The 102,259-nt window shown below is 60.3% G+C and carries 97 protein-coding genes, 2 tRNA genes and 5 pseudogenes (1 of these 104 running past the window's edge); 54 read left to right on the top strand and 50 right to left on the bottom strand.

The features are described 5' to 3' along the window. Positions 1–159: IS3 family transposase (locus VK92_RS39720; protein ID WP_048025795.1), on the top strand; the 159-nt coding region annotated here is incomplete at its 5' end. Positions 160–248: 89 nt separating this feature from the next. Here VK92_RS39720 and ppk1 read toward each other — a convergent pair. Then, positions 249–2,312: a polyphosphate kinase 1 gene (gene ppk1, locus VK92_RS09500; RefSeq protein WP_021157273.1), complete on the bottom strand. Its 2,064-nt coding sequence runs from the start codon at positions 2,310–2,312 to the stop codon at positions 249–251. Positions 2,313–2,590: 278 nt separating this feature from the next. Between ppk1 and ppx the strand changes: the two genes are divergently transcribed. After that, positions 2,591–4,105 carry an exopolyphosphatase gene (gene ppx, locus VK92_RS09495; RefSeq protein ID WP_027787866.1) on the top strand — a complete coding sequence of 505 codons (1,515 nt, stop codon included), beginning with the start codon at positions 2,591–2,593 and terminating at the stop codon, positions 4,103–4,105. A 76-nt stretch (positions 4,106–4,181) separates the two neighbouring features. Here the strand turns inward: ppx and VK92_RS09490 are convergent, their stop codons facing one another. The 3 genes from VK92_RS09490 to VK92_RS09480 all read right to left on the bottom strand — a co-directional run bounded on the left by VK92_RS09490 (position 4,182) and on the right by VK92_RS09480 (position 5,596). Next, complete coding sequence (locus VK92_RS09490; protein ID WP_027787865.1) at positions 4,182–4,616, bottom strand: hypothetical protein; 435 nt, start codon at positions 4,614–4,616, stop codon at positions 4,182–4,184. A 178-nt stretch (positions 4,617–4,794) separates the two neighbouring features. Next, positions 4,795–5,232, bottom strand: coding sequence for a DUF3592 domain-containing protein (locus tag VK92_RS09485; protein ID WP_081052724.1), 438 nt, complete (start codon positions 5,230–5,232; stop codon positions 4,795–4,797). 40 nt (positions 5,233–5,272) lie between these two features. Continuing rightward, positions 5,273–5,596: a hypothetical protein gene (locus VK92_RS09480; protein WP_048025796.1), complete on the bottom strand. Its 324-nt coding sequence runs from the start codon at positions 5,594–5,596 to the stop codon at positions 5,273–5,275. Positions 5,597–5,752: 156 nt separating this feature from the next. On the opposite strand from VK92_RS09480, the gene VK92_RS09475 reads away from it, so the two are divergent. After that, positions 5,753–6,334 carry a hypothetical protein gene (locus VK92_RS09475; protein ID WP_230965865.1) on the top strand — a complete coding sequence of 194 codons (582 nt, stop codon included), beginning with the start codon at positions 5,753–5,755 and terminating at the stop codon, positions 6,332–6,334. A 97-nt stretch (positions 6,335–6,431) separates the two neighbouring features. Here VK92_RS09475 and VK92_RS09470 read toward each other — a convergent pair. Beyond that, positions 6,432–6,508 (bottom strand) — tRNA-Pro (locus VK92_RS09470). A 161-nt stretch (positions 6,509–6,669) separates the two neighbouring features. Between VK92_RS09470 and sixA the strand changes: the two genes are divergently transcribed. Together sixA and VK92_RS09460 are read left to right on the top strand one after the other, a co-directional pair. After that, positions 6,670–7,131: a phosphohistidine phosphatase SixA gene (gene sixA / locus VK92_RS09465; protein WP_048025798.1), complete on the top strand. Its 462-nt coding sequence runs from the start codon at positions 6,670–6,672 to the stop codon at positions 7,129–7,131. 170 nt (positions 7,132–7,301) lie between these two features. After that, positions 7,302–8,108: a GNAT family N-acetyltransferase gene (locus VK92_RS09460; protein WP_021157266.1), complete on the top strand. Its 807-nt coding sequence runs from the start codon at positions 7,302–7,304 to the stop codon at positions 8,106–8,108. A gap of 209 nt (positions 8,109–8,317) precedes the next feature. Here the strand turns inward: VK92_RS09460 and VK92_RS42410 are convergent, their stop codons facing one another. Next, entirely contained in the window at positions 8,318–8,488 is a 171-nt protein-coding gene (locus tag VK92_RS42410; protein WP_021157265.1) for a hypothetical protein, read from the bottom strand. 136 nt (positions 8,489–8,624) lie between these two features. Between VK92_RS42410 and VK92_RS42405 the strand changes: the two genes are divergently transcribed. Next, positions 8,625–8,801, top strand: coding sequence for a hypothetical protein (locus VK92_RS42405; RefSeq protein WP_021157264.1), 177 nt, complete (start codon positions 8,625–8,627; stop codon positions 8,799–8,801). 59 nt (positions 8,802–8,860) lie between these two features. On the opposite strand, the gene VK92_RS09455 is transcribed toward VK92_RS42405, so the two are convergent. The 5 genes from VK92_RS09455 to VK92_RS09435 form a co-directional block, all read right to left on the bottom strand. Next, positions 8,861–10,231, bottom strand: a complete 1,371-nt coding sequence (locus VK92_RS09455) for an MATE family efflux transporter (protein WP_048025799.1) — start codon at positions 10,229–10,231, stop codon at positions 8,861–8,863. 10 nt (positions 10,232–10,241) lie between these two features. Continuing rightward, on the bottom strand, positions 10,242–10,565 hold the full coding sequence (locus tag VK92_RS09450; RefSeq protein ID WP_027787860.1) for a DUF2288 domain-containing protein: 324 nt from the start codon (positions 10,563–10,565) through the stop codon (positions 10,242–10,244). Positions 10,566–10,641: 76 nt separating this feature from the next. Then, positions 10,642–12,261, bottom strand: coding sequence for an acyl-CoA synthetase (locus tag VK92_RS09445; RefSeq protein ID WP_048025801.1), 1,620 nt, complete (start codon positions 12,259–12,261; stop codon positions 10,642–10,644). A 368-nt stretch (positions 12,262–12,629) separates the two neighbouring features. Continuing rightward, entirely contained in the window at positions 12,630–13,331 is a 702-nt protein-coding gene (locus VK92_RS09440; protein ID WP_048025802.1) for a peptidoglycan DD-metalloendopeptidase family protein, read from the bottom strand. Positions 13,332–13,472: 141 nt separating this feature from the next. Further along, positions 13,473–14,384: an aldose epimerase family protein gene (locus VK92_RS09435; protein ID WP_048025803.1), complete on the bottom strand. Its 912-nt coding sequence runs from the start codon at positions 14,382–14,384 to the stop codon at positions 13,473–13,475. Between the two features lie 478 nt (positions 14,385–14,862). Here VK92_RS09435 and VK92_RS09430 point away from each other — a divergent pair, with 478 nt between their 5' ends. The 4 genes from VK92_RS09430 to VK92_RS39715 all read left to right on the top strand — a co-directional run bounded on the left by VK92_RS09430 (position 14,863) and on the right by VK92_RS39715 (position 18,835). Then, entirely contained in the window at positions 14,863–15,693 is an 831-nt protein-coding gene (locus VK92_RS09430) for an undecaprenyl-diphosphate phosphatase (RefSeq protein WP_021157259.1), read from the top strand. Between the two features lie 181 nt (positions 15,694–15,874). Continuing rightward, a tRNA-Arg gene (locus VK92_RS09425) sits at positions 15,875–15,951 on the top strand. 252 nt (positions 15,952–16,203) lie between these two features. After that, on the top strand, positions 16,204–16,974 hold the full coding sequence (locus tag VK92_RS09420; RefSeq protein ID WP_048025805.1) for a hypothetical protein: 771 nt from the start codon (positions 16,204–16,206) through the stop codon (positions 16,972–16,974). Between the two features lie 85 nt (positions 16,975–17,059). Further along, on the top strand, positions 17,060–18,835 hold the full coding sequence (locus tag VK92_RS39715) for a YfjI family protein (protein ID WP_082160912.1): 1,776 nt from the start codon (positions 17,060–17,062) through the stop codon (positions 18,833–18,835). Positions 18,836–19,916: 1,081 nt separating this feature from the next. On the opposite strand, the gene VK92_RS42850 is transcribed toward VK92_RS39715, so the two are convergent. Together VK92_RS42850 and VK92_RS39705 are read right to left on the bottom strand one after the other, a co-directional pair. Further along, positions 19,917–20,108 (bottom strand): hypothetical protein, encoded by a 192-nt coding sequence (locus VK92_RS42850; RefSeq protein WP_082160913.1) that lies wholly within the window; start codon positions 20,106–20,108, stop codon positions 19,917–19,919. Positions 20,109–20,280: 172 nt separating this feature from the next. Further along, a complete protein-coding gene (locus VK92_RS39705) occupies positions 20,281–20,619 on the bottom strand; it encodes an H-NS histone family protein (protein WP_082160914.1) in 339 nt (112 codons plus the stop codon). A gap of 163 nt (positions 20,620–20,782) precedes the next feature. Here VK92_RS39705 and VK92_RS09410 point away from each other — a divergent pair, with 163 nt between their 5' ends. The 4 genes from VK92_RS09410 to VK92_RS42840 all read left to right on the top strand — a co-directional run bounded on the left by VK92_RS09410 (position 20,783) and on the right by VK92_RS42840 (position 27,140). Then, positions 20,783–23,254 (top strand): UvrD-helicase domain-containing protein, encoded by a 2,472-nt coding sequence (locus VK92_RS09410; protein WP_197092555.1) that lies wholly within the window; start codon positions 20,783–20,785, stop codon positions 23,252–23,254. 199 nt (positions 23,255–23,453) lie between these two features. Then, positions 23,454–26,129, top strand: a complete 2,676-nt coding sequence (locus VK92_RS09405; RefSeq protein ID WP_131723281.1) for a hypothetical protein — start codon at positions 23,454–23,456, stop codon at positions 26,127–26,129. Positions 26,130–26,642: 513 nt separating this feature from the next. Next, entirely contained in the window at positions 26,643–26,906 is a 264-nt protein-coding gene (locus VK92_RS42845; RefSeq protein WP_231600720.1) for an inovirus Gp2 family protein, read from the top strand. A gap of 6 nt (positions 26,907–26,912) precedes the next feature. After that, on the top strand, positions 26,913–27,140 hold the full coding sequence (locus VK92_RS42840) for a hypothetical protein (protein ID WP_231600721.1): 228 nt from the start codon (positions 26,913–26,915) through the stop codon (positions 27,138–27,140). 53 nt (positions 27,141–27,193) lie between these two features. On the opposite strand, the gene VK92_RS09395 is transcribed toward VK92_RS42840, so the two are convergent. From VK92_RS09395 to VK92_RS41615, 4 genes are all read right to left on the bottom strand, one after another. Further along, complete coding sequence (locus VK92_RS09395) at positions 27,194–27,871, bottom strand: hypothetical protein (RefSeq protein ID WP_048025809.1); 678 nt, start codon at positions 27,869–27,871, stop codon at positions 27,194–27,196. 28 nt (positions 27,872–27,899) lie between these two features. Continuing rightward, positions 27,900–28,226 (bottom strand): H-NS histone family protein, encoded by a 327-nt coding sequence (locus VK92_RS09390; RefSeq protein ID WP_048025811.1) that lies wholly within the window; start codon positions 28,224–28,226, stop codon positions 27,900–27,902. A gap of 94 nt (positions 28,227–28,320) precedes the next feature. After that, the gene (locus VK92_RS09385; RefSeq protein ID WP_048028305.1) at positions 28,321–28,911 is read right to left on the bottom strand and encodes a hypothetical protein; all 591 of its coding nucleotides are present in this window, start codon (positions 28,909–28,911) and stop codon (positions 28,321–28,323) included. After that, positions 28,893–29,492 (bottom strand): hypothetical protein, encoded by a 600-nt coding sequence (locus tag VK92_RS41615; RefSeq protein WP_131723282.1) that lies wholly within the window; start codon positions 29,490–29,492, stop codon positions 28,893–28,895. Before VK92_RS41615 ends, VK92_RS09385 begins: the two co-directional genes overlap by 19 nt. A gap of 157 nt (positions 29,493–29,649) precedes the next feature. Here VK92_RS41615 and VK92_RS09380 point away from each other — a divergent pair, with 157 nt between their 5' ends. Continuing rightward, positions 29,650–30,015 carry a hypothetical protein gene (locus tag VK92_RS09380; RefSeq protein ID WP_048025813.1) on the top strand — a complete coding sequence of 122 codons (366 nt, stop codon included), beginning with the start codon at positions 29,650–29,652 and terminating at the stop codon, positions 30,013–30,015. Positions 30,016–30,103: 88 nt separating this feature from the next. On the opposite strand, the gene VK92_RS41610 is transcribed toward VK92_RS09380, so the two are convergent. The 5 genes from VK92_RS41610 to VK92_RS09365 all read right to left on the bottom strand — a co-directional run bounded on the left by VK92_RS41610 (position 30,104) and on the right by VK92_RS09365 (position 34,754). Continuing rightward, complete coding sequence (locus tag VK92_RS41610) at positions 30,104–30,535, bottom strand: hypothetical protein (RefSeq protein WP_131723283.1); 432 nt, start codon at positions 30,533–30,535, stop codon at positions 30,104–30,106. A 3-nt stretch (positions 30,536–30,538) separates the two neighbouring features. Next, positions 30,539–31,189, bottom strand: a complete 651-nt coding sequence (locus VK92_RS39700; RefSeq protein WP_082160915.1) for a potassium channel family protein — start codon at positions 31,187–31,189, stop codon at positions 30,539–30,541. Positions 31,190–31,763: 574 nt separating this feature from the next. Beyond that, on the bottom strand, positions 31,764–32,114 hold the full coding sequence (locus VK92_RS09375) for a hypothetical protein (RefSeq protein ID WP_048025941.1): 351 nt from the start codon (positions 32,112–32,114) through the stop codon (positions 31,764–31,766). 119 nt (positions 32,115–32,233) lie between these two features. Beyond that, a complete protein-coding gene (locus VK92_RS09370; RefSeq protein ID WP_053076313.1) occupies positions 32,234–32,791 on the bottom strand; it encodes a DUF4339 domain-containing protein in 558 nt (185 codons plus the stop codon). A gap of 199 nt (positions 32,792–32,990) precedes the next feature. Further along, a complete protein-coding gene (locus tag VK92_RS09365; RefSeq protein WP_048025943.1) occupies positions 32,991–34,754 on the bottom strand; it encodes a hypothetical protein in 1,764 nt (587 codons plus the stop codon). A gap of 220 nt (positions 34,755–34,974) precedes the next feature. On the opposite strand from VK92_RS09365, the gene VK92_RS39695 reads away from it, so the two are divergent. From VK92_RS39695 to VK92_RS09345, 5 genes and pseudogenes are all read left to right on the top strand, one after another. After that, positions 34,975–35,304: a helix-turn-helix domain-containing protein gene (locus tag VK92_RS39695; RefSeq protein WP_048028306.1), complete on the top strand. Its 330-nt coding sequence runs from the start codon at positions 34,975–34,977 to the stop codon at positions 35,302–35,304. Between the two features lie 82 nt (positions 35,305–35,386). Continuing rightward, positions 35,387–35,788: pseudogene (locus tag VK92_RS09360) on the top strand (IS66 family transposase); the annotation flags it as partial. Positions 35,789–35,827: 39 nt separating this feature from the next. Continuing rightward, positions 35,828–36,424, top strand: coding sequence for a plasmid pRiA4b ORF-3 family protein (locus VK92_RS09355; protein WP_048025817.1), 597 nt, complete (start codon positions 35,828–35,830; stop codon positions 36,422–36,424). A 133-nt stretch (positions 36,425–36,557) separates the two neighbouring features. Then, positions 36,558–36,968, top strand: a complete 411-nt coding sequence (locus tag VK92_RS09350; RefSeq protein ID WP_048025818.1) for an ArsR/SmtB family transcription factor — start codon at positions 36,558–36,560, stop codon at positions 36,966–36,968. Then, positions 36,961–37,482 carry an SRPBCC family protein gene (locus tag VK92_RS09345; protein WP_048025820.1) on the top strand — a complete coding sequence of 174 codons (522 nt, stop codon included), beginning with the start codon at positions 36,961–36,963 and terminating at the stop codon, positions 37,480–37,482. The genes VK92_RS09350 and VK92_RS09345 overlap by 8 nt, the downstream gene beginning before the upstream one ends. Positions 37,483–37,764: 282 nt before the next feature. Here the strand turns inward: VK92_RS09345 and VK92_RS38915 are convergent, their stop codons facing one another. From VK92_RS38915 to VK92_RS09320, 5 genes are all read right to left on the bottom strand, one after another. Then, entirely contained in the window at positions 37,765–38,100 is a 336-nt protein-coding gene (locus VK92_RS38915) for a hypothetical protein (RefSeq protein WP_053076314.1), read from the bottom strand. Between the two features lie 433 nt (positions 38,101–38,533). Next, positions 38,534–38,935, bottom strand: a complete 402-nt coding sequence (locus VK92_RS09335; protein WP_063778370.1) for a hypothetical protein — start codon at positions 38,933–38,935, stop codon at positions 38,534–38,536. A gap of 121 nt (positions 38,936–39,056) precedes the next feature. After that, positions 39,057–39,602: a carbonic anhydrase gene (locus tag VK92_RS09330; RefSeq protein WP_048025821.1), complete on the bottom strand. Its 546-nt coding sequence runs from the start codon at positions 39,600–39,602 to the stop codon at positions 39,057–39,059. A 27-nt stretch (positions 39,603–39,629) separates the two neighbouring features. Further along, a complete protein-coding gene (locus VK92_RS09325) occupies positions 39,630–40,376 on the bottom strand; it encodes an SDR family NAD(P)-dependent oxidoreductase (RefSeq protein ID WP_048025946.1) in 747 nt (248 codons plus the stop codon). 50 nt (positions 40,377–40,426) lie between these two features. Further along, complete coding sequence (locus tag VK92_RS09320) at positions 40,427–41,305, bottom strand: NmrA family NAD(P)-binding protein (protein WP_048025822.1); 879 nt, start codon at positions 41,303–41,305, stop codon at positions 40,427–40,429. A gap of 218 nt (positions 41,306–41,523) precedes the next feature. Between VK92_RS09320 and VK92_RS09315 the strand changes: the two genes are divergently transcribed. The 5 genes from VK92_RS09315 (at position 41,524) to VK92_RS09295 (ending at position 45,332) form a co-directional block, all read left to right on the top strand. Then, positions 41,524–42,432, top strand: coding sequence for a LysR family transcriptional regulator (locus tag VK92_RS09315; RefSeq protein ID WP_048025823.1), 909 nt, complete (start codon positions 41,524–41,526; stop codon positions 42,430–42,432). 212 nt (positions 42,433–42,644) lie between these two features. Beyond that, positions 42,645–43,526 (top strand): NmrA family NAD(P)-binding protein, encoded by an 882-nt coding sequence (locus tag VK92_RS09310; RefSeq protein WP_048025825.1) that lies wholly within the window; start codon positions 42,645–42,647, stop codon positions 43,524–43,526. 30 nt (positions 43,527–43,556) lie between these two features. Beyond that, positions 43,557–43,931 (top strand): hypothetical protein, encoded by a 375-nt coding sequence (locus tag VK92_RS09305; RefSeq protein ID WP_048025826.1) that lies wholly within the window; start codon positions 43,557–43,559, stop codon positions 43,929–43,931. Positions 43,932–43,994: 63 nt separating this feature from the next. After that, entirely contained in the window at positions 43,995–44,708 is a 714-nt protein-coding gene (locus VK92_RS09300) for an SDR family oxidoreductase (protein ID WP_048025947.1), read from the top strand. Positions 44,709–44,870: 162 nt separating this feature from the next. Beyond that, complete coding sequence (locus VK92_RS09295; RefSeq protein WP_048025827.1) at positions 44,871–45,332, top strand: MarR family winged helix-turn-helix transcriptional regulator; 462 nt, start codon at positions 44,871–44,873, stop codon at positions 45,330–45,332. A 600-nt stretch (positions 45,333–45,932) separates the two neighbouring features. Here VK92_RS09295 and VK92_RS09290 read toward each other — a convergent pair. After that, the gene (locus VK92_RS09290; protein WP_131723284.1) at positions 45,933–48,476 is read right to left on the bottom strand and encodes a hypothetical protein; all 2,544 of its coding nucleotides are present in this window, start codon (positions 48,474–48,476) and stop codon (positions 45,933–45,935) included. A 704-nt stretch (positions 48,477–49,180) separates the two neighbouring features. On the opposite strand from VK92_RS09290, the gene VK92_RS41605 reads away from it, so the two are divergent. Together VK92_RS41605 and VK92_RS09285 are read left to right on the top strand one after the other, a co-directional pair. Next, entirely contained in the window at positions 49,181–49,339 is a 159-nt protein-coding gene (locus VK92_RS41605; RefSeq protein WP_156187236.1) for a hypothetical protein, read from the top strand. Positions 49,340–50,090: 751 nt separating this feature from the next. Next, the gene (locus tag VK92_RS09285) at positions 50,091–50,399 is read left to right on the top strand and encodes a hypothetical protein (RefSeq protein WP_048025948.1); all 309 of its coding nucleotides are present in this window, start codon (positions 50,091–50,093) and stop codon (positions 50,397–50,399) included. Positions 50,400–50,428: 29 nt separating this feature from the next. On the opposite strand, the gene pstS is transcribed toward VK92_RS09285, so the two are convergent. The 11 genes from pstS to VK92_RS39675 all read right to left on the bottom strand — a co-directional run bounded on the left by pstS (position 50,429) and on the right by VK92_RS39675 (position 59,346). Further along, positions 50,429–51,454 (bottom strand): phosphate ABC transporter substrate-binding protein PstS, encoded by a 1,026-nt coding sequence (gene pstS, locus VK92_RS09280; RefSeq protein WP_048025829.1) that lies wholly within the window; start codon positions 51,452–51,454, stop codon positions 50,429–50,431. A gap of 51 nt (positions 51,455–51,505) precedes the next feature. Next, entirely contained in the window at positions 51,506–51,772 is a 267-nt protein-coding gene (locus tag VK92_RS09275) for a hypothetical protein (protein WP_048025949.1), read from the bottom strand. Positions 51,773–52,451: 679 nt separating this feature from the next. Next, positions 52,452–53,252: a DUF4942 domain-containing protein gene (locus VK92_RS42830; protein ID WP_231600722.1), complete on the bottom strand. Its 801-nt coding sequence runs from the start codon at positions 53,250–53,252 to the stop codon at positions 52,452–52,454. A gap of 66 nt (positions 53,253–53,318) precedes the next feature. Further along, on the bottom strand, positions 53,319–54,446 hold the full coding sequence (locus tag VK92_RS09265; RefSeq protein WP_048025830.1) for a hypothetical protein: 1,128 nt from the start codon (positions 54,444–54,446) through the stop codon (positions 53,319–53,321). Further along, the gene (locus VK92_RS09260) at positions 54,443–55,348 is read right to left on the bottom strand and encodes a recombination directionality factor (protein WP_048025831.1); all 906 of its coding nucleotides are present in this window, start codon (positions 55,346–55,348) and stop codon (positions 54,443–54,445) included. The genes VK92_RS09265 and VK92_RS09260 overlap by 4 nt, the downstream gene beginning before the upstream one ends. Before the next feature lie 50 nt (positions 55,349–55,398). Next, positions 55,399–55,614: a hypothetical protein gene (locus tag VK92_RS09255; protein WP_048025833.1), complete on the bottom strand. Its 216-nt coding sequence runs from the start codon at positions 55,612–55,614 to the stop codon at positions 55,399–55,401. Positions 55,615–55,625: 11 nt separating this feature from the next. Continuing rightward, positions 55,626–56,621, bottom strand: coding sequence for a YqaJ viral recombinase family nuclease (locus VK92_RS09250; protein WP_048025834.1), 996 nt, complete (start codon positions 56,619–56,621; stop codon positions 55,626–55,628). A gap of 69 nt (positions 56,622–56,690) precedes the next feature. Continuing rightward, a complete protein-coding gene (locus VK92_RS41600) occupies positions 56,691–56,891 on the bottom strand; it encodes a hypothetical protein (protein WP_048028310.1) in 201 nt (66 codons plus the stop codon). Beyond that, positions 56,888–57,856 carry a DUF932 domain-containing protein gene (locus VK92_RS09245; protein ID WP_048025835.1) on the bottom strand — a complete coding sequence of 323 codons (969 nt, stop codon included), beginning with the start codon at positions 57,854–57,856 and terminating at the stop codon, positions 56,888–56,890. Before VK92_RS09245 ends, VK92_RS41600 begins: the two co-directional genes overlap by 4 nt. 519 nt (positions 57,857–58,375) lie before the next feature. After that, positions 58,376–58,498 (bottom strand): hypothetical protein, encoded by a 123-nt coding sequence (locus tag VK92_RS43300; protein WP_269431978.1) that lies wholly within the window; start codon positions 58,496–58,498, stop codon positions 58,376–58,378. A 119-nt stretch (positions 58,499–58,617) separates the two neighbouring features. Beyond that, positions 58,618–59,346, bottom strand: a complete 729-nt coding sequence (locus tag VK92_RS39675; RefSeq protein WP_231600723.1) for a hypothetical protein — start codon at positions 59,344–59,346, stop codon at positions 58,618–58,620. Between the two features lie 286 nt (positions 59,347–59,632). Between VK92_RS39675 and VK92_RS39670 the strand changes: the two genes are divergently transcribed. From VK92_RS39670 to VK92_RS09225, 3 genes are all read left to right on the top strand, one after another. Beyond that, entirely contained in the window at positions 59,633–60,820 is a 1,188-nt protein-coding gene (locus VK92_RS39670) for a hypothetical protein (protein ID WP_082160918.1), read from the top strand. Positions 60,821–60,934: 114 nt separating this feature from the next. Next, positions 60,935–61,312 (top strand): DUF3592 domain-containing protein, encoded by a 378-nt coding sequence (locus tag VK92_RS09230; protein WP_012492498.1) that lies wholly within the window; start codon positions 60,935–60,937, stop codon positions 61,310–61,312. A gap of 24 nt (positions 61,313–61,336) precedes the next feature. Continuing rightward, positions 61,337–61,909 carry a hypothetical protein gene (locus VK92_RS09225; protein WP_048025840.1) on the top strand — a complete coding sequence of 191 codons (573 nt, stop codon included), beginning with the start codon at positions 61,337–61,339 and terminating at the stop codon, positions 61,907–61,909. Between the two features lies 1 nt (position 61,910). On the opposite strand, the gene tssF is transcribed toward VK92_RS09225, so the two are convergent. Then, complete coding sequence (gene tssF, locus VK92_RS09220; protein ID WP_048025841.1) at positions 61,911–63,788, bottom strand: type VI secretion system baseplate subunit TssF; 1,878 nt, start codon at positions 63,786–63,788, stop codon at positions 61,911–61,913. A 140-nt stretch (positions 63,789–63,928) separates the two neighbouring features. Between tssF and VK92_RS09215 the strand changes: the two genes are divergently transcribed. From VK92_RS09215 to VK92_RS09170, 11 genes and pseudogenes are all read left to right on the top strand, one after another. Continuing rightward, on the top strand, positions 63,929–66,040 hold the full coding sequence (locus VK92_RS09215; protein WP_048025842.1) for a type VI secretion system Vgr family protein: 2,112 nt from the start codon (positions 63,929–63,931) through the stop codon (positions 66,038–66,040). Positions 66,041–66,051: 11 nt separating this feature from the next. Further along, positions 66,052–67,344, top strand: a complete 1,293-nt coding sequence (locus VK92_RS09210) for a DUF2169 family type VI secretion system accessory protein (RefSeq protein ID WP_048025843.1) — start codon at positions 66,052–66,054, stop codon at positions 67,342–67,344. After that, entirely contained in the window at positions 67,329–68,519 is a 1,191-nt protein-coding gene (locus tag VK92_RS09205) for a DUF4150 domain-containing protein (protein ID WP_048025844.1), read from the top strand. Before VK92_RS09210 ends, VK92_RS09205 begins: the two co-directional genes overlap by 16 nt. Positions 68,520–68,629: 110 nt before the next feature. Continuing rightward, positions 68,630–69,427: an ankyrin repeat domain-containing protein gene (locus VK92_RS09200; protein ID WP_048025845.1), complete on the top strand. Its 798-nt coding sequence runs from the start codon at positions 68,630–68,632 to the stop codon at positions 69,425–69,427. Positions 69,428–69,442: 15 nt separating this feature from the next. Next, positions 69,443–70,576, top strand: a complete 1,134-nt coding sequence (locus tag VK92_RS09195) for a hypothetical protein (protein WP_197092556.1) — start codon at positions 69,443–69,445, stop codon at positions 70,574–70,576. Positions 70,577–70,588: 12 nt separating this feature from the next. Continuing rightward, entirely contained in the window at positions 70,589–71,053 is a 465-nt protein-coding gene (locus tag VK92_RS09190) for a hypothetical protein (protein ID WP_048028311.1), read from the top strand. Positions 71,054–71,185: 132 nt separating this feature from the next. Then, positions 71,186–71,590, top strand: coding sequence for a hypothetical protein (locus VK92_RS09185; protein ID WP_048025849.1), 405 nt, complete (start codon positions 71,186–71,188; stop codon positions 71,588–71,590). Positions 71,591–71,636: 46 nt separating this feature from the next. Then, positions 71,637–72,731, top strand: coding sequence for a hypothetical protein (locus tag VK92_RS09180; RefSeq protein ID WP_048028313.1), 1,095 nt, complete (start codon positions 71,637–71,639; stop codon positions 72,729–72,731). Positions 72,732–73,341: 610 nt separating this feature from the next. Continuing rightward, a pseudogene (locus VK92_RS41595) lies at positions 73,342–73,509 on the top strand (transposase); the annotation flags it as partial. A gap of 150 nt (positions 73,510–73,659) precedes the next feature. Beyond that, a pseudogene (locus VK92_RS09175) lies at positions 73,660–74,362 on the top strand (SOS response-associated peptidase family protein). Positions 74,363–74,584: 222 nt separating this feature from the next. Then, the gene (locus tag VK92_RS09170) at positions 74,585–75,025 is read left to right on the top strand and encodes a pyrophosphatase (RefSeq protein ID WP_231600724.1); all 441 of its coding nucleotides are present in this window, start codon (positions 74,585–74,587) and stop codon (positions 75,023–75,025) included. Positions 75,026–75,031: 6 nt separating this feature from the next. On the opposite strand, the gene VK92_RS09165 is transcribed toward VK92_RS09170, so the two are convergent. The 5 genes from VK92_RS09165 to VK92_RS09145 all read right to left on the bottom strand — a co-directional run bounded on the left by VK92_RS09165 (position 75,032) and on the right by VK92_RS09145 (position 82,451). Next, on the bottom strand, positions 75,032–75,964 hold the full coding sequence (locus VK92_RS09165) for a hypothetical protein (RefSeq protein WP_053076317.1): 933 nt from the start codon (positions 75,962–75,964) through the stop codon (positions 75,032–75,034). Beyond that, complete coding sequence (locus VK92_RS09160; RefSeq protein WP_131723285.1) at positions 75,961–77,913, bottom strand: ORC-CDC6 family AAA ATPase; 1,953 nt, start codon at positions 77,911–77,913, stop codon at positions 75,961–75,963. The genes VK92_RS09165 and VK92_RS09160 overlap by 4 nt, the downstream gene beginning before the upstream one ends. Before the next feature lie 8 nt (positions 77,914–77,921). After that, positions 77,922–78,812, bottom strand: coding sequence for a phosphoribosyltransferase-like protein (locus tag VK92_RS09155; protein WP_048025851.1), 891 nt, complete (start codon positions 78,810–78,812; stop codon positions 77,922–77,924). An 11-nt stretch (positions 78,813–78,823) separates the two neighbouring features. Next, positions 78,824–80,059 carry an N-6 DNA methylase gene (locus VK92_RS09150; RefSeq protein ID WP_165589130.1) on the bottom strand — a complete coding sequence of 412 codons (1,236 nt, stop codon included), beginning with the start codon at positions 80,057–80,059 and terminating at the stop codon, positions 78,824–78,826. A gap of 991 nt (positions 80,060–81,050) precedes the next feature. Further along, positions 81,051–82,451 (bottom strand): tyrosine-type recombinase/integrase, encoded by a 1,401-nt coding sequence (locus VK92_RS09145; protein WP_048025954.1) that lies wholly within the window; start codon positions 82,449–82,451, stop codon positions 81,051–81,053. A gap of 1,765 nt (positions 82,452–84,216) precedes the next feature. Between VK92_RS09145 and VK92_RS09135 the strand changes: the two genes are divergently transcribed. The 4 genes and pseudogenes from VK92_RS09135 to VK92_RS39645 form a co-directional block, all read left to right on the top strand. After that, positions 84,217–84,501, top strand: a complete 285-nt coding sequence (locus VK92_RS09135) for a hypothetical protein (RefSeq protein WP_131723286.1) — start codon at positions 84,217–84,219, stop codon at positions 84,499–84,501. A gap of 65 nt (positions 84,502–84,566) precedes the next feature. Further along, on the top strand, positions 84,567–84,977 hold the full coding sequence (locus tag VK92_RS41590) for a hypothetical protein (protein ID WP_131723287.1): 411 nt from the start codon (positions 84,567–84,569) through the stop codon (positions 84,975–84,977). A 45-nt stretch (positions 84,978–85,022) separates the two neighbouring features. Continuing rightward, positions 85,023–85,372: pseudogene (locus VK92_RS39650) on the top strand (ShlB/FhaC/HecB family hemolysin secretion/activation protein); the annotation flags it as partial. A gap of 115 nt (positions 85,373–85,487) precedes the next feature. After that, positions 85,488–85,676: pseudogene (locus VK92_RS39645) on the top strand (IS3-like element ISBcen23 family transposase); the annotation flags it as partial. Positions 85,677–85,783: 107 nt separating this feature from the next. On the opposite strand, the gene VK92_RS09125 reads toward VK92_RS39645, so the two are convergent. After that, the gene (locus VK92_RS09125) at positions 85,784–86,194 is read right to left on the bottom strand and encodes a GlcG/HbpS family heme-binding protein (RefSeq protein WP_048025858.1); all 411 of its coding nucleotides are present in this window, start codon (positions 86,192–86,194) and stop codon (positions 85,784–85,786) included. Next, positions 86,187–86,963, bottom strand: a complete 777-nt coding sequence (locus tag VK92_RS09120; protein ID WP_048025859.1) for an SDR family oxidoreductase — start codon at positions 86,961–86,963, stop codon at positions 86,187–86,189. Before VK92_RS09120 ends, VK92_RS09125 begins: the two co-directional genes overlap by 8 nt. 68 nt (positions 86,964–87,031) lie before the next feature. Here VK92_RS09120 and VK92_RS09115 point away from each other — a divergent pair, with 68 nt between their 5' ends. Next, positions 87,032–87,964, top strand: a complete 933-nt coding sequence (locus VK92_RS09115; RefSeq protein ID WP_048025861.1) for a LysR family transcriptional regulator — start codon at positions 87,032–87,034, stop codon at positions 87,962–87,964. A gap of 215 nt (positions 87,965–88,179) precedes the next feature. Here the strand turns inward: VK92_RS09115 and glmS are convergent, their stop codons facing one another. Further along, positions 88,180–89,997, bottom strand: a complete 1,818-nt coding sequence (glmS, locus tag VK92_RS09110; protein WP_021157245.1) for a glutamine--fructose-6-phosphate transaminase (isomerizing) — start codon at positions 89,995–89,997, stop codon at positions 88,180–88,182. Between the two features lie 49 nt (positions 89,998–90,046). Next, a complete protein-coding gene (locus VK92_RS09105; RefSeq protein WP_048025862.1) occupies positions 90,047–91,141 on the bottom strand; it encodes a hypothetical protein in 1,095 nt (364 codons plus the stop codon). 905 nt (positions 91,142–92,046) lie between these two features. On the opposite strand from VK92_RS09105, the gene VK92_RS41585 reads away from it, so the two are divergent. From VK92_RS41585 to VK92_RS09075, 7 genes are all read left to right on the top strand, one after another. Continuing rightward, complete coding sequence (locus tag VK92_RS41585) at positions 92,047–92,262, top strand: hypothetical protein (RefSeq protein ID WP_131723288.1); 216 nt, start codon at positions 92,047–92,049, stop codon at positions 92,260–92,262. Positions 92,263–92,452: 190 nt separating this feature from the next. After that, on the top strand, positions 92,453–93,670 hold the full coding sequence (gene wecB / locus VK92_RS09100; protein WP_048025864.1) for a non-hydrolyzing UDP-N-acetylglucosamine 2-epimerase: 1,218 nt from the start codon (positions 92,453–92,455) through the stop codon (positions 93,668–93,670). 607 nt (positions 93,671–94,277) lie between these two features. After that, the gene (locus tag VK92_RS09095; RefSeq protein WP_048025865.1) at positions 94,278–94,739 is read left to right on the top strand and encodes a (2Fe-2S)-binding protein; all 462 of its coding nucleotides are present in this window, start codon (positions 94,278–94,280) and stop codon (positions 94,737–94,739) included. Further along, the gene (locus VK92_RS09090) at positions 94,736–97,060 is read left to right on the top strand and encodes a xanthine dehydrogenase family protein molybdopterin-binding subunit (RefSeq protein WP_048025867.1); all 2,325 of its coding nucleotides are present in this window, start codon (positions 94,736–94,738) and stop codon (positions 97,058–97,060) included. Before VK92_RS09095 ends, VK92_RS09090 begins: the two co-directional genes overlap by 4 nt. Positions 97,061–97,126: 66 nt before the next feature. After that, positions 97,127–97,894 (top strand): class II aldolase/adducin family protein, encoded by a 768-nt coding sequence (locus VK92_RS09085; RefSeq protein ID WP_048025869.1) that lies wholly within the window; start codon positions 97,127–97,129, stop codon positions 97,892–97,894. A gap of 107 nt (positions 97,895–98,001) precedes the next feature. Continuing rightward, complete coding sequence (locus VK92_RS09080; protein WP_048025870.1) at positions 98,002–99,831, top strand: acyl-CoA dehydrogenase; 1,830 nt, start codon at positions 98,002–98,004, stop codon at positions 99,829–99,831. A 148-nt stretch (positions 99,832–99,979) separates the two neighbouring features. Continuing rightward, positions 99,980–100,960, top strand: coding sequence for an NADPH:quinone oxidoreductase family protein (locus tag VK92_RS09075; protein ID WP_048025871.1), 981 nt, complete (start codon positions 99,980–99,982; stop codon positions 100,958–100,960). A 101-nt stretch (positions 100,961–101,061) separates the two neighbouring features. Here the strand turns inward: VK92_RS09075 and VK92_RS09070 are convergent, their stop codons facing one another. After that, entirely contained in the window at positions 101,062–101,598 is a 537-nt protein-coding gene (locus VK92_RS09070; protein WP_021157238.1) for a PadR family transcriptional regulator, read from the bottom strand. 150 nt (positions 101,599–101,748) lie between these two features. On the opposite strand from VK92_RS09070, the gene VK92_RS09065 reads away from it, so the two are divergent. After that, on the top strand, positions 101,749–102,259 hold the 5' portion of the coding sequence (locus VK92_RS09065) for an oxidoreductase (protein ID WP_048025872.1). It continues 1,514 nt past the right edge of the window; 511 of the gene's 2,025 nt are visible here — the first part of the coding sequence; its start codon is at positions 101,749–101,751; the stop codon falls past the right edge of the window.

Here is a 102,259-nt window from a genome sequence, read left to right as displayed (position 1 = left end):
CTCAAGTCTGAGTGCTACAACGGGCATCGTTTCGCTTGCGTGGAGCAATTGCGCGACACGCTGGACCACTACATCCACTACTACAACCACGAACGCATCAAGCTCAAATTGAAAGGGCTGAGTCCCGTGCAATACCGAACTCAGCCCTTGGGTACCTAGCGTTTAACCGTCCAACTTTGCGGGGTCAGTTCAGCGGGCTGCGCTTTTTCGTTGGCGACGCGGCGTGCAACTCGCGCCGCGTTGCCGGTTCACGAGCAGAACTTCGCGAGCAGCCCGAGTTGCGCGTTGCGGATCGTCTTGCCGGCGCGGCGCCGGCGGTAGTGGCCGTCGCTGTGCATCTGCCATGCCGACTGGTTGTCGCCAAGGCACACCGACAGGCCTTCGGCGATCACGCGCCGCTTGAGCTTGCGATCGCGGATCGGGAACGCGACTTCGACGCGGCGGAACAGGTTGCGGTCCATCCAGTCGGCGCTCGACAGATAGACGTCCTCGGCACCGTTCGCGTGGAAATAGTAGATCCGGTGGTGCTCGAGGAAGCGGCCGACGATCGAGCGCACGGTGATGTTTTCCGACAGCCCCGGCACGCCGGGCTTCAGCGCGCAGACGCCGCGCACGATCAGGTCGACCTTGACGCCGGCCTGCGACGCTTCGTACAGCGCCGCGATCACCGTCGGTTCCAGCAACGCGTTCATCTTCGCGACGACGCGCGCGCGCTTGCCGGCACGCGCATTGTCGATCTCCGCGCGGATCGAGTCGATGATGCGCGGATGCAGCGTGAACGGCGACTGCCACAGCTCGTGCAGCGTGAGTTCGCCGCCGATGCCGGTCAGTTGCTGGAACACGTGATGGACGTCCTCGCAGATCTTCTGGTCGGCCGTCATCAGCCCGAAGTCGGTGTAGAGGCGTGCCGTGCGCGGGTGGTAGTTGCCGGTGCCGAGGTGCACGTAGCGACGCAGCGACGCCTTGCCGCCCTGCACGACGCGCCGCACGATCAGCATCATCTTCGCGTGGCACTTGTGGCCGACCACGCCGTACACGACGTGCGCGCCGACGGCCTCGAGCTGCGACGCCCAGTTGATGTTGGTTTCCTCGTCGAAGCGCGCGAGCAGTTCGACGACGACGGTCACTTCCTTGCCGTTGCGCGCGGCTTCCATCAGCGCGTCCATCAGCGGCGAATCGGTGCCGGTGCGGTAGATCGTCTGCTTGATCGCGACGACGCTCGGGTCCTTCGCGGCCTGCTGCAGCAGTTCGAGCACCGGCTGGAAGCTCTCGTACGGGTGGTGCAGCAGGATGTCGCCGTTGTCGATCGCGTCGAACATCGTCGGCGCGTTCGTGATCGCGGCGGGCGTCGACGCGGTGAACGGCGTGAACTTCAGGTCGGGGCGGTCGACGAGATCGGGAATCTGCATCAGCCGCACGAGGTTCACCGATCCGGCCACGCGATAGCAATCCTTGTCGCCGAGCTCGCTTTCGTCGAGCAGGCGTCGCACGATGTGCGGCGGCGTGTCGGCCGACACCTCGAGGCGCACCGCGTTGCCGAGGTGGCGCGCGGGGAGTTCGCCCTGCAGCGCGACGCGCAGATTCGTGATCTCGTCTTCGTCGACGAACAGTTCGCTGTTGCGCGTGATACGGAACTGGTTGCAGCTCTTCACGACGAGTTGCGGGAAGAGTTCGCCGACGAAGCGCTGCATGAACGAGCTCAGCAGCACGAAGCCGTGCTCGAAGCCCGACAGCGCGTGCGGCATGCGTACGACGCGCGGCAGCGCGCGCGGCGCCTGCACGATGCCCATCACGGCCTGGCGGCCGAATGCGTCGCGGCCTTCGAGCTCGACGACGAAGTTCAGGCTCTTGTTCAGCACGCGCGGGAACGGGTGGGCGGGATCGAGGCCGATCGGCGTCAGCACGGGCAGCAGCTCGTCGAGGAAGTAGTGCCGCGCCCATTCGAGCTGCTCGTCGTTCCAGGTGTCGCTCGCATGGAAGTAGATGCCTTCCTGCTCGAGCGCGGGCAGCACGGTTTCGTGCAACATCGTGTACTGTCGATGGACGAGCCGCTGCGCGCGTTCGACCACGAGATCGTAAGCATGTTGTAACGACATCCCGTCGGGCGTCAGGGCGCCGGGGTTGTCGCGGATCTGCTCCTGAAGGCCGGCCATGCGGACTTCGAAGAATTCGTCGAGGTTGCTGCTGGTGATGCAGATGAAGCGGAGGCGCTCGAGCAACGGGACTTGCGGATCGGCTGCCTGGGCCAGCACGCGCTCGTTGAAACCGAGGATGCCGAGTTCACGATTGAGAAGCGGATAACGGACGGACATCGGCAGAGTTGGGGGTGATTCAGGCGATGATTCGAAAGGACGCTCGGAAACTCTCACGGTACGATGACGTGCTGATGACAGTGATGTATTTATATCGGGAAATTCTACGCTTTAATCGTTTCGTCCCATAAATGTTTCGACGATATGCAAACGAGCGGTATGCATGCCCGTGAAGCGTGGCAACGGCAAGCGTTCCACGCTTAAAATGTCGCCTTTGATTGATCGCCCACGGCTGTCGCACCGGCCGCCGCGAGCGAACGCGCACGGAGCCCCTTCTGATGGTTACAACCCCCCACTTGCTGGCTGCCGTGGATCTCGGCTCGAACAGCTTCCGGCTGATCGTCGGACGTGTCGAGGAAACGCCGGCGGGCAGCCAGATCTATCCCGTTGATGCGCTGCGCGAGCCCGTCCGGCTGGCCGCGGGCCTGTCGAGCGACAAGATGCTCGATCGCGCGTCGCAGGAGCGCGGCTGGGAGGCGCTCAAGCGGTTCGGCGAGCGCCTGCGCGATTTCCATCCCGATCATGTGCGCGCGGTGGCCACCAACACGCTGCGCGTCGCGAAGAACGCGGGCGAGTTTCTCGGCGAGGCGGAAGCGGCGCTCGGTTTCCCGATCGAAGTGATTGCAGGCCGTGAAGAAGCGCGCCTGATCTACGCGGGCGCCGCGCACTCGGTGCCGGCGAGCGCCGGCAAGCGGCTCGTCGTCGACATCGGCGGCGGCTCCACCGAATTCATCATCGGCTCGCACTACACGCCGATCGTGATGGAGAGCCTCTATATCGGCTGCGTGAGCCACAGCCGCGCCTTCTTCCCCGCCGGCAACGTCGACGAATACACGATGCGGCAGGCCGAACTCGCGGCCAAGCGCGAGATCCAGATCATTTCGAGCGAGTACAAGAAGGCCGGCTGGGACCAGGCGATCGGCTCGTCCGGCACCGCGCGCGCGCTCGCGGAACTCGTCGAGGCGAACGGCTTCAACGATCCGGGCATCACGCACGGCATTTCGCGCGGCGGCCTCGAGCGCCTGAAGCGTGCGCTGATCAAGTCGGAGAACGTCAACCGGCTGAAGCTGATCGCGCTGAAGCCCGACCGCGTGCCGGTGCTCGCGGGCGGCCTCGCGATCATGCTCGCGGTGTTCGAGGAGCTTGGCGTCGACTACGTCGATACGACCGACGGCGCGCTGCGCCTCGGGGTGCTGTACGACCTGCTCGGCCGGACGCAGCACGAGGACATGCGCGCGGTGACCGTCGAGGGCTTTACGCGCCGCTACGGTGTCGATCGTGCGCAGGCCGAGCGGATCGGCGCGCTGGCGGGGCGTTTCTACGACGAACTCGAGGAAGCCGACGACGAAGCGCGCGAGGAAGGACGGATGTTCCTCGGCTGGGCGGCCGCGTTGCACGAGATCGGCCTGTCGATCTCGCATAGCGCGTATCACAAGCATTCGGCCTATATCGCGAGCAACGCGGACATGCCGGGTTTTTCGCGCACCGACCAGGCGCGGCTCGCCGCGCTCGTGCTCGGACATGCGGGCAAGCTCGGCAAGCTGTCGCAGGCACGCGAAGTCGAGTGGCCGCTGCTGTTCTGCCTGCGGCTCGCGGCGCTGCTGTGCCGGCGCCGAACCGACGCGGGGCTGCCCGACATTTCCGTCTCGCAGATGAAGAAGGGCGGGTATGAAGTGCGCCTGCCGAGCGCGTGGGTCGAGCAGAACCCGCTGACCGACTACAGCCTCAGCCAGGAGGCGGCGGAATGGGAGAAGGTCGGAATCCCGTATCGCGTGGTGTATACGGGCGCGTAAAAGGCCGACAGCGGGGCAGGGCCGGGCGGCAGGTTGCCCGCCCTCGGGATTGGCGCATGAGCGTCCTGACGGTCGCTTAGTCCGACGAGCAGACGATCGCGGTCAGGAACGGAAACGCCTGCCTGACGGTCGCGTCGCTGCCGGCCTTGCGCACGGCTTCCTCCACCGCGCTTTTCGTGCCGCGCACCACGACGCCATAGGCCCAGTCGCCGATCGGCGTGCCGTCGCCGGTGCGGAAGATCGGGTCGTTCGCCTGGTAGCCGAGCACGACGTAGACGCCGAAGCCGTATGCGGTCAGCGAGTGGCTCGTGCGGAATGCGTTGACCGAGTTCGATTCGACGTGCATCGGCTCCGACTGGATATCGCCGGCGGCGAGCAGCGGCGCGACGAACTTGTGCCCGGTCGAGTGGCAGTCGAGCGCGTCGTCGAGTGCCTTGGCCGATGCGGTGCCGGCAGTCGCAAGCGCGAGCAGCGATGCGCACAGGGCGGTCTTGAGAATGTTGTTTGTCATGCGCGGATGCAGGTTGTCCACGCGCATTATCGCGTGTTCCCGGAAGTGTCGTATCCGGGTTGCGGCAGCGAGGCCGGCCACCTCGTTCGATTCGTGACCTTTGCAAGCGTGACCGACGATGAAAGCGTCCGGACTTGCCGCGAATGCCCGGGCATCGCATGAATCCGTGCGTCGCCGCTCAACGGCTTATCGCGTTCCCGTACCGTCCGGTGAGCACGAACCGTGCGCCGAACAGCGGCAGGACCAGAAAGCCGAGGCCTGCCGGCAATCCCCACAGCACACCGCCCCATATCGCGAGGAACGTGGCGGCCCGGGCCGTTTCCGCAGGCGCGGCAGGGTCGTACGCGACCTGCACGACGGTTCCGGGCGGGCCGTCCATGCCGCCGTTCTGCACGAACTCGATGCGCTGGCCCAGGGCTGTTTCGAAGCGTATGGTCGGGTGTCCGCTCGACTTGACGACTACACCGGGCGCTCGAGAGGCATGCGAAAGGAAGACCGTCGTCCGGTAGGCCTGCACGACGCAGAAAGCGAGTACGGCGGCGCCGATGATCATGGCGATGACGGTCGCGATATTCATCGCCGGTTTTGCCGGGCGATCAGTCGAGGAGGCTGTCATGCGAGGTTCGGATGGTGTCGGGGGTGGCAAGTGGGTTCATTCACGCGTGGTACGCATTGCGGAGGTAACCCGAGCTGCCGTCGTCGGTGCCGGTGAGCTGGGCCGAGATTTCCTGTCTCTCGCGGGACCAGGAAGCCGCCCAACTGCGGAAGCCGAAGCGGTCGGCGGACGAAGCCCGCTCGTCGCCGCCGAAATGGCGCTTCACGAAGGCCGACAACCGCGACACGGCTTCGTCGAAGGGTAGGTCCGTTTCGAGCATCCACATCTCGTACGTTTTCCGTTCATCCTCGACGAACTCGACAGCCAGATTCCCGATGGTGCCGAGGCCTTCGGGCAGTTGCAGGGACGACAGGGATGTCGGCATGGTTGACGAAACTCCGGTCTGGCAATGGGGCGCTGATAATGGTACCGCTACGGGGTCGAGTTGGCCCTGTTGATGCGCCGGTTTGTTCCTGGAAAAGGTGATTCGTGCGAGCGTACCGAAGTGGATAACCCGCGAAGCTGCACCTCGATGAGTCGATTGGCGACGCAACTGACCGGTAAAGGTCGATTGAGAGCGCTTGCCGTCGGTCTTTTATCGGTGGCGACAGCGACGTTCGGCGCGACGCCGGGAATCGACGAGGCCGGTGTCCTGCGTCAGGTGCTTTCCTGTCCGCTGGCGGACGGGAGCCGCATTGCGCTCGAGGCCCGCTCGCATGGGGCGGACGGCGATGCACTGTTCGTGCGGCGGGGGTACAAGACCGGGCGTGCGTTCCTTGACATGCCGGAGACCGATTTCGTGGGCAGGATTGCGTTGTCGAGGTGCGTCGGCAGGACCCTCGTCTTCGTACTGAACTACGGATCGCCTTACCTGAAGGGCGTCGCGATCCGGCTGAATCCGGTCACGCATGTCGAAGAGCGGATCTATTTCGCGGAGAAGGCGCTTCCGCGGTGGCTGTATTCGGGGCGTCGGGCGATGTGGGTGATCATCCCCAACGAAGGCGGCGAGACGGACGGGAAGTATCTGGTTTATCGATATTCCGGATCGAAAGGGCGGCCATCGGAAAGCACGCCCGCCGATCGACTGCCGGTCGCGACGCGTGATCTCGTACGGATCGAGTGACTACGTGGCGCGAAATGCGGCGGTTGCCCGGGATCTTTCACGGGCCAGAAATGGAAAAGGGGTTACAACACTAGGTGTTGTAACCCCTTGATTCCGGTGGTCGGAGCGAAAGGATTCGAACCTTCGACCCTCTGATCCCAAATCAGATGCGCTACCAGGCTGCGCTACGCTCCGACGAGCCAAAGATTCTATCTTTGAATGGCTGATCCGGTCAATCCCTATATGCGGGTAAATGCCGCGGCGGCGAACGAGCCGCAATTTGCGACAATTCGCACGGTAATCGGCCGGCCCGCACGCATGGGCGCGGGGCCGCTCGCCGAAGCAAGGAGAACATCATGATGAACCTGATCCTGTGGCGCCACGCCGAAGCCGAAGACTACGCGACGAGCGATCTCGCGCGGCAGTTGACCGTCCGCGGCCGCAAGGACGCACAGGCGATGGCCAAGTGGCTGCGTGGCCGGCTCGAGACGAACACCGTGATCCTCGCGAGCCCGGCGGCCCGCACCGTGCAGACCGTCGAGGCGCTGACCGGCCAGTACCGGACGGTCGATGCGCTCGCGCCAGGCGGCAGCGTCGACGACGTGCTGGCGGCGGCCGGCTGGCCGGACGGCATCGCGCCGACGGTCGTGATCGTCGGCCACCAGCCGACGCTCGGCAGTGTCGCCGCGCAACTGATCGCCGGCGGCGACGACAGCTGGAGCGTCAAGAAGGGCGGAATCGTGTGGCTCGCGAGCCGCACGCGCGACGGCAGCCGGCAGGCCGTGCTGCGGGCGGTATTGACGCCCGACCTGGTGTGAGGCCCGCCTGAAGCGCTTTGAAGGGTTTCGTCATACGGTTTCGCAAGCTTTCTGCTAAAGTCAATTCGGCGACACGTCATTGAAAGGACACGGTCGTGCCACATAACGGTCACGGCCGATTACTACATTGGCGGGCATGTCGTCCTATTCCTTACGATCAGGAAAGCCTAATGCGAGAACTGCCGACGCCTACGCTCCCTTTTGCCTCGCTGCCCCTCGACACGTCGCGGCGCCTCCTGCCGCGTGCTGCTGAAACCGTCACATCGGAGTATCGCCTGCGCGCCGCGTGGGCGCGTACGGAAGACGAATTGCGCGAAGCCCAGCGCCTGCGTTACAGCGTGTTCGCCGAAGAGATGGGCGCGCAGGTCAGCGGCCCCTCCGGTCTCGACGTCGATCCGTTCGATGCGTACTGCGACCACCTGCTGGTTCGCGATCTCGACACCCTGAAGGTCGTCGGCACGTATCGCGTGCTGCCGCCGCACCAGGCGGCGCGCGTCGGCCGCCTGTACGCCGAAGGCGAATTCGACCTGTCGCGCCTCACGCACCTGCGCGGCAAGATGGTCGAGGTCGGCCGCTCGTGCGTGCACAGCGACTACCGCAGCGGCGCCGTCATCATGGCGCTGTGGGGCGGTCTCGGCACGTACATGATGCAGAACGGCTACGAGACGATGCTCGGCTGCGCGAGCGTGTCGATGGCCGACGGCGGTCACTATGCGGCGAACCTGTATCAGTCGCTGTCGGCAGGTTCGCTGACGGCGCCCGAGTATCGTGCGTTCCCGCATACGGCCCTGCCGGTCGACGAATTGCAGACGGGCACCGTCGTGGCACCGCCGCCGCTGATCAAGGGTTACCTGCGTCTCGGCGCGAAGATCTGCGGTGCGCCGGCCTGGGATCCCGACTTCAACTGCGCGGATTTCCTGACGCTGTTCCGTCTGTCCGACATCAACGCGCGCTATGCCCGCCACTTCCTGGGCTGAGCCGTCTGAACCGCGTCGCGCCCGCCTGCTGGTTCGGGCGCGTGCATGCGAACGCCGTCGCGCGGCATGAGCCGCGCGACGGCGTTCGTCCATCTGATCAACGGGTGTGAATCGGGCCCCGTTAATTTCGGCGATACGCGATCACCGGCGTGCCGTGGGACGGCACGTTCGGGAACGGCCCGGGGGCGGGCCGGACGGCAGCGGCGCGCTTAGTGCTTGCGCCGCCAGTCGAGCAGGTGGTGTTCGGCCATCCAGTGATGGACGATCCCTTCGCCGCCATGGCTGCGCTTGTATTCGCGCGACTCGAAGAACGACAGGGCGACGAACACCATCAGGCCGATGAACAGGCCGATCAGGCCGGCAATTTCCTCAGACGACATGGCAGCCTCCTTTCCACGGCACAGCGCCATGCGTACATAGTAGGACATGCGCGGCGCGACTCCGAAGCAGGATTTCCGCTAGACTCGGCGCGGTCCCGGCGTGCGATGGGCGCGCCGATTTCCGGAGCCCTACCCGATGACCCGTTTCATGCTGGCCGTGCTGGCCGCAGCTTTTCTCGCCGCCTGTACCAGCGATCCTCATCAGGCCCGTCGCGGCCACCCGCCGGAAGATCCGGCCGACTATCACGGCGTGCCGACCGACATGACGCCGCCGACGATGCTCGATGCGCCGCCGCCCAAACCCGTGCAGTAACGGCTGTTCAAGGCGGCTCAGGGGCGCTTCGGGCCGCCCAGGGCCGGTTCGGCGTGCCGTCAGGCGCGGGCCGCGGGTGTATCGGTGCCGATGCGCCGGAACAGCCCCGGCAGGTAGCGCGCCAGCGTCGCGCCGCGCGCGGCCATGAACAGCAGCAGCGCGAACCAGAGGCCGTGATTGCCGAAGGTGCCGACGGCGGCGAGTGTGGCGACAACGAAGATCGACAGCGACGCGACCATTGCGCGCATCAGCGATTGTGTCTGCGTGGCACCGATGAAGACGCCGTCGAGCAGGAAGCCCCAGACCGACACGATCGGCGAAATCGCGGCCCACGGCAGGTAGCGCAGCGCAACCTCGCGGATCTCGGCCTGGTCGGTCAGGCGCGCGACGATCCAGCTGCCGGCGGCCCAGTACACCAGCGCGAACAGCAGCGCGCCGAGCGCCGACCAGAGCAGGGTGACGCGCACGGCCTGCCGGAAGGCACTGCGGTCGCGTGCGCCGGCCGCCGCGCCGACGAGTGCCTCGGCCGCATGCGCGAAGCCGTCGAGGCCGTACGCCATGAACGTCTGGAAATTCAGCAGCAGCGCGTTTGCCGCGAGCGTCGCATCGCCCTGTTTCGCACCGAGGTGTGCGAACCAGCCGAATGCGCCGAGCAGGCACAGCGTGCGCAGGAAGATGTCGCGATTGAGCGCGATCAGCCGCTTGAGTGCGACGCGGTCGGCGAGTGCACGTACCGCGATCGGCGCAAGGCCGCGCGGCCGCAGCCGCCACAGCATCCAGGCGCCGAGCGCGAAGCCGCATGCGTCTGCCGTGGCCGTCGCGGCGCCGATGCCGGCAATGCCCCAGCCGAAGCCATACACGTAGAGCAGCACGGCGCCGATGTTGACCGCATTGATGAACACCTGCGCGACGAGCGCGAGCCGCACGCGCTGCACACCGAGCAGGTAGCCGAGCACGACGTAGTTCGCGAGCGCGAACGGTGCGCTCCAGATCCGCGCGTGGCTGTAGGACAGCGCCGTCGCGCGGACGGCATCGCTGCCGCCGAGCGCCGACAGCGCAAACGACAGCAGCGGCACCTGCAGCGCCAGCACCGCGGCGCCGAGCGCGAACGCGACGATCAACGCGCGCAGCACGTTCAGGCGAATCCCGGCGGCGTCGCCGGCACCGTGCGCCTGCGCGACGAGACCGGTCGTCCCCATTCGCAGGAAGCCGAATCCCCAGAACACGAAATTGAAGAACAGCCCGCCGAGCGCGACGCCGCCGAGATACTGCGTGCCGTCGAGGTGGCCGGCGACGGCCGTGTCGACGGCGCCGAGGATCGGCTGGGTCAGGTTCGCCAGGACGATCGGAAACGCGAGCGCGAGGACGCGCCGGTGCGTGACGGTGGCCGAGCCCGTGCCGGCCCCGTGCGGTAACGCGGATTCGGACATGGCGGACGCGTCAGGCGCGTTCCTGCACGCAGACCCACGGCGAGACGACGACTGCCCACAGCTCCGGGTTGCGCGCCGCGTAATCGGCGGCGGTTTCGGCCGGCATGCGCGCGACGAGGCCCGCGGACAGCCAGCGCGTGACCTGTTCGGCGTCATCGTCGGCAACCGCCTCCGCGACGCTGACGAGATCGAGGTCGCGCGCAACGGACAGCAGCTTGCCCTGCGCGAAGAAGCGTTCGAGATCGCACCAGTCGATCTTGGCGGTTTCGCCGAGGAGTTTGGCGTAGAGCGGGCTGTGCGACGCGCCCGCGGCGGCGTGGTGATCAGAGGACATCGTTTTCTTGGAAAGACTGCGTGGTGGCGCCACTATAAACCATCCGGCCGGGCGGGCGGCGCGGGTGGCGGCCCGCTTATGCGTCGCGCAGCGCGCGGCGCACGATCTTGCCGGTCGCGGTCATCGGCAGGCTGTCGACGAATGCGATCGCACGCGGATACTCGTGGGCGGCGAGGCGTGTGCGCACGTGCGCCTGCAGTGCCTGAACGAGCGCATCGTCGCCGGCGTGACCGGGATTCAGCACGACGAACGCCTTGACGATCTCGGTGCGCGTCGCGTCGGGCACGCCGACGACGGCCGCCATCCGCACCGCCGGATGCGTGAGCAGGCAGTCCTCGATCGGGCCCGGGCCGATCCGGTAGCCGGCGCTCGTGATCACGTCGTCGTCGCGGCCGACGAAGCGGACGAAACCGTCGGCGTCGATCATGCCTGTATCGCCGGTGAGCAGGTAGTCGCCCGCGAACTTGTCGCGGGTCGCGTCGGCGTTGCGCCAGTATTCGAGGAACATCACCGGATCGGGGCGTCGCACCGCGATGCGCCCTTCGACGCCGGGCGGCAGCGGCGTGCCGTCCGCGTCGACGATCGCGACCGCATGGCCGGGCACTGCCTTGCCGATTGCACCGGGCTGCGCATCGAACAGCGCCGCGCACGACGACAGCACCATGTTGCACTCGGTTTGCCCGTAGAACTCGTTGATCGTCACGCCGAGCGCGTCACGCCCCCAGGCCGTCAGTTCCGTGCCGAGCGTCTCCCCGCCGCTCGCGACCGATTTCAGCGACAGCGCGTAGCGTTCGCGCGGTGCCTGGACGGTGCGCATCAGCTTCAGCGCGGTGGGCGGCAGGAACGCGTGGGTGACGCCGTGCCGGGCCATCAGCGCGAACGCGGCGTCGCCGTCGAATTTCTCGAAGCGGCGGGCGAGCACGGGCACGCCGTGATGCCACGACGGCAGCAGCACGTCGAGCAGGCCGCCGATCCATGCCCAGTCGGCGGGTGTCCAGAACAGGCGCGCGTCGCGCGGGAAGCACTGCTGCGACATCTCGACGCCCGGCAGGTGGCCCGGCAATACGCGATGTGCATGCAGCGCGCCTTTCGGCTTGCCCGTCGTGCCGGACGTATAGATGATGAGCGCCGGATCGTCGGCGGCCGTATCGGCCGGCACGAAGTCGGGTGTCTCGGCGGCGAGCGCCGCGTCGTAGCGCAGCACGCCGGGAGAGTCGGGCGCATCGTCGCCGATGCAGTAGATGGTGTGCAGTGCCGGCAGCTGCGCGCGCAGCGATGCGATTTTCGCGTAGCCGGCCGCGTCGGTAACGAGCGCGGCCGCCTCGCTGTTCGCGAGCCGGTATTCGAGCGCGTCGACGCCGAACAACGTGAAGAGCGGCACCGCGATGGCGCCGAGCTTGTACGCGGCGAGGTGCGCGATGGCCGTTTCGGGGCCCTGCGCGAGAAAGATGCCGATGCGGTCGCCGCGCCGCAGGCCGGCGCGCACGAAGCTGTTCGCGAGCCGGTTAGAGGCATTCCTCAGGTCGTCGAACGTGATGCGGGACACGTCGCCTTGCGCCGTTTCGTGGATCAGCGCGAGGCGTCCGCTGCCGTCCGCCCATTTGTCGCAGACGTCCACGCCGATGTTGTAGCGGGCCGGAACGTCCCACGCGAAGCGGGAGAGCAGGTCGTCGTAGCGGTCGGTGGCGGGCAGCATCGCAGTGTCTCCTGGGTGGCGGCGTGGTGTCGGGCGAACGGATTACATCAGGGTTTCACGCAGGGGAATCCACAATGACGCCTGAGGGTAGGGAATCCTCGCACTCGTCCAATTGCTGCGGCTCAGTGCACGATTCCGCAATGACGCATAAGATCACCTAAAAATCAGTGTGTGACCATGGATTTGCTTCTGATAGCTGCGGGGTTCAGCCTGATCGGAATCGGCGTGCTGGTAGCGTTCGCCTGTCGCGTCGATCCGTTGTCCGGCCGTTTCACCGGACGTCTGCGCAAGCGCTGACATCACCTTTCCCGATTTTCACCGCGACGACACGCGATGCGTGCCGGCATCGCGTGTCGTCCGTCGGGCGCTCAGCGCGCCGGCAGGTAGCGCGACGGGTCGATCGACCGGCCGCCGTAGCGCAATTCGAAATGCAGCGCGACGCGATCGCTGTCGCTGTTGCCCATCTCGGCGATCGATTGCCCCTGCGTGACCGACTGGCCTTCCTTCACCAGCAGCGCACGGTTGTGTGCGTAGGCGGTCAGGTAGTCGGCGTTGTGCTTGAGGATGATCAGGTTGCCGTAGCCACGCAGCCCGTTACCCGCATAGACCACCACACCCGGCGCGGCCGCGAGCACCGGCGTGCCCGGCGAGTTCGCAATGTCGATCCCCTTCGATTTCGAGCCGTCGAACGTGCGGACCACGTTGCCGGCTGCCGGCCAGATCAGCGCGATGCTCGTGGCCGGCTTGACGGCCGATTCAACCGGTGCGGAAGGCGCGGGGCGGGCCCGGCCGGCACTGCCGGTGCCGGTGGTCGACGGTGTCGATGCGGTGGTCGTGCCGGGCGGCGGCGCGACGCGCAGCACCTGGCCGACTTCGATCGCGTCGGGGTTCGTCATCTGGTTCCAGCGCACGATGTTCGACACCGACGTGCGGTTGTCGCGCGCGATCTTGTAGAGCGTATCGCCGCGCTCGACGCGATAGAACCCGGGGCCGACGGGCGCGGAGCCGCACGCGACGAGCAGGGCGGCGCAGGCGGCTGCGAAGAGTCGCTTCGTTGTTGTTCCGAACATTGAACCTCGCAAGACCCTGCCGCTTGTGACGCGGCAGGCAACACAAAACGTCCGATTTTAACGGGTTCGACCCGCGCACCGCAGTTTGTGCCGTTGCCGGGGCCGTCGGGCGCCGGTTCGGCAGGCTTCTCGTCCCATGTCTCAGCCGGCGAGCGGGAGGACGCGAATCCGCAGCGTGGCCGTTTCGGTCGCGCCCGGCGCGAGCATGCGCAGCCCGAGGCCGTTGTGGATCGCATCCGGCAGGCCGAGCCACGGTTCGACGCAATAGAAGTCGGAATCCGGCTTTTCGGTCCAGGTCGTGACCGCGTACCACGGGATCGAGCCCGGCACGTCGAGCGCGATCTCGATCGTGCGGCGCCGGCCCGGCATCACGATGCGCACCGGCGTGGCCGGCACGCCGTCGAGGCAGTGGAAGCGGTCGAGGATCTCCGGGTTGTCGAGGCGATAGCGCGCTTCGCCCGGCTCGGGCGGGCTGATCGAACCGTCCGGCTGCTGCGCGCGGCGATGCGTGGGCGGCAGTTCGAGCGTGGTTTCCGCGCGTTCGCCGTGCGGCAGCGCGAAATAGAAATGGTGACCGGCGTAGTAGGGCAGCGGTGTGTCGCCGCGATTGGTCGTCGTCAGCGCGACTTCGAGCGTGTGCGAGTCGGCCAGCCGGTAGGTCGTTTCGAACCGGAAGTCGAACGGGTAGTTCGCGCGCAGTGCGTCGGTCGCGTCGAGCGTCATCGACAACGCGGCGCCGTCGGCCGACGGGTGCGCGGCGAACGGCAGGTCGCGCGCGAAACCGTGCATCGGCAGGTCGCGCACCACGCCGGCGGCGTCGCGCCAGCGGCCGAGCTCGCCGTCGACGCGGTGACGGCCGAGGAACGGGAACAGCAGCGGGTTGCCGCCGCGCACGCGCGCGAGGTTGCTCCAGTCGGCCGTTTCCGGCCAGAAGATGACCGGTTCGCCATCGACATCCCATGACAGCAGGCGGCCGCCGAATTGCGGAGCGACCCGGACGAGCGACGGGCCGGCGTGAAGTTCGTGAATGTCGTGTTGCTGGAAGGTCGGCATGGCGAATCGGGTTGGGCGGGTGAACGGGAACGGCGCGCTCCATTATCGGGCCGTGGCGGCTTGGGGAAAACCCTTCTCGGGAAATCGCGAGTTTTTAAGACCGTCAACGGTCGGGATAATGCCTCTAAACCGGTGAGGTTGCCGGGTCATGACACTTCGTGGAGGGGGCCATGGATCTGGCAATGGCAATGGGACTCGCACTGTTCGGCATGTTCACGGGCAGCACGGTATTATTTTTCTATCAGCTCGGCCGCTGACGGCAATTCCTGCCGAAAGCGAAAGGCCCGCCATGCAAATGGCGGGCTTTTTGCTTTCTGGGCGCTTACAGGTTGCAAGCGTTTGTGTGCATTGCCGCAATATCCCGCCAAATGCCTTGGCGCAGTAATCCGGGCTCGGCATAATCGGGGCGCGTTTTTTCGGACGCGCATCGCGTCGTCCGCTTCTCTTCCCGCTCAATCTTCATTAAAAGGACCGACGCGTGAGTCTCTGGTTTCTGGTATTCCTGAGCGTCCTGCAGGGCGTCACCGAACTCTTTCCCGTCAGCAGCCTTGGCCATACGCTGCTCGTGCCGGCGCTGTTCGGCATGCACATCGACAAGCACGCGCCGCAACTGCTGCCGTTCCTCGTTGCGCTGCACCTCGGCACCGCGCTGGCGCTGCTGTGGTATTTCCGCGCGCGCTGGATCGCGCTGATCGGCGGCTTCTTCGCGCAGCTCGGCGGCCGCAAGAACGACGACGGGCACCTGATGTGGGCGCTCATCATCGGTACGATCCCGACCGGCATCGTCGGGCTGCTTCTCGAGAAGCGCATCGAACGCGTGTTCCACGACCTGCGGATCGTCGCGATCGCGCTGATCGTGAACGGCGTGCTGCTGTGGCTCGGCGATCGCATCCAGCGTAGCCGCGCGCATCAGGCGCCCGAAAAGATGACGTTCAAGCAGGCGTTCTTCGTGGGTCTCGCGCAGATCGGCGCGCTGATTCCGGGCTTCTCGCGCAGCGGGCTGACGATGATCGCCGGCAATGCGGCGGGCCTGACGGCGGAGAAGGCCGCGGAATTCTCGTTCCTGCTCGGTACGCCGATCATCTTCGCGGCGGGCGTGCTCGAACTGCCGAAGCTGTTCCATGCGCGCGACCAGCTCGCCGATGCGCTGCTCGGCGGCGTGCTGACGGCGATCGCCGCGTACCTGAGCGTGCGGTTCCTGATGCGTTATTTCGAGGGGCGCGGCCGGCTGGCTTCGTTCGGCGTGTATTGCGTGATCGCCGGTGTGTTCTGCCTCGGCTGGTTCATGCTGCACCCGCAGCCGGTTTGAGGCTGCGTTGGCCGGTCTCGCATGATGTGACGCGATGATCGGGTATAATTTCGGGCTCGGCTTCATGCCGGGCCCGTTTTGTTTCGGGGCTTCGAGTATGGTTTGTGGGTTTGCCGGTTTTGCCGGTGCTCGAAGTCTTGCGTCAGATGCGGCTCGTGCAGGCCGTGTCTTTTCTCCCCGACCGCCCTTAGCTCAGCTGGATAGAGCAACGGCCTTCTAAGCCGTAGGTCACACGTTCGAATCGTGTAGGGCGGGCCAATACAATCAACGGGTTAGCTTGCGTTTCGAATCCTATGCCCGCTTATCAAGAAATTCATGTAGGCGCCGTGTAGGTGTTCGCGGCCTACGCAAATCGCGGTCAATCCACTTCAGAATGGCCCTCCTGATGGCGCGCAGTAAGGCCGAGGGGCAGGGCAGCCATCGTGTGTCCGTTCCGCTTCAGGTGTGGCACGATACGACGCTCGGGCAGGCCAGATCGGCCGGCGGTGCTATAACGGAGCGGGGGGAAGAGTGACGCACCAGAAGACGCCACAGGAAATCATTGAATTCAGCGCGAAGCTACACGAGACACTGCGCGGCTATCTCGATATGGCGAATTGGACGCCGGTGATGGCGGCGTTGCTGCTATCCGGCATTCAGCCGCAAGGTGACAGTGCCGAGCTTCCGAAAAGTGGTGGTGTCAGCCTGGATGGCACCGAGATTGTTGGCTTCGGGATCGGCCAGTATCACGAAGCTCGAACAATCTTGAAGCAGTGGAAAGACTGGTGCGAAGATCGCGGACGCGATTCCGAGATCGGAATGAAACCCATCGAGTTCATCGACTGGTGCGTCGAGGACGAGATTAAAGAGCGGTTTGCTGTCCACCATCGCTTCCAGTGGATCGACATATTCAAAGATATGGTTGGCTACCCGAGCGGTCATTTGCCGTTCGAGGTGGCTCTATATGCTGCGAAGACGGCCCAGCCGCTTGAGTTGATCCTGGAGAGGCTTAACGAGATTGATCGTCGTGCGATTAAAGCGGCGCGCCGTGGCTCAATTGCCGTAGTGCCTATAGCGTCTAGTGTCGGGGACGCACAGGTTGTAATCAATCCCCTTCGTCAACACCTGACTACTGAAGAGCTTGCAGCTGCACTCGGCGTTCAGCCGCAGACGATCTACAAACGTCATTCGGAAGACGGCCACTATCGTGGTGTCGCGCCAGCCAAGCAGGCAAATAGATCCCTTGCTTGGCCGCTCGACTCGGTTGACCGCATCCTGAAAGGAACCGTGTCGGACAAGTAATCGCTCTTTCGTGTTGGTCCCCATCTTTACTCAGAGCGCTAGTCCGTGACAGCGGCCCAGTGCATGCGTATGTTGGGAATATGTGATGACGCTCGGCGACAATCAAATGATTTTCCCGGCGAACAGGACGGATTACGGATCTGCGGAAATATCAAGAATGTCAACGTTTCTTACTGCACGCGAGAATCAAGGGGACGATGCCCTTTCGTTTCCTGACTACAAAGTTGCCACGGATTTTCCTTTGGACGCGCTACCGGAGAGTATTCGGGCTGCCGTAATAGAAATCTGTCGGAGAGACAAGCTCGCTGCCCCTATTGCGGTCCAAGCGACACTTGCGGCTGTATCGGTTGCTTGTCAAGATCTTGTGCTGGTTGATCGAGGTTTCGGTGAAACATCCGTTTGCTCGCTTTTCATGCTCGTGGTGGCTGACTCTGGTGCGCGCAAAACGCGTGCCGACAGGGCTGTTACACCAACTATAGAAGCCTACGATAGACGAGCGAAAGTAGAGTACGGGCGGCAGAAGTCAGCCTACGAAATAGAGCTAAAGAATCGGCAGGATATGGAGCGCGGGCTTCAGCGAACGCTGATGACTCTCATTCGAAAGACTCGCAGTACTTCCGAAGACAAAGCTGCGGACGTAGAGGCACGTCTCGCACAGGTCGAGGAAGAGCTTGGCGAGTTGCGTTCGAGGCCGTTTCAAAATCCTAAGCCGAGGTTTCGTCGCATGCTCTATTCCGCCATCTCGATACGTGAGATCGAGCGTGGATTGTGTGAGAATTGGCCGGCAGCAGGACTAGTTAGCAACGAGGCGGCTGACTTTCTGAATGCGCGAAGTGATTCCGATATGGCGCGGCTTGACCGAATTTGGGATGGACAGGGAATAGATGTAGTCGGGCGAACGCCGCGAGATACATTTTCAGTGAGTGATCCTCGTCTAACGATGTCGCTAATGATCCAACCATCGGTATTTGACAGTTTTCTCGAGAAGAAAGGCGAGCGCGCAAAGACGATCGGATTCATTCCTCGGATGCTAATCGCTCGGCCAGAGACGATATATGGAACGCGCACAATTGACAGCACGGAGCAGCGTTCGACCGTATGGATTGACAGGTTCAATAGCCGGATACAAGAGCTTCTCGATGCTGGGAATTTTGATATCGCGGCACGTGCTCGGAACAGAGTATGCCTGCGGTTTTCGCCTGCTGCTCAGCTTCGATGGGAAAGAGAGCATGATGAAAAAGAGCGCGGAATGGCGGACGGTGGTAAGTACGTCTATGAACGAGAATTTGTCAATCGATATTCTGAGCATGTTGCTAGACTCGCCGCGCTTTTTCATTTCTTCGCCAGTGCGCGCGTGACTCATACCGATTCAGATGACATGCGAATCGATATTGCCATGGAGATAGGTGAGCAAACACTTGTTGATGCAATTAAGGTTGCCAACTGGTATTTGGACGAATTTTCAAGGATATTCAATCCTGATAAATCGATCAAGGAAGCTGCGAAGTACGTCTACAAAAAGTTGCTGGATCGCGTCGCGGCGGCTAATGGTGGCCGAGTTCCTGAACGCGCGACAACTGGTGATGCGAATATAAGAATTCGTTCGAACGAACTTCGCGAGTTTTGTCATCGATTCGGTCTGAAAAATAATCCAACTTATTACGATACGGTACTCGCGTGGCTGAACGAGAGAAGCATAGTTCGTAGAAGATCGGAAAAAGTCGGATCCTCAACGAAAGGGACGGAATTTGTATTGCTTGATCTGTCCCCTCCTGGTCATGGATACCGGCTTATGGACGACGGTAGCTTGGAGGAATTTCTTCCATTTTTGAAGCAGGCTCAAGCACACCGAAGTCCTTAATTTCAATGTGGCGCCGCACACGTTATCACGACGACTCCTCCCGTGCTAAGAAGCGGTCGAAATGACCCGCAACATCGATTCCCCCCCCGACTTTGCATAGGTAAAAATTACCTAATGCCGATGCTTATCGTTGCCTGATGTGAGTAGGCGTGACTCGTGTTGTCGATCTAAGTGCCTTGTTCGTCCCTTTTCATCGTGCGCCATCCGGAAGATCTGTGCGCACGTCTCTCAAAATAGAAGAAACCGTTCATGCTCCAATCGCTTTTTCGCCTTTTATAGGGCGAAAAAGTGGCTTGTGGCTGCGCGACCACGATCGGTTGTATTGTCAAAAGCGCGGCGTACGCACCCGTATGCAGCCATATGACGAGCCCACGGCACCTTTATCGATGCGCTCGGTGCAGTGTCTTGCGACGCTACCTGGATGGAATGGATGGAAGATTGTGGTGAGCGCGTTGATGCTTGGGCGGCGCATCATTCCGCACGGTGGGGCGTTTTGATTTTTTGATTGAACTACCAGTGATGAGCAGGCGCCCGGCGCGCATGATACAAACTTGACTACAGGTTCCCCTTCGGGGAAATCACATAGTACGCAACAAATTGCTTTCGTTCGAACGATAGGGCTTTAGCCCGATAGTTTGCACGGAAGCAATTTGTTTATCGAACATGGGGTTTTGTATAAAAATTTATTGCATTGCTTATGGTTTGAACCAACCCCGTTCTCCGAGACGAGCGAAGCAACGTCGAGGCTAATTAGCGGAGCTTATGCTGCTAAGCATAAGCGTAGCGTTACCCTTTTATCGGTGACCCTCAAAGGTCACCGACTAATTTTATTAAGCGGAACGAGGACTCCTCGTGGAGCGTCAACTTATCGAGTCCCTGCGAAGGGACGAGATCTAACTTTGAAATAGCGAAGTGTCCAATGCGCCTTGTGGGCGCTAAGGACACGCAGCGTAGTTCTCAACTCGAAGTGGTCGAGTCGACCACGAGACTGATCTTTAAAAATCAGTAGTCTATCTACCCTATGTCCGACAGGACAATCGAATGCCATCCTCTACAGCGCGCATCATGGCAATCTCCAGCCTCAAAGCAACCGAAGATTACGAACCTTTCCGATCTGAGGTGATCGTTGAAGAATCAGGTTCGTGACGTACTCGGGAAGCAGTACAGGGGGAATGTTTGCTGGAACGTCATCGATGAGCTGAGACGGCACTCGTACGATGAAGTCGTCAGGCGCATCGGTTAGGCTATGTTCGTATGTGACACGCACTTGCATGGAAACTGTTCGGTAGCTTTGGGAAGTCGATTTTATCGGAATAATTGGGCTGGTGCGTAATAGAGTTGGAAAAGATGGCTCGTGAGTGTTGCAACGCTACTTTAGATAAAAGATCTAAGTAGCGTGCGCACCGAGAAAATAGCGAGAAGGGGCATCCCTTCTCGTCGACTCTTCAGTTTTGGATCAAGAATTGGTCGCGATTAGCTGCATCTCGGATCCAGGCCGGAGGTTTTCCCTTGCCCGTCCAAGTCGCTCCAGTATCGGGATCCCGGTATTTGGGCTTGCCAGGAGTTGCTTTCTGAGATTTGGATGACGATGCCTTACTGCCCTTGGTTGCTTTGGGGAAGGCCAGTTCTTGGGGTGAGATGCTGTACTTGGCTATGAGTTCATTGATTTGACCGATGATGCTTGCCTTCTCTCGGGCGAGTTGCTCGTCGGCGGCTTTTCGGAGCTCTTTGAGTTTCTGCTCGAGCTCGGCTATTTCTGCGGCAATGTTTTCGCTTGTCGTCATCTGTATTGACTATCCGCTGTTGTGTGTAAAGGATGATGTGACATTGTAGAGAATATATCTGCTTGTGTGAAACGTCAAAATCAATCTGTCACATCTTCGCTGCGTATGTCAGAATAGACCAAGCCGTGATACTGAACAACGAACCTCTACGTAAGGCGTCATCTTGTCCGAAGCTGATCAGAGTGAATTCTTTTCGTCGGTGCCACTTGCTTCCAGCAAACACCAACCTTTCCGAGTACGACTCGTTGCATCGTTGCTCTCGCGAGCGTTGACGCGCCTTGGAGTGTTGCATGATCCTTCATTTGAACAGGGGCATGTAGCTGGCTATGCGAAGGGGAAGAAGGCAGGCGAGAAGGCTGGGCATAAGGCCGGATATGCGGAAGGGTTGGAAGAGGGTAAGCAGGTTTTGGAAGTCGTCGATCGGCGCAGTAAGGAATTTGCAAGACCAGGCATTGACAACAATCTGTTCGACAGCTGGTCACTTCCGATCGATGAATCGCTCCGACAGCGCGTAATAGCAGATGTCCAAGCGAAGCTGCCGGACTACAAGCAACCTACCGACGATCAATGGCGAATGATCTTCAGTACAACGCCTTCAACCTGTGTTGTGGCAGGGGCAGGCTCCGGGAAATCGACGACACTGGTGCTCCGCATATTGCTACTGCATCACTATCTCGGATTCGAGTTGTCGTCGCTTACCGTCGTGACATTTACGAACATGTCGCGCTGGGACTTCGTTGCGAAGCTGATCGAGACGTTTGCGCTTTGGGGTATCGACTTATCTTTCAAAGAGGCGAAAGACGTTGTTTGTACCTTTCATTCAAAGATTCTGACCTTCGTTCGAGGCTTGCCTGGGTACGCGAAGGTGAGTGCATTTGAGTTCGTCAAGAAGCGGGATAGTGTCGACGATGGCGAGGACGAAGATCGACTGCCGTTCGAAACTCGCCTGAACAGTCTGCAACAGGAGCTTTTGAACGAGACCTTCACCAAGCTGTACGCTGACAACGAAGCATTTCGTGCACTCGTCCAGATCTTGTACAGGCGCTCGTTGATCCTTCCGCCGGTTGAGCATGATGAGGAGGTGAAGAAAAAGCTTCGGCTGATCAAGAATGCTTCGGAGAATGACGTTGCCGTGATGGACGCAGTTGAAGCCGAATGGCGAAGCGCTGGCAAATGGCCGATCGCTGGCGTTACTGAGTGCCGCGAAGTCATCAAGGTCCAAGGGCGCACGTTTCACGTTCACGGCAGAATCACCGCTCTCGATATGCCCGTGATACTGATGCCTGACAAACTTCCAGGTTCGGCGTTCAGCAGGCCGGGAAGCAAATATCGACTGGGGCAGGAAGTGGGGCTCAAGCAAACAATCTTCCGTGCTTGCTGCGACGTGCCTGTTGTCTGGCTTACTGAGCCAAACGCGACGGATGGTCTGCTGAGATGGTTGGCCGACGGCGCGAGTGCGCCTCCGGGATTCGAGTACCAAATTGCAGGCGAAATCAGGCCCGAGTCGCTGTTGCAGTGTTTTTTCTCGGCGGCGTCGTTCATTGAAAACCTAGGGCTTGACGTGCCTGCGACCGTCGGTCAGATGAAATTCACTTCGTCTGATCCGGATCGTTTGTTCTTCGAGGCTTTGGCGATTTTCTGGCCGGCATTCGAAAGTCACCTGGATGCTCAGCAGCCGAAAATCATGACGTTCAATCGCATGTTCGCGCTGTTCGGAGAGCACTCACCAGCCAATTTGCGCCTTGTGCCAGATCCGGTGTTGCGCACGATGTCGCACCTGATGGTCGATGAGTTCCAGGACATCTCACCGCAGATCGTGTCATGGGTTCGGGCCGTGTTGACTGAGATTCGACGTCGTGGCGCGGCGCTAAATGCTGGGCGCAACGCGATGCACAGCTCCTTGCTTTGTGTGGGAGACGACTGGCAATCGATCTATAGCTGGCGGGGCAGCTCACCAAAGTATTTCCTCGAGTTTGAGGGCGAATTCGAATCGCCTGCCACGACGCAGGTGATGCTGAGCGAGAATTTTCGCAGCCACCAGTATGTTATCGATGCGGCCGAGCACATCGTTAGATCGGCGCCGGCGATTCCTGGTAAGAAGGCTCGATCCGCAGGCACTGCGGCGGCGGATCCTGTTCCGGTGGTGGTGCTTGATCGAGACGATGCGGCCCTCGCGGAGCGTGTCCGCGAGCTATATGCTAGGGGGGACTCTGTCATGGTTCTTTTTCGGCGAGGCGACGACGGAGAGGCGATGAAGCAATTGCTGGCCGACTTGATCAAAGTCGACAAGCGTCTTCCTGAAAAGAAGCAGCGTCTGAAGCTGCTTACCTACCATCGCTCGAAGGGGTTGGAGGCAGACGCGGTATTTCTAATTGGTGACTGTGTCCACATGACGGACTCACCGTACAAGAATCAGGCATATATCGCGGCAGGGCTGGGTGCCGACAACGACATTACGCCGTTCGACACAGCCCAGCGCCATGAGATTCTCCGGCTTGCCTACGTTGCTATCACGCGGGCAGCCCGCCAGTGTTTTTGGTTCATAGGCGCTCCCACCGGAGCTCAGGGGCGGCCGCGTGCGTCAGCGTACATCCCCACTGACAGGCCGTATTTCCGAGACGAGCGCAAGCGATAGCGGTGCAGCGTGGTTCGACTAGGCGCCCTTTTCTCGCGTCGTGCTGGTTCCACGGCGTCAATATGCGCAGGCAAACCTTGTAAAATTTCTCGTGAAGGCTTCCGCATGAGAGTGAATTTGCGCAGGCCTTGTGCTTGAAATCGTTTTCGTATGCACGCGTAGCCAATGTGTGACTCTGCCGCAGATGCGAGTCGTTTGCATGCAAAGCTGGAACTACTGCTCCGGATACATGAAGCCCACTGAATTTCATACCCTGTCTTCCTTGCTTGAGAGAAAGGTATCGCCGGATCCGGAGGCTGGTCTGGAGTGTGCCGCCGATGCGTGCTTGGTCTCAAGTCGGTATGACGAAGCGCTGTCCGGGTATTGCCAGCTCGACCTCACGATTGTGCGTATCGCCACGAAGATGGCGTACTGCGAGTGGCTGGTGGGGAGCTATGACGAAGCACGAACCCGTCTCGTTGAACTCGGGGACTATCTTGAGGACGACGGTATTGGTCTGCTGTCTCTTTTGATCGTCGTCGATGCGGACTACACGCGGCGGCGTGCTGATATGGAAGCGGTTTGGCCGAGGTTGCAGGCGGTGATCGTTGCTGACGCGGTACCGTTGATTGCTGCTGTCGCCCGGAGCCAAGGATTCTGGCCGGCCGATTCTGAGGACAGGGAGCCGCGCCGACAAGATGTTGAGCGCCTCCTTGAGCTCCACCCAGCCAATCAGTTTATTCGTCTCGCAGTCCTGCTTGAGAGGCAGATTGAAGGCGCCGATTCAGCCGAGCAATACGCGTTGCTCAAAGAGGGAATGAATCAGGCCTCCGCGCCTCGTTATCTGTGGGAAGCAGCAAAGGTCGCGGCGAATGTCGGGCAACCGGTGGAAGCGCTTGAGTACCTGAACCAGCTCGAGGCGCGCGAACGCAGAAGCCTTAATCCGGCGCGCAACCTTCTTTTTCAGATCGAGCTTGCGCGATGCATTATCGCGACCGTAGAGAATGTACCCGACCCGATGTCGGGATTCGATCGCTTACTTGCTGACGCTACGTTAGGCGGTGAATATCGAGTGACCGCGCATCTCGCTGCGCTGGAGGCTGCTTGCCGCATTGCTCCGGAGCGTCTGAGCGAGCTGGGTGATCATTATCTGGAGGCGCGGCTGGCGAAAGGCTACGGGCTCGGCTTCGAGGCGTACGATCTCTCAAACGACACGATGCCTGTCGAAGGAGCAGGGTGGGATACGTGGGCACACTCCTGGTCATGCGGAGATGTGCGTCCGCTTCTCACTATGCTTGGTACCGCGTCGCAGGGGCGAGCCAGCCTTTTCTTTCGGGCCTGTTATGCAAACCTGAAAATCGACGAGCAGACCGATGAGGGTGTCGAGGTCACAGATCTTCCGACTCCCTTTTGGGATGGCCTCGCCGATGTTCTTGGTGATATCGCGGGCCATGAAGTGGAATTCAGCGGACGACTGTTGTCGCTGCACACAGCCATTCGTGCACATCGCGCGGACCCTGACTGGATTGAGATTGGGCAGCACTGGATCGCTTCTGAATGGGCTGCCAAGCATGACAAGTATGCCGTGACTCACGGGACGCTGACAGCTGATCTGGCTTGCCGTGAAGCCGAATCGACGCAGCGCTTTGCGGCCGGCATCATAGCTTGGCTCAAAAGTAACCCGGTTCCCGCGCCGAGCGGCTACGACATTGTTGAAGGGGTCCTCGACGAACTTCGTTCGAGAGAGGTTCGCGCCGAGTTCTTCCAGTTGATCGAGATTGTCTCGCAGGGCGACGATCGCCCCGACGTCCAGTTCGATCTCGGACTAGGTGCTCAGTGGATGAAAAACGATGCGACGGCGCGTATCGCGTATCAGCGAACCCTGGCCAATCAGCCTGCAAATGGCTCCGCGATCTTTAACGCGCTTCTGCTTTGCAGATCATCCGCTGACGCACAATTTTTGGAGAAAATCGCTGGCTTCGTTGAAAATTTTCCAACCAGTGCGTCGGGGCGCAAGACAGAGCTTGAAAGTGCACTCGGAAGCGCTCGGAAGCGATGCGAAGACGTGGACTCAGCCAAACGGCGGATGATTAGCGCGGAACTGTCGCGCTATCCTGCGCTCGTGGAGCGTCGCATTGAGCCAGCCGACATCTCCCTGCGTTCGGCCGTAGCGTTGCTTGCGCTCTTTCGATGCGCGAACGCCGAACCAGGCGACGATGATCTTCAGCCATTCAAGGAAAGTGCGATCCCGTTCGCACCGGTCTTAAGTTGTCGCCGTATTCTGTTCGAGCTTCTGGAAACCGGCCTCGTCACGGTCCATCCGAAAACCAGCATTGACGCGTTCGCTTTCAAGGATGGTGAGCTGACAGGATGGCGTTTCGAAAGCATCAGGTGGCAACTCTCACCATCGTGCGAGTTTCTTGTTGATCGCCTGCGCTCCTTGTCCGGCTCGATTCCAGAGGCGTGGCGCGGAGAGGTTCAGCAGTTCGCACTTGAAATCGCTCGTGGCGAAGTTCTCGAGTACCTCAACTTTCTCGCAGAAGAGCGTGGGTGGCCTGAGCCACGGGACACAGAGGACGTGGCGGACCTAACCCGTGCGTTGGTCAATGAGCTACCGGTTGCCAAGGCTTTCCATATGGCTTATCTAGGTGCGATGTCTGCCAGTGACTACAAGCAGAAGTATCCGGTCAGTGGTCAACAGGCGTCCGATATGCTCGTAAAGCGTGCCGGGCAGCGATTGGAATCTGTGCGTGCCGGCCGGTTTCCAGCCAGAGAATTTGAAAGGCCCTGGAAAGTGGCTCGCTCGGCCGTCAGTTTTGCGCTGTGGGGGACGATCCTCGACATGGGTGACGATGGGTTCACGCGACTTTTTCGAGACGTGGCTGGCGAGCTCTGACGCGGTCCCAGGGGGGGCGGCGCGCTGGTAGGAGTCGCGGTTAGCGATGAGCCGATTACTCGCGCCAACGGGGCGTCATAGAGGTTGGCGCATTTGGCGGGGCGGTTGTTTTTGAGTTATTGCGGATTTTTTGTAGTTGCGGCGATAGAGTCTATTTGAGCAAGGAATGAAGTGAAGGACGAAATGTAGTGTTCGGGTAGGTGGCTTCCATATTCAGGGTAAACTCTACTCGTCGAAATTGAAATAATCGTCTTACATTTACTGCGTAGTAAAAATAACCATCTTCTAGAAGAGGTGTTGATGACTACGGGTAAAAAAGACGCGTCGTTGGCGAGTAAGCAGCTTGCCAACAAGAAAAGCACGCCTGCTCAGAAGTCTGTCGCAGGCTCCGATCTAGCTCAGGCCAAAAAACCACCGGCACCTAAGTCGAAACCGAAGGGGAAGTAGGTATTGCTGGAAACCAGACCCGCTTCGGCGGGTTTTCGGTGTTTGGCTCGTCGGTACAACACGCTGATGTCCAGTATCAAGAACTATGTGTGGGTGATCGAGCAAAGGGAAGTGGCAGGCTTGCATTTGCATGTGATCCTGTTCTACTCGGCAGTGCACAATCACAACGAACACGTTGCGAAGCAGATCGGTGAGTACTGGGCCAATGTCGTGACGGAAGGCAACGGCGACTACTGGAACAGCAATGAGAAGTGGCGGAAGAGATACGACGAGAAGCGTGGCCATGGCGTTGGCGTAGGCCAGATCGACTGGAACGACTCGAAGAAGTGAGACGCGTTGCGTAAGAACCTGACGTATCTCGCCAAATCGGAGCAGTACCTGATGATCAAGGGTGCCGAACGTATCCGTACGTTCGACATGGGCCAAGTGCCGAAGAAGGCCAAGGCGGGACGTCCGCGTGCCGAGGCTGGAATGAACGAGACGAGTAACGACTCGTCCGTTGATGTACTACCCGATGAGATGGATGTAAATGCAACCGACTCGGACGCGTCTCAGAGTGATTAAACCGGTTAGAACGAATCCGCGACGCGTTAGGCTAGTCAACCTTGTCATGGTCGTCAGCGGGCTTTAATCGTCTCCTGACGACTACTCGATTGCACGGACTGAGATCGTGTGCCGACTTGCGAGTCGATCACAATTGCCTTGGTGTGCTTGTCTTGATGTAAGACGAGTTTCTCTGCGCGATCTATGCGAACTGCTGACCTCAACGAAAGCCAAGCATACGGAATGAACATGATGAATGTGAGACCAAAGGCTGCCAGCATATCGATCGGTCGCTTGAACAGCAACTGCGAAAGAATGAGTGGGGAAGTGGCCATAAATGACAGAGTTGCGTACGCGGTGCCATACGCGTATTTTCGTATCCGTCGAGTCCACGGTCTTTTGTACTTTTCCTTGAAGTCAATTTGTAAGTCGCCGTGTTGTGGGAAATGATCAAGATAAGCTCTGCCAAGGACGTAGTCCTTTAGCGCGCGATGTGCTCCCTTAAGCGATAGCAAATATTCGATCTCATCTGCGCTAAGACGTGTATCGCCGGCAATTGCTTGATATCCCTTCTCTCGCAGGTAGGGATGCATGTCGCCATCGGCGGATTTGTCGGTGAAAAATTCTCGCGCGAATCTGTACTCATCCCGCATCCGCCCTCGGTTGCCTGTTTGCAATTCATACAGCAACTTCGCCATACCAGCCAGACCGATGAGGAATGTACCGATCTTTACGAAAATATCGATGTCCATATTAGCATTCCGGATGTGTTGCTTTCGATTAGTGTTTTTCAGGCCACCAAGGTTTGGGCGCATCACGAATCAGGTAGTCGTCGAGATTCTTGCCGACGAGCCACTTAGGACGCTGGCCTTTGCCGGACCAGGACTGCCCACTGTTTGGGTCGTAGTACTTGGCTGGAGTCTTCTTGGGTTTGGCCTTGATGAAGCCGGCTGCGCGCAGCAGTTCGGTCTCCGTGATGCCATATTCCTTGACGTCGTCGGCGATCTGTTTGAGTTTGGCTTGCTTCTCCTGATGCTTGGTCTCTTCAACGAGCAGGTTCAACTGACCGAGCTGCTTTTGCAACTCGCGAATGCTAGGGTTGTTCATATTACGATGGCTTGAGTGATGAGCTGCCAGTTGGAGTCACGCTGGGCAGCCAAGATCGCTTAGTAGCTTGGTGGGTTTGCTCGGTGATAAGCCTTCAAGTAATTCGAAGTTCGATATAACTGCCGAAGGTTATGTCGTCCTTGAACAGATTGTTGAGCGGGCCTTTAGCTTCGAGGCGGTCCAGCGAGTGAGAGTGCAATGATGCTCTTGCTCGTTCGGGGTGCATGCAGTCCCAGAGTATCGTCAACGCAAAACGGTCTTCTCCGGCGATTGTTTCACCCCGAAAGGATTTCCCGGACGACGAACTCAAGTCGAGAACAAACTTCTCACGAACCTTGGGCATGGCACGTAGCTTTTGAAACGTCTCTGCCGTTGGAGTGAAATCGGTTTGCGTAACGGGAGGCTCGTCAGGGTATAGCTCGTCTATGGTCTTGCCAGGGTAGGATGATTGACCATGCTGGTGGAGTTGCACACGGATGTGTTGACCGGCTTGTAGTGTTGTGTCGGCGATCCATGTGAGGTACGTAGACGGGACGATTCGTGGATAGCTGCCGCCCGAGACGTTCAGAGATGCAATGGCTTCGTCGATGAGCGTTCCACCAATTCTGGCCGTAAGCATGCTGAGTCCCTCCGTGCCGACCATCACAGCGGTATCGTCGTCGACAATTATTTCAAGTGCGGGCATGTTTCTGTCGGAACCGTTGGGGGGTAGCGGTAAGTTGACAGAATCGTATCGCCGGAGCCATCTCGTTCAAGATTGATACTCGATCCGATCGGCGGAATCGCTTCTTGGTTGGCGACGGAGGCAACCGCAAGCGTGCCGTCGTCGAGTTGGATCGCAATGTGTTCTTCGGCGCTCATCAGGAGGGTAGCATGGACTTGCTCCCCCTCGAGCGGCTTGAACCACTGTGCGCCGGTGCTGCGCTCGTCCATCCAGTCCCATATACGTTGCCAGCCGGCGACAGATCGTCGTTCGGCGGCTGCTCGATTCCTCTCTCTTTCTATTGCGTCATCAATTACATCGCGAGCGGGGAGAAATGGTGTCGAGATGGTTCCGTGGGCTTGCCCGCTTTTGTAGGAGATCTTGAGGGTATCACCTTTAATTTGTGCGAAACCTGAAACGCTTGGGAGATCGATGAGTGACCCTGACGGCGTGAATGGTCGAAGGTTTCTGATTCGTAGCGCGTCCAACTCGGTCACCATGATTGTGGTTGTCCAAGTTTCATCTTCATCGCGTAGTGCAATTACTACCTTGAGGTCTTCCATCCAACGGTTCCACTAACAATCGGGTTGCAAATTCAAGGATGTGGCGAGCTGAGATTTCGGGGCGGAGTGAAATATTCCCACTACCTATCGCGACTAGGCTGAATTCAGTCGTGAAATCCAGGTAGAATCGTAGCACCGAAACGTCCGGAATTTACACATGAGCGAGCCGAGCATTGTGCCAATATCTGCCGACACGGAAAAGAAGAACGGCGAGCCGTTAAGTAAGATCGACTTGGTAAATGCTTTACAGGTCTTCGCTCCGGCAGCCGAACGTCTGGCCGAGGCAACAGCCGAGAAAGCAAAAATTGAGGCTGACAACAAGGTCGAGCTGGCGAAGGTTGCCGCAGAGGAATCGAGTTCCAAACGGAAAGATGAGAGCCGCGAGCTCTTTGTTAGTGCACTTTTCGGGGCTGTTTTGGTCGGCGCATTCTTGTACTTTCCGGAAACTCGGGGTAGTGCATTGCCGCTGGCGACAGCCGTGATCGGATTCATTAGCGGTCGACTTACTCGGGCGCGTGCCTGAGGGGGCGCGAAATCCATCTGGTCAGCACAGGTAACGCTGCTGACCAGTTGTGGGCTTTCTTCTCGAAATTAATTTTCACCATGCGACGTCAAATCGAATTTCGGATGTTCGCGATCATTGTGCGGAGTTTGGGAAGTTCCACTACGTTCGGATTGAGCGCGAACGCGCCGCCCGCGACGATCATGCAAGCCATGAGAAGTAGAGGGATACCCTCGAGTAAAATTGAGAGGGGATTTTGGCGATAAATGTCTACAACGCGAATATCCTCTTTTTCGTTTAATTTCTCACTCGCATAAGCAGCGAATCGACGTGGGTTGTCAGATATGTTGCGGACTATCGATCTAGCAAGTAAATGCGCTTGATCTATAGAGTCGGGCGTCAAGTCGCCTTGTCCCGGTATATCTTTGTACCCGGCTACGTATAGCGCACGAAGCAAGTAAAGGAAATACGAAAGATCTCCTAGCGGAATCGCTGCGCCATCGGTATCAATCTTTGCGGTTATTTGGGAAGTTGAAAACATACGTTACTCCTGATTCTTATTTGATGTTCCGGCCAGCGCAAGGGTTGTGTACACAGTAAAGCATACAAGTGCAAGAGTAAGGCTGCAAAAAATCTGTAAAATTACAAGTAATTGGGATGTCCAGTGCTGTGGATAATAATCGCCATAACCGACCGTCGTCATTGTGACGGCACTAAAATATATCGCCTCGACGATATTTTTGAATTCATGGCTAAAGAAGGTGTTTGGGGCCAAATAGTAAATCACCCCAAAACCAATCATTATCTCAAGGTAGCTGTTTAGAGCGAGACGCAGCCGATCTCCAAATCCGAGATTGCTCGACGAGCGTCGGCCATTTAGTTTTTCTGTGGCGTCGAGTAAAAAAGAAGTGAATATTTCGATCGCGCGCGAAGTGATGATGTAACCAATAAGGGCGGCACTTACGAGGCGTATGAATTTGAGCTGTTCCAGATTGTGTCGATTGGCGCCGAGTAAAATCCCGTATGAGATGGCCAGTGCTACGGATGTGAGGAGATAGTAGTGATTGTATCTTTTAATCCCTTCTGTCAAGAGTTTTCCCGTGCTGTCTTCGGCAAGCTTGATTCTTTTGTTTCGTTCTGCGATTTTGTATGTGGGAGAAATAATCCAAAATAGATTTCGGTAGATTTTTTCCATGATTGCTCGTTATGGACTGTGTTTGTGTGCTAGGGTCAGCGCCGGTCCCCGCCACGACAAGGAAAGGTTAAGAGTGTAGTGAGATAACGGCAAACGGGGCGAATCCTTGAGACAAGGTAGTGGACTAGACGAGGCTTGCGACGAGTGCCCGCGTTTCCGATGTGAGGCGACCAGGTATCGCGAACGGTACAAGTAGCAATGAAAGAGGATCAATCACACGTTGCGAAATAGTGCTGGAGTCACTGTAATTCAGCGCGACGGTAACACGATGCGAATTCGCGGTGCTACGGCGTCTGTCGGAATCTCGGTAATCGACGCTTTTTTTGATCCCGAGCACGAAACATTTATACGGACAGCTGACGGAATCGAGCGGAATGTTGATTGGGTGCGTTGGTTGCTGGAAACCGAGTAGTACTAGTCGGTTTGCCAGGGCACAAGTCCGGGGATGCACTCAGCGCGGTGGTCTGTAAGTGCTTCGGCGGCTTGTCGTTCGCATGACGATCGTTCGATTGAAAAAAAGAAAGTCAGCATAATGGAGCGTGTCTGCCGGCACGCTCCATCGTTTATTGGGTCGTCAGTTGCAGTTTCGCAACTCTTGGAAATCGAAGTCCGACAGTTTCGCCCAGCCGATGACTTTGCCGGCGACGCTGTCCGGATTCGGCAGATCGTAGTTCGGCACGGTGACGAGCTTCACGAAGCCGCCGGGCGATTCAGCCTTGACGGTGAAGGCTGCGAACGCGGTTAGCGTGCGTTTCGGTGCAGTTGCATTTGGCGCGTCGCGCACATAGATCGGATGCTTGAAGACGAGGTTGCCATTGGCTCCGACCTTGGTTTTCGGGTACACACATTGACCGACGTTGTTTGCTGCGTGCGCGGACAGCGAGAGGATGAGGGTGGCCGAAAGGGCCGCAAGCGATTTTTTCATGACGTAGCTCATCGAGGGAGGGGCGGCTGTTTTTGTTGGCGCAGCCGTCCGGGTTATGCGCCTGTTCGAAGCGCGAGAAATGGGATTGGGGTGTGAGCCTGTTGCGGCTCAGGAGCCGATCAGGCCGCTTCGAGCAGAGAGATCACGAAGAGCACAACCCATGTCCAGAAATAGGCCGGTGATTGATGCAGCGATTTGGCTCGCTTCCAGAGGTAGACCGGCACGACGGACACGAGCCTGCCGAACTGGGACGTATCGACACCTGCCCGCTTCAGTCGCCGTTCGTCAAACCAGCTCAAGCCGACGTTCAGCAGCAGCGTTATCCACCAGTACTGACCGGATTTGACGGCGAGCTCGCCGGCAAGCCCGGCTATATCCTCGGTTGGTGCGAGTGCGCCGGCGAGCATGGCTTGCAGCATGAGGCCGATGATGGGCGCGAGTGCCAGAATCCAGACGATGGCGTTGCTGATTTTCGCGGTCGGCAACACCGGGGGCATGGAGGAAGTTTCGAGGTGGGCGGCAAGGTCGGTATCTGCCAACGTGTGCCAGTCGACCAAACCTCTTTTCCAGACGAGCGTGCTGAGGGTGATGACGCGCTCCTGGATGAGGCGACGCATCTCATCATCGGAGACAGGACCGAGACGCCGACCGTCTTTTTCATAGTGCCAGGTATTCACGGGCGATACTCCTTGTAGGGGAAAGAGAACGAAGGGGCAGATGCCAGCCGCGTCGTTGAGCGGAACGAGGTGCGTTGTTCACTAACGCGGCGAGCGGAATAAAAAAGCCGACCGGCGAACCGATCGGCAAAGAGGGTCCCGGCGATCCGAGGGGGTAAGTGCCAGAACCCAGGCCAAAGTTGTGAGATGCTGAAATCGGTTATCGAGCGGCGATCGCCGCGTTGAGCGCGGCCATGAGCGAAGCGGGCAGGCCGTTCGCGAATTGAAGCGATGACTCCGTGTACGTCGACGGGTACAGCCAGCCCACCTGCAAACGGCCGGCACGCAGCGCGAGGATCAGCTTGGCACCCTGAACGAGCGGCTTCATCCGGCCGTTGTTAGCTGCCAGTGCCGAGAGGTCGGCCTGCGTGAAGTCAAAGATCAGCACATTGGGATTGTCGGCATAGACCGACCAAACGCCCGGCTTGCCATCGACCGTTGCATGATGATCCGCAGACAACTGAATGGAGCCCAATCCGACATTCAGCGCGGCAAGCTCCACGCCGATCGCTTGCTGAATCGAGGTGTAGGTCGTGTTCGAATTGCCGGCGGTCATGACGATCGTGCTGCCGTCCATGTAGGCGGGAACCCCACCGCAGACCACACCGCTCTGTACGACGGCGCTGTCGCACATCGGAACGGACACGGGGAGTACGACACGGTCAGCCGCATAGGTCTGGATGCCGAGGTACGCTGTCGTGCCGCTCGGGAACGCCGTACCGGTCAGTTGCGATGCGTGCACGAAGTCGATGAAACCCGGCACAACCGGTGCGGCGAGCGACAGCGGCTTACCGGACAGATCAACCGACCGCGATTCATACGTGAACCCGATACCCGACGCCGGGTCGGTGCCGGAGAGCGTCGTGCCGATGCGCGAAAGCGGCTGCGGGGCAAGTCGCTGAGTCTCCGAAATGAGACCCGACCAAGTTCCATCTGCCTTCAGCACGTACTCGCCAGCCAGCCCGTTATATTTGCCGCCGTTGTAGGCGCCGAGGCCGACACTGGTCCACGTGTTGCTTCCGACCGGCAGATTTTCCTGTTGAACGACTTGCAGTGCGCCGTTGAGGATCTGGCGCGCATCGCGAACCAAAGCCTGATTCGTCGAGCCCGGTGTCGGGTTGTAGCCTCCGAAGAACGAAATCAGATAGTCCACGAAGCTGTAGGTCGGCGTGGAAAGCACGAGTGATGCATCTGCAACCTGATAGACCGCCTTACTAGCCTGGGCGGCGAGATCGTCCTGCGTCACCGATGCGACGCTTCCCTTCGCGATCATCGCATTCAGGGCATTGCGCACGGTTGCCGAATCGAGGGTGCCATTCGTTGCGAATGCTCCGAGCTTATCGACGATCTGGGTTGCGAGCGATTGTGTTGCCGCGTCCTTGTTGGCGAGATAGTCGGCGTTGGGATCGATCTGACCGCCGAGCAACCCTTGGACGGCGGCAATCGCCTGCGCTCTACTCAAGCCGGTCTGCATTTGGGCGGAAACGAGAGTCGTGAGCGGGCTGACGACCTGTGATGACGTCGGTTGGACAGTCTGCGACAGCGTAAAGGCGGCCGGGAACTGGAATCCCGCCGGACGAGACTGGTCCTTGGTCGTCGGCGTGACCTGGACGAGTAGTTTTTTTCCGGCTGCGTCGCCGCTATACGGAATCGAGAACTGGCCGGTCCCGTCGGTGACCGCAGTTGGCTCCCCCGAATCACAAACCCCGTTGTTGTTCAGGTCCAGGCAGACCGTCGCACCGATCAGGTAACCGTCGATGGCTTTGCCGGTAACCACCGGTGCTGGCGTTGTCGGCGTGCCTCCGCCTCCGGCTGACGGCTGACTGGGGCCAGAATCACCGCCCCCGCCGCAGGCGGCGAGCGCTGCCGTGATGGACAGACCGAGAATGTGTTTGCTGAACCCCGTGTATTTGTTGGCTTTCATTGTTTTCTCCATTGAGCGTGCTGGTCCCGCACGGATGGGTGTCAAGCTGCGTAGTGTTTACTCGACAAATCAAGGCACAACCTTCCCTGGGACGAAACCGAGTCGGATCGGGAGGACACCCGTGGCCGTCGAGTAGGCCACGAAATGTAGATTATATTCGACTATAATTGAAGAGTTTACAGCGTCGTGAATCAGTCGACGGGCGGGCATTCTGCACGCCATGGCTACTAGGCGCACCATCTCCCCCGCTGCACGACCCGCCCCGATCTCGATTGCCCTGGGCAAACGGATCAAGGAGTGTCGGCATGCGGCTGAAAAATCTCAGGAAACCCTTGCGTTCGAGTCGCACGTTGACCGCACGTACATCTCGTCGATCGAACGTGGTATCGCCAACCCTTCCGTCGAGACGCTGGCGAACATTTGCTATTCGCTGAACGTGACGTTGGCGGAACTGTTCGCGCCGCTGAACGGCGTGTCACTGAAGCCGACCGGCGAGCGCCGCGCGAACGCGGCGACGCCACCTGAGATCAAGCGCCAACGGTTGCGATGATCAAGACAGGTAGTCCGTGGTTCGTCGTGGGGCAAGTCCCGAGCCGCGATTAGAAACGATAGGTCGCTTATCGGCCAGAAACCGACATCGCGCCAGGCCCTTGCTCGATCAACTCCATGCGTGGCTGAGCGCCACACTGGAGACGCTCTCGCGCAAATCCGACACGAGTCGGGCGATCCTCTACGCGCTGAATCGGTGGGAAGCGCTCACGCGCTACTGCGACGACGGGCATCTCGAAATCGATAACCTGCCGGTCGAGCGCGCGTTGCGCGGAGTGGCTATCGGGCGCCGAAACTACCTGTTCGCCGGCGCGGACTCAGGTGGGGAGCGTGCTGCCGCGATCTACAGCCTGATCGGGACGGCCAAGCTCAACGGCATCGATCCCGAGGCGTATCTGCGCGCCGTGCTTGCGCGCATTGCAGACCATCCGATCAACCAGGTCGAAGGCCTGCTGCCCTGGAAAATGACCACCTCGGCATCGTAAGGCGATAATGCCGCTGGCTTCCCGTTCCCCGGAGATCAGATGGCAAAATCGTTCCAGCGCTTTACCCTGCACGTGCAGCTTCAACACATCGAGCCGCCCATCTGGCGCCGGATCGAGGTCGAAGGAACCGAGTCACTGCGCAAGCTGCACCATATCCTGCAGGCGGCCTTCGGCTGGGAAGACTCCCACCTGCACGACTTCCTGGTCGACGGCATGACCTACGCCATGTTCGAGGTCGATGACGTGCTGGACTTCGCTGATCCGGGCACGACCGCCGATGACCGCAAGGTTCGACTGCAGAAGGTTCTGAAACCTGGCTCACGCTTCCTCTACCGGTACGACTTCGGGGACGGGTGGGATCACGCCATCGTCGTTGAGAAAGTGGAAATCGTTGAAAGCGAACCGTGGGGCGCGGCCCAGGTCATCGATGGTGCTCGCGCGTGCCCGCCAGAAGATGTGGGCGGCCCGCCTGGCTACGACGCGTTCCTGAACACGCTATCTAACGATCCGAATAGCGAAGAGGCAGAACATTACCGAAACTGGGTTGGCCCCGGCTTCGATGCCGATCGGTTCGATCTGCGTGCTGCCAATGCCACGCTGCTGCGCATGGCATCCAATCGTTGGGGAAACCGGTAACTCACGCCGTCAAGACGGTATCGGTCCCACGCTTACCGAGCCACAGCATACCCAACAGGTGATAGCCGATTGACACGGGAAAACAGTCCGCCTATAGTTCGCCAATTGGCTAATTAACCAATTGGGAAAATAATTGGAATCGGACCATCTGAGTGCCACCTTCGCCGCGTTGGCCGACCCGACGCGACGAGCCATCCTTGCGAGGCTGGCCAAAGGCGAAGCGACGGTAGGTGATTTGGCCGAGCCGTTCGACTTGAGCCCGCCGGCGATCAGCAAACACCTACGTGTTCTCGCACATGCAGGACTAATCAAGCAGGGACGAGACCGTCAGTTTCGTCCTTGTCGCATCGTGCCTGAGCCGCTAAAGGAGGCGGCCGACTGGGCGCTGCAATACCGCGCCCTGTGGGAACAGCGCCTCGATCAACTCGACAGCTACTTGCGGCAGTTGCAGCAGGCGCCGGTCAAGGACGCACACCACGAACCCGAGGCGAAGACCTCCAAAGTTTCTTCAACCCGAACCAGGAAGCCCCGCAACCATGACTGACAAAGTGTCTGCACCCTTCATCATCGAGCGCCGCTTCTCCGCGCCGCGCGAACTTGTGTACGCCGCGTTGACTGAAGCCAAGCATCTAGCCGCGTGGATGAGCCCTCCGGGAATGGAAATGTCCCACTGCACTGTGGATGCGCGTGTCGGCGGCGTCTTTCACTACGCAATGAAGCCGAGCGGCGTACCAGACGCCCCAGCGATGTGGGGCAAGTGGACATTCCGAGAATTGACTCCTCCGGAGCGTATTGTGGTTATAGTGCAGTTCAGCGACGCCGATGGCGGCGTGACGCGGCACCCGATGGCCGCCGAGTGGCCCCTGTATACGCTATCAACCACCACGCTCAGCGAAGTCGACGGAGGCACATTGATGCACCTTGAGTGGCGAGCGCTGGACGCCAGCGAAACCGAGGAAGCCATCTTCGACGCGTCGCACGCTAGCATGTCTCAAGGTTGGGGCGGAACAATGGACGTGCTCGACAAATACCTCGCGCAACAACAAGCCGCGCGCTGAGCCGAGAGACAAACAAGAAGCGCATTTTAGGTGCGCTTCTTCCGTTTGTGGTGATGAAAGAGCATTCCTGTCATCCTGTAATCAACGGTTGCCGCAACCGCAGCCGTCCCGCTAGCTCGCGTTCGTAGGTGCTGGCCGAACGGATGACCGAAATACGTTCATGATGAGCCGGTGCGGCCAAGAAGCATCTGAGGACCGCTCCGGGTCGGCAACCGTCGGCCGCATCCGTCAGTTGGCGGCCATCTACGGTCGCTCGTTCACGCTCTTGGACGGATTTTCGTATCAGCTGGCAATGAGCTTCGCGGTGTAGCCGTCGCCCTGAATGTCGCTGCGCATCCGTTGCGCCTCGGTGCCGGGGCGTTCGGCGAGCCGATTGATCTGGCTCGCTGCCTGCTCGTCGAAGACTGCTATCGGGTCCAGAATACTTGACGCTCGATGCAGGCAAATCCATTCCGTCCGGTCGGCCGCATCGGGGTCGGTTTCGCTTATCCAGTTCGTCCCGCAAGATTGACAACGGTACGCCTGAACGAGCACCGGTGTGCGGCCGAGCGGCCGCAGCTTTCGCGGCCTGCGCAGCGCCAGAAGCCCAACGTGCGGCGCCGAGGTATCGCTGAGCATCTGATTACAAGCTTCGCAGCACATTTCTGTCAGGTAGCGACGGAAGGGTTTTTAACTATAGCAGCCCAGTGCGGGAGGGGGGGCGGCGAAGAATACACCTCGAAGGAGACCGGGACTGCAACGGGCGCTTACTGCTGCATCATTGGGGTGACGGCTGCAGGTGCTGCGGTGAGTTGCGTGCTAGTTTGAACGGGGAAAGTTGCTTTGGCCGCCCCAGTTTACCAGTGGGCTGGACGGGATCGATCGAAGTTTGCCATCCGGCCAGGTGCTGGGGAGGGCAATCGGCTGCTGCCGGCCACAACCCGTCGTTCACATGTGTCGCCGGTCGGACGTTCAGGCGTCGGCTTCGCCCAATAAGCAGACATCCGTTCGCGGAGCGCTCCTTCATCGGCAATAAGGGAGCCTCAAAAAGTCGCGAATTGGTGTGTCTTCGTCAATGAGATCCGGACACAGCTAGCAATTGACGCAAAGGATTCAGCGGGCCGAGCGGAATGATTTCGAACGACATCAGATGTGCTTTTCCCAAGGGCAGATCCTCCAACATGGTCCTGGCCTGCTGGGTGTCGGTAACATTCAGAATGAATGCGACTCCGGGCCGGTCCTGCAATGAGTACCACTGGTCGATTCCGCCTTTGAGATAGAGCTGGGCGGTCTCGCGGACTTCGCTTGAAAGAATGTGCTGAACAAGCTGCATATCGGTTCCAGCGGGAAATGTGCCGATCGCCAGTACCTTGGTCGTCGGTGTCGAAGCTGGGGATGTCTGGGCAACGGATTTCCCCGCCACGCCGAACAGAGCGGGGACGACCACCAGGCTCAAAAGAAGACGTTTGATCATGTTCTGGACTATCCGTAGATGACTCGATTGAATGCCGTGCCGTTCGCCGCGATCAGATAAGCTGGCCGCCGTCCAGGTCGTTTGCACCACGATCCCGGGTGTGACCAATGGCGGACGCACCTTAATTGTCGTCCGGCCGCAGTCGTTCGGGAGGAACCACGATCTCGACCTTTCCGGTTGCGACATCGTAGACGAGTCCCGATACCATGTATCCGCCGGGAAGATCCGGGTTAGCCTTGAGCTCCGCCACGTCGAGCGCCACAGCCTTATAAGGATCGTTGACGGCCAGTGCATCGAGTTCCTCCCCCGAAACGGCCAGGTGCCGGGCCAACAATGCCGGAGCGTGGTGAAAGCAGTGCTTGATGCCACAGTCCGTATGGTGCAGCACGATCAGATTCGAGTCCGGGCCAATGTTTCCCCCGGCCGCGAGCGTCACCTCGCGCAAGATCGCCATCGTCTCAAGCAGCGCAGGATTTACCCGGCCGCCGACGTTCCGGAAAATCGCCGCCTCACCGGGCTCCAGCTTGAAAATATCCATCGGATCGACACGGGGATCGACGCAGCCGATGATCAGCGTCTTGCCTGACGGCATCATCCGCAGATTCGGATTGAAGCCGTCGCGGGCGAACTCATCGTTACGACGCATGAGGGTACCGAGATAGTCCATGATTCCTCCGTTGGCTGAGACAATGCGTCAAGCCCGCTGAGGAAGCCGGGTCGACATCATCGCCTGCACTGCCTTGGGGTCGTCGATAAACGACTGATAGACATTGCGCGACAGGGCGCCGGCGACAACTTCGTCGTTCGTGCCGGCCTGTACAGCATCGAGCACGTCGGAGACGAGCTCCTGCGGCGTCATGCGTGGTTCCGGCATTCTGGCGCCCATGGCCGTTTCGGTCTGCACTGCCAGCACCCCGATAACCTGCGTGCCCTGTGCACCGAGTTCAGCGCGAATGCTGCGCGTGAGCGACAGACTGGCTGCCTTGGACGCAGAATAGGTTGCCGCCCTCGGCAGGCTCACCAGCGAGAGCATCGACAGCATGTTGACCACCGTGCCGCCACCCGCGGCCGCAAGGATCGGCGCGAAAGCGCGCGTCATCGCCAGCGTACCAAAGTAGTTAACCTCCATCTCTGTGCGTGCAGGGTCCATATCAGACGCAGCAATCGCGCCTTCGAAAGTGGAAATGCCAGCATTGTTGACGAGTAGCGTCACATCCGTGGCTACACGGGCGGCAGCAACGACCTGGTCGGCTCGGGTGACGTCTAGCTGCAGCGGCACGAGGCGGCGGTCGCCATCGGCCAGCAACTCGCCGAGCGTGGTGGTGTCACGTGCTGCAATGTAGATCTTCGCAGCACCCCGTTTCAACAGGTCTGCAACGAATGCCCGTCCCATCCCGCCATTGGCGCCCGTGACGAGAACGACAGAGTTGGTGATGTCCATGATCATGCTCCTTTTCGTGGGAACGGCCGGCGCATGGCCGGCCCGTGCAGTTAGCTGGCGTTAAGTTTGTCGGCATGAAGCTTCGCAAACTCGCCGACGGTCATCGAGCGCCGGCCGGTGAGCATCTCGACGTTGTTGTCAGCACCCGCCATATGGCCGTTTTGATAGTCAAGCATTGCACCGCCGAAATGCTGGACGACGTAGCCCGGCACCCCCATCTCTGTAAGCGAGGCTGTGTATTCCTCGATCGGCAGATCCTGGAACACGATCTTGCGCCCTAGTGCGTCGCTCAGTTCAGCGGCCATTTGCTCGTGGTCCATCTCGACGGGGCCCGAGAGGTTGATCGTGGTGCCAATATGACCTTCCGGGTTTTGCAACAACACAGCGATGGCGCGCCCCTGATCATCGGTCGCGATGGGCGAGTGGCGTCCGTTGCCGGCCGGCAAGCGCAGAACGCCATGTTGCAGATACGGCAGTTGGAACGGATAGAGCAGCCATTCGAGGAACAACGTCGGCCGCAGGTGAATCACCGGCACGCCCGACCAGTTGAACACCTCCTCGGCAATGAACGTGTCGCGGCAGGAGTCACTGGTGGAGTGGCGGTCGGCGGAACGCTGTGACAGGTTGATCACCGCTTTGGTGCCAGCTTCCTTCGCTGCCTGCGCGAAATTGACGGCGGCGGTAATGAGCCCTGGCGCAACCGGGTAGACGAAGTATGCTGCATCGACACCTTCCAGTGCCGAGCGGATCGAGTTGATGTCGAACAGATCGCCGACGACCACCTCGGCACCCTGCGCAGCAATCGCTGCCGAACGTTCGTCGGCCTTGCGCACCATCGCGCGAACATTGAGACCGAGAGCGATCGCTTCGCGGACGGCGGCACGGCCGGTATCCCCGGTGGCTCCCGTAATCAGTACTTTCTTTGACATGACGTTAGATCCTTCGAAAAGAGAAATGACATGCTCACAACTGAGCTCATTCAGCGTTTCTGTTCGACTTAAATTCGACAAATCACGCTTCTGCGAACTGGTTGAATCAGGGTGAGCGCTGCGTTGGATGGATAATGCGGCTACGCTTGGAACGTCGGTAGCCGGTCAATTCAGATAAGATTAATCTCCGTGCAGCATCAATCGGAGACGGGCGAGCCGTGAAAGACACCCTTACGTTAAAGCTTTATACGCGCGTCGCCCGGCTCGGCAGCTTCTCCGCTGCAGCGCGTGAGTGCGGCCTTGTTCAGTCGCAGGTTTCGCGAATGATCGCGGAACTGGAGGCGAGCCTGGGCGTACGGTTACTGTCGCGCACAACCCGGCGCGTGGTTCCGACCGAGGCGGGACTCGAGTTTCTCGCGCGCGTCGAGCCGGCGCTTGCGGCAATCGAAGATGCCGAGAACAGCGTGCGCGAAACGGGGGAACTGCGCGGACTGCTACGCATCGGCATGCCCGCGGTAATGGGAATGCGGATCATCATGCCCCGCCTGACGGCCTTCACAAAGCTACATCCCCTGCTGCATATCGAACTGCTACTGGACGACACGTGGCAAGACCTGGTTCGTGATGCCGTGGACGTGGGCATCAGGGTGGGCCATCTACCGGATGCGTCAGGGACCGCCAAACTGATCGGAACGATGCACAGGGTCCTGGTTGCGTCACCCGCCTACCTGGCTGACCACGAAACTCCCAATGAACCAGCGGATCTCGAAAGGCATCGCATTGTTGCGGGCCCAGCCTCGCCAAATTCACGGTTGTGGAAATTCGAGCGCGACGGAAAGACGGTGACGGTCGAAGTGCAGCCGCATATTTCGACCAACGACACCGCAGGGGCCCTGGCGGCGGCAGCCAGTGGCCTCGGCATCGCACCCACTACCTCATGGGCATGCCGGCGGGAATTGCAGAGCGGAGAGCTCGTGCAGATGCTTTCCGACTGGAAATCGACGGAACTGCCGGTGAATGCTTATTTCCCGATGGGGCGGGCGACCCGATCAGCCGCGCGTGCTTTCGTCGACTTCATCGCCACCGAACTTCGAAACGACCCATCCCTGGCACCGACGTCGACGTGATCTCTCCCGGTCGAAGACAGGTTGCGCACGATCAGGCTGTCCGGACAGCCATCGATCCATCGCTGCCAATGCCGCTAGCCCAATAAAGCACAACGGTCCCAGGTGCGCGGCACCGAATCCTGCGCGGACAAAAATTCCTTGACAGTGTGAGCATATGCTTCTATTTTGACGACAAGAGAGTATATGCTCTTATATTCGAATGGAGCGAAGCTATGAACCAGGCCGAAATACTTGTGAGCGGTGCAACCGGACGGACCGGAGGTGTCGCTATCGACGAATTGCTCAAGATGGGCAGGCGCGTGCGGGCATATGTGCGCACAGATGACGATCGCGCAGCCGCCCTGAGGCAGCGCGGAGTCGATATCGCCGTCGGGGACTTCACCGACATCAACGACATCCGAGCAGCCATGGAAGGAATCCGATCGGCCTATTTCCTTCATCCGATCGCGCCGGGAATCATCGGAGCTGCCGCCTATTTCGCGCAGGCCGCGAAGGAAGCGGGCGTCACGGCGATCGTCAACATGTCGCAGATTTCCGCGCGCCGGGAGTCGAAGAGCCACGCGGCCCAGGATCACTGGGTTTCCGAGCGGGTCTTTGATTGGTCAGGCGTTCCGACTACGCATCTCCGTCCCACATTCTTTGCCGATTGGCTCGTCTATCCGCACTTTGCGAAAGAGATCTGGGCCACGAAGAAGATTGAATTTCCCTTCGGCAACGGCCGTCACGCACCCATCGCCACGGATGACCAGGGTAGGGTGATCGCCCATGTTCTGGCCAACCCCGAAGGCCACGGGGGCAAGACCTACGCACTTCATGGCCCTGTCGAGATGAACCATACCGAGATCGCCGAAGCGATGAGCGAGGTTCTCGAAGCCCGGATCGAATACGCGCCGACTTCCATCGAAGAGTTCCAGATCAAGATGGAAAACCTTTACAAGTTCCCGCCGTTCCTCACACAGCATCTGGTCGAGGTCGCTCAGAACTACCGCGATGGAGTCTTCGCGGGCACCAACGACGTCATCGAGAAAATTACCGGAAAGCCGCCGCTCTCGGTCCAGCAGTTCGTCTCGCAGAACCGGGCCGTATTCGCGTGAGCGCAGCCTCAAACGAGTCGAGGTTTGAACATGTCATCCACTCAAGATGAGCGTCATCCGTTCCTGGACGATCTGACCGCTGACGCAGAGTTGGTCAGTTCGGTATTGCGCGGCCCCGTCATCGGACGTGACGAAATCCGCTTGGCTGTCGACGCCGTTGGAACCTTCTACGCTTCGCAGACGCCCAAGTTTGTCCAGACCGTCGGTTCGCGGCTCGTTATCGAGTACGAGGCCGTTCTGACGAGCGGCGAGAACCTGAGCGCGGCCGTTGTAGTCGACCGTAATGCCGATGGATCGGTGCCGCGCGTGAGCGTGCGGATGAGCCCACTTGGCGCCGTGCTGACTCTCGCAGCCCATCTGCGGGAGGCGCTTTCAAAGCAGCTTCCGGAAAACCTTTTTCTTTGAACCACGCGCCCCCGGCGGATGTTGTTTCCCCGGAGGCACGCAGCTTTAAAAAAGGAGCTTGTCATGGATGTCAAGAACGCCACGGTCTTTATCACCGGCGCCAATCGCGGCCTGGGACTGGCTTTTGCACGAGAGGCACGCCGGCGTGGGGCGGCGAAGGTATACGCGGGCATGCGTAACACGAACGGCTTTGAAGAGCCGGGCGTCGTGCCCGTCAGGATCGACGTTACGGATACGGCGTCGATCGCCACGGCCGCGAAACTGGCGGCAGACACGACTCTGCTCGTCAACAACGCGGGCATTGCCGCTCTGATCGACGGGCCTCTTGCGCATGACGTAGAAGCGCAATCGGCTCGCATGTTCGATACCAACTACTACGGCGTAGTGCGAGTAACAAAGGCCTTCGAGCCGATATTAGCGGCCAAGCCGGATGCGGCGATCATTAACGTGCTTTCCGACATCGTCTGGCTTCCGCGGCCCTATCTGGCACCGTATGCTGCATCAAAGGCAGCAGCATGGAGTTATACGAATCAACTTCGCTTTCACCTGCAAGCGCGCGGAGTTCAGGTTCTCGGCCTGCACGTTGGGTTCGTGGACACCGACCTGACCAATGGCATTGACGTACCCAAAGCCAGCCCGGAGGATGTGGTGCGACAGACCTATGACGCGCTCACCGCCGGCAAGAGCGAGATTATGGCCGACAGGGGAACAGCGATACTGAAGAGCACGCTTGCGGCCGAGGAGCCCGGCTATATCACTCCGCCGGCAGGGTTTTGAACGATGCAGATGACGAGAGTCGGCTACGGGGGCGAGACTTGAGGCGCGCAGATCACCGGTACGCCAGCGTTTTCCGTGTCGACTTTCATCGAAAGATACCGCCGAACCTTCGCGCGTGCGCGTAGCGTTCCGGCAATCAAAAGAAATGAGGAGTGGAACCAGATGTTGCCGTTCGACCAGCCGCTTGGAATCGATCAATGCAACTGCTTCGCAGTGAGGAAGGCAAGCAGGCAGATTTCCCGCCTCTACGATAGTCATCTCGAACCGGCGGGTCTGCGCATCACGCAATTTCTCACGCTGGCCGCACTGGACGAGGTGGGAAGTGCCGCGGTCAACGCCCTTGCCGAACGGCTCGATATCGAACGGACGGCGATGGGAAAGATGGTCGGCTTCCTTGAACGCGACGGCTTCGTCACGATCAGCCCGTCCCCCACAGACGGCCGAAGCCGCATTGTTGAGCTTACCGCGGAAGGACGGCGCCTACACGAAAGAGCAGCGCCGCTCTGGCGAGAAGCGCAGCGGGAGTTCGAGCAACTGAACGGCGTAGAAAATGTCACGGCGTTACGAGAGGGGCTGAGGGGAGTGGTCGTCGGCGACGTGACTGTACGCTCAGCCGGGGACTGAAGCTCCGCAAGAATTGCCACGAAAGCATGAGGCCGCGGCTGCCTGGATGATAGGACGGTTGAGGCGTCGACAAACACGAATGTGGCAGGACGGATTGAATCGGCAAACCCACAGCGGGCACACCCAATCGGTAGCTGCGATTCGCTGCTCAGAGTCGCCTGCTCTCCGTCCAGCGGCAGCAAAACTGCCGTGCAAAACCGCTCCCGGATCTGACGGCGGTAAAGCTGGCTATAGCCGCCATTGGTCGATGGTCGCATCGGCGACTCCACAGCCGAAGCGCAACAGCAGCCTGTGCGAAGACAGATGTCCGAAGCCCCCCTCGAAGCCGTCATTGAAGTCCCGCCAAACCGACGGGCAGCACCGGGTCGATCTGCGCCGGTCGCGCGTCACAGGGCGGCGGCCGGCCGCGTTCAGCCAACATGCGACCCTCGTAGATCATGGCGTTCGGACATCCAGGCGTCCGGTGCGTGTCAGAAGCGGTCGTCCATCTCATCGGCGAGCCCCGCGATAGGGTTCGTCTCGACAACTCATGATCGAAGCCCACAATCTTGTTCTTGCGGCATTTCGCTTCATCGGGCGGTCAGATTGACCGGCTAAGGCTTACAATCCGAGCGCCGAACCGAGACTGTTTAGCAACCCTTGACCTAACCTACCGATACCGGCCATCAGGTCGCGACTGGCATCAGATACGCTTCGTAACGCACCGCCGACCTGCTCGCCAAACTTGACGATGTCGTTGTTTGGACCGAGTCCGTGTGTAAGGTCTGATCCGACCGTGGTAAACGCCTTGACTATGTCATTACCGGGACCAAAGCACCCCCCCGGCTCACCGATTTTCCCGCTCAGGCATTTTCCCAGTTCGCGAATTGTCAGTCGACCAGCGGTGCAACCCGCGAATGTCACCGGAACACCGCCACTTGTCGCCGCGCACTCGGCGGCAATACGCCATTCGGAGCTCATCGCGATGCCCGATGCGCATATTGCAAAATCGGTCGCGCCGGTCGAGCCTGCTGTGCATGACGTAACTCGAGCGACCTCGGGTGGCAAATACTGCCCTGCCGCACAGGTCGCCATCGCAGTCGAATCTCCGTTTGCGCTGGCGATACACCCAAGGGCCGACTGGACGGCAGGAGGCAGGCCCACTTCTGGTGTCACGCACATCACACGCACCGCATCCGAGTCGGCCGCTGCGAGACAACGCGCAATTCCTGCTTCTTTTCCGTTATGGGGAAGACAGCCAAGATAATCCCCGTTCACTGCGGAATTTGCACACTTCAGCGCGTCAGCGACGTTAGGAGGCACGCCCTTGACGCAGTTTGTCATCGCATCAAGCGGCTCTTGTGCACCCTGTACGCATTGCAGCGCTGCACGTGCTTGTGCGACTCGAGGATCTGTAGCCACGCCCGGACAAGCCAGCAACTGAGTGACATCCGTCTGGGCGGCCTGCACACATTGCGCAAGGTCGATTGACTTACGAGCCCTGGGATCGCTCTTCATGCAGTCGACCTGCCTTACGGGGTCCGTTCCACTCGCCTTGAAGCAGTCGTAAATGGCCAGCTCGTCCGGCCGCAACCCAATTTTTGCAAGACAGTCCTGCCCATCCTGCCAGCCACTCGTTTGACTCAGCGAGTAGCAATCTCCGATACGTTTTGCAGCGTCCTGAGCATTATCGATGAATGCAAGTCCTTTTTCCGTCACTCCAGTTATGGCTTGGCCAGCCTCTTCGAGCTGGGCCGTTTGCTGCGCGACGAGATCATCCGTCTGTAGCGGGCGGAGCACTACTCGGTCACACTTTCCGTCTTGGACGCACGCGCCTATTTGATCGATGCGCGTCGATAGTTGTATGACCACGTCATCATTGCAATCGACGCCTACCTTCCTGCACCATTCCACGAGTTTTTGCTTTGCCGCGGGACAGGAAGCGCTGAATCCGCACGAGGTATAGTCAATATCCTTGAGCAGCGCCTTAAATTTGCGATCGATCGTCGTACCTTCACATTCAATAAGGCCATCGCTCTTCAGGCAACCAGTGACGAGATCTTTGGCTGAAACGTCATATCTGATAGGCACTCTCACACCGTGACAATCCGAATCGAGGATGCAACGGGTGAGGGCGACGCGGTCCATGAGCATACCGCTGCAACTCGCAAACTTGTCGAGATCGACATTTACGGCATTGATCTCCGTGGTTAATCCACCATAGCAGCGCACAACGCGATCGTGAAGCGGCTCACTGACATCATCCGCTTCCAATACCTCGAGGTTGGCTACGGTAGCGGTGACACTCAACGGCGGCCGGACGATGTCCTGCGAGCGACCATCGAAGAGGGTTCCTCGTAGCGACACTCCACCCTGTTCAACCGAATCACTCGCGGCAAACTGCAAGTCAACCGTAGAGTAAAGTCCAATTCGCCGCATCTGTTGCTTTGCGCGATCTAGTGTCTGCGCATCAGTCCGTGCGGCGACTGCAACATACTCGTAGCCAGAAATGCGAATCGCGAAGAAATTTGTCTCGGGGTGCAGCGCGCGGAGGTGCATAAGTGTCGACGCGAGATCGTCGGATTTGCTCGCGGTGTAAGCCTTGGGCAACACGATGGCGTGCGCTTCATCGCCTCCGTTAGCGAAGGCACCGTTCCCTTCGCCGTCAAACGCACGGATCTCCGACCGCTTGATCAATTTAGGTAGCTGGTTGCTATCGAGCTGGATCGTCCTGCCGAAAAAGTAGGTACGGCTCGCGTCGGCCGACGCCGCGCCGCCAGGGATGCCGAGGCAGTTTCCGATCCGGCCAAGATCGACGTTACTGCGCGCATAGTTTTCCGCATCGCGGGCCTCACTCTGCGTAGCATAGGCAGCAAGCGCGATAGGGTAGCGCAAGCCGCTGGGATACACGTCGTGGCCGATGCCAGAAGGAAATTCGTAAGCCGCGACCGCCAGCGAAGGGTAGGTTTTCTTGACGCATTCCATCACTTTCAATGCGCCAGCTTTCGTTGGTGCTCCGCGCAGGAATAGAAAGTAGCGGAAGCCACTTGGTATATCGGCCTTGGCTTCGTAGATTTGGTCTGTCAGCTTAAGAGGAGCGGCCGATGCGATGCCCGCAAGAAACAGCCAACCAGAAATGAGCACCCGTGCGATTGCGTATTTCAAGGTCCCTCCTTAGCGCATTACTGCGCCTACCCCGCAGAGTAGGCGCTGACCTGTATTTATTGATTGTTCGTTTATAGGTTGTCGGGCTACTGAGGAGTACCTCGAAAAAGATTTGCGATGGATTTGTCATCGTCTCCGGGCACCGTACAGCAAAGTCCAGCGCCCATACCGTCAACGTCTCGCTTTCGAAAGCATGCCGCATCCAGATTCGCAGGGGCCGAAGCTTGGACATGTACGGTCTGTGCCCATGTCATGCGTTGACTGCCCGTAATCGCATCGAATACTTGTGACTGGCAACCGGAGAAGCCGACCACGCATGCGCAGCTGATGGTTAAGTCAGCATCAGTTGGGGAGACATATGCCGGATCGGCGACTGCCCCGTGACAGGCAATTAAACCCAAGCTGACCAGTACTTGCAACGAAAAAATCTTACTCATGCGACACCTCTCTTATCATTGTTTTAAGCGTTCAGTGCGATAATTGCAGCGTCGCGAGGTAGGGCTTTCGCGTGCGTCTAAAAGAGAGTTTTAGTCAACCGGTTACAGTTCGTCAATAACTACCCGAGAGGCGCGGCGCGTTTTGAAAGTATGCAGGACATGCCTGCGATCAGTGCACGCTGCTAGTGATCTCCGGCAGCGAGTCGTCCGAGGGCGATCCGGCGACCCGCGTTCGATGCGATCGGGCACGCCGGCATCGATATCCTGGTGTGCTTCGTCACCGATGAGGACGTCGCTGACCCGCGCGTGCTACGCGGAGGCGTGCAGCAAGACCGGCCCATCGGCGCGCTGCTGATGTGGGAGATTGTGCTACCGCTCGACGAGGCATTGCCGGTTGCGCATTATCTGCTCGCGAACGGATGGTAGATCGAGCCGCATGCCGTAGAGCAAAATAATTCCGTCTCCAGAATCCTTGTGGATCAAGGCACCAGGCCCGCGAATTGACGACTTTATTGACGGTTCCATCAAAATAATGTCGTCAACTCGCCTATGTCCGCATTAAATTTGTCAACTCGCGTAGTGGACCAACCGTTCCGGCGGTAACATCCTGATTTCTAGACCGATTCCCGGCGCAATGCACGGCCGGTCGAAGCGCTGAATTCAGACAGGACGCTCTCTGCCTCAAGCTCAGTCATCTATGCTGGAAAAGCAGTGTTGCAGGACATCCGGGGTCGACTGCGTCCGACTGCTCTCGGCCATCAAGCGACGTTTGCCTCTGCCAGTGACTGGACGTTCGGGCGACCGCTTCGTACCCCTCAACGGACCTCCAAGCGCGGTTCTGTACCAAGACCATTCACAACGAAAGTGCCTCGAAGGCTGCCGTGAGATGGCGGTAGAACGAATGGCCGCAGCCGGTTTAAGCCTGTCGTGGACTGCCGGGACGGTAACCCGCTGGATTCGGCTCGGGCATATGGGAAAATTTTTTAAAGGCTGTTTCCGACTCGCCGAGACACGCAAATGCGCACGCTGGACTTCGACAGATTGCACGATTGACTACCGCTGCCAAACTTCATGACAATCTGGTCGGCAGGCTGATGCGTGCCATAATCCCACACATGCCTTCCGTGTGCGCCATGCGGAAATGGCTGTCATGCTATCAGACGGAAAGGTAACGGCCATGGGTCATCTGGGTACCACCGTGACAATGCCAATCGTCACTTCCGGGCCGACGCTATGGTTTTCGGCATACGCGTTCGGGTGGGGCTATTTCGCCTTTTCACTGACGTCCGAAGTGATTTGCGAACAACTTGGCGCTGCCGATGGGACATCGAGACAGTTGCTGCTTGCGTTTGAATTGGGCAAGCGGCGGATTTTGCATGCGGTCGAGAGGAAAAAATTGCCGCAGACAGGCGAACGGATCCCACTCTCGGCGAAGGATCTGGCGCAACCCGGCGTTCGTGAGGTGGAAACGTCGACGGCCGCCTGAAGGTCGCTATCGCGTCCCACCCACCGCACTCAATCCACCAGTGCTTTCCCGGAGGCGTCCTTGATTTTCGCTTTCCATTGCTTGCGGATTTCGGCCACGACCGGATCCGGAAGCGAGATGTAGTCGAGATCCGTGGCGGCCTGGTTGCCATTGCTGAACGCCCAGTCGAAGAACTTCAGCGTTTCCTTGCCCTGTTCCGGCTTGGCCTGCTTCGTGTACAGCAGCACGAACGTCGCGCCGACGACCGGCCATGCATCCTTGCCCGGCTCGTCCGTCAGGATCTGGTAGAACGACTTCGACCAGTTCGCGCCGGCAGCAGCGGCCTTGAACGTTTCCGTCTTCGGCTCGACCACCGCGCCCGTCGAGTTCTTCAGTGCGGTGTATGTCATGTTGTTCTTCTTCGCATACGCCCACTCGACGTAGCCGATCGCGCCCGGCAGGCGCTGCACGAAGGCCGCGACGCCGTCATTGCCTTTGCCGCCCGTGCCCGTCGGCCAGTTGACCGTCGTGCCTTCGCCGATCTTCGACTTCCACTCGTCGTTGACCTTCGACAGGTAGTTCGTCCAGATGAAGCTTGTGCCCGAACCGTCAGCGCGGCGAACGACCGCGATGTCCGTATCCGGCAGCTTGACCTTCGGGTTCAGCGCGGCGATCGCCGGGTCGTTCCACTTCTTGATCTTGCCGAGGTAGATGTCGCCGAGCACCGGGCCCGACAGCGTCAGTTCGCCAGCCTTCACGCCCGGCACGTTGACGACCGGCACCACGCCGCCGACCACCGTCGGGAACTGGAACAGGCCTTCCTTCGCGAGCTCGTCATCCTTCAGCGGCGCGTCCGAACCGGCAAAATCGATCGTCTTCGCATTGATCTGCTTCAGGCCGCCCGACGAGCCGATGCCTTGATAGTTGACCCTGCCGCCGCCCGCCTTCTTGTACGCATCGGCCCACTTTGTGTAAATCGGTGCTGCAAACGTACTCCCGGCACCGGTGATATCGGCAGCTTGAGCGGCGGTGGCAACAAGAGCGAGGGCGCAGGGAATCAGGATCCGGATGTTCATGTATCACCTCCTGTCTGCGGTCGGCACGCTGGCCCGCATGTTGGTTCCGATCTAGAAGTCTGATTTATCGAGCTGGATGTGCCGGCCGTCGCTCGGCAATGCATGTCGATTGACCGCGATCGTGATCTTCTCGCGATTGCTTTCAAATGCGGTGAGCAGCTGTTCGGGGGGCGCCGCGTTTGCGCCGAGCTTGTCTCGAATGATGTCGGACGGGAGCTTGATCGCAACGTACCCCCAACCGGTGCCATAGGCAGAGAACGACAGGCTCAGATCGTCGCAGACGATTGGGCATGTCAGACGAGTGGCGGAGTCTGTCATGGCGCGCGGCGAGTGGTCTCGCATCGGAGGGTGATAGGAGTATTGCATCTGGATGTGAAAACTCAAGGAGCGTGCAACTGCCGGAAACGTTCAGTTCCCGTCACTTGCTGCGATGGAGGCCAACGCTCGATCGCCGTCGCGTTGGGCAGTGTCTTCAGCGGAAAAGATGTGCTCGCTGAATGCGATCAGTTTGAAGCCGCTTCCCATGGAGCGAGGAACCGTGATGCCCCAATGCCAACCCCCGTCTCGTTCGAATACGTGGAGGGCGGGGGATGTCTGGCTCGGTGCTGGCGAAGAAGTCGTCATGGCGTGTTCTCCCGTCATGGGGCGACTGCGGGGTTGCGACATCGAAGGCGCGAACTCAGTCTACGGGCATTCTTGTTGCGCCGCAATATTCCGGTTGCTGTAAAAATTCCGACACGTCAGGTGTCACAATTTTGAAACGACAATATGCAAAGCGAGAGCTTGCTGGCATATTGATGTGATGATTGTGATTCTTCGGAGGCTTCATGGACAGCGGTTCGCTTGTTTGGGCCGGAGTGCCGCACAACAGCGATGGCGTGGTCTTTCAGGTTCGTGTTGGGCGCGGACTTCAGCGTTTTCATATCGCGCGGACGGTTCTTGAAAAGGTGCTCGATCTTGAGCGATTGGCGTCCGATGCGCGACAGCTTGAATGCTTTTATGAGCAACTGAGCCCGATTCTCGGCGTCGCCCGGAAAGCGCGCTCGAAGGCCAAGGCGGATACTGTCTCGCTGAACATTGCCGATTTCTTGCGAACGAGCAAGGCGCGCGCCGTGCAGGATTCTGTGGCGGTAACGCGGTGAGCGCCATAGAGAGGTTGATAGGCGTCTAGCCTTGGAGGCCAGCCAGCGTGTAGCTCGCGTTCCACGAAGCGCAACAGTTCCATGCTGGAGGCCGTGCAGGTCGCAGGCCGTACATTGAGATTCAGATTGGCGAAGAACTCCGCTAACTCCCCGAGCGTGCGTTTGCCGAACTTGAATGGCTGATTGGTCTTGTAGTCCCACGAAAGTCGCTTGAAGCATTGCAGTACGCCGCGTTCGAACATGTCGCCGCGTGCGCCGTAAAGTTGCGCGAAGGTCGCTTTGATGTTGGCAGCCGTCAGTTCGGGTACGTCGCCTTCGGCAATCTGGCTACTCCACTGTTCACGAGCCTTGGCGTCCATGAAGGTGCGCAGGCCAGACTCCGACAGCAGGTAATCCCAGCCGCGCACATCGATGATCCGTACCATGGCGGCTTCCGCGTCGTCGCGCTTGGCATATTCTCCAGTGACGGTGGGACGGCCACGGCAGCCGTAGCTTTCATCGAGAACAAGACGCGGGAATCCGAGATGCGCAGCCTTGGCGAGCGCCTGCGCTTCGCCGAGCAGATCGAGGGCGGCGCGCACGCGTTCGACGACGGCGACGCGCTGGTTGGCGAGATTGGTGACGCTGATGCTTTTGACGAGATCGGTAGAGTCCATGTGGCATGTCGATATGAAGTGGAATGAGGGCGACAAGAAACAGCCGGGCCACGTAGGCCCGGCTGTTTATGCCGCAAGGTTGAGTTCGACCAGTCGCCGGCGAAGCGCGAGCGCTTTGGCCTGCGAGCAGCCGAGGTGGAGCCGGATGTCGGCGACGGTCGGACGCACTAACCCCGCTGCAATATCCCGAGCGAGTCGGGACAGGTGGTCGTCGAAGGGAGCGGCGGCGGGTAACGGCGTAATCGGGTCGTCGCGCGGCGCGTGACTGTCGGTCGTATGATCGTGACTCGGTGTCACGGAATTGCGACTAACGGTCTGCTCGTCGTGACTAGCCTCGACTGGCATGACTACTGGCTGAGTCATACCGGTCGGCTCCGTGACTGTGGTGACTACGGGTTCAGTCACGTTCGGCGCGTCCGTGACTGGCATGACGACTGGCTGAGTTACGGCGGGCGTCACCGTGACTGTCGTCGGAGTAATGTCAGTCACGACCGGCAACGGATTCGGTAACTGCGACCGGAGTGCGACCGTCCACAGCAGGCAGGCCACGCCTTCCAGGACTGCGGCGAACCCAAGGCCAGTCAGCAGATCGACCCGAGCGGTCGTCGTGCCGAGTAACGCGGCGAGTCGCGACGTGACCGGATCGGCGAGCAGCGCATCACGCCGTTCCGTGACTCGATCCGTCGCGACTTGCTGACGGCGGATGTCGTCGGCTTCGGCGTTCAGCGCATCGATCTTGGCCGCGAGCGTGACCCGCCGACCTTCCAGCGTCACGCAGTTACCGTTGCAGTAACGGGCGTTGGCTGTCGCGAGCTGCGCGGTCACGGCGGCGCGTTCCGCCATGACTGCGGTGAGTCTACGACCGGACGACGGAGCAGAGGATGCTTGTACCGTCGACGCTCGTTGCTCGCCGGCATGCTGTTGGGCGAAAGCGAAGAAGAGTGCATGCCCGTAGCACGCCGTCACGAGACACGCGCCCCATAGAACGCTACCTACGACACGAACCGGAATCGATGCATCCCGAATTAGCGCCGGTAACAGGTGCGCGCTCGTGACGAGCACCGTGCCGATCGCGATCCAGATGAGCCGTTCCGGTAACGTGCCGCCGCGCTGCCAGCCCGCCAGGATCGACAGACTGAGTGCGGTCGCCGTTGCCAGCGCGGCCAGCGCGACCGTCCAGCGTCGAACACTCATGCTGCTTTGCCGCCAAGCAGGACGGCTTTGCGTTCGAGCTTCTGGCGAAGCGTGACAGGTGTGTCGGTGGGGGCATTATCGCCAGCGTCCGATTGAGGCGCATCCTGCGGATAAAATTCCTCTGCTACGGCGGCTCTTTCATCGGGACTGTCCTCGAATGCACCGTTCGCGAACCCGAGCCGAGCGGCGGCATCGAGTGCTGTTTGATCGAATCCGGCTTCCCGGCGGCATGTGTCCAGTTCCTTCGCCTCGATCAATGCTTGTTCGAGCTTGCTGCCCGAACGAACACTGAGGTCGACGTAATAGATGGCGGATCGGTAGCTCTGCGTGGTCGACTTTCCGCGTATACGCAGTTCGAGCGGCAAACAGGCCAGCAGATTGCCGGACACCGCGCGGAAGTAGTGCAGACGTGCGGCGAGCGTGCGAATCGAGTTATAGGACGTCGTGCGGAAGATGAACGAACCCATCTCGTCGTCGTCGCCGATGATCACGTTCAGCCGCCCGTAGGGTTTGCAATTGCCCTGACGACCGAACACGCAGCCGTCCGGTGACGGGCAGGGAAGGGCTTCGATACCTGCATCGGTGACACGTCGGCACGACTCGCCATTGCCGACACACACGGGGCGTCCGGTATCGCGATCGAACAGCGTGTAGTCGGCACGCAGGTTCAGATCCGGATCGTTGAACAGCACACGCACCGGTATCGCGCGCAGCTTGCCGGAGGTGGCCTTGCGCAGCGTCTCGTTCAGCGGGTGCAGCATCCATTCACCGCGCTGCTGTACCTGGGTAGTGAGGGTGAACTGGTCGTCTTTTTCCGGGATGCGCTTGCCGTTCTTCTCGACAATGCGCCCAATGGAGATGCGCCCGACAACGGGCGGCGTGATGGCGAGACCTTTGAGCATGGTGGTCCTCAAAATAGAAAAAGGGGGAAGAGAACTGCGGGCGATGCGGACTATCGGGAAAAATGCGCTTCGAGCTTGGCGTGGATTTCCAGGGCGACGCCATGCCAGGCGCGAGCACTGATCATTGGGTTGACTTGCAAGTGATCGGGTGGTGTTGTTGCAACACGTTCCGCGTGCTGGCTGAGCGCATCCATCACGAACGCTTGCGCGAGCGCGCCGTATCGCGAGAACGTCATGATCTCCGTGAGACATTCGAGGTTGGTCATGGGGATTGGAATCAGGTGGAAACGAGAAAACGCCGGGAACCCGGCTTCGAGATGGCGTACTGCGTTTCGAACTCGGGGTGATCGGCCAGCAGACGAGCCAGATCGACGCCAGACGAATCCTTGCTGCGCTTGAACGACACGGAGCCGGACTCGAATACAGCGCGCGTCGCGTCACCCATGGCTTGCTGGAGCGTTTGCTTGAGCTGCGCTTCGAGCTGCTGGCGTGTCTCGATCTCGGCTCGCACGGCGACCAGATCGGCGAACGTGGACGACAACAAGCGGTCGTCGCTGAAGTCAATCGTTTCGCCATTGCCGGGATACAGGTGACGCAGCGCGCGATCGGCCGACTCCGAACCGTCAGCCGGCGGAGGCGTATCGGTTTCCACGAACCGCCAGAAGCGTGCTTCGAGTTCTACCAGGCGCCCGATCAGCGCATCGTCGCGATCGATTCGATGGACTTCGAGCGCCTGACCACAGAGCAGCACGGCGACATGCGTCGCTGTCTTGCCGGTTACCGCCAATTGATGCTGGACCTGGATCTGCACGTACTCGGGCACGCCATCTCGCCAGAGCCGTGCACCGAACTCGCCGGCCGTTTTACATTCCAGAATCTGGACGTCCGGAACGCCGACGATCTCGCGATCGATGTTCGCCAACATGAAGGGGATCGAGGGATGCCGCAGCACGGCGTTTACGCGCCGAACCCGGTTGCCGGTCTGTTTCGTGTACGAGGCGGCGACGATGGGTTCGAGCAGCGTGCCCCAGTACGTCGGCGACGTCGTATCGTCCGGATCGGGACGAGAAAGGCCGTCGGCACGACCGGTTTTATCGAGCCACAATTCCAATGTGCTCATGTAGGGGTTCAGGCCGACCGCAGCGGCGGCATCCGATCCGCCGATGCCGGTTCGGCGCACGGCGAGCCAGTCGTCGCGACTTAGTTCTTGCGTCTTGACGAGCTTCAGTGCGGGCTTACGTGCACGGGGTGGTTCAGGGTGAGGTGTCGTCATGGTTTGCTCCGAAAACAAAAAAGCCCGGCAGAGCGAATCTGGCCGGGCGAGAGGTGGGGGGTACGCGAGCTATTTGGAACCGATACGGCGGATGGCGTCTTGCAATGCGTCGTACGCGAACGTCACGAGCTTGCCGTTTCCGAGGTGGGCAGTCGTACCCTGAGGTTTGATTTGCAGGATCGTGGCGTAACGACCGCCGAACCGTAATCCTGCTCCACGCGGGATCTGAATACGCATGTCGATTGCCAGAGGCGGGATGGGCTTGGTCATGCAACAAGCTTCATCGCCTCGTCCCAGGCGCGCTGCTTGAGCGTCGCACCCGCGCCGAACCAGGCAGCATCGAGACGGTGATCGTCACTGCGTGCACGGCGATGGTGGTCGCAAAATTCCGTGACAGCATTCAAAATGCCCCACGCGGTACCCGATGCGGATGGCAGATCCGAGCCTTTGCCGCGTCCGGCATAGAGCTGACCGACTGCCTTGATGGCTCGTTCATTGACAGAGAGTGCTTCTCGATCGGGAAGATTGGTCGTCGAGTAGGTCAAGACGCGCCGCAGGAATGCCTCGGCCGCCGAGTCGGTCACCTTGCGTTCGGACAACGCCTTGGCTCGGACCATGAACGCATCCCATGTGGAGACGGCGATGCCGAGCTGGCGTTTGACAGCCGCCGCGTCGAACTGCGAGCGGTGTGAGACTTTGATTGCGCCAGCGCTGTTGCCTAGGGCGATCTGCAAGGTATTGTTGCAGACGACGCGCACCGACGTGAATTGCGCGGTAGTGGCCAACGTCCCGTCGCAGGCCGTGGCCAACAGCAGGTAGCCGTTGACCTGATCCTTGCCCTTGAGCGAATCGGACTGACCCGTGCGTGCCAGCGCCCAGAGTTTGCGGCCTTCCTTCAACACGCCGGCTGTCTCGAGTTGGAACCCGCCGATTTCCGTCAGGTCTCGATAAAACTCCAAAATCTCTTCGGGTTGCACGACCTGATAGCGTGCGGAGACGACCGACAACGGGGCCTTGTTGTCAGACCTGTACAGCACTTTCTGTTCGGGAAACGCGTGAATTGAGCCGAGATTGCGGTTGCCAGCAGCAACGAAGCGCACTTCGGCTTCTTCGATGCGCCAGTCCATGCCGGCGGCGCGAGCCCAGACTTCGAGCGGTTGTTTGGGGGCGAGCTTGTTGCCAAGACCGTGCCATGGTTCGGCGCCGACATAGGCCATCGATTGAACGAGATGCATGAGCGAAACTCCTATTCGAAAATCACAGTGCATAAAGCCCGGCCGAGGCCGAGCGGAACGAAATCAGTGAGGGAAATGAAACGAACGACGGACTAGCGGGGCTGGATGCTGAAGGTGCGTCCGCACGCGAGGCATCGCCAGTTGTCGAGAATCTTTTGGTCGACGGCTTCGCCAAAGGCGGCTCCGGTTGCACAGCCGGCCGCACCCGCGATCAGGCCGGCGAGGATCGCACCGGCCACTCCGCCGCATGCCGAGCCGATGGGACCAGCGAGCAATCCAGCCGTTGCGCCGGCTTCCGCGCCAGACAAGGCGATAGCGACGGCGCCGGTCGCGCCGGCCGCTGCACCGACGGTTCCACCAATACGGCGTGCGACATGGCGAGGTTCCGTACGGGGCGATTGGCACTGTGGACACGGATAAATCGGCCCCGAGCCAGGGCGGTATTGAGCGGATTCGGTGGTATCGGCTCGTGACGGACGTGGCGGCCACGATTCCTCGTCGTCATCGAATGCGCGGCGATCATGCATGGGTTGCAATCTCCTTGCGGATCTTGCCGACGTACTTGCAGTGGCATGCGGCCACCAGTACCCCGCCGACGAACGCGAGCGCGAAAGCGGCGAGGTAATCGAGGGGAGAGGGCATGATTGGTTTCCTGAGAATGGACAAGCGCGAAGCGGAGCGACGGCCTGCCGACGCGGACCGATCGTTCGGCAATTGAGTGCTTTCGACCTTTTGCTCGGATCAGAGGGCACGGACCGGTCTCACTGAAGGGTGGAGCCGAAGCCGTGGCCGCACGTCAGACACCGATAGTTGTTGAACACGTTGTCGTCGAGCACAGCGCCGACAGCCGAGCCGGCAACAGATCCGGCTGCGCTACCGAGGAGGCCGGCAACGACCGCACCCGCCAGTCCGCCGAACACCGCACCCACCGGTCCGCCGACCGCGCCAACGGCCGCGCCGGCTTCAGCACCGGATAGCGCCATGGCAAAACCACTGGTCGCGCCGGCGACGCTGCCGATCGTACTGCCGGTCCTGCGACCGACATTGAGCGTTTCAATACGCGTCGAGTTGCAATGGGGGCAGCTATGTGTGCCCGCTGGGGAGGAAGCTGTTTCGGTCGCCGGTTGGGGTGCGTAGGAGAAGTAGTCGGAGGACGGCGGCGCGCGATCTGCCTCCGGTGCAGGTGACGCGGGCTCGAAAAGCGATTCGTAAAATTCGGGCGGTGCGAACGACGATTGGCGGGATGTCGCATGGCTTGACGATACCGAAGCCGCGTTGTGTAGCGCGTCCAGCGCATGATTGGGATACGGCGCCTGCGCTTCCCATTCATCGTGTTCGTCGATCACAGTGGGCGACGGCGAGGATGGGGTAGGGGTTCGAGGGGAAGTAGGACGATCTTTGGTCGCGAGCCAGTAGCACCCGAACGTGAACATCGCGACGAGGACGAGTGCCGGGCCGACCAGCAAGACGGTGTAGAGAGTGGAATTCACGAAAGCTCCTGAGCGAAGTGCGCCGACGCGGAAATGCATCGGCGGAGCGGCTATAGCGGGCCGTGCTCAGGAAGGTGATATGTGGTTGAAAGAAATTGGAATCCAGCACCAGTGCCGGATGCTCGCCGATCGTTAAAAATTGGTTAATGCTCCAATTGGCAGTGGTGTATGCGAATTGATCGATCGGATCTGCGGTATCGTACACAGGCAACGAGTGGATGCTGATATTTTGTCGTGGGTGTCGCGACATCTGCGCGAAGTAGATCAATTACGCGGAGTAGGGGCATTGTCAGTTGATCAATTGAAACGAATACGCGAGGCGCTTTCGCCGTACGGATTGAAGCTGCTGAAATCTGATTGGCGGGGATGGAACGCTCAATATCGCTTCCGTTGCAGCAACGGCCACGAGGTCAGTCGATCCGGTTCGCATCTGTACTACAACCTCATCGCATGTCCTACCTGCCGTGATGAGGAGTCGCTGCGACAGCTTGATCAACTTGCGCGACAGGCCGGCGGGCGTTGTTTGTCCGCCAAATATGCCGGTCGTATGGCGCGCTACCAGTTCGTTTGCCGTGAAGGACACACGTTCGAGAAGACGGCTGGCAACTTGCAGAAGGGATCGTGGTGCGTGTTGTGTGCGCGTGAGGAGCATTCAAAGCGGATGTCCGATCCGGACGGGATGAAGCGCTTGCGTGCGGTCGCGCGGAATCGCGGCGGGAAGTGCTTGTCTACGACCTACACTAAGCTTTCAGATCGTTATCGCTTTCGGTGTGCGGAAGGCCACGAATGGGAGACGGTCGGTTATGAGGTGACGAGGGGTGCGTGGTGCCGAAAATGTGCCGATGCACGGAAGTCGGTAGCGTATCGTCGTGCTGACGGCCTCCAGGCGATGCAGGCGCATGCGTTGAAACGTGGCGGCATTTGTCTTGCGACCGAATACATCGGAAACGATGCCTATTACCGGTTTCGCTGCGGGTATGGTCACGAATGGGATGCGCAGGGAGCGAAGATCTTTCGAGGATCGTGGTGCCCGAGATGTCAGAACCAGGGCAACGTATATGACATTTCCGATATGCGCCGCTTAGCAAAAGAACATGGTGGCCGGTGCCTGTCTCGTACCTACAAGAACGCCGCGACGAAACTTGAATGGGCATGCGCACATGGCCATCGCTGGTCGGCAGTGCCGGGGGCGATCGTCGCGGGGAGGTGGTGCCGTGTATGTGCGTACGATGGCCGGAAGCTTGGGTTGAAGCTGATGCGAACAATCGCAAGGGAGCGCGGCGGTCGATGCGTCTCGACAGACTATGTGAACTCCAGCACGAGGCTTGAGTGGGAATGCCATATCGGGCATCGTTGGTTCGCGACGCCGAATACGATCAGAAACGGGCACTGGTGTCGACTGTGCGCCTATCTAGAGATGACGACAAATCCGAAGACCATTCGCAAGCGCCGCCACTTGCTGACCAAGGTCTGATAGCGCACCAGGCGGACAGTCTGGCGTCCAGATGAGGATGTTTTAGAATTTGGCAGGCTGATACGATCAGCATGGAGCACCCGAATAATTGTAAGGAATGTAAACGAGGGCGTCATGTTTAAGGGCATCAGTGCCATTGTGATTGGGGTGGGCCTTCTTGTCGCTGCTGCAATCAGCGCACAGTCGACTAGAGAGTTTCTTCGAACGTCGATTGTGGTACCGGGCCTCGTCGTTAAGCTCAATGCCGGCGGATACCATCCCGAGATTCAATTCACCACCAAGACAGGACAGCAGATTTCGTATCCGCAAGGCGGGATTGTCACGAAAGTGGAGCTCGGTCAACGAGTCGAGGTGCGGTACCAAGCCGACGATCCTGATGGCAGCGCAACGATGAATGTCTTCGCCGCGATCTGGGATTCGACGATTGTTTTTGCCTTCATGGGTGCGGTCGCAATCGTGTGCGGGATTATGAATCTGCCGTCACGGACATAACGAGAAGCAGAAGAGAGAGGGCGTATGTCGTATCTTCGGAAGAGCAAGTGGAAATATGACACTGGCGCGGGCGGTGGGGTGAGCGTTGACATCGTAGTTGCGACGGGAGGGAACATCGTTCTCACTGATCCTCAGAAGCATTCGCAAAGCTTCTACTATGGCGGTGTGGGTATTGGGTACGGCTGGGGCGCGAAGATTCCGAAAATCAAGTTGCCGAGATTCACAATTCCCGAGTTGAAATTGCCAAGCTTCGGTAGCCACGACGCAAGTGCGGCTGGTTCGACGTATGATTTCCCGAGTCATGGAACCGTTTACATGACAAGTGCATTTAAGGGCAGCGAGCTTACGCGATCGGATTTGCAAGGCGGAACCGTCTATCTTGATGGCTACGGCGGGGCAGTTGTCGCGCAGGGCGGGACCGTCATGCTGTTGGGCATCAATCCAGCATTGCTTGCGCTGGGCCTGACGAGCCCAGCCATGTCGATGATTCTGGCAGAGGCCATCGCGGATGCTCCGGCGCTGCTCTTCATGCATGGTCTAACGGCTGGCTTTCAGGCCGGTTTTGGTGGCGGTATTCTGGCTGGCTATCTCCACTGACCTATACCAGCGGTTGTGTCCCAGGGCGTGGAGTGCACCGCAAAAGCTCCTTGCCGCTCTCGGCCGATAACACGACGAGCTGAACGTAGCTGTTTGACTGAGCGTACGGGCCGAAGAATCGGTCCATGACAGCCGAGAACCGATGCAGGCTGACATCTCGTGTCGCAGCCTCGGAGAACGAAAGCACGATCTCCACACCGCGAACAAATGACGGGAAGTGATCGTCGAGAGACATCCACCTGATCGCCGGTTTGTAGTCGAGCGATGCGATCGCATCGATGCAACGTTGGGCAACCACGCTGGAACGCGGAGCATGGAAACGGAGAAACTCCTTCAGCGCGGGTAGTCCGGTCCGCGTCAGGTCGAGCGGATGCGGCGCCAGTGCCGACAGGACGCGCCAAAGCGCACCGCCACGCGGCAGGGCAGCCGGCAAGGTGGGGCGGGAGAGCAGCGTGATCGGGCACGCCAATGCCGAACCCTCGTACAGAAGATCGCTATCCGGACCACCGATCGGCAACCGGGACGGCATTGCTCCGTTGGTTGCCAGGACATCGACATCGACCTGAGGGTGTCGCGGATGTGCGGTTTGACCCTTTAAGTCGACCAACGCCAGTTGCGATTCCACAAGCGCGCCGTCCGGCATGGCTTCCGGATCTCGGTAGGCCAGCCAATAGACGGCGGACGAATCCGTCGGCCGTGCATGACTGAATGCACGATACGGCCACACCAGCGTGCGCGATGTCGCCTGTGAAGCGATGAGGGCCTTGTCTTCATCCGATTTCGTACGGTCGCCCAGATAAACGGCTTCAACCGAGTAGACGCTCAGCGGAATGCCGGTTGCCAACGGGGTCGGCGTGATCGGATAGGTGGCATCGGGACTGGTTAGCTGGATAGGCGTTGCCGCGCGTTCGAACAGGTTGACGACCGGTGTGCAAAACAATCGGAACGTGCTGATGTTCAGCGTTGCCAGGATCTGAGCGGCGCCGGAATCATGGGCGGTACCTTGCACGGCGATGTGAAGCGTCAGTCGTCGAGCTGCTTCGGCGCGCGCGGCGCGACGCATTCGACCCAGGTCGATGTCGACGAAATCAAACTTCTCGGGGAAGGCAAAATACTCGATCAGATGCCGAAACGACTGTGCGCTCGTATCGTCTTCGTTCGGTAATAATCGTTCGCCATCCGCAAAGCCGGCCGTCTCAATGGGGACTTTCGACAAGCGGGCCCAGCGTCCGCTTTCGTCCACCTCCACGTAGGCGGCCGATGCACGAAGCAACAGCGTATCGGAAAGTGCGGCGACGAGCGGCCGCTCTCCGGACAGATGTACCCGCACTGGGGCGGACGGAATGGCGTCATCGAATGCTTGCGACGCGGATTCGCTTGTAAAGGTAATCGAAATGATCCCCGTCACTTCTGCCGGGATGCGCGCCGCTGCTGGCGCAAGCGTCGCTGGCGAATAGCGAGCCGAGTGAATACGTAGTGGCGACAACGTGACGTCGTAGACGGTGCGGAAGCGACACGGTGCGGCATTGGCGTCCAGCATCGTGCCGCGCGCTATCGTTAACGGTTCGGTAAGCTGACCGAACAGAACCGATGGGTCGAATGAGGCAACCGCGCATGACGGGACCGTGCGCAGATACTGCGGATAGGCAATTTCGAGAAGTGCCTCGGTGAATTGCGGGTAATCGTCATCAAGCTTCGCATCGACACGAGCGGCTAGCAGCGCGAATGTCTGTACCATTCGGTCGACGTGCAGGTCTTCGACGTGGCCGCCAGACATGCCGAGGCGTGCCGCAATCTTCGGAAAGCGTCGAGCAAAGTCCGCCAGACTGCGTGCAAGCAGTCCGACTTCACGTTCGTAATGTGACAGCAGGTGGTCCATTCGCTGCAAATATTCAATAATCCGCGATAATCGGTCCCCGTTTTCCGGAGCCGACATCTAGTCCAAATGGCGCGCAGACATATTAGAATGGCCGCGCCGACAAAAAACTGCCCCTCTGCTGAGAGATTCCGAGGCTACATATGCAAATGTCCGAAATTGCGAGCTTCTTCCAGCTCCAGAGCAATCGCCTGTTTACGATTGAAACGCCTTTGAAAGGTCGATCGGATCTCGTGCTCGTCGATTTCCATTGTACCGAGGGGTTATCTCAGAATTTCGAGATGCATGTCCGGCTCGCGTCGCAGGACAAGAATATCGAGCTGAAGAAGCTGATCGGCCAACCTGTGACAATCACGTTGCAGTTGACCGATGCGCTCGCCAGCTCGGAAGAGCGTTACTTTCACGGATACGTCGCAGCGTTTTCGCATCTCGATACCGATGGTGGTTTTGCGATGTACAGCGCAACGATCCTTCCGTGGCTCTGGATGCTCTCTCGCCGGCAGGACATTCGGATCTTTCAGGAAGAGAATACAGAGGCGATTCTCGCGCGCGTGTTTCGTGAGTACGGCAAGCTCGCGTCGTTTGAGTTTCGGCTCTCGAAAGGAACGCAGAATCGCAGCTATTGCACGCAGTACCGTGAGACGGATCTTGCTTTCGTCGAACGGCTGATGCGCGAGGACGGCCTGTTCTATTACTTCGAGCATGCGAAGGATGGGCACAAGCTGATCATCGCCGATAACTCGGTGACCGCAAAGCCGATCGACGGGCGCAGTCCATCGCTGCAATACAACCAGGGCGAGGCGATGGACAATCTTGCCGTCATCACGTCATTTCAAGCGCAGCGTCAGCTTGCACCGGACACGGTCGGACTGAAAACTTTCGACTACAAAATTCCCCATGCCCGGCGATTCGTGTCGGGTGGAACGGAAGTCAATCAAGGCGACGTACCGTCCTACGAGATCTACGACTACCTCGGCGAGCATGGTTTCGCTGACAGCGATCGAGGTGAAGAGCTCACGCGCTTCCGGACGGAAGCGCTGGCTGCGCACAGCAAGACGTTCGTCGGGGTAACGACGGGTCGTCGGATGATGCCGTGCCGATACTTCGAGCTGGACGACCACTACGATCACGCCAGCACCAAACAGGAAGACCGGCAATTCCTGTTGCTGACTGTGTCACACACCGGGACGAACAACTATGAGCCTGGTGAGGGGAGCTCGGCGTATTCGTGCAGCTTCACCTGCATTCGCAAGAAAATTCCGTACCGTCCGGCATTCGAGGGCGAGCGTCCGACGATCGTCGGGCCGCAGACGGCGATCGTCGTGGGTCCGAAAGGCGAGGAGATTTATACGGATAGTCTCGGTCGGGTGAAGGTGCAGTTCCACTGGGATCGTCTCGGCAAACGCGACCAAGGGAGTTCCTGCTGGGTGCGCGTGAGCCAGCCGTGGGCGGGTAGCGGTTTCGGGATGATTCAGATTCCGCGAATCGGGGATGAGGTGGTCGTGAGCTTCCTGGACGGAAATCCGGACCGTCCCCTCGTGACGTCGCGTGTTTACAACTCGCAGAACATGCCGCCGTGGGCGTTGCCAGCCAACGCGACACAGAGCGGGATTCTGACGCGTTCGACCAAGACCGGTAACGTCAATACGGCCAATGCGATTCGCTTCGAGGACAAGAAGGGTGAGGAAGAGGTCTGGCTACACGCCGAGAAGGACCAGCGCATCGAGGTCGAGCACAATGAATCGCATTGGGTTGGCAACGATCGCACCAAGAACATCGATCACGATGAGACGGTACACGTCGGCCACGATCGCACGGAAACCGTCGACAACAACGAGACGATTCACATTGGGGTGGATCGTACCGAGACCGTTGGCAACAACGAGACGCTGACGGTCGGCGGCAACCGGAACGAGACGATCGAGGGGATGGAGAATCTCCTGATTGCACTGACGTCGACGGAGACGGTGGGGCTGGCGAAAGCCCTGACCGTTGGCGGCGCGTATACGGTGACGGTAGCGGGCGCGATCAACACGGCGGCCGGGCTTGCCAGCGCAGAGGAAGTGGGGCTGTCGAAAACCACGATGGTGGGTAAGACCTATACGGTTACTGCGGGCGATCGTATTGAGTTGCGAACCGGTAAAGCGTCGATCGTTCTCGAAAGCAGCGGACACATCACGATTAGCGGGACGAGCATCGACATTCTCGGTTCCGACGCGGTGAAGGTCGACGGCAAGACCGTCGATCTGAACTAAGTGCTACGACGATGGAGTTCCGTAACCTCACGCCCTTGCATGCGATGGCGTTCAATGCCGTCGACGTGCCGGGCAACGAAATCCACGTGGTGGCGCTCAAGGCAGCGTATCGGCTTGAGCCGGCGCAGTCGCTCGACGCCGATGGCGATACGCATCGTTGCGTGCTGCTGAGCGGCGACAATGCCGTCCCGTTGGCGATGGCAGACGAATACGAAGGCGAAACGGGTAAGAGCAGCGTGAAATGGGAAAGCGATCTCGCGCCGTTCAAACCGAAGTGTGACGTCCTGGTTCGTGCGACAGCGCACGCCCCGCATGGCATGCCTGCGGCTTCGTGGCCCGCTCGCGTACGGGTCTTCGATGCCGGTGCGATGGTCATCGACAAAGGACTGCGCGTAACGGGGCCGCGCTCGTTTACGAAGGGCTGGCGCGGGTGGAAGCTCGGCGAGCCTGAGCTGACACGAGCTGTTTCGGTGCGCTGGGAGCAGGCGTATGGCGGCGCGAGTCGCGTGGCCCTTGCGCCAGGTGCAACGGGAGCGAGCGCGGAACATGAACTGAACGAAGTCTGCTTCACCAACCCGCTGGGCCGGGGATGGGTGGAGAAGCGTTTCCTCGATCGGGCGACCCATAAGTCGGTCGTCGCCTCGTTGTGTGCGTCGTCGATTCCAGGACCATTGCCGAAGATTGCCGAGATTCCTGCGCCTCAGATCGAAGCATGGGACATTCCGATAACCAGTCTCGACGTTGCCGAGCATTCCGCTTCGGGGCTGGATGCCAAGCAGATGAAAGAGGTCGTAGCCCGCTATGCGACGACGCCTGTCGGATTGGGTGTTGTTGGTCGCGCCTGGACACCCCGTTTGCAGTTTGCCGGGACGTACGACGAGACCTGGCATAAGACAAGATGGCCGTACCATCCGGTGGATCATGACTTCCACTATTGGAATGGTGCGCCGGCAGATCAGCAGATCGAATGGCCTGCGCCGGGACTCGCCTTCGAGCTTGCCAATCTCGCGCTGCCGGAGCACACGCGTGCAGGCTTTTTGCGTGCGAGGCTTCCGGGGCATCGCGCCCTTGTGGCGCTTCGCTTCAAGAGCGGGGAAATCGTGCCACTCGAGATGAAGCTCGACACACTTTTGATCGATACCGAGGAAATGCGCGTATCGGCTACATGGCGGGCGGTTTTTCCGTTGCAGCCGGCGGTGCGCGTGTGCGAGGCACGTTTCGAACTCGATCGGCATGCGCCTCTGCTGCGAATGGCTGTCCCGAAAACAACCAGCGAACCGGAGGACGCGTGGCAGACAACGTAATGGCTCGCAAGGATGGCCAGTGGACCATCGTGTCGATGATGCCGGACGTATGCAAAACCCCCATGGGGAGTAGCACGCCGCCCGTACCTTATCCTGTCACAGCGAGCCTCGGCGACAGTCAGATGACGTCGAAGACGGTCTTTGCGAACGGGAATCCGATCGTGCGGTTCGATTCGAGTTTCGCGCCGGATACGATCGGCGATCAGGCCGGTGTGGCACATGGAGTCGAAAGCGGAACCGTTGGCGCCAAGTGCTGGCCTATCGACCATAGCAAGACCGTCCGGGTCGAGAGCAAGATGGTCGTGCGTCACAGCGATCAGTTCTGGATGAACGGCAATTACGTCGGGAAGGAAGCAAAGGCTGCCCGTTGGCGAGGTCGGAAGGCCCAGATTACTGAGGCACGGGAGAAAGCCGCTTCGATGCCGCCGGGACCGGAGCGGAGCAAACTCGAAGCGGCGGCAAATCGCTTTGAGCAAAACAATACGGCCGTCGAAAAGGCGCGCTTGGCTGAGAACGTTTACCACCCGGGGCAGGCGGCGCCAGAGGGATGGACGAACGTCAGCAGCGACCCTGCGAAACTGGCTCAGTTCAAGTTGAAGCCCAACGATTTTTCGATACCGGGGACAAACTTTCGTGCGCAGGTCTACGAGCCGGATCCGGCAGTTTTCGGAAATGACTTCAAGACGCAGGTGGTCTTTCAGGGGACAGACAAGTACAAATGGTCCGACTGGGCCAATAACATCGCTCAAGGAGCCAATAAGAACTCAGCCTATTACGATCGTGCAGTCAAGATCGGGCGAGCGCTTGAGAAGAGTGGAACCGATGTGGACATTGTGGGGCATTCACTCGGTGGCGGCTTGGGCTCTGCCGCATCGCGCGCAAGTGGCTTGGCTGCGACCACGTTCAACGCAGCCGGCCTCAATCCGGCGACGGTAGCGCGCTATGGAGGGACACCGGTGGCATCCGATATTCAGGCCTACCGCGTGGAAGGGGAGATCCTGACGAAGGTTCAGGAAGGCAGTCACGGCATGATGCCTACAGCTGTAGGCACGCCGCACATCCTTCCGGGAACGGGTGGTATGGTCGCACGCCATGGCATGAACCAGGTCATCGATGGCATCGAAGCGCAAAAAACAGCCGATCAGGCGACGATCGTTCAGGAGACGCGTCCTTGAGGACCAATACGACAACTTCGCCGGCCCGAAGCGTGAGGTACACGGCGCGGTGGCGGTGGATGGCTCTAGCCGCTGTCTCTGCACTAACAATCATCGTAAGTGGATGCAATATGAGCGCGAACTCACCCAGCAAGTATTTTGACGGCAGCTATCTGTCTGCTGCCAAGGCGATCAGCGATGGCGACGTTGCTCAACTGAAATCGGCGTTGTCCGGGATCGACGTGAACAAGCCCGGGCGACAAGAGATGACGTTGCTTTGGTTTGCCATCTCGACCAAGAATTTCCCCGCGATCAGCGAACTGATCGCGCATGGCTCAAAGCCGGACGCTCAAATTGTGGAGGGGCTGGGCAGTGCGATGTACTTCGCGATCACCAATGAAGACACTCGCTACCTGAAGGCCATGCTCGATGGGGGCTTGTCGCCGGATACGGTCGATAGCGATGGCACGAGCCTGTTGCAGCGGGCGATGGAAGGCAACGGCGCGATGGAGCGAGTAAAGCTGCTAGTCGAACATCACGCAAACATCAATCATCGCGACAGCATTGGCGGGACCGCACTGGATTCCGCGCTCGACGTCGCCAAGCCGGACATTGCGATTTTTCTCGTTGAGCATGGTGCCGATGTCAACGCCCATACGACGAATGGCGTGAGCGTGGCCTACTCCGTGCAGAAAGACATCGACGCACTGCAACCGGAGGCCAAGCAGGCTACGGTCACCGACATCTCGTTGGATAAGGAGGGGCAACCGGTCAGAACGACACAGACGCCTCCCGCACCAGGGTTGTCGCCCGAGGGCAAGGAGCGCTTGGAAAAATTCGAGCGCCTGCGCGCGCTGATGATTGCGAAGGGGGCGAAATTTCCACCTGACCCGCCGGCGAAGGTTCGAGAACAGATGAGCAAAAAATAAGTCGGGGAGCGTACCGTGGGTGACAAGGGCAATACTGTCGGCAGATTGTACGGTCAGGCGTCGATGTCGAGCGCCCCTGCGTCTTCAGCCAATCCGCCGGTGAAAGCGGAAACACCAGAAGAGGAGGGTTGGTTCTCCAAATGGTGGGGCAATACGAAGCACGAGCTGAGTGAGGCCGCAGATCATCCATGGGAGGCGACGAAGGGCGCTGTCAAAGGGATTGCCAATATACCGTCCGATATTGGCGAGTTGCTGATCAAAGGCAGTACGCTCCAAACCGCAGGGCAAATGGAGCAGGCTGCGGCTATGCAAAGTGTGTTTGGGCAAACGCAGTCTGCTCAGGCGCTGATGCAGGGGGCGCAGGAGGTCAAGGCGAGTGCTGGCTCCATCGAGCTACCCAAGTTCCAGATGAGCAATGCGGCCCAGGCTGGCGGCGACAAGATTGCGACGGCCGTGTCACTTCTTGCTGGAGGAGCCGGGCTGGCCAAGGGCGGAGTCAGAGGTATGGCGGCCCTGGGTAAGGTTGGTGCTGCTGAAGGAGCTGAACTGACTAAGACCGCTTCGGCCGCTGGGAAGGTGCTTAAGACTGAAGGCGCTGTTGCTGAAGGCGCAAAGGCAGCCGACGCACCCACGGCGGTCGGTAAGGCGGCTGGCGCAACTGACGGTGTCGGCACCGGAGGTGCGGCAGGAGATGGCGCTAAAGTGCTTAAGCCTGCTGAGGCTAAGCTAAAGCCCGGTACGCCCGAACATAAAGCATCGAGATGGGAAAGATACAAAGCACGAGGTGGGAAGAAAGACTACGAGGCTTGGAGCAAGCAATATGACACGAACATGCGCAACTACCAATTTGGAGCTGCGCGTGAATCTGCGTATCGTGAGGCCATGGATGCCTCTGAGGGCACCCTCAAGACGCCTCTGACCAATCGTCAGATTGATATTCTGAAGGCAGACGAAATGTATGCTGGACAGCTTAAAACAGGTCCCGTAAGTTTGACGAAGGAAAACATCTTGGCAATCCAGAAGGATGGAGAACTAGTCAAGCAAGGCTGGCAGGTTGAACACATCCTTGAGCAAGGCGCGTCGAAGCCATATCTCGATGCTTTGGAGAAAGCGGGCATAGATGCACATATTGGTCCTAAGATTCCGTAAAGGAAGTGTGAAATGGCTTTCGATAAAAAATTGGCTGAAGAAGAATTTGATAATTTCCTGATGAACATGGATGACCAGTTGGATTGGTTGTCCGGGAAGGCGGATGAGCATGGTATTGAGTTGAATGTCAAAATAGACGATTTGCCGAAGTTGGAGAAATTGTTTGATCTTTTGTCTAATGGTCAGGACAAGAGTTATGTGTCAGGTCTTGTTGTTGCATTTGCTCGTTTTCTTGGTGAGATTGTTAGGGAAAACTATGGCGGAAAATGGGACTTGCCGCTTGATGACGAGAAGAATATAAATTTCAATACTCCTGTCATTGTTGGGCATGTGCCAATAGACGGGCTTGAATTTGCACCGCTGTCGGTGATGCGCGCATACGCCCTTCGTAGAAAACCGGGAACCTTGCAGCGAGCCGTGGACGCGCAAGTAAATCCTAAACCAGTGGACTTAAGTGGCTTGGCGGAGGAGGAGTGACGTGTGGATGGTCCTGAGATCCTCATAATCTCCTGTGACAGCGTAAAGAGTTGCTGAAGCTTATAACTGGAAGGAAAGTAGGTGGGAAAAGATGTGAAGCGGCGAGGCGGCCGCTCGACGTTGATGAGAGAGATGTTGTTGCCACTATCGACCGAGAAGGTTCGATCTCTTTCTCTGGAGCATCACATGGCGCTGGCCGTGGTGCGTTCTGGAAACGGGGATTGTGACCAGGTTATCTGCCTGCTGCGGGTCGTCTATCTGGCCTTCTTTATGCGAAGTGAGACTGAATCTGGCTCGGATTTCGACCTCTACCGCCGAGCTGAAGCCGTGCTGGACGCCTATATTGCACGAGCAGAGCGCGACGAGCCGTGGATGCTTCAGCCGAACGAAGCCGCTGACGTCGAGCGGCTTCTAGTCGTACATGACGCACAACTGGCAGCGGTGCCGAAGTACCGCTATCTTGCGGCGTGGGATCGGTTGCAGCGGTTCGTAACGGGAACTGGACGATCGCCGATTCCATGTCGGGACAATGTGTAAGGGGCGACGGAGTACCCTTCCTCGACGCTCTACTCCTTCTGCGCGCATGAACTTTGCGACTCCGTTTACTGGCAAGCCTACAAAACCGCATCTCTCGGGATTGTTTCTGCTTGACCCGACTGTGCTCCTGAAGCTCAGCGGGCATCCGCTGCAGGCGATGCTGAAAAGTGCATTGGGAGAAGCATTGGCAAAGCGCATGGAGCGTGCGCTGCGCGATAACACGGAGTCTCAAGATCTCCCGGGCGCACTTCTGGATGCGTTGCCTGACTGGCCTATCGAGATTGCAGCCCAGTTCCGCCGGGCTGCGACCGGGGACAAGGCGGCAGCCGACATGCTTGCCGAACAGGGACCGTGGGAAACCTTCTATGCCGTTCGTACTGAGCCACTGACCTACTGCAGCGACTATCGACTGGCTATAGAGCGCGCGTCGCGGCCCGCCGAGGCTGCTGTTAGGCGAGGGGATTACGCCTCGTGCGCACAACTGCTCGGCATGAATCCAGTGCTCAAACCGTTGGTGTGGGATGGCGCTATGCGGGCGCTGACGCAGGCGAATGACGTCGAGGACATCATTGCGTTCCAGTTCAGTGTTGCGATGGAGGTGGAGCTCAGTTGCCTCGCCGCGTTGGATGTTCAGCTTGGCGTCAGTGACCAGGTCAAAGAACCGATATTTTCCGTGCTGCTGCAAGACCCGGAGCATCCCGACCGGAATCCGCCAGCGTTGTTTTTTCAATGGATCAGGCAGACCACCGGGCTAAGTACCCTTACTGAGCTTGAGGCACGGTTATCGCTCGCCGGTACACCCGTTCATCTAGTGACACTCAAGAATTGGAGTCGTGGCCGCCAGATACCGACCTTCGCGTGGCTGAGGTTGCTCGTCGCGCTCTGCCCGACCGAGACGGACCGGCAGCGGGCGGAATGGCTGTACTGGGCCACAAAGCTGTTGAATCTGTTGGGCCATTACTCGACTCGATTCGTGAAACTGACGCAGCGTCGATTCGCTGTGGAAACGCCCCCGGCGGCCGAACAGGAGGAGTCACTGTGGCTGCGATTTCCTCACCACTATTGCACATTTGGTGATTGGGCCCGAGGACGTTACCCACATTGGATTATGTACCACCGGGCCCGAATCAACGGCGGGTAACACCCGAACATCGGATGTGCGTTCTCGCCCGCCTATCGTCTACCTTGCGAGCTCGGCTGTGATCGCGCCGGCGCATTGGTCCTGCCGCCGCCGGAGGGGTGTCCCGTAGTGCTGGGCCAACCGCCGGAGCCCTTGGCAGTGCCGGACTTGCTGCCCGTCTTTCCACCTGAGGTGTTTCCGCTTGGGTACTTTCCTGCTCCGTGTGCCATGTCGATTCTCCAGTGTAGAGGGTTGGCTTGCCGTGACGGACCCAATGCCCGCCCACGAATTGAGTATTCGATATCCGGAGGGCGGCGTGGGTAGCGCTGTTTGGACACGGTGGGAGGTGTGGCCGGGCGGGGCTGACCGTCGTATATGTGCGTGGTGACTGGCTGAATGCCTCTGACGAGCCGGCATCCATGACATCCCCATCAGGATCAAAGACGCGGGGATCCAGCAAAGGCGTCGAGCTTGGCAGGTATGGGTATCTTGAGCCCCGGACGGTGGAAATTGGGCGGCACCGCTTTCCCGATGCTCCCGGCCAACCGTAAGCGACTCGGCCCGACCGTTTCCCGACGCTGATTTTGCTGGCGCACGATAGTCGCGTTTAGATTGACGGAGACGGTCCGCTATGCCGAACGCAGCGCGCCCGGCCCATCGCACGTATGCGCCGGAATTCAAGCAGCAAGTGATCAGGGAAACGTTGGAACCAGGCATGTCGGTGTCGATCGTCGCGCGGCGGCACGACATCAATGCCAACGTCGTGTTCGGGTGGCGCAAGCAATTTCGGGAAGGCAAGCTGGAGCTGCCGGTACTGGACGCTGCGCCATCGGCCATGACAGGCACGGAGTTGCTGAGCGTTGACGTGATCGATTCTGCGTTGATGCTGCCGGCGCCGCAGCCGGCAGGAAACACGACGTCGAAGGTGATAAGCGGTGTTCCCGCACCGATGGCTGAGTGGGCCTGTCATGCCGTAGATCCGGGCCTAAGCGAGTTCAAGATCGATAATTTCCATGACCTGTACCGCTGGAGGCCGTGGAAGCCCGAGATCTACCCAGGACTACGACGCGCCGATCGTCGGACATGTCGACGGGCAGTTCAAGCCGCTGATCGCGGGCTTCGGCTTCGTGCCGCGCGCGCTCCAGAAGGAGCGGATTGAAGCGGCAAAGGCGGCCGGCAAGAAGCCGGACATCATGCGCACGTCGATGAACGTGCGTGATGACAACGTCGGGAAGTCGCGGCTATTCGCTCCAACATGGCGAGCCGGGGGCCGCTGCCTGATCCCGGCCAAATACATCGTCGAGCCGTCGTATCCGGAGGCGTATGAAGGCGAGGATAGCAAATGGGTGCTCGGGCCATGCGTGTGGCAGCGCATCAGCGTGATCGATCACCCCACCATGTGCGTCGCCGGGATCTGGCAAACGGTGCGTCGTCACGACGGCACAGATGTTAATGCGATGGCAATGCTTACTGTCAACGCCGACGGCCACCCGCTGATGTCGCGCATGCATAGTCTGGCTGACGAGAAGCGGTCAGTCATCATCCTCCGGCCGGACGACTGGGAGGAATGGCTGACGACGCCGAACGTCGAAACGGCGCGAGCAATGCTGCAGCTCTACCCAGCGGATGAGATGGTCGCGAACCCAAAGTAACTTGTTTGAGCGCAAGCACTCCAGCTTGCCCGTACCAGCCACGCTGATTGGAAACTTGTTCTACCATGTGCTGTAACAACCGCGGGCACGGATGGTCCTGGCTGAGGGAGCCGACTCGTGCGCCGCTGAGGCGCCTTGCGCTGGCGCCACATATCGAATAATTGCCTTTGCAAGAGCGTTCTTACTGTACTCTGATGTCCCAATCGTTACGGGAGAGAAAGATTGACTGATCCGAACTTTGCCAAGCGTATCGCCGCCATGAACGCAATGTATAAGCTGCCGGCGCAGCAGAGCCCCGCATTGCCAGCCGCGACTGCGGACAGGCTGCGAAAGTTCAAGGCGACCTTGCTTGATGAGGTCCATGAAATCGACGAAATCATCAGTGCTGCCGAAGGAGATGGGGATCCGCTGGACATCCTGGTTGCGTTGGCGGACCTCCTTGGCGACGTGATCGTCTATTGCCGATCCGAAGCACTGAAATATGGCATCCCGCTCGAAGATGTTTTGTCGATCATCATGGACAGCAACGAGAGCAAGCTGGGTGCGGATGGCATGCCAATCTACGACGACAACGGAAAGTTCCTGAAGGGGCCGAACTACTGGAAGCCCGAACCGAAGATAAGACAGCTCCTCCAGGCCGCTATTGCTAACGGTGAGACGTGAATCAAGTCAGGTGCACGTATCGGGGGGCGCAGCCACCGATCTATCGGTGCGGTCGATTGTCACTGTGAATCGGTGCCAAAGGTCGACTCCCGAGGAGCGCTTCTTCTTGCGACGCGGGTGATCGAATAGTAGACCGACCTGCTCGGGATAGACACTCGCAAAGATCGCCGAAGCGATACCGCACGGCTTAGGGCCGATGGGCGCGACGAACATCCGCTTATCAGGGCCAAGTGTGTCGCGTGTGCGTTCAAGGCATTCGAACGCGGCCTCTGGATCATTGGCCGAGCAATAGTCGAGATGAAGTTGATGGGTTTCCAAGGCTGTGAGGTGCGGAATGATGGCATCGAGCTCCCAACCTGGATGGAATGCTGGGATCCCAAACACCACCTTCACATACTTCGAGGCGATCATCTGGTATTCCTCTAGCGCACGGTCGAGCCGTTCAGGCTCGAATCCAAGGAAGAAGACGCCCGCCTCGACCTCCTCGCTGGATAGGTCGACAATAGCATTCGGGATGGCCACGTAGCCACGCGTCGGCTCGGACAACGCGAACAACTCCGCACCCTTGCCGTCGCGAGTGTATTCGGCTGGCTCGACATAAATAATATTTATCGCAGTGGCGCCGTTGGCGAGCAGCGCGTTAACAGCACAAAACAGCTCTGCAAAGCCGAGCGTCGTTGCTTCTAATACGACCTTGCGCCAATCGTACTCGCATAGCAGTTCAAGGGCCGAGTCGCTGGACATTTTTCGCGTGCCTACGGTTAGTGACATGTCGTCGACACCGAAGCTTAGCTTGACACGGCTGGTTTCAGGCGCACTTCGGCAGGCCGATTCACCCCGATCATCCAATTCTTCGCCGTGTAGGAGGATCATGTCCTCAGGAAGCTGGAGGTCTGCAGCCCTTTTGCCAGAGACTGAGAAAAACTTTGTCTTCATCATAGCTGCAAGCCGAGTTGTTGGGCGTCGGTATCCGATAGCTGCCGCGCGAGGCCACGTGCCAGTTCCTTGTATTCGTTCTCGTTGCCCATCACCAACGTGTGAAACTGTTCTACTGAGAGTTCGAGTTTGCGTTTGCGCCTGTAGCTTATCTGGAAGTAGGGTGCATAAATGGGATTAAGTTGATAGTCGACAATGTCTTGGCCAACACCCGACTTAGATTTTGTTTCGAGTTGCTCTACCAAGATGCCGTATCGCTGCGCCTCCGCGATAAAGTCTGCCTCAGCTTCATCGAGCGGCCGACTTCCCGAATTGATCGTAAACTGGTTTTGCTCAGGCTCGCTCATGGTCGGGCTGGCCTGTAACGCACGAAAAATATTGCCCAGTCTTAGTACGAACATCCGCAGAGGTTCGCCGAAGCGCCCGAAGGTCCGGATTTCCTTGATTAATTGTTCCGATGCGTCGTATGCCGCGCGACATTGAATTGCAACGGCGTATGGCGGATCTGGCTGATCCCGCAATTCTGCAACCTCAAGCGTCTTGTAACAGAGAATGAGGAAGTTCCGGAGGTTGTTGTTTGACATCGTGCACAGCGTTTCGAATCCGCTATACAGTGGGCATTCTCGGCCGAATGGACGATACAATTCCAATAGGGATCCAAACAGATTATTGTGAACCCAACTGCTGCTGAACAGCCCTTTCAGGTCGGTGGCAAAGCTCTTCAGCTCCGTTAGTACTTTGTCGGGGTGAAGTGTCTCGCGGTTCAGCAGTGCGGGTAGTATGACAATCGCTTCAGCTGGTGCGCCTTCGAACATGAAGTCATCAGCGGCAAGGCTGCTTCTGCGGTCTTTCAAGGCTTTACTTATCCGCTCACGAATGCTCTTGCGTAGTGGCGGCTGCTCGAGGGCATGCGCGGCGATTTCCTTGTCCGCCATAGTGGGAAATCGTGTACGCATGTCTGCCAGCACTGCTTTCTGATAGGTCGGCGTCTGGCGCTCATGCAAGCGATCATGCGATCTGACCATATTGAGTCGCTCGCTCTCGAGTCGACGAGCAGCAATGTCGAGATTGCCGAGGAAAACCTCAGCAAAAAATGTCATTGCAGCTCCACTGAGCGTCAGCAAATAGTCGAGGTCCACGAGCCTGTAATCGTGCGTCGCATTGATTGACTCGGATCCGGACGTGTCGTTGTCTGACGGATGTTCCTTTGACGTAAAGCTGACGATCATCGGACGTTGGCTGTGCTTGAGAAAGGAATTCAGCACATGCCGTTGGTAGGGGACCAAATTCTCGACCTCGTCGACGTAGACAAACACAGCTAGCGTCGAAAGCGCAACGTTGCACTGCAAGTCGGCAATCAAAGACAGGATAAAGTCACGGCCCGGCGGCAGAACAGGGCAGTCTATTACCTTTACATTGGATACCCAGGTCGTGAACTTGCGACGCAACGATTCGAGGTATTTGGTCAGCTCCCGCACATTAGTAGGTGCCTCGGCGAGGTAGTCTGCCGCGCTTGGCAGGCTTAGCGCGGCCAGGTCTTCGCGATTGAATCCGGGGAAGGCGCTTTCGGCGATCGTTTCGACGGCATGCAGCAATTCCGTGGCGATCACTAGGCCAAAGTAACTTTCGAACACGACGCTCCATTCGTCGTTATCGATACCACGGTGGTATAGCGAGCTACAGAACTGAGTGTCAACGCGCCAATAGATGGCGACATGATTGATGGCGTCGGCGGGGATTTCCTTGCGCCGCTTCGAAAACGCTGTATGGTAATCGAAGTACTTCAGCAGCATGGTCTTACCACAGCCGCGCTTGCCTGTGATATACACGGAACGCGTGGCCGACGTGAGAGCCAGTCGATCAAAGTAGGGCGGAATAAAGAATTCGCCCCAGACATCGGCGCTATGTTCCTCAGCGCGAGTGCGCGCGAGCATAGAGGCGTCAATATGCATAATCAAGCCTATCGTTCGACCAGAGGTTTCCAGTTGTCGGAAACGCCCCAGAGCAATTGAATCGAGTCATCCGGGACGCCGTGGCTGAATGCAACTAATGCCCCGATGTCGCCGTAGCCATTCCCCCCGTTTCCGCCGTTAAACGGTTGGGCGCGAGCGTGAATTTGCGCGTAGACCTCTACGGGCGATTTGTCGTGCCTCCACTGCTGAGTATCGACCCACCTCCGCGCAAGGGAGGTGAAGCAGGTTTCCGGTGTCAATAACTCGCCGTGGAACAGCGGCACCGCAGGAAACCTAGTGCGTAGATGATCGCAAGCAGCTTGGTGCGCCATGCCGACAGCAATGGCAACGCGCCCAGTCGAATAGTCTTGTTCCCAACTTTCAAGGAAGTTACCGAGCTGCATGCCGGTGTAGGTGCCGTCGTCCACGACAATGAATCGCTCATTCTCGTTCAGCACAGCGAAGTCAGACGGGTAGGACTTCTTGATGCCGTACCGTTGATTGATCCCCCGGGCGATCAAGTCGCCGCTTTTGCCGGGCTGCGCCATGCCGTAGAGCACAATCGATGGAGGGCCACAGTAGAAGTCCAGCCCGGCGGCGCCATGTAGGGCGTCGGTCCAAGCAACCGTTTCCCGCTGACCGGTCTTGTCGAGGAAATGTAGCGTTGCCTGCTTCAAGGCTTGGCGCATCGACGACTGCAGCTGCTCGGTGTTCCTGAAGATGAGGTTGCGGAGGATCAACCAAGCGAGTGTCTTTTCTTCCTCTGACACGAACTGTTTAACCCAAACTTTGATGCGCTCGACCGACAGCGGCGTGCGCACGTTCGAGCGGCTAAGTGCGTGGACGGCCCGCTCCACGGCAAGTTGATCGAAGCCACCGAGTTGGGGTATTTGTGACATCGTCCGACCGCTCAGAATTGGATTTCGAGAAGATTGGTTTTAGATAAGAACCTTGCCGCGACACCGTGGGCCGATCTCGCGAGGGCAAGCTGGCCTCGTTCACTTTGGAAGAATCGGTAGAGCCGATCTCGGTGCTCGTCTGTGACGCGCAGAGCAAAGACACAATCGCTAATGGCACATGGGCCATGGACTACCAGCGCGAACTGGCTCTCGAGGTTACGGCCCACCCGGGCCAAAAGAATATCGCCGGGTAACGCCAAGCGGGCACCCTGCGACGCAATTTGGACGGATCGTTTTCCGAGAGCGAAGCGTTTTGGAACAATGCGGACAGCTTCCTCGCCTGCGCACTCCGCGAAGTCGCCAAGGTGGAATACTGGCGTCGGGAACGCCGAAATTTCGGACGAGCAGATCGCCCCGCGCACGATACACGTAACAGCCGCGCCCACGGCAATCGGCGGAAGGTCGTCTCGCAGCACCTGAAAATTCGGCGGTGCGTGGAAGGTGTAGTCAAGTCGCTTAACAGCGAGATCGGCAGGGACCTCGACAGCCGCGCTCAGGCGCCCGTCATGCTCCATTTGCCGCAGCTTTACTTGCTGCGTCTCGCCAGCCATTTTCGACAGCACGGCGAGGTAGGTTTGCGCTTCGGTGCTCTTGAATACTCCGCGCGGAAGCTGAACGACTTGCTCAAGCTTATGTTGGCGCATGAGGGCTTGACGGACGCCACTAAAACGTTCGGCAGTGATCAACCCGTCAGGCAAGATCAAGCCGAGCTTTCCATTGCGGCGTAGCAGCCGCAGGTTCTGTGCCAAGAAAAGTAGGTCTGCACCAGCGTCACGAAGCGATGCGAGAGCGCCTGACAAGCCCGCGTCTTCCAGGATCTTGCCGAAGTCGGATCGCCACCGCGGGCGGATGTAAGGTGGATTGCAAACCGCGACGTCCACTGTACCCAAGCAAAGGCCGATTTTGTCCGACAGCGCTTCATCAAGCGCGTCGTGCACAAAGTGAATATGCTTCGCATCGAGGCCAATCTGCCTCGCATGCAATTGCTTCGGAGCGTGGTGATCAACATCGACCGTGATCAGTTGCGCGTCACGCCATCGATCGACGGCGGCCGAGCATAATGAACCGGAGCCCGAGCCGAGTTCGAGTACCAGCTTGGGAGTGCGGGCCTTGATATGCTGGATCAGTGAGCGGCTGACTTCAGCGGAAGTGTAGTACCGACCCCATGGATCAGAGTACTGGCCCAAGTGGGTCCGATGTTCCCTAAAACCCCTTGACGACGCCCCCATCTGTTCCCCCGTTGAGCAACCGAATATTTTAAAGCGGTAGCCAACCGCATGTCACGATAGCTTCGTCCGAGAATTTGGCGACGAGTGGACGATAGCAGCGGGCGTGCTGACGGCGCCCGCTCCAGCGGCTTACGACATCAGTGGTCGAAGCGGCCGGCATGAGCCATGGGCTACGACCCAGCAAAGCCGCTCTCTACTCTACGACATGGTCATATATTTCCGCTATCACGGGCCGTCTAATGAGTCTGTCCGGTGCCACCCTGCGCGCCGTGATCCCGGGTGCGAATCCATCTCGCCCGAGTTTACCAGTGGACTGGACGGGACCGATCGAAGTTCGCTATCCGGCTGGGTGCTGGGAGGGCAAGCGGCTGCTGCCGGCCTTCTACGGTCGCTCGTTCACGCTGTAGGACGGATTTCAGTATCAGCTGGCAATGAGCTTCGCGGTGTAGCCGTCGCCCTGAACGTCGTTGCGCCTCGGTGCCGGAGCGTCCGGCGAGCCGATTGATCTTACTCGCTGCCTGCTCGTCGAAGACCGCTATCGGGTCCAGAATACTTGACGCTCGATGCAGGCAAATCCATTCCGTCTGGTCGGCCGCATCGGGGTCGGTTTCGCTTATCCAGTTCGTCCCGCAAGATTGACAACGGTACGCCTGAACGAGCACCGGTGTACGGCCGCGCTCAAACGCAAAGGCGGATACAGTTCCCCTCAGCGTTTCCGATTTCACTCGAACCGTCAAAACGGGGATCCAGCAGGATTCGCGGACGGTCGCGCGATGAGCGAAGTAGAAAGCGCGGAGCGTAGGTCTTGGCGTAGGTTTCGGTACTGGCCCTTGTCAGGCAAGTTGAAAGTATTGCTGCATCATCGGGCTTTGTGCAACCTGCTCACCTATGAGTGGTTTTAGGTGTGGCCGTTAGCGTCCGGGCGCCTTTTTTCCACTTCACCACCAGTTTACGCGTTCGTCGCGGAGGTAACGAGATGGTCGAGACCTGCTTGCAGCAGCATCCACGACTCAATTTTATCGTGCCACATCCGCAGAAGATCTAGCGGCCGACGTCGATAGTGTTTCTCTGCCAACGCGGACGGTTTGTGTCCTTGGATCTGCGCGACGACGCCAACAGGGACTTCAACCCATTCCGAAAGCGTACCGAATGACCGTCGCAGTCCGTGCAATGTGAGGTGAGGCAGATCGGCGGCCTCGAGTGCACCGTTGTGGGCCTTTCTGGGCTCGGCGATCTTGCCGTCCTCCGATCTGTTGCTGGTGAACACCCATTCAGAGGGCGACCAAGATTTTCCCTTTTCGGTGAGGCTGGCCAACTGCCGTCTGTTCGGCGGCATCTCGTTCATCTGCTTGAGATTCGTCAGGAGGCTCGCCAGATACGGGGTGAGTGGAATAGTGCGACCTCCGGTCCCCTCGATTTTGTCGTTCATGGTAAGACTGCGCCAGCGGAAGTCCACGTCCTTCCAACGTAATGCGGCGAGTTCTTCGCGGCGAGCTCCAGTAAGCAGGAGCCCCTGCAAATACGCGCTGATAACCGGGTTGTCTATCTGACGTACGGCCGTGAACCAAGCAAGAAGCTGTTCACGCTGGAGGCAATCACTTTTTGCCTTGGTGCGTGGTACTGCCGCGCGCACGGCCCGAGCGGCATATGCATTTGGAGCAATAGATCCTGAGTATTCTGGCATGTCGTCGCACCACCGAATGAATGCACGCAGTTTGCGGTAACTCTGCTCAGCGTTCGTTGGCCGCTTTTCTGCTTCGGCCTCAAGCCAGGTAGTCACTCGCTCGGCGTTGAGATCTGTCAGCTTCAGCGGCATTAGCGTCGCCAGCGGCCCAGGAATCGTCGTCCCACGTCCACGTTTCCAAGGTAGGCCGCCCGCTTGTGCGAGCTTCTCGTGATCGTAGTAGTGTCGATCACTCCATTTGCTGCGGTGCGCGTCTAGGTAGGCCGACCATGCTTCCGATACGGTCGCGTTTTGCCTGAGGGATTCGAGTTTGCGGGCTTCATGCTCAGCGCGCTGTTCCGCTCTTTCTTCGCGGGGATCGATGCCGCGATCCAGCAGCGCTTTGAGTCTGGCTGCTTCCTGTCTCGCACCGAGGCGCTCGATCGTTTTTCCGGTTGCGGCGTCGATCGTGGCGTGTCGCTCCAGCAGCCACGAGTTCGGCGAGCCGATGGTTATGCGAACGGTCTTGCCAAACAAACGACCCTCAAATACGTAGGACTTCACGCCCGAAGCGGTCACGCGAAGGCCGAGTCCCTGCTGCTTCTTGTCCCAATAGATCGTCTGTTGTCGTCCAGGTACGCACTCGTAACCCGCCACACGTTCGATCGTGAAATTTTCCTTGATCACCCGTAGTCCCCGCTTGTAGTGCCGTGTAGGCGTCATGTAGGGGAATTCTAGGGATGTCAGTCAATTCCAGTCAATATCGAAGCGTTGTGGTGGAATAAAAAATCGTTTAATTTCAAATTGATAGGGATATTTCGGGATATCGATCAATCTCGATACAGGTGGTGGACTGCGGCCTTCTAAGCCGTAGGTCACACGTTCGAGTCGTGTAGGGCGGGCCAGGATTTCATTTTGGATCAACTGGTTACACGCGGCTTGTTTCCCGGTCGGTTGCAGAGCCAGTCACGATCCCGTGTGACTTTACCTTCTGCGAACCGTTCTGCGCGATTGTTGCGCCGCAAACGATGCTTCATGTCTGACGGCCACCTGCCGATGCGTCATGGAAATGGCAAGTCGGGCGGGAGCGCCGGACTTCACATGGCACGATCTGAGGAACTGCTAGCCAGCGTGACGGCGCGACAGGGCACCTCCGATGCGATCTTGCGCCGTATTCTCGTAATGCGCCGACGCGCGACGATGTGCTGCACCGGCAGTGCGTCAGTCTCGAAGCGCGTGAGGTTGCCGGTCCGTTGGAAGAGATTCAGGGCGTGTTAATGTTTGCGTCGGAAGCATAGCCATCGGCTACTGGCAAGGGGATTGTGATCAGCCCTTTGTCATGGGACGGCTGAACGGCGGGACCACGCGGCCCCAATGGCACTCGAACGTCCTGCATTCCGGGCAGCAATTGAGTGGCTTCGGTAATGCTGGCGTATACAACGCCCTGATCCACGGCGATTCCACGAATCAGGGTGGTCAGCGCCTGACCAGATATTCAGGCGGCACCTATCACCTGTTCCATCAAGGATACCGGTCAGCAGTGTCCAGAAGACGGCGTATGGTGCGCGAAACTGGTTGCTGGTCAGATTGGCGATACGTAGCGTCTGTTTCCCAAAGGCGACGCGTTGCCGTCGGTCGTCTTGCATGAACCGCGACGGCTATCGGTTCTCGACAGCATCCTCGGTACGCGTCAGCACATGGCTCATGTCGCGTGGGAACTCGTTGCGTATCTTGAACAGGCTTGACTCGGTTCCTCGGTGGAAGACTACAAGCGGATGGACTCTTTTGTAATCGACAGGAAGATCGCTCAACGTGACCCAACCTGATGAAGCGAAGCGGCGTGCGCACCCTATGACCTTGATAGGGTTCGGATGGTTGCTGTTCGTTCTTGGGCTGCCGTGCTGGGCCCTCGCGAGCAGCGCGCTTCAGGTATTCGCTCCATATGCCGACTGGCCCAGGATGGCCGGAATGATCGGCGTTCCAGTGCCGTTGCTATTCGTTGCCGCTTGGAAGTACGACAGCGAGTACACAGGCGAAATCGGTCCTCTGCTGGTGGGCTGGTGCGTGGGCGTAGGGATGGCGAGATTGGCTTTTTTAATCGGAGGTTTGGCTCCGCATGGCTGATTGTTTGGCAAAGATCGCGCACCTGTATTCGTCTGTTTTGGGATGTGACTGAGGCAACGAAAAATGGCGAGATACTTGAATCGTCGGGTTGACTGAATTCGTGACAATTCGCTTCGTATCGGGTGCGTGCTCGCTGTATGGATCGACGGAAAGCTCGCGTGAACGCGTTAGCGGTTATGTAGAAGGGCGGCACATGCTCTCCGTCCTTGCGGGAAACGCGTCCAATAATTTTCAGATATTGCAACCCTCAACAAGTCGACCGATCTACAACGTCACGATTAACGTGCCGAATGGTGTGGTCCTCCCCAAGGCTAAGTAGGAGAGAAGCATGCGGGTTTCTTCAGATTTTGGAATTGTCGTGCGTCGTCGAGCTTTGGAGGAAAAGCAGGTGGAGTTGTCTCCTGTTCTGAGCGAGTTTCATTTCGAACAGTACTTTGACCAATCCAATGAGTTCGTTTCACTGGGTCCATTTTTTGGTGGCGATGCGGCTGATGACTGCATGAGAAGCCTCGAGGAGTTGGGGCTTAGTTACATAGACGATTTCTTTATTTTTACGGGTGATTTTCCTCAATGGTGTCGTTTCGAAGTGTTTTCTCCGGATCATAAGTCGTGAGGCTTGAGACGGAGGACGGTCGGTGAATTGCAAGTCGAGGAATTTGAAATGGCGAGAGTGATTAAGTGAAGGGTTCCTCGATCGATATGAAAGAGCGTCTCACTGATGACCAATTGGTGAGGTGCGTCGAAGATTATTTTTGGGAGCTTGGGCGGTCACGCCCAATCATTACGCCGAGGAATTACGGAGGCTCCAGCGCAGCCCTATACGCACAGGGGCAGCGAGAAGGCGAATGGTGTTGGATCAACGTAATCGAATGGCCGCCGGGGCAACGAATGGTTAATGACTGTCCCTACGCATGCTCGATCGAGAGTCGAGGAGATGCATTGTTTTCGGCCATTGTTGTTTCTGCAATCTCGTTGGTGACAGGCGGGAAAATTTACGACGATGCGGGATATCTGTGTTCCGGGCATGAATTCTCTCCTGATGAATTCAAGGAAAAATTGCTGGCTGAAGTTGGTCGGAAATATTCCTGAACAGAAGTGACCAATCTTAAAAGGGGAATTGTGAGGAGGTTTTCATACCTCGATAGCGTCACGATCGGCAGTCGTTATACCGTGCGGGGATTCGACGGTGAAACGCTGTTGGCGGGATCGCGCGGGTTCTACTGGCGCAACGAATTGCAGGTTCCCATCGCGCAGACCGGGCTATCGGCCTATGCTGGTCTCGACTACGGTCGGGTCTGGGGCCAGAGCCGGTTGCCTTGGTTGGCACGCAGTTCGCCGGTGCAGTGATTGGCGTCAAGGGCAGTGGTACGACTCGGTTCGGCGGATACGGCTACGATCTCTTCGCGGGTACGCCCGTCTACAGGCCGTCGGGTTTTCCGACTGCTCGAGCAACGCTAGGTTTTCAGGTGACTGCTCAATTCTGAAGACAATGAGACAAGGTACTTCTCCGGCACGTACACGTCGCAAGCCAGATGTTGCATATGCCTGTCTGGTCGAGATTGCCGCCGAACGGGGGCTTACGCTTCCGACGCTCGATGGGCCAGCCTGCGGTCGCAGGACGTTATCCTGACGCCGTCGGGACTGATGCGGCTGTACGGCGAGCCCGCGTTCATTCGGTCTGGCGGCGACGAATTTACCGCTGCCAAGGTTATGCGCTGGCTGCGAGATGCTGCCAGCGGTCCGGCCTTCATCGCACCGGGCAGTTCGTGGCAAAACGGGTTCGTCGAGAGACTCGCCGCCTGACCGGCTACGAAATTCCGCCGCAGGTCACTGCCGACGAAACCGAGATGTGTCACCACGGATTCGACGCGGTAGCCGGGGTGTCGGAATCGCGCCTATTCCAGCACACGGGCAATCGCAGCCCGAGCGAGTGCCGCATCTTGCTCGGGCGTACCGCCGGACACGCCGAGTGCACCGATCAGCTGGCCATCGCCATCCAGGAGAGGCACTCCTCCTGCCATCAGCAACAGCCCGCCTGCATGGATGTGATCGAAGTGTGGAACTGGCTGGCCCGCCTGCCACGGAACATTGAGCGCTTCGCTCGGCGCCCGGAACATCACTGACGCCCGGGCCTTCGCTATCGACAGTTCATTCGACGCAAGCCATGCCCCGTCCATCCGCGAGAAAGTGACCAGGTGCGCACCCGCATCCAGGATTGCGAACACGGCATTGAGGCCCGCGTCCTGGGCTGCGGCACGCCCCTGGGCCACGATCCGATCCGCCCGCTCCAACGTGAGCTCAGGCATTTTGCGTCCACTCCGTCGCTTGCCACTGCTTCGCAGCGTCAATCGTCGCTAACGGGCGCATGGTTCGATACAAATGCGTATCGGCCGGAATGATCTCGACCATGGCGTCGATCATCTCCTTGGGATCCGCCTGGTTCATCAGGCTGTCGCCGAAATCCGGCATCGACACAACGGCGGAATCGGCGTCGTACCACTGCACGTAGCTCTCGGCGCCAGTGTCGTTGAATCCGGTACCGAAAACGCCTGGATTCACGGTCGCGACTTTGACGCCAAAGGGTTCGAGTTCCGCTTTCATCGACCCGGCGATGGCCTCGATCGCATGCTTGGTCGCGCAGTAGGCGCCGACAAACGGGACAACCAGAATGCCCCCCATCGACGAGGTCCATACGACTTTTCCGGACCTGCGTGCCACCATCTTCGGCACGATCGCCTGTACCAGTTGAAGATGGCCGAAGACGTTGATTTCGAAGGACTCCCGAACGCGCTGCATCGGGATGTCGACGATCGATCCGCCTTCCATGACGCCGGCGTTCAGCACCAGGACATCGGGATCGAACGAGCCTGCGTGAGCGATGTCGATCGCGTCGAGCAGATTCAGCTTGATCACCTCGAGCACCACACCGGCCTCGGCTGCGTCCGCACGCAGGCTGCGAACCTGCGGCCACGTCTCGGCCGTCGCCACGACATGGTGGCCAAGGCGCGCAAGTTCAATTGCCGCACCACGACCAAAACCTGAACTGGCACCCGTGATCAATATCTTTCGAGACATCTTGCGCTCCTTGACTGAATTGGTTGCACCCAGTGTAGGGAGCCCCTAGTATCAAAACAAGATCACCAATGATTGATGACACGATGAGAGTTACTCACCAATCAAGGAACGTCGATTTTTTCTCTTTCACTGTGTTCCTGGCCGTTGCAACACGACGAAGCTTTCGCGCAGCAGCGACCGAACTCGAGATCACGCCGTCAGCGGTCAGTCATTCGGTAAAAGCGCTCGAGCGCCGTCTGGGCGTGCGGCTCCTGAATCGAACGACTCGCAGCACCTCGCTCACCGAGGCCGGCGAGCGTCTGGCAGCCAAACTCCGGCCGGCGGTTTCGATCATTGACGAAGCGATGCGCGAAGTCGACGATCTACGGGTGGCTCCCAGCGGAACCGTGCGCATCAATGCAAGCGAAGGCGCAATCCGCCTCATCCTGCGTCCCATCCTGGCAAGCTTCCTGAAGTCGTATCCGGACGTGCATCTCGACGTCGTGAGCGACGGCCGCCTCGGTGATATCGTTGCAGCGGGATTCGACGCGGGCATCCGACTGGCCGAGGCCGTGCCGCAGGACATGGTGGCCGTTCCACTCATGGGCAACGTTCGTTTCGCAGCAGTCGCGTCGCCCGCGTATTTCGCTGAACATGGACGCCCCATTACGCCGCAGGATCTTTATCGACACGACTGTATTCGCTTTCGCTTCGAGAGCGGGGCGATCTACCAGTGGGAATTCGAGCGACGCGGCGTCAGCGAGACCATCGATGTTTCGGGTCCGCTTACTCTGACGGACCAACCGCTGATGGTCGACGCTGCCGTGGATGGCATCGGCATCGCCTTCGTTCCCGACCACCTCGTCATCGAAGCCTTGCGTGACCGGCGGCTCGAACGCGTTCTTGACGACTGGTGTCCGCCTTTTCCGGGGCTGTGTCTTTACTATCCGGGTCATCGCCATGTTTCGCAGGCTCTGCGCGCCCTGATTGCCTTTATAAAGGGCGAGCAGGTGCGCAGTTGAGTTTTTGCATGGCAAGGCCGGCTTCGTATTCTCGGCAGTCGCACGATACCGCCGGTCAACTGTGAAGCTTCAACAGGTTGTATCGATGGTTCATCCGGACTGAGTCCGGGAGACTGGAAGTCGCCAAACACAGTCACACGTTCGAGTCGTGTAGGGCGGGCCAGTCTCGGCACTTGCAGACCTTCACCAGTCCGCCCGCGGTACCCACCTCTCCGTCACTCCACCGTAACCGATTTCGCCAGATTCCTCGGCTTGTCGATATCCGCGCCGCGCAAACACGCCGCGTGATACGCGAGCAACTGCAGCGGCACGACGTGCAGGATCGGCGACAACAACCCGTAATAATCCGGCATCCGCAGTACCGACACGCCTTCGCTGTTGTCGATCCGCGTATCGGCGTCGGCGAACACGTAAAGCTGTCCGCCGCGTGCCCGCACTTCCTGCATGTTCGACTTCAGCTTCTCGAGCAGCGCATCGTTCGGCGCGATCGTCGCGACGGGCATCGTGTGCGTCACGAGCGCGAGCGGCCCGTGCTTGAGCTCACCCGCGGGATACGCCTCCGCGTGGATGTACGAAATCTCCTTCAGCTTCAACGCACCTTCGAGCGCGATCGGGTAGTGCAGCCCGCGCCCGAGGAATAGCGCATTCTCGTGCTGCGAGAATTCCGCCGCCCAGCGCTCGATCTGCGGCTCGAGCCCAAGCACCTCCTCGAGCGCGCCGGGCAGCCGCCGCAATTGCATCGTGTAGCGCGCGAGCTGCGCATCGTCGACGTAGCCGCGCAGCCGCCCGAGCGTGACGGCGAGAATGAACAGCGCGACGAGCTGCGTCGTGAACGCCTTGGTCGACGCGACGCCGATTTCCGGGCCGGCCCGCGTCAGGAAGCGCAGTCCTGCCTGCCGCATCATCGCGCTGGTCGGCACGTTGCAGATCGCCAGCGTATCGATATGGCCTAGCGCCTGCGCATACTTCAGCGCGGCGAGCGTGTCGGCGGTCTCGCCGGATTGCGATACGCTCACCACCAGCGTATTCGGCATCGCGAGCGCGTCGCTGTAACGGTATTCACTCGCGATCTCGACCTGGGCCGGCAAGCGCGCGATCGTTTCGAGCCAGCGGCGCGCGGTCAGGCCGGAATAGTGGCTCGTGCCGCACGCGAGAATCAGCACGTTGTCGATCTGCTCGAACGCGCGCGCGGCGTCGGGGCCGAATACGGCCGGATCGAACAGCCCCGCATCCGGAATGGTCGCGGCCACGGCCTGCGGTTGCTCGAATATCTCCTTCTGCATGAAATGCCGGTACGGCCCGAGTTCGACAGCGGCCTGCGCGGACGAAATGGTCTGTACCGCACGCTCGACCGGTGCGCCGCCGCGATCGAGTATGCGCACGCCGCCCGGCGTCAACTCGACGATGTCGCCTTCCTCGAGAAAGATGAAGCGGTCGGTGATGCCGGCGAGTGCGAGCGCGTCGGAGGCAAGAAAGCATTCGCCATCCGTCACGCCGACGACGAGCGGCGAGCCGACCCGTGCGCCGATCAGCCGCTGCGGCTCGTGCTTGCTGAACACCGCGATCGCGTACGCACCGTGAAGTTGCGACGTTGCCGCGCGCACGGCGGCGAGCAGGTCGCCGCGATACTTGCTGTGGATCAGGTGCGCGACGACCTCGGTGTCGGTCTGGCCGTCGAATTCGTAGTGCGCGTCGGAAAGCTGCTTGCGCAACGTTTCGTGGTTCTCGATGATGCCGTTGTGCACGAGCGCGATCTCGTCGCGCGAAAAGATCGGATGCGCGTTGCACGTAGCCGGCGCGCCGTGCGTCGCCCAGCGCGTGTGCGCGATGCCGGTGCTGCCGGTCAGGCCGGCGGTGCGCACGTGCGCGTCGAGATCGGCGACGCGCGACACGCTGCGCTCGCGGCGCGCGTGGCCGTCGACGACCGTCGCCACGCCGCATGAATCGTAGCCGCGATATTCGAGGCGACGCAAACCTTCAATCAGAATCGGGACGATGTCCCGTTGCGCGACTGCGCCGACGATGCCACACATGACACGTCTCCTTCCCGTTTAGTCATCATGGACCGCACGCGCCGTTGCGTCAGCGCGATGCGGTTGCCGTTGCCGTTGCCGCCGCCGTCGTGAGCCCGCATCGAGCGGGTATGACGGGGTCGGCCATCCGGCTTTCGAATGCCAGATAAAGCGACTCCTCCAGTACGTTCCAGTGCGCGCCGTGCCGGTATGGCCCCGATCGCGCTTGCCAGCAGGCAACCGTGCTCCAATCGTTCATCTTGACCGCGACCAGCGCGATCAGGCTCCACGGGTAGTCGGTGTTGGCAAGTTGCTGCCAGCTCTTGCCGTACTTCCGAATCCACCGTGCATAGATCACGTCGCCGGATTGTTCGGGAACCTGAATACTGGACAGGAGCGGGAGGATCTGCGCGATCTTCGCCGGGTAAAAACTCGCGTCGCTGACCTGCTGCGTGCTGGCGCGAAAACCGGATGCCGTGCCGCGCCAGAACACCTTCAGGATCGCGGAGGCAAGCTGGTCGGCGCGCAGGCTCCACGGGCCCGCATGCGTGTAGTCGGCGCGCCGGACGTAGTACGCCTCGAGTGCCTGGAACGCGCTGTGTACCTCGACGTTGTCCATCAGCAGCGCGACGTGCAGCGAAGACGAGATCTGATACACGCCGGAGGGCTTGTCGAGCAGCGTCTCCAGATGCATGGCGGCGCGGTTCAGGCTGAGTTCCCACGCGGCGGGCAAGCCGCCGGGTGGCGCGAAGCGGGCGAGCAATTCGATCCAGGTCGCCATCATCGCGTCGTCGGTTTCCGCTTCGGCGCATGAGCGGTAGCGGCCGTCCTTCACGCAGTAGCGATCGAAGCCGCCATCCGGGCGCTGGCGCGGCAGCAACCATGCGATCCACGCGAGTGCGGCCTGACGGGCGTCGAGTTGCGCGTCGGACGCGGCGAGCAGCGCTTTTGCCGCGAAATACGGATCGATGCCGACGCCGTTCAGGCGCACGGTGATCGCACCGTCGGTGCGCTGGTACAGCCCTTCGAGCCGGAGTTCGGCGGCGCTCGCGTGCAGTGCGAAGCCGCACGCGGCGAGACAGCAGGCGACGTGCCACAGGCGGCACAGCGCGATGGTGGCCGCGATGTGCGAGCGTGCGGTCGGGGAAAGCGCGGGCCGTTTCATGTCCTGGGCTCCTGCGCGGGGTCCTGTGCAATCGTCGCCGGGCGCGGCGTTGGCCGCGTCGCGCCCGGCAAGCGTGTCGACGTTGCGGCTCGGTCACGGTGATGCGGGTGAACCCGAGGCTCGTACCGGGATGTGCGTCCACGAGGCAGTTCCCTGCATCGGAGCCTGAACCTGGCTCGCGGATCGCGAATTGCAACGGGACACGTCGGCACGTGCGGTGCGCGGGAGCGCTGGTCTTTCGCTCCCGGCGGACGCGCCGCGTTTCCTCCCGGCTTCGTTGCTTGGGCGTCCCCGTTCGCCCGCTGTCCGGCGCGTGCTTCGAGGTACACCTGACTGTCATTAAGCAAGGCGTGAGCCATCGGCCGCGATGCCGCGCGCAGCAAGGGGCAGGCGCGAAGGCCGGGGGCGCGGCGCGGACGGCGGCGGCGGATTTTGATTCATCGAAGAATCAGCCCGCGTGCAGGCCGATTGCCCGCGCGCGACCAGGATTGCAGCCCGCACATTCGATGCGCCCAGCGAATTGTCTGTCGAACGTGTGCCGCGCCGGCAGCGTGACTTTGCGCGGTGATGCGCGCTGTGTCGTTCGTTGTGTGCGCATCGGCCGGGGTGCCCGTGCGATTCATGCAGCTGCATGCTGCGCGCCGATTTATCCGCCCCGTTCCGGACCAGCGTTACACATTCGCAACATTTCGCATGCATCGATTCGTGCGACGTGAAGGACGTTGCATGCCGGGTAAATCCCTCGCGCGGGATCGCGGCCGAGCGGCCGATGGTGCCGTCCGCTGCACAGACAAAAGTGGCGGATCGAGTAAATGCAACGCGCTTCGACAGATCCGTGAGATCCGATACGAAATGAATGCGCGACACGCGTCCTCGATTCGTCGGACGACGCCGTTGAAGGGGTCATGAAACTGCCCGGATTTTTGCCTGTATCGCGCTTGACGGTCGATGCGACACACGTAGCAGTTGTGAAACATTTCATCGTGCATCGCGTGTGCGCGGTGCATGCGGTGCGAACCGGACGCGGCCGCGATACGACTGGTTTGAATATTGCTGTAGTGGAGGGGGACGTGACGAACGGACGTGAGGCCTGGCCAAGCGAGGAACGACTCATGACGTGACTGATCAAGTGCAACGAGACGCCGGTAGTACGACGATTCGCGTGGCGCAGACCACGTGGACAGGGCGGCGCGCTCGCTCCGCGACACAGCAGCGTGTCGATCGCGTGCGAGTACGGAAGGTGCCGTCTGATTACATGCTTCGCGCCGCGAGCAGGGTCATTCAGCGCGATATGGGTCTACGAGGATAACGATGAAAAAGATTTTGCTTGTGTTCGGGACTCGGCCGGAGGCCATCAAGATGGCACCGCTGGTGCGTGCACTAAAAGCACAGGCGGGTGTCGACGCCAGGGTATGCGTGACTGCACAGCACCGCGAAATGCTCGATCAGGTGCTGACGCTGTTCGACATCAAGCCCGACTACGATCTCAACGTGATGCGGCAAAGCCAGACGCTGACCGACGTGACGACCGGCATTCTGCAGGCAATCGGCGTCGTCTTCGACGAGTTGCGCCCGGACGTCGTGCTGGTGCACGGCGATACGACGACCACGCTCGCGGTCAGTCTGGCGGCGTTCTACCGCTATTTGCCGGTCGGGCATGTGGAGGCCGGCTTGCGCAGCGGCGACATCTGGTCGCCGTGGCCGGAGGAGTTGAACCGCCGCGTGACCGACGCCGTATCGTCGTGGCATTTCGCGCCGACCGGGCAGGCACGCGACAACCTGCTCAGCGAGGGCGTGCCGGGCGGGGCGGTCGTGCTGACCGGCAATACCGTGATCGATGCGCTGCACGAGGTCAAGCGCATGCTGGACTGCACGACGGCGCTGACGGAGAAGGTCGCCGGACAGTTTCCTTTTCTCGAGCCGTCGCGGCGCGTGGTGCTGATCACGGGCCATCGACGCGAAAGTTTCGGCGAGCCGTTCCAGAATTTCTGCGAGGCGCTGTGCACGCTCGCGAAGCGCTATCCCGATGCGCAGTTCGTCTATCCGCTGCACATGAATCCGAACGTGCGGGAGCCGGCGCGCGCCCGGCTCGGTCACATGCCGAACATCTACCTGATCGAGCCGCAGGAGTATCTTTCGTTCGTATTCCTGATGTCGCGCGCGCATTTCATCATCACCGATTCGGGTGGCATTCAGGAAGAAGGGCCCGCGTTGGGCAAGCCGGTGCTCGTCACGCGCGAGACGACGGAGCGGCCCGAGGCGATCCAGGCCGGTACCGCGCGGCTCGTCGGTACCGATCAGGAGCGGATCGTGTACGAAGCGTCGCGTCTGTTCGACAGCGAGAGCGCTTACGGGGAGATGGCGCGCGCGAGCAATCCGTACGGCGACGGCCATGCGAGCGAGCGGATCGTTCACGCGCTGATGCGGAATTCGGGCGTACCCACGAAGGCGACGAGTTTTTCGATGGGGGCGGCGGAAATGCCGTTCAACGCGCTCACGCTGGGGTTGCAGGCGTTGAGGTCGCGGTGAGCATCGCGGCGCGCTAGCGTTCGAACCACGCGTTGCAATCGCGGGACGATCCGGTCCGGCCGGGAGGCCGGCCGGACGTTTGCGTTTGCGCGCTCGATCATTTCCGGTTTCTCGGCCCGCTGATTGCACAGGGCGGGTCTGGTCGTCCGGTTTTTGCTACCGCCGTACCGAAGCGCCCGGCGAAACATGGGCAGTCGCCGCGCGAGAACGTGAGCGAACCGCTTGCGGCCGCGTATCGAAACATCGAAACCTGAATCACCCGCCCATCTCTCCGGCAAGCGTGACCGGTCGCGACCCGCCATCTCCGGGCAAATTTCCCGCTCCGATTACCTGAAACGCCCGAATCCCCGCGATCCGACGGCAAATCCGAAATGGTTCGATAATGCGGATCGGCGATCCATGCGGACGAGCGAGCGGCCGGGAATTCGTTGCCACGTTGCGCAGGCAACCGGGCCGCCGCATCGTTTGCAGCATCCGCCGGGCCGTGCCTGCAGGCAACACGGCCCACGACACGGCGCCCTGCCTGGTTGTTCGGAATGTGCGCCGCGCCGTTCGAATCCCCACCCGATGCCTGCCCGAAGCGGGCATCGCAACCAGGAGGTGAACGATGATCACGCTGACCGTCAACGGTAGCGAGCAGCACTTCGACGGCAATCCCGACATGCCGTTGCTCTGGTATCTGCGCGATGTTCTCGGCCACACCGGCACCAAGTTCGGCTGCGGGATGGCACTGTGCGGCGCGTGCACCGTGCACGTCGACGGCGTCGCGATCCGGTCGTGCATCACCCCGGTCGCGGCCGCTTCCGGCAAGCGCGTGACGACGATCGAGGGCCTGTCGACCGATCTGACCCATCCGCTGCAGCAGGCGTGGCAGGAACTGAACGTCGCGCAGTGCGGCTACTGCCAGTCCGGGCAGATCATGCAGGCCGCGTCGTTGCTGAAGACGAATCCCCATCCGACCGACTCCGACATCGACGATGCGATGTCCGGCAACATCTGTCGCTGCGGCACCTACACGCGCATACGCGCGGCGATCCGCCTGGCCGTGCGCCGCGGAGGTGCCGCATGAGCGCGCCCGACCTCTCCGTCCATAACGAAAGCCGTCGCGCGCTGCTGCTCGGCTTTGCGTCCGGCGGGTTGCTGCTCGCGTTCGGCGTGCCGTCGCTCGTGCGCGCGGCCGTGCCGAACCAGCCGCCCGTCAGTGCAGATCCGCGATATGGCGGCGCGGGAATGCCGCACGGGTTGCGCGACGATCCGCACCTGTTCGTCGCGATCGCACCCGACGGCACGGTCACCGTGACCTGCATCCGCTCCGAGATGGGGCAGGGTGTGCGCACGAGCGTCGCGCTCGTGGTGGCGGACGAACTGGGCGCGGACTGGGCGCGCGTGAAGGTCGCACAGGCCGTCGGCGACGAGCCGCGCTACGGCAACCAGAACACCGACGGCTCGCGCAGCTTGCGCCAGAGCTTCGCCGCGTTGCGCCGCGCGGGCGCGGCGGCGCGCACGATGCTCGAACAGGCTGCCGCCGCGGCGTGGGGCGTCGATGCGCGGCAGGTCAAGGCAACCGTGCATGAGGTCGTCGACACGAAGAGCGGACGCAAGCTCGGCTTCGGCGAACTGGCGGCGAAAGCGGCCGCGTTGCCGGCACCCGATCCGGCGACGGTGCCGCTGAAAGCGCCAGCCGAATTCCGCTATATCGGCAAGGGCGAAACGGCGTTGATCGACGGACGCGACATCGTCGCCGGCCGCGCGCACTACGGGATCGACACGCGGCTCGACGGCATGCTGTATGCAGTCGTCGCGCGCCCGCCTGCCTACGGGGACACGATGGCGTCGTTCGACGCGTCGGCGGCGGAGAAGCTGCCGGGTGTCGTCAAGGTCGTGCCGCTCGCGCCGACGCCGCTGCCGTCCGGCTTCCAGCCGCTCGGCGGCGTGGCCGTCGTCGCGCGCGACACGTGGACGGCGATCCAGGCACGCGCGCAACTGAAGATCGACTGGAAGCACGGGCCCAATGCGAACTACGACTCGGCCGCGTATCGGAAGACGCTCGAAGCGGCTGCGGCGCAACCGGGCGACGTGATCCGCAACGACGGCGACGCGGCGGCGGCGCTGGCCGGCGCCGCGAAACGCGTGCGTGCGACCTACTACATCCCGCATCTCGCACACGCGACGATGGAGCCGCCCGCGGCCGTCGCGCGCGTGGCGGACGGCCGATGCGAAGTGTGGACCTGTACGCAGGCTCCGCAGACCACGCGCGACGAGGTCGCGAAGGCGCTCGGGTTGCCGGGCGAGCGCGTGACGGTCAACGTGACGCTGCTCGGCGGCGGTTTCGGCCGCAAGTCGAAGCCCGACTACGTGGTGGAGGCGGCGCTGCTGTCGAAGGCGGTCGGTGCGCCCGTCAAGCTGACGTTCACGCGCGAGGACGACCTTGCGCACGACTACTTCCATGCCGTGTCGCTCGAAGCGTTCGACGGCGGGATCGATGCGTCGGGGAAAGTGGTCGCGTGGCAGCATCGCACGGTTGCGCCGTCGATCCAGTCGACCTTCAGGGCCGGCGTCGTGCACGAGCAGCCGGGCGAGCTCGCGCAGGGGATCGCGGACCTGCCGTTCGCGATCCCGAACGTGCGGATCGAGAATCCGGCCGCGCAGGCGCACACGCGGATCGGCTGGTTCCGCTCGGTCTACAACATTCCGCATGCGTTCGGAATCCAGAGTTTCGTGTCGGAGCTGGCGCACGCGGCCGGCCGCGACCCGAAGGATTTCCTGCTCGAACTGATCGGGCCCGCGCGGCGTTTCGAGCCGCACATCACGGTGAAGAACGTGAACTACGGCGAGGATCCGGCGCTGTATCCGGTCGACACAGGGCGGCTGCGGCGCGTGGTCGAGACGGTCGCGCGCGAGGCGGGCTGGGGGCGCAGGCTGCCGAAGGGGCACGGGCTCGGGATCGCCGCGCACCGCAGCTTCGTGTCGTACACGGCGGCGGTGTGCGAGGTGCAGGTCGATGCCGACGGCAAGATCACGGTGCCGCGGGTCGACATCGCGATCGACTGCGGGCCGCAGGTCAATCCGGAGCGCGTACGCTCGCAGCTCGAGGGGGCGGTGGTGATGGGGCTCGGCATCGCGCTGCACGGCGAGATCACGTTCAAGGACGGCCATCCGGAGCAGAGCAACTTCAACGGTTTCCAGGTGCTGAGAATGAACGAGGCGCCGCGTGAAATCCGCGTGCACCTCGTCGCGCCCGACGATTTCGCGACACCGCTCGGCGGCGTGGGCGAGCCGGGCCTGCCGCCCGTCGCGCCCGCGCTGACCAATGCGATCTTCGCGGCGACCGGCACGCGCATCCGCAGCCTGCCGGTTGCCGATCAGCTCGCGAAGCCCCGCGCGGGGTGACGCAATCCCCGGGCCGGGCCATCGTGCGGCCCGGTACGCATCCATCCTTGAACAAGGAGTGTCGACGTGGCCTCATCCGATATCAGCGTGAAGCAGGCAGTTTCCCCGACCGAATGGGACGCGCGAGTCAACCTGGCGGCGGCTTACCGCCTCACCGCGCTGTTCGGCTGGGACGATCTCGTGTTCACCCATATTTCCGCGCGCGTCCCCGGCCCGGAGCATCATTTCCTGATCAACCCGTACGGCATGATGTTCGACGAGATCACGGCATCGTCGCTGGTGAAGGTGGATCTCGAAGGACGCAAGGTGTCCGAATCGCCGTACGAGATCAACCCGGCCGGCTTCACCATCCACAGCGCGGTGCACGCGGCCCGCGACGATGCGCTGTGCGTGATGCATACGCATTCGATCAACGGCGTCGCCGTGTCGGCACAGGAGGGCGGGTTGCTGCCGCTGTCGCAGCAGTCGCTCGGCGTGCTGGCGTCGCTCGGCTATCACGACTACGAGGGCATTGCGCTCAACGAAGGCGAAAAGGCGCGCCTCGTGCGCGACCTCGGCGCCCACACGAACCTGATGCTGCGCAACCACGGGCTGCTGACCGTCGGGGCGACGCCGGCGGACGCGTTCGTCGCGATGTACTTCTTCGAAGCGGCCTGCGTGATCCAGGTGCGCGCGCAGGCCGGCGGCACCGCGCTGCTGCCGATCGCACAGCCGATTCTCGACGGCATCAAGCAGCAGATCGCCGCGGTGACGCGCGGCATGGGGGCCGGCGCGCTCGTCTGGCCCGGGCTGCTGCGCCGGCTCGATCGGCGCAATCCGGGGTACGCGGACTAGCGCATCCGTCGTTGTTGTTTGCGAACGACCGTGCTAAATTCCTGCCAGCATTCGCAATCACGGAACCCTTCATTCGGCTGACGAAGCCGGCCCCGGGAGGCAGCACGATGAGCTTGTTGATGTCGCGACGCGATCTCGCGTTCCTGTTGTACGACTGGCTCGATGCGGAGGCGCTCGTCGCGCTGCCGCGCTACGCGGAGCACAGTCGCGAGACGTTCGACGCGGTGCTAGATACCAGCGAGCGGATTGCCGAAGACCTGTTCGCGCCGCATGCGGCACGAGGCGATCGCGAGGAACCGCACTTCGACGGCGAGCGCGTGACGCTGATCCCGGACGTCGAGCCGGCCGTGCGCGCCTTCGCGGACGCCGGGCTGATCGCCGCGGGCCACGACGAAGCGCTCGGCGGCATGCGCTTGCCGAAGCTGGTCGAAGCCGCGTCGTTCCTGTTCTTCCAGGCCGCGAACATCGCGACCGCCGCCTATCCGTTCCTGACCGTGGCCAACGCGAACCTGCTCGTCGCGCATGGCACCCCCGCGCAGATCGACGCGTTCGCGCGCCCGGAGCTGGAAGGGCGCTACTTCGGCACCATGTGCCTGTCCGAGCCGCAAGCCGGGTCGTCGCTGTCGGACATCGCGACGCGCGCGGATTTCGAGTGCGACTCGCCGCTCGGCCCGCGCTACCGGCTGACCGGCAACAAGATGTGGATCTCGGGCGGCGAACACGAGTTGACGGAGAACATCGTCCACCTCGTGCTCGCGAAGATCCCCGACGAACACGGCCGGCTGCTGCCCGGCACGCGCGGCATCTCGCTGTTCATCGTGCCCAAGTACCTGCCCGGTACCGACGGCGCCGCGCAGGGCGAGCACAACGACGTGGCGCTCGCCGGGCTGAACCACAAGATGGGCTACCGCGGCACCACCAACTGCCTGCTGAACTTCGGCGAAGGCACGCGCTACCGGCCGGAAGGGCGGGCGGGTGCGATCGGTTATCTGGTCGGCCAGCCGAACCACGGCCTCGCGTACATGTTCCACATGATGAACGAGGCGCGCATCGGCGTCGGCGCGGGCGCGGTGGCGCTCGGCTACACGGGTTATCTGCATGCGCTCGACTACGCGCGGAACCGGCCTCAAGGGCGTCCGCTGGGGCCGGCGGGCAAGGATGCCGCCGCGCCGCAGGCGCCGATCGTCGAGCATCCGGACGTGCGGCGCATGCTGCTCGCGCAGAAGGCCTATGTCGAAGGCGGTCTCGCGCTGATCCTGTACTGCGCGAAGCTGGTCGACGAAGCACGCGCGCACGACGACGCGACCGTGCGCGCCCAGGCCGGGCGGCTGCTCGACATCCTGACGCCGATCGCGAAAAGCTGGCCGTCGCAGTGGTGTCTCGCGGCGAACGACCTCGCGATCCAGGTGCACGGCGGCTACGGCTACACGCGCGATTACGCGGTCGAGCGGCTCTATCGCGACAATCGGCTCAACCCGATACACGAAGGCACGCACGGAATCCAGGCGCTCGACCTGCTGGGCCGCAAGGTCGCGCAGGACGATGGCGCGCTGCTGCGCGCACTCGACGGGAGAATCGGCGCGAGCGTCGAACGCGCGCGGGCGCTCGATGCCGGCCTGCCGGAGCAGGCCGATGCGCTGGCGCGGCGCTGGTCGCGGCTGGTCGACGTCACGCGACAGCTCGGCGCGATCGGCGATCAGCAGGCGCGGCTCGCGAATGCCAGTGTCTATCTGGAAGCGTTCGGCCATCTCGTCGTCGCGTGGCTGTGGCTCGACGTGACGCTCGCCGCGCACGGGCAAGCCGGCGATTTCCACGACGGCAAGCGTGCGGCCGCCCGCTACTTCTTCCGCTGGGAGTTGCCGAAAGTGGACGCACAGCTCGATCTGCTGTCGAGCGTCGACACGACGACGCTCGACATGCGCGACGCGTGGTTCTGAACGTAGCCGCACCGACATTCCGGAATGCTGACGATATCGCGAAGGCCGGTTCGGATGGCCGTCGCCCACGCGTCGTGAACCGGGCGCGCGGGAGTATCCCGCAAACCGCATCGATGCGCGGCCACGCCGCGCAAGGAGAGAGAAGCGCATGAAAGCCCTGTTGTGTACCGCATTTGGCCCGATCGACAGCCTGCGCATCGAAGACGTCGCGACTCCCGAACCGGCGGCCGGCCAGGTCCGGGTCAACGTGAAGGCCGCGTCGCTCAATTTCCCCGACGCGCTGATCGTCCAGGGGTTGTATCAGGTGAAGCCGGCGTTGCCGTTTTCGCCGGGCGCCGAGTTTGCCGGCGTGATCGACGCGGTCGGCGACGGCGTTACCGCATGGCGGCCCGGCGATTCGGTGGTCGCGTTCACGGGGCACGGCGGGTTCGCGCAGCAGTGCGTGGCCGATGTGCGCCAGATCGCCCCGTTGCCGCCGGGGATGACGTTCGAGCAGGGCGCGGCGCTCGTGCTCGCATACGGCACGTCGCTGCACGCGTTGCAGCAGCGTGCGCGACTGCAGGCGGGCGAGACGCTGCTCGTCCTGGGCGCGGCGGGCGGCGTCGGGCTCGCCGCGATCGAGATCGCGAAGGCGCTCGGCGCGCGCGTGATCGCGGCGGCGTCGAGCGCGGACAAGCTCGCGCTGTGCCGTGAAGCCGGCGCGGACGAGACGATCGACTATGCGACCGAAGACCTGCGCCGCCGCGTGGACGAACTGACCGGCGGGCGCGGCGCCGATGTCGTCTACGATCCGGTGGGCGGCGCATACACCGAGGCAGCGCTGCGCGCGACCGCGTGGCGCGGCCGGTTCCTCGTCGTCGGGTTCGCGGCCGGCGAGATTCCGAAGATCGCGCTGAACCTCGCGCTGCTCAAGGAGCGCGACATCCTCGGCGTGTTCTGGGGCGATGCGGTGCGCCGCGACCCGGCGCAGCATGTCGCGAACATGCGCTTGCTGGCGGAATGGTTCGCGGCCGGCAAGGTGCGGCCCGCGATCACCGAGCGCGTGCCGCTGGCCGGCGCGACCGACGCGATCGCGCGGATGGCGAACCGGCAGGTGAAGGGCAAGGTGGTGATTCTGCCGGACGCGTGACTACGGTATGGCGCGTCGCGGCGCAATGCGCGCCACGACGGCCGCGTGCGCCGGCGCGACCCCCGGTGCAGCCGAGCCGGCGGCCGCCGCGCGAACCCGGCTCAGTCCTTCGGCAGGCGCAGCGTGTCGAGCGCATGCTGAGAAAACTCGACCCAGAACCGCTCGTTCGCAATGCCGGCCTGCAGCACCAGATGCTGCAGGCGCTTCGTGCGTGAATCGTCGGGCGTCGAAAAGTCGCGCGCCTCGATTTGCAGATAGAGATCGAGCTTTTCCTGGTGAAGCGCGATGCGCCGCCTGATTTCGTCCTCGAGGCCGGCCGGCCCGAGCACCGCTTCCGCGCGCAGGCGCACCATCAACGCTTCGCGCAGCGGCGTCGGATCTTCCGGTTCGGCGATCCAGCGCCGCAACTCCTTTTTGCCGGCCGGCAGGATCCGGTACGCGCGCTTGCGGCCGCGCCCCGATTCGGCGGGCAGCGATTCGATCCAGCCCGTTTCCTCGAGGCGCCCCAGTTCGCGGTAGATCTGCTGGTGCGTGGCCTGCCAGAAATAGCCGATCGAGCGATCGAAGCGGTCGGCGAGCTCGGACCCCGAACCGGGACGTTCGGCGAGCGCGGTGAGGAGTGCGTGAGGCAGGGACATGTCGGATCGGCGGAGGCAGCGGAATGAACCGCATCTTGCCATATCGGGGCCACAGTACAAGTCGCGGATCACGTTTATGCAACTTGTTGCGTAAACGAACGCGGTGAACTACCATCTGTGCAACTTGTTGCATAAAAATGGAGACACCCGATGGCATCCCGCTATCCGCATTTGACGACCCCGCTCGAACTGGGCTTCACGTCGCTCAGGAACCGAGTACTGATGGGGTCGATGCACGTCGGTCTCGAGGAGGCGCCGCACGGATTCGAGCGAATGGCGGCGTTCTACGCGGAGCGCGCGCGAGGCGAGGCCGGCCTGATCGTCACGGGTGGTTTCGCGCCGAACGAGCGCGGCCGTCCGGCGCCGGGCGGCGCGATGCTGACGACCGAAGCGGAAGCCGAACGCCATCGTGTCGTGACGCGTGCGGTGCATGCGGAGGGCGGCAGGATCGCGCTGCAGATCCTCCACTTCGGGCGCTACGCATATCACCCGGCGCTCGCCGCGCCCAGTGCGCTGAAAGCGCCGATCAACCGGTTCACGCCGCATGCGCTGAGCGGCGATGAAGTCGACGAGACGATCGCCGATTTCGTCCGATGCGCGGCGCTTGCGCAGCATGCGGGCTACGACGGTGTCGAGATCATGGGGTCCGAGGGTTACCTGA

This window comes from Burkholderia sp. LK4, from assembly GCF_001043615.1.
In the GTDB taxonomy this organism is placed as follows: Bacteria; Pseudomonadota; Gammaproteobacteria; order Burkholderiales; family Burkholderiaceae; genus Burkholderia; species Burkholderia cepacia.
This window is presented reverse-complemented; position numbering and strand designations above follow the sequence as displayed.

Bases quoted from the DNA above. Each gene is read 5' to 3' on its own strand.
- ppk1 (WP_021157273.1), bottom strand. From the start codon at position 2,312: ATGTCCGTCCGTTATCCGCTTCTCAATCGTGAACTCGGCATCCTCGGT.
- ppx (WP_027787866.1), top strand. From the start codon at position 2,591: ATGGTTACAACCCCCCACTTGCTGGCTGCCGTGGATCTCGGCTCGAAC.
- VK92_RS09490 (WP_027787865.1), bottom strand. From the start codon at position 4,616: ATGACAAACAACATTCTCAAGACCGCCCTGTGCGCATCGCTGCTCGCG.
- VK92_RS09485 (WP_081052724.1), bottom strand. From the start codon at position 5,232: ATGACAGCCTCCTCGACTGATCGCCCGGCAAAACCGGCGATGAATATC.
- VK92_RS09480 (WP_048025796.1), bottom strand. From the start codon at position 5,596: ATGCCGACATCCCTGTCGTCCCTGCAACTGCCCGAAGGCCTCGGCACC.
- sixA (WP_048025798.1), top strand. From the start codon at position 6,670: ATGATGAACCTGATCCTGTGGCGCCACGCCGAAGCCGAAGACTACGCG.
- VK92_RS09460 (WP_021157266.1), top strand. From the start codon at position 7,302: ATGCGAGAACTGCCGACGCCTACGCTCCCTTTTGCCTCGCTGCCCCTC.
- VK92_RS42410 (WP_021157265.1), bottom strand. From the start codon at position 8,488: ATGTCGTCTGAGGAAATTGCCGGCCTGATCGGCCTGTTCATCGGCCTG.
- VK92_RS42405 (WP_021157264.1), top strand. From the start codon at position 8,625: ATGACCCGTTTCATGCTGGCCGTGCTGGCCGCAGCTTTTCTCGCCGCC.
- VK92_RS09455 (WP_048025799.1), bottom strand. From the start codon at position 10,231: ATGTCCGAATCCGCGTTACCGCACGGGGCCGGCACGGGCTCGGCCACC.
- VK92_RS09450 (WP_027787860.1), bottom strand. From the start codon at position 10,565: ATGTCCTCTGATCACCACGCCGCCGCGGGCGCGTCGCACAGCCCGCTC.
- VK92_RS09445 (WP_048025801.1), bottom strand. From the start codon at position 12,261: ATGCTGCCCGCCACCGACCGCTACGACGACCTGCTCTCCCGCTTCGCG.
- VK92_RS09440 (WP_048025802.1), bottom strand. From the start codon at position 13,331: ATGTTCGGAACAACAACGAAGCGACTCTTCGCAGCCGCCTGCGCCGCC.
- VK92_RS09435 (WP_048025803.1), bottom strand. From the start codon at position 14,384: ATGCCGACCTTCCAGCAACACGACATTCACGAACTTCACGCCGGCCCG.
- VK92_RS39715 (WP_082160912.1), top strand. From the start codon at position 17,060: ATGACGCTCGGCGACAATCAAATGATTTTCCCGGCGAACAGGACGGAT.
- VK92_RS42850 (WP_082160913.1), bottom strand. From the start codon at position 20,108: ATGCAAGTGCGTGTCACATACGAACATAGCCTAACCGATGCGCCTGAC.
- VK92_RS39705 (WP_082160914.1), bottom strand. From the start codon at position 20,619: ATGACGACAAGCGAAAACATTGCCGCAGAAATAGCCGAGCTCGAGCAG.
- VK92_RS09405 (WP_131723281.1), top strand. From the start codon at position 23,454: ATGCAAAGCTGGAACTACTGCTCCGGATACATGAAGCCCACTGAATTT.
- VK92_RS42845 (WP_231600720.1), top strand. From the start codon at position 26,643: ATGTCCAGTATCAAGAACTATGTGTGGGTGATCGAGCAAAGGGAAGTG.
- VK92_RS09395 (WP_048025809.1), bottom strand. From the start codon at position 27,871: ATGGACATCGATATTTTCGTAAAGATCGGTACATTCCTCATCGGTCTG.
- VK92_RS09390 (WP_048025811.1), bottom strand. From the start codon at position 28,226: ATGAACAACCCTAGCATTCGCGAGTTGCAAAAGCAGCTCGGTCAGTTG.
- VK92_RS09385 (WP_048028305.1), bottom strand. From the start codon at position 28,911: ATGCCCGCACTTGAAATAATTGTCGACGACGATACCGCTGTGATGGTC.
- VK92_RS41615 (WP_131723282.1), bottom strand. From the start codon at position 29,492: ATGGAAGACCTCAAGGTAGTAATTGCACTACGCGATGAAGATGAAACT.
- VK92_RS09380 (WP_048025813.1), top strand. From the start codon at position 29,650: ATGAGCGAGCCGAGCATTGTGCCAATATCTGCCGACACGGAAAAGAAG.
- VK92_RS41610 (WP_131723283.1), bottom strand. From the start codon at position 30,535: ATGTTTTCAACTTCCCAAATAACCGCAAAGATTGATACCGATGGCGCA.
- VK92_RS39700 (WP_082160915.1), bottom strand. From the start codon at position 31,189: ATGGAAAAAATCTACCGAAATCTATTTTGGATTATTTCTCCCACATAC.
- VK92_RS09375 (WP_048025941.1), bottom strand. From the start codon at position 32,114: ATGAAAAAATCGCTTGCGGCCCTTTCGGCCACCCTCATCCTCTCGCTG.
- VK92_RS09365 (WP_048025943.1), bottom strand. From the start codon at position 34,754: ATGAAAGCCAACAAATACACGGGGTTCAGCAAACACATTCTCGGTCTG.
- VK92_RS39695 (WP_048028306.1), top strand. From the start codon at position 34,975: ATGGCTACTAGGCGCACCATCTCCCCCGCTGCACGACCCGCCCCGATC.
- VK92_RS09355 (WP_048025817.1), top strand. From the start codon at position 35,828: ATGGCAAAATCGTTCCAGCGCTTTACCCTGCACGTGCAGCTTCAACAC.
- VK92_RS09345 (WP_048025820.1), top strand. From the start codon at position 36,961: ATGACTGACAAAGTGTCTGCACCCTTCATCATCGAGCGCCGCTTCTCC.
- VK92_RS38915 (WP_053076314.1), bottom strand. From the start codon at position 38,100: ATGCTCAGCGATACCTCGGCGCCGCACGTTGGGCTTCTGGCGCTGCGC.
- VK92_RS09335 (WP_063778370.1), bottom strand. From the start codon at position 38,935: ATGATCAAACGTCTTCTTTTGAGCCTGGTGGTCGTCCCCGCTCTGTTC.
- VK92_RS09330 (WP_048025821.1), bottom strand. From the start codon at position 39,602: ATGGACTATCTCGGTACCCTCATGCGTCGTAACGATGAGTTCGCCCGC.
- VK92_RS09325 (WP_048025946.1), bottom strand. From the start codon at position 40,376: ATGGACATCACCAACTCTGTCGTTCTCGTCACGGGCGCCAATGGCGGG.
- VK92_RS09320 (WP_048025822.1), bottom strand. From the start codon at position 41,305: ATGTCAAAGAAAGTACTGATTACGGGAGCCACCGGGGATACCGGCCGT.
- VK92_RS09310 (WP_048025825.1), top strand. From the start codon at position 42,645: ATGAACCAGGCCGAAATACTTGTGAGCGGTGCAACCGGACGGACCGGA.
- VK92_RS09305 (WP_048025826.1), top strand. From the start codon at position 43,557: ATGTCATCCACTCAAGATGAGCGTCATCCGTTCCTGGACGATCTGACC.
- VK92_RS09300 (WP_048025947.1), top strand. From the start codon at position 43,995: ATGGATGTCAAGAACGCCACGGTCTTTATCACCGGCGCCAATCGCGGC.
- VK92_RS09295 (WP_048025827.1), top strand. From the start codon at position 44,871: ATGTTGCCGTTCGACCAGCCGCTTGGAATCGATCAATGCAACTGCTTC.
- VK92_RS09285 (WP_048025948.1), top strand. From the start codon at position 50,091: ATGGGTCATCTGGGTACCACCGTGACAATGCCAATCGTCACTTCCGGG.
- pstS (WP_048025829.1), bottom strand. From the start codon at position 51,454: ATGAACATCCGGATCCTGATTCCCTGCGCCCTCGCTCTTGTTGCCACC.
- VK92_RS09275 (WP_048025949.1), bottom strand. From the start codon at position 51,772: ATGACAGACTCCGCCACTCGTCTGACATGCCCAATCGTCTGCGACGAT.
- VK92_RS42830 (WP_231600722.1), bottom strand. From the start codon at position 53,252: ATGGACTCTACCGATCTCGTCAAAAGCATCAGCGTCACCAATCTCGCC.
- VK92_RS09265 (WP_048025830.1), bottom strand. From the start codon at position 54,446: ATGAGTGTTCGACGCTGGACGGTCGCGCTGGCCGCGCTGGCAACGGCG.
- VK92_RS09260 (WP_048025831.1), bottom strand. From the start codon at position 55,348: ATGCTCAAAGGTCTCGCCATCACGCCGCCCGTTGTCGGGCGCATCTCC.
- VK92_RS09255 (WP_048025833.1), bottom strand. From the start codon at position 55,614: ATGACCAACCTCGAATGTCTCACGGAGATCATGACGTTCTCGCGATAC.
- VK92_RS09250 (WP_048025834.1), bottom strand. From the start codon at position 56,621: ATGACGACACCTCACCCTGAACCACCCCGTGCACGTAAGCCCGCACTG.
- VK92_RS41600 (WP_048028310.1), bottom strand. From the start codon at position 56,891: ATGACCAAGCCCATCCCGCCTCTGGCAATCGACATGCGTATTCAGATC.
- VK92_RS09245 (WP_048025835.1), bottom strand. From the start codon at position 57,856: ATGCATCTCGTTCAATCGATGGCCTATGTCGGCGCCGAACCATGGCAC.
- VK92_RS43300 (WP_269431978.1), bottom strand. From the start codon at position 58,498: ATGCCCTCTCCCCTCGATTACCTCGCCGCTTTCGCGCTCGCGTTCGTC.
- VK92_RS09230 (WP_012492498.1), top strand. From the start codon at position 60,935: ATGTTTAAGGGCATCAGTGCCATTGTGATTGGGGTGGGCCTTCTTGTC.
- VK92_RS09225 (WP_048025840.1), top strand. From the start codon at position 61,337: ATGTCGTATCTTCGGAAGAGCAAGTGGAAATATGACACTGGCGCGGGC.
- tssF (WP_048025841.1), bottom strand. From the start codon at position 63,788: ATGGACCACCTGCTGTCACATTACGAACGTGAAGTCGGACTGCTTGCA.
- VK92_RS09215 (WP_048025842.1), top strand. From the start codon at position 63,929: ATGCAAATGTCCGAAATTGCGAGCTTCTTCCAGCTCCAGAGCAATCGC.
- VK92_RS09210 (WP_048025843.1), top strand. From the start codon at position 66,052: ATGGAGTTCCGTAACCTCACGCCCTTGCATGCGATGGCGTTCAATGCC.
- VK92_RS09200 (WP_048025845.1), top strand. From the start codon at position 68,630: ATGAGCGCGAACTCACCCAGCAAGTATTTTGACGGCAGCTATCTGTCT.
- VK92_RS09190 (WP_048028311.1), top strand. From the start codon at position 70,589: ATGGCTTTCGATAAAAAATTGGCTGAAGAAGAATTTGATAATTTCCTG.
- VK92_RS09185 (WP_048025849.1), top strand. From the start codon at position 71,186: ATGTTGTTGCCACTATCGACCGAGAAGGTTCGATCTCTTTCTCTGGAG.
- VK92_RS09180 (WP_048028313.1), top strand. From the start codon at position 71,637: ATGAACTTTGCGACTCCGTTTACTGGCAAGCCTACAAAACCGCATCTC.
- VK92_RS09165 (WP_053076317.1), bottom strand. From the start codon at position 75,964: ATGATGAAGACAAAGTTTTTCTCAGTCTCTGGCAAAAGGGCTGCAGAC.
- VK92_RS09160 (WP_131723285.1), bottom strand. From the start codon at position 77,913: ATGCATATTGACGCCTCTATGCTCGCGCGCACTCGCGCTGAGGAACAT.
- VK92_RS09155 (WP_048025851.1), bottom strand. From the start codon at position 78,812: ATGTCACAAATACCCCAACTCGGTGGCTTCGATCAACTTGCCGTGGAG.
- VK92_RS09135 (WP_131723286.1), top strand. From the start codon at position 84,217: ATGCGGGTTTCTTCAGATTTTGGAATTGTCGTGCGTCGTCGAGCTTTG.
- VK92_RS09125 (WP_048025858.1), bottom strand. From the start codon at position 86,194: ATGCCTGAGCTCACGTTGGAGCGGGCGGATCGGATCGTGGCCCAGGGG.
- VK92_RS09120 (WP_048025859.1), bottom strand. From the start codon at position 86,963: ATGTCTCGAAAGATATTGATCACGGGTGCCAGTTCAGGTTTTGGTCGT.
- VK92_RS09115 (WP_048025861.1), top strand. From the start codon at position 87,032: ATGATTGATGACACGATGAGAGTTACTCACCAATCAAGGAACGTCGAT.
- glmS (WP_021157245.1), bottom strand. From the start codon at position 89,997: ATGTGTGGCATCGTCGGCGCAGTCGCGCAACGGGACATCGTCCCGATT.
- VK92_RS09105 (WP_048025862.1), bottom strand. From the start codon at position 91,141: ATGAAACGGCCCGCGCTTTCCCCGACCGCACGCTCGCACATCGCGGCC.
- VK92_RS41585 (WP_131723288.1), top strand. From the start codon at position 92,047: ATGAAACTGCCCGGATTTTTGCCTGTATCGCGCTTGACGGTCGATGCG.
- wecB (WP_048025864.1), top strand. From the start codon at position 92,453: ATGAAAAAGATTTTGCTTGTGTTCGGGACTCGGCCGGAGGCCATCAAG.
- VK92_RS09095 (WP_048025865.1), top strand. From the start codon at position 94,278: ATGATCACGCTGACCGTCAACGGTAGCGAGCAGCACTTCGACGGCAAT.
- VK92_RS09090 (WP_048025867.1), top strand. From the start codon at position 94,736: ATGAGCGCGCCCGACCTCTCCGTCCATAACGAAAGCCGTCGCGCGCTG.
- VK92_RS09080 (WP_048025870.1), top strand. From the start codon at position 98,002: ATGAGCTTGTTGATGTCGCGACGCGATCTCGCGTTCCTGTTGTACGAC.
- VK92_RS09075 (WP_048025871.1), top strand. From the start codon at position 99,980: ATGAAAGCCCTGTTGTGTACCGCATTTGGCCCGATCGACAGCCTGCGC.
- VK92_RS09070 (WP_021157238.1), bottom strand. From the start codon at position 101,598: ATGTCCCTGCCTCACGCACTCCTCACCGCGCTCGCCGAACGTCCCGGT.